The organism is Clostridium merdae, assembly GCF_900176635.1.
In the GTDB taxonomy this organism is placed as follows: domain Bacteria; phylum Bacillota; class Clostridia; order Oscillospirales; family Acutalibacteraceae; genus Faecalispora; species Faecalispora merdae.
Genome location: NZ_FXLN01000004.1, coordinates 402342 through 517684, shown reverse-complemented (window position 1 = coordinate 517684; position 115343 = coordinate 402342). Strand labels below are relative to the sequence as shown.

The window sequence follows — 115343 nt, the reverse complement described above, 5'->3', positions numbered from 1 at the left end:
CATACTCTGTTTTTCGGCTTTCTACAGTTTGGTATAGCTCTTCTAGCACGTTCATTGCATTCCCTCCTCAATGGTTCGGTAAAAACAGCTATGATTCCCCGTATGGCAGGCAGCACCGGTTTGCTCCACCACTGCAAGTAATGTGTCGTCGTCGCAGTCGGTATAAAGCTCCACTATTTTTTGTACATGCCCGGAGGTAGCCCCTTTGTTCCAAAGCTCTTGCCGGGAGCGGCTGTAAAACCAAGTGTACCCTGTTTCAAGCGTTTTGGCCAAGGATTCCCGATTCATATAAGCAAGCATGAGCACTTTCTTTGTCGAGTTCTCCTGCACGATTACAGGAATCAGTTCTGCTTTTTGAAAAAAGCATTTTAAATCTTTATCTGTAAAGGCTTTTAGCTTTTCACACATGCTGTTTTTCTCCTTGTGCTACCCGAATTGCGTCCTCTAAATTTAACGTGCCACTGTAAAGTGATTTTCCGCAAATGGCACCATATAGCTCTAATGCGCATAAATCCTGAATATTTTGCAAATTTGCAATACCGCCACTTGCAATAATATGGCATGATACTGCTTGGTTCAATTGATGAAGCTGCTCAAGATTTGGGCCGGTCAGCATACCATCTTTCGCTATATCTGTAAAGACTATAAACTTTACACCAACCTGCTCCATCTGCTTTGAAAGCTCAATAAAATCCACTTTGGAGGTTTTCGTCCACCCTTCGGCAGCAACCTTTCCCTCTCTGGCATCAATACCAACTGCAATTTTTTCTCCCCAGCGTTTCACACTTTCTTGAACAAGCGATGGGTCATACAAAGCAACCGAGCCAAGTATTACCCGGGAAATCCCACGCGATAGGTAATACTCTACATCTGCAAGTGTACGTATTCCCCCACCAACCTCAACCTTAAGACCAGATTCCAATGCTTTTAAGAACACTTCGCTATTAACAGGTTGCTTCGCTTTTGCGCCATCTAAATCGACCATATGAATCCACTTTGCCCCAGATTTTGCAAAGGATAATGCGGTTACTAGTGGGTCTTGCGCCACCTTGTGCGCGGTATCGTAATCGCCCTGCCGCAAACGAACACATTCGCCATCTTTTATATCAATTGCCGGAAGAAGAATCATGCTATCCCCTCTTTCTTACAAGCTGCCTTTGGTAGAAAGCACCTGCCCCGGTGTTGTTTCCGCTATGGCAATACGCAGAGCATGTGCCACAGCTTTAAACATTGCCTCTACCATATGGTGCGAGTTCTTTCCGTATTCTACCCTTGTGTGTAGGGTAAGCTCTGCATTCATGGCAAAGGCGCGGAAGAACTCCTCCGTAAGGCAAGCATCATATGCTCCTATCGTTTGCTGCGGGAACTCTGCCTGAAATACCAAAAAAGGCCTGCCGCTTACATCAACCGCCGCAAATGCCAGTGATTCATCCATGGGCACATAAAAGCTGCCAAACCTTGCAATTCCAGAGCGATTCCCCAAGGCCTCGCGAAATGCCCTCCCGAGTACAATACCGGTATCCTCTACCGTGTGGTGACCATCTACATATAAATCGCCTTTTGCCTGAACCTGCAAGCCAAAATTACCGTGAGTGGCAAAGGCCTGAAGTATATGGTCAAAAAAACCGATACCGGTTGTAATCTTTGTCTCTCCGCCATCCAGTGCCAACTGAACACGAATTTCCGTTTCTTTTGTGTTACGAAATTGCTCTGCTGTTCTCATAGCCTGTTCTCCTCTTTTGTGCAAGCTACTGTTGCGCTATGATTATAAAATTTGCTCCAGTGCAGTAATTAGCTCTGTATTCTCTTGTGGTGCTCCGGCAGTGATACGAAGACAATCTCCCATGAAACGAACTGCAATTCCTTTTAATAAAAGCTGTTCATATACACTTTTTGCATCGTTCAAACGTAAGAATACAAAATTTGTACAGCTAGGAAATAAAACAAAACGATTCGGTTTCCTTTTTAATAAATTCTCTAGTTGCTGCGATAGTAATATACGAGAGCACACAATTTGATTGCTCGCTTCTTTAAGTATCTCTGAATTCGATAATATAACCGAAGCCGCACTCTGCGTGAGAGTATTTACATTATAAGGCGACTTTACAGCACGAATTGCCGAAGTGATTGTTTCATTTGCAACCGCAAAACCGATTCGCAGTGCCGCAAGGCCAATTGCCTTTGAGCACGTTCGCAGGATGACCAGATTGTCGTACTGGTCGGCTTCTTGTAAAAGAGATTGATCCCAAAAATCCATATAAGCTTCATCCAGTACAACCAATGCACTCACGGAATTAATGATTTTTCGCACCTCTTCCCGAGTAAGACCAAGTGAGGTTGGGTTACAGGGGTTTGAAAACAAAATCATTTTCGCACTAGTTTGGTTTACAACCGTAATTAATTCATCTACATCTACGGTGAAATTGCTCTTTTTTACTACCTCAATACAACGTACCTCTACCAGCGAGGAATAAAAGCGGTACATTGTAAAATCGGGTGAAAGCGTCACAACCGTATCGCCCTTCATAAGAAATGTGCTAATTAGAACAGAGATCAACTCATCCGAGCCATTCCCCGCGGTTACCAATTCCGGATTAACTCCGTAATATGCCGCAAATGCACGGCAAGAATTTAACGCAAGAGAATCTGGGTAACGGTTAAAATCTGTTTGTACCAATGTGTCCAAAATCTCAGTCATAACGTTGGTGGGAAGAGAAAGAAACGATTCATTGGCGTCCAGTCGGATGCGAAAATCTCCCTTTAAAGGTTCATAGGGCTTTAGGTCTTTAATTTTGCTGTTCAGTTGATACAAAATCTTCACATCCTAACTTGAATGGAATTTGCGTGTGCAGTCAGACCCTCTGCATTGGCAAGCGTAATTACGTCGTCACCAGCCGCCGATAAAGCCTCTTTGGTATAGTAAATAAAGCTAGATTTTTTCAGGAAGCTATCGACCGAAAGAGGAGAGAAAAAGCGTGCTGTCCCTCCTGTGGGAAGAACGTGATTTGCCCCCGCATAATAGTCCCCAAGGGGCTCGGGTGAATAGTTCCCTAAAAATACAGAGCCTGCATTATCTAGCTTCCCTAAGAATTCCATGGGATTTTCACAGCAAACCTCTAAGTGCTCCGGTGCAAGGCTGTTTGCAAAAGAGACTGCCTCCTGCATGGTATCACAAACAAGCAGTGCTCCATAATTTTGGAGTGACTGTACGATAATCTCTTTGCGTTCCAGTCGTGCCGTTTGTTTCTCCAGCTCGTTAGCGACCTTTTGTGCCAGCTCTAAACTCGTAGTTAGAAGAATAGCGGATGCGAGTACATCATGCTCCGCTTGTGAGAGCAAATCTGCTGCAAGGTACACCGGGTTCGCCGTTTCATCCGCTAGAACGAGAATCTCGCTTGGCCCTGCAATCATATCAATATCGACTAGGCCATATAGCTGCTTTTTCGCCGTAGCTACATAAATATTGCCGGGGCCTACAATCTTGTCCACCCGAGGGATGGTTTGAGTACCATAGGCAAGTGCCGCCGCCGCCTGTGCACCACCCATCAAGAAAATGCGATCTACCCCCGCGATGAGTGCTGCCGCCATAATGTTGGGATTTGGTTTCCCATCCTTTTGAGGAGGGGTTGCCATTATTATTTCGCCCACTTGCGCGATTTTTGCCGGGATGGCATTCATCAGAACAGAAGAGGGATACGCCGCTGTGCCGCCGGGAACATAAATGCCAACCCGTTGTAAGCCGCGCACACGCTGGCCCATTAAAACGCCGTCCACGCGGGTAGTCAGCCAGCTTTGCTGTGCCTGCCGCTGGTGGAAATCGCGGATGTTACTTGCGGCTCGTTCCAATGCGGAGATAAATTGGGGGTCACAGCTTTTTGCAAGTTCCTGCATATCATCCCGATTTAACTCTCGCTTTTCAGGAAGAACGCCGTCAAACTGCCGTGTATATTCGTCTACAGCAGAATCACCACGAGTTTTCACCTGTTCTAATATTTTAGCAACACGTGCATCCACAAGTTGATCCTTTTCTTCACCACGCTGGCGAATTTGCTCTAACAGTTCCCGCCCTTCTTTTCCGCTTAACTCAATTGGTTTAAGCATAAACCCGTTCCCCCTTTTTTCGGCTCGCCTCTCCCATTCGGCAAACTACGTCTTCTATTTCTTCTTTTCGCAGCTTCATAACCGCAGAATTAACAATCAATCGGGCAGAGATAGGGCATATTGTTTCTAAGATTTCAAGCCCATTCTCTTTTAGCGTTGAACCAGTTTCTACCAAATCTACAATTGCCTCAGCAAGGCCTAGAAGTGGCGCAAGCTCCACAGAACCCTCTATTTTAATAATGCGAACATCCATATCTCGATTCTCAAAAAAGGCGCGAGCTACCTTGGGGTATTTGGTAGCAACGGTTTTTGCCGAATAGCCCTTGAAAATACCAGAGTCCTTCGGACCGGCAACTGCAAAGCGGCATTTGCCAAAGCCGAGGTCAAGAACCTCGAAAAAGCCGCCGGTGCTTTCCATAATCGTATCTTTTCCAACAACACCTAAATCACAAACACCGTGCTGCACATAGGTGATTACATCGGCAGCCTTGGCAAGTACTACCTCAATTTCACCATCCCCAACCGGTAATATCAAGCGCCTGCCTTTGTTGTGAATTTGCGAGCAGTCGTATCCCATCTTCTCAAATAGAGCCACTGTTTTTTCTTCTAAGCGACCCTTTGTTAACGCTATTTTCAGCGGAGTCATCCGTTTTCCTCCTTAGTAAGCATGATAGAATCGGTAGTATCGGCAACAAAATCAATTCGAGGTATACCAGTTGCCATCGCATAATGAATCGCCTGATCCCGATGTTCAAACACGGAAATTTCACAGGAAATCCCGCGCTCTTTCAGTTGTGCCGCATATTCAAAGGCCTTTATTTCGAATCCCTCTTCCCCATGCACCAAAACCTGTTGGGGCACAACCGCGGTTTGTTCTCCTTGCGCGGCAACTACATCCGCTAAAATATCCACATTGGCTGCAAACCCTATCGCTGGCATTGGCGAGCCATAAAGCTCGAGCAAACGGTCGTATCTGCCTCCGACTAAAACAGCTTCGCCTGCTTCAGGCACATAAGCACGAAATACGATGCCGGTGTAATAATCATTTCGCTGTACCAGCCCTAAATCTACCATAATACGGTTGGAAAGCTTAAGCTCAGACAACATAGCGTAAAGCTTCTTTAAATATCGAATTGGCTCTTTTGCACATTCTGGAAGAGCAAGGCTCTCCGCTTGTTCAAAAATTTCTTCTCTACCGAACAAACGGGGCAGCTGCCGTAATGCAGAAACCTCATTGCATTGTGGGAGCGTATCTAAAATTTCATCTAGCGCAGGGTAATTTTTTGTTTCGATAAATCCGCGAATATCTTCTAGGATGTCTTCCGAAAGCCCCATAGAAGCTACGATGGCACGAAAAAAGCCGGCGTGCCCAAGCTCGATTCGGAAATCCGGCACACAAGCGCTCAGCGCTTCAATTGCCGTTACAAGGATTTCCAAATCGGCCCGGTGCCCACCGGCTCCCAACAATTCCGCTCCGGACTGCATAATCTCATCCGCGTGTCCGCTTAATCCCGGATGATTTCGATACACTTGTTGGTTATAAAATAATCGCAGGGGCTTTTCTTGCCCCTGCAACCGGGTAGCCGTAAGCCGCGCTATCGGCAAAGTGGAGTCTGGCCTTAGTACCAGTAGCCTCCCTTTGCGGTCAGTCAGCTTATACATGGTTTCCGACGGTATACCGGAGCGCTCCGGGTCAAATACATCGTAAAACTCCAAGCCAGGCGTAACAACCTGACGGAATCCTCTGTTATGGTACACCTCTCCCAGACGGTGTTCTACGTGATGATGAAGCAAGCATTCTTCAAATAGATAATCGCGAATGCCTTCCGGAGTAATTTTATGATATTTTTTCATCTTTCGCACCGCCTTTGCTTTAACTTGCTAATATGATAGCACAACAAACTGCCGCTAGCAATACTAATTTTGAATTATTATGCTTTCAAAATGCTGAAATTACCACCCATTACCAAACAAAGTATAGGAAAAATAGAGAAAATCACAAGTTTAAGATGAAAACTTACCTCAATTTTAATTTTAAATATTCATTCCTTATAAAAAGAAAGGCTCTCTGTTTTCTCTTCCTCCGTTTGCATTTCTTGCATTCCACTCACTCTTTTCCTCCGATAATAGCAATAATATAAGCAAGAAGAAATACAAGCTACTATATGGCTGACCAAAACAGCATACCAAACCCCATTTAATGCGAATGTGGTGTGCGTTGACCAATACCAAGCAAGCGGCATACGAACCATTAAATAGTAAAACACCATGAGCAGCATTCCCGCAGTTGGGCTCCCCAAGCCATTTATAGCACCTAACACGCAGTTTGTAATGGTATTGCATACGTACCCAACCCCTACAATCAAAAAGTAGGTTGATACCAGCTCTGCAACTCCATCGCTGTTTACAAATAAGCGTGATAAAGGATTTGCAAAAAACACAACCAATAATGATAGAACTGTTACAATTCCAACTCCGGTACGAATCGAACATTTTACATACTCATCTGCTTTATCCATACGCTTTGCACCCACACATTGACCTACAATAGTAGTCATTACCATATTAATTGCCATCGCGGGGTAAAAGGGAATCGTCTCTAGCTTACCAGTAATTCCATAACCTGCAATAGCAGTTACAGAAAAACCACTTACGATTGCTGTTAAAAAGCTGGTGCTAATGGCAGGGATACTTTGTTGAAATACAGCTGGCAACGCATTTTTTGCCATAGGTATTACTAACTTCCAATTCACAGTAGATAGTGATAGAGAAAACAGTTTATTGTGATGGAGATAAACAACTAAGATAAGTACAGAGATGCTCTCAGACAATATGGTTGTTATTGCCGCACCGTCAAAACCAATCCATAAAATAAAAATTGGGTCTAAGATGCAATCTAATATTGTGCATAAGAGAATTGAAATTGCTTGTAAGGAGGTATTCCCATAGCTGCGCAATAAAGCGGCGAAATATAAGTACAAAAAGGTAAAAACATAACCTAGCAAATAAATTTTTAAATAATCGTAAGCCATACCAAATATTTCAGCAGGAGTATTTAGCCAATGTAGTAGTGTTGCCAAATTCCATTCGAGCAACACAGTCATTGCAACTGAAAAAATAACCGCAGTAAGAAATGAAGTTGTGATAAGACTTTCTGCTTGTCTTTTATCACCGGAACCTATCTTTTGTGACAGCAAAATGGAAAGGCCATTTGTTGCTCCCATACTGATTGCCGTTAATAATAAGATAATAGGTGTAGAGGAAGTCAGTGCTGCCATAGCACTTTCCCCCAGTAAGTTGCCAACCCAAATACTATCCATCATATTGTAGGCAAGGTTTAAAAACATGGCCGCTATCATAGGTAGTGCCATTTTAAGGAACGTTTTGGTTGTGTTTTCTGAATGAATAAAGTCTATTTCTGTTTTCATTGTAATACCTCCTTAATATTTTAAATGAATGAAAATCATTCATTTATATTGCTTTTAAAAGCCCTGCTTGTGCAGGGCTCTCATTATACTTTTAATAAGTACTTTAAAAACTGCTTAATCCGTTTTATTTTATCTTCGCCTTGAATGGAATCATCTAGTAAAATTCCTAGCTGGCCATATACAGCGAAGGAAGCCGCCGTTTCGGGATCCTCTAGCTGGGTCTCCCCCATTTGATTTGATTTTTCTATAAGCTTTACAATAACCGGCACCATTATTTCGCATACCACAATCGATAGCTGTGAGTGGAGTTTTTTACTATTTTCATTGTGAAAGAACTTATAAGTGACCGTTTTATCTTCTTCAAAATCCAGATAGGATGGTGCAATATCAAGCTTTTGAGCAAGTGAATAGCGCTCATCTTGAAGAACGGGAATCATTTTATCTGCCAGTTTTTGAGCATATCCACGCAGGGAGGAATCAAACAAAATTTCTTTGGAAGGGAAATAGCGATAGCATAACCCTTGGGCTATTCCAAGCTTGTTTGCAATATCTGTCATAGAAGTTCTTTCGTACCCCTTTTCATAAAAGAGTACGATTGCCGCATCTAAAATTTCTTGCTTTCGAACCTCCGGGTCTTTTGTAATTCGTGCCAATGCTTCACCTCCTATGGAACATGTAATCTATTTCTTATGAAGCTGATTATAGCACTACTTTGCCGCTGTGTCAATGATTGAATTTCATTCATTTAATAAATTTTATTCTTGATATAATCTAATTCATATCTTATATAATAATCATTTTACGCTTTTATAGAGAAAGTAAAAAGGCTTAAGCCACTGGTAAATTGTTGCTTAAGCCTTTTAATTGGTTGCTTATAACGCCATATAAATTATTTCTAAGTAAATTAAAACAAGCTCATCTGGCTGCTTTCCGGCAAGCCTTTGAGCGCACCGGCTACTTGAAGTGCCTCAATTACCGATTTAGATACCTTTGCGCGGGTTTGCAAATCATCAATCGAAATATAAGGTCCGCCGTTTTCTTTCGCCGCCGCTAAGCTATTTGCAGCTGACTCCCCTACCCCCGAAAGAGAAGCAAATGGCAGTCGAATTTTTCCATCCTCTACCATATACTTTCTCGCATCAGACTGATAAAGGTCAATTGGCAATACCTCAATTCCTCTGGCAAGCATTTCATTTACAATTTGGAAGGTTGCAAACGCATCTTCTTCTTTTTTGCTTGCCTCTTTGCCCTTCATCGTGATTTCGTTCATTTTGCGGCGTACCGCCTCACGCCCTTGCAATACAACGGCGCCGTCAAAGTCTTCTCCGCGCACTGTAAAATAAGCGGCGTAGTACTCAACAGGGCGATGCACCTTATACCAACCCAAACGCAATGTTGAAATCATATAGGCAGCAGCATGGGCTTTGGGGAACATGTACTTAATTTTCATACAGGAGTCGATATACCACTGCGGAACATTGTGATCTTTCATTGCCTGAATATGCTCCTGCGTTAATAACTGCGGCGCTTTACCCTTACGGGTAATCTCCATGATTTTAAACGCCATCTTCGGTTCAAGCCCTTTGAGCAGCAAATAGGTCATAATGCTGTCTCGTGTACCTATAACCTCTGAGATGGTACAGGTCTTATTTTTAATTAAATCCTGCGCATTACCAAGCCAAACGTCGGTACCATGGGATAAACCGGAAACCTGGAGCAAGTCTGAAAAGGTTTTTGGCTGTGCATCCATGAGCATCTGCCGAACAAAGCTTGTGCCAACTTCTGGTAAGGAGAAGGTTCCGGTTGGGGAATCAATATCATCAGGAGTAACACCAAGCGCCTCTGTAGAATGAAACAAAGACATCACCTTTGGGTCACTCATCGAAACCTTCATAACCGGAATACCCGTGTAGTCTTCCAAATAACGATAAATGGTAGGAACATCGTGCCCCAGCTCATCAAGTTTACAAATGGTATCGTGAATGGCATGGAAGTCGAAGTGCGTCGTAATATTATCTGATTTTTGGTCATTCGCCGGGTGTTGCACCGGGCAAAAATCGTAAATCTCCATACCACGCGGCACAACAACCATTCCGCCTGGGTGCTGACCGGTTGTGCGTTTTACACCGGTACAGCCGGTAGCAAGGCGCAGCTCTTCCGCACGGTGCAGTACGGTTCCTTGCTCTTCGGCATACTTGCGAACAAAGCCAATCGCCGTTTTGTCTGCGACGGTGGCAATAGTGCCTGCTTTAAAAACATTGTCTTTTCCAAACAGTGTTTCAGTATAGCGGTGCGCATCACTTTGGTATTCACCGGAGAAGTTCAAGTCAATATCTGGCGTTTTATCTCCATCGAAGCCCAAAAAGGTTTCAAACGGAATCGTATGACCATCACGCTCGTATTGCGTACCACAAACAGGGCATTCCTTTGGCGGCAGGTCAAACCCTGAGCCATAAGAGCCATCCGTAATAAACTCACTGTTTTTACAGTGCGGGCAAATATAGTGCGGCTCCAGAGGGTTTACTTCCGATATGCCAGAGATATTTGCTACAAACGAGGAACCAACCGAACCACGGGAGCCAACCAAATAACCGTGTGCTTCTGAATCGGCAACCAGTTTCTGCGCCGTCATATATAGCACGGAAAAGCCATGCTTATTAATGGAATCAAGCTCACGCTTGAGACGATCATGCACGATTTGCGGTAAAGGGTTGCCGTAGATTTCTTTTGCGCGTTCCCACGAAATAGTGTTGAGCTGCTCCTCAGCTCCATCAATAAACGGAGGAAACACTCCAGGTGGGATAGGTGTAAGCTCCTCCACCATGTCCGCAATTTTATTTGTATTGGTTACAACTACCTCATACGCTTTTTCTTTGCCAAGGTATGCAAATTCTTCGAGCATTTCTGGGGTTGTTCTTAAATACAGAGGTGCCTGCGCATCTGCATCTGCAAAGCCCTGCCCTGCCATTAATATCTTACGGTAATCGCCATCCTTTGGGTCTAGGAAGTGAACATCGCAGGTTGCAACTACAGGCTTATTCAGCTCATCACCCAAACGAATAATCGTGCGGTTGTATTCCCGGAGGGTTTCTTCATTCGGAACCTGCCCGTTTCTCACCATAAATAGGTTATTATCGATGGGCTGAATCTCTAAATAGTCATAAAAACTGGCGATTTCTTTCAGGGTAGACCAAGGCTGGCCGCCAGCCACAGCTCTGTAAAGCTCACCTGCTTCACAGGCACTTCCCAAGATAAGACCCTCGCGATATTTCACCAAAACACTCTTTGGAATACGCGGCCTTTGGTAGAAATAATCGAGGTGCGAGTAGGAGATAAGCTTGTATAAATTCTTAAGACCAGTTTGATTCTTAACCAGAATAATCTGATGCACTGGGCGAATTTTCTTTGGGTTGCCACCTGCTAAGCAGGTATTAATATCTTTCACACAGGTTGCACCAGTATCTTCTTTCAAGCGTTGTAACAGGTTTTGAAAAATCTTAGCCAAAACGGTCGCATCGTCACAGGCACGGTGGTGATTAAACGGGTCAAGCTTTAAGTATTTGGCAACTGTATCCAGCTTATAGTTTTTTATGTCCTTGAGCATGGAACGACACATGGGCAGTGTATCAATATATGGATACGGAAAATCCATCCCATGGCGTGCCGCGGCAGCATGCATAAACGAAGTATCGAACGCCGCATTATGAGCCAGTAGAACTGGGCTTTCTCCGCAAAAATCGTAGAATTGTTGCAACGCAACTTCTTCCGACACAGCGTCCTTTACCATCTCATCGGTAATACCGGTAAGCTCGGTAATTTTAGCGGGGATGTGCATTCCGGGATTTACAAAAATATTAAAGCTGTCTTTAATCTCGCCATTTTGAATACGCACCGCACCAATTTCGGTCATTCGGTCATTTTCTGCACTCAGGCCGGTTGTTTCAATATCAAACGAGATAAAATCATCTTCCAGCGTATTCTCCGTTTCGCCCATCAAAGCCGGAACCATATCGTTTACAAAATAAGATTCCACTCCATAAATAACCTTGAACTCGCCGCCCTTTTTACGCACGGCAGCTGCTGCGTTCATTGCATCCGGGTACGCCTGCGCAACACCATGGTCGGTGATTGCAATGGCCTTATGTCCCCACTCAGCAGCGCGCTGAATAAGCTCGCCAACCGGCGTAATGCCATCCATACTCGACATTGAGGTATGTAAATGCAGCTCGACTCGTTTCTCCGGGGCATCATCAATCACCTTTAGCTTTTCAACGGTACTAATGCCGCGAGGGCGAAGAACAATCTCGTGGTCGTATTTATCGTAGCTGATTTCACCGCTGACTAAAATGGCACTCCCTTTTTTTAGGGTGTCAATTGCACGACACTGGCTGTTCTCTTCAATAAGCTTTAGGGTCATGGAACCGGTGTAGTCTGTAATATTGATGCTAAAGATTTTTTTGGATTTATCACGGGTCTGGCGCTCATCCATACTAAAAATCTCGCCCCAGATTAAAACTGTGCCGGAATCCGGCCCTACGCGACCAATGGGGACCGGCTTCGTACTGCGCCCCATGCGGCCATATAGCAGCTTTGCTGTTTCAGGCAGAATGGTTGGGTACAAAGTGTCTCCCCCCCGCACGTTAATGGTGTGTGGGTTCTTTTTTGGCTTTGCGCCGGGTTCGTTCATCATCGATTCATAGTGAGCCGCATCCTCTTCGAGTGCCTGCCTGCGCTGGGTCTCTTTCTCCTGCTTTACTCGTTCAATAAAGCGAGCATCGTTTCTCTCCGCAGTGACCATACCATCAAAAGATACCTGAAACATTAATCCAAATTCTTCGTGAATCAAGTGGGAAAGTGCTTTATCAAATTTACGGAAAAGCAGCATGTCGCGCCCACCATGTGCCAGAGTGATAACCAGTGCGTCTTGCTCCAAGCGCGCTGTGGCACCATTGAGGCTACCATTGAGGCTTGCATCCCTGCGCTTTAGCTCCTTTATGAGCTCTACAACATACTCGGCTTGAAATAAATTCCCCTCAAAGCGAGGCAACACTGCCGCTCTACGAACATTCAGCGCCCCTTTTAGCTGTTCTTCCAGCGCAAAAAGAACCCCACGCTCCACCAAAACCGGAAAAGCTGTTTCAATTAACAGCTCCCGGTTCTGCTCATCAATTCGCAAAGAGCGCACGGTTCCATCCGGCAATACAGTGCCGGGAATATTCAGGTATGTACCAAATAGTTCTGCAAAGGTTTTCATTCCAACATCCTTTTCTTATTCCTAGCATTCGTTTCCCCTATGATGGGGTGAATCCTCTTCTTTAACCAGCAAATACGATTTAAGCATTAAAAATGAACTCGAATACAGCCATTTTATAGCGACTCTATCTCTTCCATAAGGCTATCCACCAGTTCTGCTTCCGGAACCCGACGGATAATTTCACCCTTTTTGAAGATGAGCCCCACTCCGTTACCACCTGCAATGCCAATATCTGCTTCTCTTGCTTCTCCCGGTCCATTCACCGCACAGCCCATAACCGCCACAGTAATCGGCTTTTTACAAGATGCCAGGCGCTGTTCCACCTCGCCTGCAATTGAAATTAAGTCAATATTGGTTCTTCCGCAAGTAGGGCACGAAACCATTTGTACTCCACTGCGAAGGTTTAGCGCCCGGAATATATCCATTGCCGCAGCAATTTCTCTAACGGGGTCTGCCGTGAGAGAAACACGAATGGTATCACCTATTCCCCGTTGCAGTAAAGAACCAATTCCAATTGCCGATTTTACAAGACCCATCCGTTCTGTGCCAGCCTCCGTAACACCAAGGTGCAACGGGTAGTCGCATGCCTGCGTGGCAAGCTCATACGCCTGAATCATAGTATCTACCCGAGAAGACTTCATAGATAAGACAATTTCTTCAAAATCATACTTTTCAAGCAAAGACGCATGGTACAATGCACTTTCACAAAGTGCTTGTGGTGTTGGGCCACCGTGCTTTGCCAATATTTCTTTCTCCAGCGAACCAGAATTTACCCCAATGCGAATAGGGACACCATGCAAACGGCAGGCATCTGCCACCGCTTTTACCCGGTCGTCGGACCCAATGTTTCCTGGATTAATACGAATTTTATCAATGCCAGCCTCAACGGATTCAAGAGCCAGCTTATAATCAAAATGAATATCTGCCACCAGTGGAATTGTAGTCGCCTTCTTAATGGCAGGTATGAGTTGTATTGCCTCGGCATTTGGAATCGCAACACGCAGTATTTCGCAGCCACTTGCTTCTAACTCTCGGGCTTGCTGTACATTGCCCTCCACATTTGCTGCGGGTACGTTAAGCATCGATTGAATGGAAATGGGCGAACCGCCGCCAACTGCGACGCCGCCCACATTCAATTTTTTTGTTATTTTACGGTTCATGCTCCCAATCCCTTTCCGGTAAAGAGCCTTAAAATATCACTGTAAGTGATAATCAGCATAAAGGTCATCAGCAGTGCAAAGCCTGCTGCATGTACCCAGCCTTCATATTTGGGGTTAACCGGGCGGCGGCGTATCAGCTCAATCAATAAGAAAATCAAGCGGCCACCATCCAGTGCCGGTAAAGGCAAAAGATTCACTACACCAAGGTTGACGGTTATCATCATCATCATCATGACAATGTTATTCACAGCGGGCAAAATACCTTCTTTCAACCCCATAGAAGCGGCTTGAGAAATAGCGTCTGCCGCACCAATTGGGCCAGCCATATCGTTCAGACCAAACCTACCGGATGCCAAACCAACCAAGCTATACCAAACCATGCGAACAACCGAAACGGTATCTTCCGCCGATTTTTGAATTAAGGTTCCCGGGTTTCTTTCAATGCCAGATACATAGAAATCGAGCACCATTACCTGCTTGCCATTGTATTGGCGAGTGTTCATCTTTATATTGTGGAAGGAAAGGTTCTCTCCGTTTCGCACTACAGTTACATTCATGGACTGCGGGTTCGCTGTTGCGAGTGAAAAGCTTAAATCGCGGTCTGTACGAACACGGTAGCCATCAATGGAATAGAACTGGTCTCCAGCCTGAATACCTGCTTTTTGAATTGCAGAGCCTTCCGCAAACTGAGAAATGGTTGTGGAGGTAAACATTGGCTGCTGCCCCAACAAAACCATCATCAGTAAAATACCAAACAAAATGTTCATGATTGCACCGGCGCACACAACAATAATTCTCTTCCAAACCGGCTTATTTCCAAAAGCCCCTGCGTCATCACTGCTTTCATCTTCCCCCTCCATGGCGCAGTAGCCACCGATGGGTAATAGGCGCAGCGAATATTGGGTTTCCCCTTTTTGAAATTGAAATAATGTTGGCCCCATGCCAATCGCGAACTCATTCACGCGAATTCCGGAAAGCTTTGCGGTAAAGAAGTGGCCAAATTCATGAATGAAAATGATTAGGCCAAATAACAGCACCGCGAACAGAATAAGCAGGATATTGATAACCATATTCACCTCATCAGTCTATTATTTACAATATTACTATCTAGATTTACATGTAACATATTCAGTTATAATCTCGTATTTTCTAGTACAAAATTACGTGCATTTTGATCCGCCGCCAGCACCTGCTGTGGCGTGGTTGGTCGTTCAGGCGCTTGCCTTTTCATTGCAGCTTCCACTAACTCTGGAATCTGCAAAAAAGAGATTTTTTCAGATAAAAAGAGCTTTACTGCCTCTTCGTTTGCCCCGTTCATTGCAGCCGGCACCAATCCACCCTGCTGAATTGCCTGCTTGGCAAGACCAAGGCAGGGAAACGCGTGTTCGTCTGGCGGGTAAAACGATAGCGTACCCAGCTCGGTAAGACTTAGGCGTTTTACCGGAGACGGCAATCGTTCTGGCCATGTAATAGCATATTGTATGGGAATACGCATATCCGGTACGCCGAGCTGTGCCAGAACAGAATAATCTTGGTACTCAATGAGCGAGTGGACAATGCTCTCACGGTGCACCACCACGTCTATTTGAGACACCGGCATCGAAAAAAGCCACGAGGCTTCAATAATCTCAAGCCCCTTGTTCATCATAGTGGCGGAATCAATGGTTACCTTAGCGCCCATGCTCCAATTGGGATGGCGCAATGCCTGCTGTGGAGTAACATTCTCCAGCTCTTCCCGTGATTTACCGAAAAAAGGCCCACCAGAGGCAGTAAGAATTAACTTTGCTACCGCAGATGGATGCGGGCAGCCCTGCAAGCATTGAAAAATTGCGGAATGCTCACTGTCTACGGGAAGAATACGTACACCATTTTCTTGTGCGGCTTGCATAACCAGAGAACCGCCAGCCACTAACGTTTCTTTATTGGCAAGTGCAACATCCTTTTTGGCAGAAACGGCGGCCATAGTAGGGAGAAGCCCTACCATGCCCACCACTGCATTACAAACAATATCTGCTTCCTTTATAGAAGCTGCTTCGCAAAGACCATCCATCCCAGAAACAACACGTACCGGTAAATCGTGAACACGAGTCTTTAAATCCCGTGCAGCGTCTTCATCATAAACCGCCGCCAAGGCCGGTTTAAATTCACGAATCTGCTCCTCAAGGAGCTTCACGTTGCTATGAGCTGCAAGCGCACAAATCGAAAAACCGTGCATTCGAGCTACTTCCAGTGTTTGGGTACCTATGGAACCGGTTGAGCCGAGCAAAGAAATATTCTTTATCATTTGTATTCACCATTCTGTTTCTTTATTGCACGGTTCAGCATTTAACGCAGTACAACTGGAAATACCTGTACTAGAAGGTAGACAAAAGGCGAGACAAAAATTACACTGTCAAAGCGATCCAGTATTCCACCGTGCCCGGGAATTAGTTCTCCAAAATCTTTAATGTGGCAGCTTCGCTTAATAAGCGAAAAGCTTAAATCGCCTAACACAGACATTACAGAACCACCAACACCAATAAGCAACAATGATAGATAAGATACATTTACCTGATACCCATAGAAGAACACCTGAAAAATGTAGCCAAACACTAACATTGCCATTACATTTAAAATGAGACCCCCAACAACACCCTCAACCGTTTTTTTAGGGCTGATTTTAGGGCAAAGCTTATGCTGCCCCCAAAGGCTACCAGCTGCGAACGCACCGGTATCAGAAATCCACGCCGAAAAAATCGTAATGATAACATAGAACATGCCATGTCTTTCATCAAATTCCCGCAGGCTGAGTATGGTTGAGAGCATGGTAGGTATCATGAGTGTCATGCTGTACAACACAATCAAATGATGAAACGAAATTGTGTCGTTATACCGGATGAGCATGATAAACATGACCACCGTATACACATAGTAGAGCGTTTCTGTAGCCAACCCTACTGGAGCAATAAATACCCCCACCGCGAATAGAACACTGGGTACTACCAAAGCATACTGCTTTGCAATGCCAAGCGCCTGAACCAACTCATACACCGCCAAAACAGAAATCAACGCAATTGCTAAATTTAATGCAGGCGGAAAGCGAACATTAAATAAAACGATTGCAGCCAGAAATAGAATTAAAACGACACCAGACATCACTCGGTTTTTCAAATCATACCCCCCCAAAGCGCCTGTTCCGATTCGAAAACTCCAGCAAAGCGCTGTCAAGGTCTCGGGTCGTAAAATCCGGCCAGAGTTTATCCATAATAATATACTCTGTATAGGCCGACTGCCATAACAAAAAATTAGAAATACGATATTCTCCGCTGGGGCGCAGTACCAAATCCGGGTCTGGTTGGCCTGCTGTATAAAGATTTTGTGAAATTAGTTCTTCTGTAATTTGTTCGGGGCGCAGTGCTCCCTCTTGCACGCGTTCCGCCAAAAAGCGAACCGCGTGGGTCAACTCCGCGCGTCCGCCGTAATTCATTGCAATATTCAGAACCATACCGGTTTTATCCGCAGAAACCGCTTCTGTGCGTGCAAATAAATCCTTTAAGGTTTGAGGGAAAACTGAAACATCGCCAATAAACTTAACACGAATATTTTCGCCCAAAAAATCCCGCAGGGCTTCTTCTAAATACTGCTGAAAAATCTTCATCAGTGCTTCAATTTCGTCGGACGGACGCTTCCAGTTCTCAGTTGAAAACGCATATACCGTAAGATACTCAATTCCAATGGAAGCGCAGTAGCGTGTTATCTTTTTGAAATTTGCCGCACCTGCTGTATGGCCGGCCGAACGCGGGAGTGCCCGCTTTTTCGCCCAGCGACCGTTACCATCCATAATTATGCCCAAATGCCGCGGCAATATAGGCTTTGCCTGGTCTGAAAGATGATTCATAAGCCGATTTTTATATCTCCATGATTTCTTTCTGTTTCTTATCGAACAAGCCGTCTACTTCTTTGCAGTATTTATCTGTCAAATCCTGTGTTTTCTTCTCACCCAATTTCAGATCATCTTCTGAAATTTCGGCATTCTTTTTCATTGTTTTGAGTTTTTCAATTGCATCGCGACGAATGGAGCGAACCGCAACCTTTGCCTCTTCCGACATTTTTGCGATATCTTTTGTGATGTCGCGACGGCGTTCTTCTGTCAACTGCGGGAACATGAGGCGAATCACCTTGCCATCGCTTTGCGGGTTAATGCCTAGCTCAGAGCTTAGAATTGCCTTTTCAATTGCACGAACCGAAGTTGCATCCCAAGGCTGAATCGTTAAAAGACGTGCCTCCGAAACAGAAATGGCCGCCAACTGGTTCACCGCCGTAGGTGTACCGTAATAGTCCACCATTATTTTATCCAAAACTGCGGGGTTGGCCCTGCCTGCCCGGATTGTGGTATACTCGTTGGTCAGGACGGAAAGAGTTTTCTTCATCTTAGTTTCCGCTTGGGTCAGTACCTCTTGCATTACAATCTTCCTTTCTTAATTAGCATTTGTAAAATCAATTATTTTACTAGTGTTCCAATTGGTTCACCGCATACCGCCCGAACAATATTGCTGGGTTCTTCAATGCTGAACACAAGAATTGGAATATCATTGTCTTTGCACAAAGTTGCCGCCGTGCTATCCATTACATGCAAATCCTTATTTAGAACATCCATAAAGGAAAGGGAGTCAAACTTCACTGCTGCATCATTGAGTTTGGGGTCGCTGTCGTAAACACCATCTACCAAAGTTGCTTTCATGATAATGTCAGCATCAATTTCTGCTGCACGCAAAGATGCCGCCGTATCGGTAGAGAAAAACGGGTTTCCTGTACCACAACCAAACACGACTACACGCCCTTTTTCTAAGTGACGTACGGCACGGTTGCGAATATATGGCTCTGCTACCTGCTGCATGGTGATCGCGGTTTGCACCCGTACTGGTACACCCAGCTGTTCAAGCGCATCTGCAACACCAAGCGCATTAATAACCGTTGCGAGCATTCCCATATGGTCAGCCCTCGTTCGGTCCATTTTTCCACTGCTGCGGCCACGCCAAAAGTTGCCACCGCCTACAACAATGCCTACCTGAACGCCTAGGTCTGCACATTCTTTAATCGGCGCACAAATTTTCAGCACTGTATCAAAATCAATACCATGCTCTTTTCCCCCAGCGAGTGATTCACCACTGAGTTTTAAAAGAATTCTTTTATATTTAGGTTGCAATTCATAACACCCCATTATGATTTTAACTATATTTTACAATAGGAGAAATAGAAAGTAAAGTCTTTCACTCCTGTTTTCACATCAGGATTGCCATTATTCTTCCTTACGATACAGTTCGTTCATAATTATTTATTATTTTAACGCCAGAAGCTCATCTTTTATTAATTGTATAAAGAGTGCTTTGGTGTAACTCAAAGAGAATTTATCGAAAGGCAAGTAAAAAGGCTATTCTGGCTAATAACTCTTTTAATATATATATTCCCAATTTGAATACGTAATCCCGTTATAAAGGCATAAAGATAGAGAAGGGCTGAGGCTCGTATCCTCTGCCCTTCTCTTGTAAAAATTATGAATCAGATTATTTCACCATGCTGGCGACTTCATCTGCAAAATTATCTTCTTTCTTCTCGAGGCCTTCACCTTTTTCAAAGCGAGCAAACGCTTCGATCGAGATTTCGCCACCAAGCTCTTTGCCAACAGACTCTGTGTACTGCTGAACAGTCTTGTCGCTATCCTTAACAAAAATCTGGTCAACGAGGCAAATGTCCTTAAAGAACTTAGACAAACGGCCAACAACGATTTTCTCTGCAATTGCAGCGGGTTTACCATCGTTAATAACCTGCTCGGTAAGAATCTTCTTCTCATGCTCAACAACATCAGCCGGAACAGCCTGCTCGTTGAGGTATGCGGGGTTAACCGCAGCAATCTGCATTGCAATATTCTTTGCGTACTCCTGGAACTCAGGCTTAGCAGCGATTTCAGCAGAGGTGTTGAACTTTACGATAACACCGATTCTGCCGTTTGCATGCACATAGCTAACAACAGGGCCTTCAAAACGGGCAAAACGGCGTACTTTAATGTTCTCGCCGATTGTCTGAATCTTTTCTTTGAGAAGGTCATCAATCTTCTTATCAAAACCGGCAGCAGTTAGGTTGAGCAGAGCATCTACATCAGCAGGGTTCTGCTCTTCTACTGTGTCGGCAACAGTCTTAACAAATGCCTGGAATTCTGCATTCTTGGCAACGAAGTCGGTTTCTGCATTGATTTCTACTACAACAGCAACATTACCAATTGCATTCACCTGAGCATAAGCTACGCCTTCCGCTGCAATACGACCCGATTTCTTGGTAGCGGCAGCAAGGCCTTTTTCTCTCAAAATATCAACAGCGGCATCCATGTCTCCGTTGGATTCTGTTAAAGCTTTTTTACAATCCATCATTCCGCAGCCGGTTTTTTCACGAAGCGTTGCCACATCTTTTGCTGTAAAAGCCATTTTCTATTCCTCCGATTCTATTGTTAGTCATACAGCGACCTAAAAGCTGGTGCTATATTAAAATCTATAATACCACAAACAGCGCATGGCGCATTGTGGTATAACATTCTCAAAAAATACCCGTCTGAAATCAGGCGGGTATCTTTCTCTCTACATTAGAGTTGCTGAAAAGCGGCTTATTCAGCCTGCGCCTCTTCTTTTTCCTGTGCAGCAGCAGCGCCCATACGGCCCTCATTGCCTTCTGCAATTGCATTTGCCATAGTTGCAGAAATCAGTTTAACTGCACGAATTGCGTCGTCGTTACCGGGGATAACATAATCGATTTCATCGGGATCGCAGTTGGTATCAACAATCGCAACAATCGGGATACCAAGCTTCTTAGCCTCTGCAACAGCAATGCGCTCCTTGCGGGGGTCAACGATGAACAGTGCGCCGGGAATCTGACGCATATCTTTAATTCCGCCAAGGAATTTCTCGAGCTTTTCAATTTCCAAACGGAGCTTAACAACTTCCTTCTTAGGGAGCAGCTCAAAGGTGCCGTCTTCTTCCATAGTCTTGAGCTGGTTCAGGCGATCAATTCTGCGGCGAATGGTGCGGAAGTTTGTGAGCATGCCGCCCAACCAGCGGGCATTCACATAGTAAGCACCAGCGCGCTCTGCTTCTTCACGAACAGAATCCTGAGCCTGCTTCTTTGTGCCAACAAACAGCACGGGCTTGCCTTCTTCAGAAAGCTGACGAACAAAGCTGTAAGCTTCTTCGAGCTTCTTAACGGTCTTCTGCAGGTCAATGATGTAGATGCCGTTACGCTCGGTGAAGATGTACTCTGCCATCTTGGGGTTCCATCTTCTTGTCTGGTGACCGAAGTGTACACCGGCCTCCAAAAGTTGTTTCATAGATACGACTGCCATAATTAAAATCCTCCTTGGTTATTCCGCCGCCGCACCTTTATTTTGACGTGAAACCCGGTAAAGGGCACCATTGCGTCATAGTGTGGCGTGTGATTTACTGGAGTATTATAGCACGGCAAAGAGGATTTGGCAAGTTTTTTCCTGCTTTTTCGCGAATTTTATTAGGTGTGGAACCAACCGCTCCCAAACCGTTTTTTGGGCCGGAACGGCATCGCAAAATCCACTAAAATCGTTTCTTCCCCTATGATTTGAATATCTTCCCAGCGAATGACAATGTCATCCTCTCTGCCCAGAAGACCCAACCATTTCAGCCTGCCATAAATAATGATTGCGCTGATTCTTGCTGTCTTTAGCTCAATCTCAACATCGCTCACGGCCCCCAACCTGGTGCCGTCTTTCACGCTGATAACCTCTTTGTTTCTCATATCGGCCATTCTGCAATTTGTCATCAGGCACACCTCCCGCCTGATGCTATCTATATTCATCCAATAGTGGCATTTAAAACCTCGGGACAAACAAAGAATCTACAAATCCATTAATTTTTCTTTTATAATGAAAAGGAAACATGATTGCGGCTCTATTTTTATACAAACCATAATTTTTAAATGATTTAAATTTGATTAATTGGAAAAGTTCAGGCTTGCTTTTGTTTGTTTATCTTTGCTGTAAAATGAACTGTTCTCCGATTATACACAAATCCTAATCAAGTAAATACATCTTAAGGTGAATTAAATGTCTTTCTTTATCTTGTCGAGTGCTCCTTTTTCTAAACGGGAAACCTGCGCTTGGCTGATTCCTATTTCTCCAGCGACCTCCATTTGGGTCTTCCCCTGAAAGAAGCGCATCGAGAGAATTCGCTTTTCACGGTCACTTAAATCGCTAATGGCTTCCTTGAGCGCAATTTCGTCGAGCCAATTCCGGTCATCGTTCTTATCCCCTACCTGATCCATCACATAAATTGTGTCGTTTCCATCCGAGAAAACAGGTTCATATAGTGAGACTGGTTCCACAATTGCTTCAAGAGCCAATACCACCTCTTCACGCTGTATGCCAAGTGCTTTGGCAATTTCGTTTACGGATGGCTCCTTGCCGTTCTCTGCCGTCATCTTTTCTTTCATCTGCATTGCTTTGTAAGCGGTGTCTCTCATTGATCGGCTAACGCGCACACTGTTGTTATCTCTTAAATAGCGCCGAATCTCTCCAATAATCATGGGAACACCATACGTAGAGAAACGAACATCCAGGTCCGGGTTGAAATTGTCGATAGCTTTCATTAAGCCAATACAACCCACTTGGAACAAATCATCCAGATTCTCGCCCCGGTTAGTAAAGCGCTGAATCACGCTTAGCACAAGCTTTAAATTGCCGCCAATCATTTCTTCGCGCGCTTTTTGCTTTTCAGCTGGTGTTCCATGCTTTATAATCTGCAAAAGAGCTTGTTTTTCTGCCTCGGTAAGCACCTTTAGCTTTGCTGTATTTACTCCGCAGATTTCAACCTTGTTATACTGCATAACTCCCCGCCCTCCACTCTCATTTGTCTGGCTCTTACACGTTCATTATTGCCAGATTCTGATAGCTTCATTCGTAAAGATTCCCATATTAAAAAAATGAATATCTTTTAGAGTAGGGCGCTTATTGTATAAAATGAAAAAGATGCGCTATGATATTTTCAGGAAAGAAAAACTGTTAGGAATGGCTACCAGCTTATTAAAACAGCGATTAACCAAGTAAATTTAGGGGAAAAGCAGTTTAAGGTAAAAAAACTTATGCAAACATGTAATTTATTTTGTTTTTTCTCTTGCATCCTGTAAAAAAAGGGGTATAATGAAATATGCGAATTTAGTATACAAATTTAGTATACATTAATCTTAATTTCGTTTTATTCTATATATAATAATGAGGTGAACATTCATGTCCCATGAATTACTGAAAATTGAGAACCTGCAAGTGGGTGTTGAAGATAAGGTGATACTGGACGAGCTGAATCTTACCATTCGCAGCGGTGAAACACATGTGCTGATGGGACCTAACGGCGCAGGTAAATCCACCCTGGGTAATGCCATTATGGGTCATCCGCAATATCATATTAGTAAGGGAAGCATCGTGTTCAACGATGACGACATTACAAGCGAAACAACCGACGTACGCGCCAAGAAAGGAATCTTCCTTTCTTTCCAGAACCCGGAAGAGGTTCCCGGAATTGCACTGGGCAATTTTCTTCGCGTTTCTCGTGAAGCCGTTACCGGTGAAGCTCCGCGCATTTTAAAGTTTCAGAAAGAAATGAAAAGCTTGATGGATTCTTTAGAAATTAATCAGGATTACGCCGCACGCTACTTGAATGTGGGCTTTTCTGGTGGTGAGAAGAAGAAAGCGGAAATTTTGCAGATGCTAATGCTCAACCCCAAGCTTGCTATTCTGGATGAAACTGACTCCGGCTTGGACGTAGACGCAGTAAAGATTGTATCAAAGGGCATTCGCCAATTCCGCAACGATAAAAATTCATTGCTGATTATTACACATAATGCAAAAATTCTGGAAGGCCTGAAAGTAGACTACGTTCACATTCTGGTGAACGGCACTATTGTTCATACCGGTGACAGCAGCCTGATTCAAGAAATCAATGAAAGGGGCTTCCAGTTCTTTGAAGCGGGAGGTGTCCGCAATTGAGAGCCTTTGAAGAAGAAAAAACAAGGGTTGACGACATAGACAGAACCATCTACGACGTAAAGGATAAGGTTGACGCTGCCTTTACCGTAGATTCCGGTCTGACTCCGGAAATCGTGAACCAAATTTCGGTTGAGAAAAAAGACCCGGAGTGGATGCGTTTGTTCCGCCAAAAATCACTCCGCACGTATAATGAAATGCCTTTGCCTAGCTGGGGTCCTACTCTCGAAGGGCTGGATATGGACCACATTGTGACTTACGTTCGCCCCAAAACAGGCATGAGCAGCAAATGGGAACAGGTTCCGGAGGATATTAAAAATACCTTTGAACGCCTCGGTATTCCCCAAGCAGAGCGTCTTTCCCTTGCGGGTGTTGGCGCCCAGTACGATTCTGAGGTTGTGTACCATAATGTGCGTGCCGAGGTTGAAGCACAGGGTGTTGTTTATACCGATTTGGAGAGTGCACTGCACGGCCCGTACTCCGAAATGATTCGCAAACACTTTATGAAGCTAGTCCCCCCCAGCGACCACAAATTCGCGGCACTGCACGGTGCAGTTTGGTCGGGCGGATCGTTCGTTTATGTTCCCGAGGGAGTTCAATTAACCATCCCCCTCCAGTCTTACTTCCGCTTGAACGCGCCAGGTGCTGGTCAGTTTGAGCACACGCTAATCATTGTCGAAAAGAATGCGTACCTGCATTTTATTGAGGGCTGTTCCGCCCCCAAATATAACGTAGCCAACCTGCACGCCGGCTGCGTAGAGCTATTCATTGGTGAGAATGCACGCTTACGTTACTCTACCATTGAAAACTGGTCTAAGAATATGTATAACCTAAACACCAAGCGTGCCTTGGTGGAAAAAGGCGGTGCCATCGAGTGGGTTTCGGGCTCCTTTGGTTCGAATACCTCCTGTCTCTACCCCATGAGCGTGCTTAAGGGAGAGGGTGCTCGTACTGAGTTTACCGGAATCACCTTTGCTGGTAAAGGCCAAACCCTTGACAATGGCTCAAAGGTCATTCACGCTGCGCCAAACACCAGCTCGCGTATTAGTACTAAGTCTATTTCGAAAGATGGCGGTGCCTGTATCTACCGCAGCAGTGTTGTGATTACTCCGGAAGCGGCACACAGCAAATCTTCCGTTTCGTGCGAATCCTTAATGCTCGATAGCGAATCTCGTTCCGATACGGTTCCGGTAATGGATATTCAAAACGATGAATCCGACGTTGGGCATGAGGCAAAAATTGGCCGTATCAGCGACACGGCAATTTTCTACTTGATGAGCCGCGGCCTTACAGAGGATGACGCACGTTCCATTATTGTTAGCGGCTTCGCAGAGCCAATCGCCAAAGAGCTGCCAATGGAATATGCCGTTGAAATGAATAACCTGATTAAGCTCGAAATGAGCGGCAGTATTGGATGAGGAAAGGAGCTTTGCAATGAACATGACCTTGAATCAAGTAAACCTGCTGCCGGTCAGAACTTGGAAATGGCTTGGAGTCAACGGTATTGCGGTAGAAGAAGAGATTCCCGGCGAATTTGCCGCTTGGGAAAAGAAAACCTTAAACTTGCCGCAAGGAGTAATCGAGCAAGCCAACGCTTTTGACGGCGCAGACGCGATAGAAACTGGAATGGGTAAGGATGCAGAGCAGTTTGTTCTGCAAAATAGAAATACAGAAATTCACCTTGTTGCAGAAGGCAAAACGGAAGAACCGATTGTTGCAGAATATGTTCTCGGTGCCTCCTCCCCTGTTCTTGCCGATTATAACACCATTTACGCCAAAGAAGACAGCCGTGTGACCTTCGTGCTAAGCTACCGCTCACAGGGAAGTGAAAATGTATTTCACACCAGCCTAACCAAGATTTATGCGGAACGCGGAGCACATGTACGCCTTGTGCAGGTACAGCTTCTGGGTGATAGTGCATTCCATTTTGATGATGTTGGTGTCATAGAAAAAGAAGGCGCTTTGGTAGAAGTAATCCACATTGAGCTGGGCGCACAAAAACTCCTTTCGGGCTGTAAGGCTCGGCTTGAGGAACGCCACAGCCGCTTTGAAAATGAAACCATCTATCTGGGTGACAAATCCAGAAGCATTGATATGAACTATTTGGTACAGCACATTGGCAAAGAAACCGAAAGCGAAATTCACGCAAACGGTGCTTTGTTAGATGAAAGCAAAAAGATTTACCGCGGAACTATCGATTTTCTTCGTGGTGCTTCCTATTCCGTTGGGCATGAAAGTGAGTACACTCTGCTGTTCAGCCCCAAGGTACGTAACCGTACTGCACCTTTGATTTTGTGCGGGGAAGAAAACGTAGAGGGTCAGCATGCTGCAAGCATTGGTAAAATCGATGCAAGCAAGCTGTTCTATTTAATGTCGCGCGGTATTTCGGAGCAACAGGCAAAGCAAATTGTGATTGAAGCGCAATTCACTCCAGCACTGGAGAGAATCCCGGTAGAAGCTCTACGGGAATCTGTGCGCGAGTGGCTCAAGGAAAGGATGAAAAACGCATGAACCGGATACAAGAGCAATTCCCTTTATTGCAGCAGAAAGTAAACGGCAAGCCAATCGTTTATTTAGACAACGCTGCCACCGCACAGCGTCCGGTCAGCGTATTAAAGGCGGTGGATGATTTCTACCGTAATGATAACGCCAACCCGCACCGTGGTGTGTATGAGCTTGCGGTTCGTGCAACCAATGCGTTCGAGGATGCCCGCAAGGTAGTCGCTGAGTTTATAGGCGCAAAGGATGCGGCGGAGCTGATTTTCACCCGTAACGCAACAGAGGCACTCAACCTGATTGCATACAGCTATGGCATGAATTTCCTCTCCGAAGGCGATGGAATTACCATCTCGATTGCAGAACACCACAGCAATTTAGTGCCGTGGCAGCATGTTGCCGGAATTGTAGGTGCCTCCCTCGACTACCTGTACCTAACAGATGGTGCCAGAGTAACCGACGAGGAAATCGCCGCTAAAATTACGGAGAAAACCAAGCTAGTCTCAGTTGTGCATATTTCAAATGTACTTGGCGTTCAGTTACCCATTGAAAAGATTGTAAAGCGCGCGCATGAGGTTGGCGCTGTTGTAGTGCTCGATTGTGCGCAGAGCGTTCCCCATATGCCGGTAAATGTAGAGCAGCTTGGTGTGGATTTTGCTGTGTTCTCCGGCCACAAAATGTATGCTCCGCTTGGTATTGGAGCTCTTTGGGGAAAAAGAAGCCTGCTTGAGAAAATGCCTCCTTTCCTTTCGGGCGGCGATATGATTGACTCCGTAGAGGAACAGGTTACTACCTATGCCCCCATTCCCCAGAAGTTCGAGGCCGGCACGCAAGACGCCGGCGGCGCAGTGGGCCTTGCCGCAGCCGTGAAATTTATGCAGGGAATCGGCTGGGACGAAATCACCCGCATTGAGCATGAGCTCATGGCTTATGCCATTGAGGGCATGAAGAAAATCCCCCATGTAACCGTTTTGGGCGGCGATATTCCTGCAAATGAACGCTACGGCGCTATTTCTTTTTTGGTTGAGGATGTTCACCCACATGACATTGCTAGCATATTGGATGCAGACGGTGTTTGCGTTCGTGCCGGCCACCATTGTGCACAGCCGCTGCTTCATCATTTAGAGCTGTATGCCGCCAGCCGTCTTAGCTTTGCGGTGTACAACACCAAAGAAGATATTGATGCGTTTCTGGAAAGCCTGAAAAAAGTCAGAGGAGTAATGGGTTATGGAGCTTGACCAGATTTATACGGAGATTATAACGGAGAATAGCCGTTCCAAACGCAACAAGCGTGAACTGGAAAACCCTACTGCGGTTATTAAAGGTGTAAACCCAAGCTGTGGAGATGAGATTTCTTTGCAGGTTCGTGAAAAAGATGGAATTATTGAAGACGCTTCTTTTACTGGTATGGGCTGTGCGATTTCACAGGCTTCTGCTTCCATTATGATTGACCTGATTAAAGGGAAGACAAAAGAAGATGCGATGCACCTCGCTAACACCTTTCTTTCGATGATTAAGGAAGGTAAGCTGGATGACGAAGCACTTGATGAGCTAGAGGATGCTGCCGCGTTCCAAAATATCTCAAAAATGCCCGCTCGTGTAAAATGTGCGGTTCTGGCTTGGCATACCTTGGAAGAAGCCATTCAGTCTGAAGTAAAGTGTCCCGAATAAAAACTAAACAAAGAATTTTCAAGAAAAGCCGCGCCTGATATTCAGACGCGGCTTTTCTGCTATTTGTACTCTTCTTCACAAAGCAAATATTCCATCATTTTTTCTGGGTGGTTTAAAAACTCACGCGTTACAATGTAGTGCTCTGTTTGCTCATAAGGGGTACGGCATATTCCCTCATCCTTCGAAAGTACATAGATGCACGCTCCGGGGTATGCCATCAAAATCGGAGAATGAGTGGCAATCACGAGCTGTGAGTTTCGCTCTACCAATTGATGAAGATGTGCTAACAGCGACATTTGGCGAGACGGCGATAGCGCCGCCTCCGGTTCATCCAAAAGATAAAGCCCCTCTCCCCCAAAACGATTTAGGACCAGAGACAAAAAGCTTTCCCCATGAGATTGCTCATGCAGTGATTTCCCCCCGTAGCTATCAATCAAAGGAGGTCGACTCGTCGGAATTGCATTGAGGTCATCAATATTGCTGGCAACATTATAAAAGCTTTCTGCCCGCAAGAAGAATCCATCTCTTGGGCGGCGAACCCCTTTTACTAAATGAAGGTACTCGTACAGTTGAGAATGCGTTTCTCTGGAAGAAAAGGTAAAGTTTCGTGTACCACCCTCTGCATTAAACCCGGCAGCAACCGCAATGGCCTCCAGTAAAGTAGATTTTCCCGTTCCGTTCTCCCCCACCAAAAATGTGACTGGCTGCTCCAGTAACAATGGCTTTTTTTGCAGGCTTAGCACTGCAGGGAGCGTCTCCCAATAATTCTTTCGCTGTGGTAGCTGATTGAGCTCTACTCGCCGCAGGTACAGCGACTCCAAAAATTCTGCATCCATATTTATTCTACAATATTCCCTGAAACGGGCGCAAGAAGAACCTTACCGGTACCGCGGTATACGTTAACCAAACCTTCACCGGAGACCGCAGAGCCCATGAGCGATTTTCCTGAGCGCTCCACCGTAAAGTTCAGGCTGCCACTCCATGCAATCGCCATGTTGCCATCCACTTTTAATACATCATCCTCTAGGGTAATCTCAACGAGTTCTTCCCTTGGGCAGTACGATTCCAAGCAAAGAACGCCATTGCCACTCACGCCGAGGTTAAAAAGGCCTTCATTGCCCGCCACTGCAGATGAAAAGTTCGAGCGCATCACCGCTTTATGCTTCAGTGTGGATTCACAGGCGAGAAATAATCCGTCATCCAAAACAATTGAACCGTTCCAGTCCTGAAGATTAATCAAAATAATATGGCGATAGGTCGGCTCCAACACCAAAAGACCATTGCCGGTGTATTCGGGCTTTATCGCAGACTCGCCTGTAACAGAGCCACGCATTGCTTTGCTCAGAAAATCGCCAACACCTTTAATCCCAGTGGTAGCGTTCACATTACCAACCGTCCACTGCATTGCTCCGGCCTGCAAGGTTATACCACCATTTGCTTTGCTCATATCGCAAACAACCTGTCGTTTACGAACATTCATTTTGCTTGCAAAATAGGCTGTTTGCGCATCATGAGGCATGACGCTCAGATCACGCTGATATTCTAAAACGGTGAATGCCCCCATGGATGCCAGTGTGGTTATGTCATCGTTATCTACAAAATTCGATATTCTATACATGCTAAAACCCCTCTCATATTTTGATTGTTCTGCGTAATTTAATATTATGATTTTATCTTACAAAAACGATATTGCAAAGTCAAGGTTTCTTCTTTTCCCTCTCAAAATTGACTCAAAAAAGCACAACGCAGTAAACGAACTGCATTGTGCTTTTCTATCTTTATAAAATAAATATTAGCGATTCATTTCGCTTTGCTCACCGGTATTTTGGTGTTCTTTAATCAGCCGTTCAACATCACGGAAATCGGAAGCCGGCATATCGCCCGGTATGGTGTTTTTCACGGCACTGCTCGCATTGCCAAACTCGAGCGCCTTTTGGTGGTCACCATATTGGAGTAACCCAAACAAAACGCCTGCCACATATGCGTCGCCGCTGCCAATGCGATCCACCACTTCAATGTTGGCATACGGTTCCTCCTCATAGAAGCGGTCTTCCTTGGCGCTATACAGAATAGAGCCGAAGGTATGCTGCTTGGGGCTAATAATCTGCCGGTTGGTTGTTGCAACAACCTCCACACCGTAATCCTTGCAATAGCTCTTCATAATATCGTGGAGATCACCGGTTTTTTGGAACATTCTACGGGAGGTTTCCGCTGAAATAAACAGGATGTTGATATACGGCAAAATACTTTCAATGGTACGCCGTGCTTCATCCTCATCCCATAAATTTGCGCGGTAGTTTACATCAAACGATATTTTAGCTCCTCCTGCACGAAAACGGCGAACCAATTCCAGAGCCACTTCACGTGTTTGCTGGCTCAATGCCAGAGAAATACCACTTGTATGGAATATGCGCGTGCTGGTATAGGCGGACTCCGGAATCTCATCGAGCGTGATGCTATTAATGGAGGAATGCTTTCTATCGTATACCACACAAGGTTTTCTGGGGTGAGCTCCATTTTCGTAGTAATACACCCCTAAGCGAGCATCACGATTTTCATCGTACAGTAAAAAGTCATCGCTCACGCCGCCAAAACGGATGCGGTTTTTGATAAAGGTGCCTACTTCACTACGGGGAATTTTCGAAATAATACCCGTGCGAAGCCCCAAAAGAGATAGGCCGGAGGAAACATTCAGCTCAGAGCCGCCGGCTCGCTTTTCGAACACCACACCGTCAACAATTCGCTCGTTGATGGTGGGCGATAGCCGCAGCATGATTTCCCCAAAGGTGATGGCGTCAAAAGGTCGTTTGGATTCCATGTCATCTGCTCCTTTTACACAAGCAACACTGCATTCTAAAGTTTGTCTATTATGATAGAATCAATAATAAGCAATTATTTTATTCAAGAACGCTGTGTCAGCTGAATTTTCCCATAACCACTTATGTATGAAAAGGGCACCGAATCGCTGTTATTCTCCGGTACCCTTTCCGCAGCACCGCACATTACGGTGCTTTTCTACTTAAAATATCTTATCTCTGTACACGGCCGGAACCGTCGCCCAGTGCAAGCTTATTTACTTCATCCACAGAAACCTGGTTAAAGTCACCCTCAATGGTGTGTTTGAGGCAGCTTGCTGCAACGGCAAACTCAATGGCATCCTGCGGAGCATAATCGTTTAGCAAGGAATAAATCAAACCGCCACCAAAGCTATCGCCACCACCTACACGGTCTACAATACGAATAAGGTAGTTTTTGCTAAAGTAGTAGTCGCTGCCATCGTAAAGCATCGCCGCCCAGTTGTTATCACTAGCAGAGATAGAGCCGCGCAGTGTAATGGCAACCTTGTCAAAATGGAAGGTATCCGCCAGTTTCTTTGCAACCTCTTTGTAGCCCTCATGGCTGATTTTACCGCCGGTAATGTCTGTGTTTGCTGCCTTGATGCCGAACACATCGCTAGCATCTTCTTCGTTAGAGATGCAAACATTTACATATTCCATCAAACCGCCCATAACCTGGCCAGCCTTTTCGCGAGACCACAGGTTTTTGCGATAGTTGAGGTCACAGCTCACTTTTACATTGTGGCGCTTTGCAGCTTTGCAGGCTTCAAGGCAAATTGCTGCTGCACTGTCGCTGATAGCGGGAGTGATACCAGTGAAATGGAACCAATCCACACCCTCAAAAATCTCATCCCAATTAAAGTCGGAAGGCTGTGCAGTTGCAATGGCAGAACCGGCACGGTCATAAATCACTTTGGAGGGACGCTGGCTGGCACCCTTCTCTAAAAAGTAAATACCTACTCTGTCACCACCACGAGTGATTTTAGAAACATCCACTCCAAATCTTCTCAGGGAATTTACAGCACTTTGGCCAATGTCGTGCTTCGGCAGCTTTGTTACAAAGCTTGCATCAATGCCATAGTTGGCAAGAGAAACGGCTACGTTGGCTTCGCCACCGCCGTAGGTAGCACCAAAGTTCTCAGCCTGAACAAAACGATAATAGCCTTCCGGAGCAAGGCGCAGCATAATTTCACCAAAGGTAACTACTTTCATTTTAATTAATCCTCCAAACGATATATACTTTCTATTCTCTCATGCAAAAGAACATCTTTTTTCATTGGGTAATATTTACTTTTTCTGGGCAAGATGTACTCGGAAGCCACAGAAATCGCGCTTCAAATAAATAATGGTCATGTTGCCCTTATCATCGTACTTCGCAGAATCCGCATCAAACTCAATGCCGCGGCTCTCAAAGTAGCTAATGGCTCTGGGCAAGAAATTGGTATTGATTGAGAAATGACCGTGCTCGCCATATCCCATAAACTTCATAATTTCCACTGCGGTACCGGCAAAGAAGGAGCTATTGCCCTCTTTTTTCGCAAAGCCAAAAATATCGCTGAATGCATTGGTCAATTCGCCAGCTTCGGCTGCATCTTTGGTATTAATGCCAACATGGCCAATCTCAAAGCCAAGCATAGTCTGCACTGCTTCACGGGTCATATCGCGAATTTTATCAAACTCACCTGCACTAATCAGCTCCGGCTTTACCATCCAGCTACCGCCGCAAGCCAAAATCTTATTGTAAGACAAGTACTCGTTTAGGTTCTTTGCGCTGATTCCTCCGGTGGGCATAAATTTCATTTTCACATAGGGACCAGCCAATGCTTTAATCATGGCAAGGCCGCCTGCCTGCTCGGCTGGGAAGAACTTTACTACGTCGAGCCCGAGCTCAATGGCCTGCTCAATATCGCTCGCATTCGAGGTACCGGGGGTAATCGGAATCCCCTTATCTACACAATACTTTACCACTTTGGGGTTTAAACCAGGACTAACGATAAATGCAGCTCCAGCAGAAACTGCCTTGTCTACCTGTTCGGTAGTGAGTACGGTTCCTGCACCCACGAGCATTTGAGGGAATGCCTGAGACATTGCGCGAATGGCTTCTTCTGCCGCATCGGTACGGAAGGTAACCTCAGCACAGGGTAAGCCGCCTTCGCAAAGCGCTTTGGCTAGCGGAACCGCGTCCTTTGCGTCATCAATTTTCACCACCGGAACAATACCAATAGCACCAATTTTCTTTAGAATCTCATTCATGTTCAGCACCTCTTACTTAATTTGTTTCGTAATGTGGAACTAAGTTTCATTTCTTTGTACTTTTATTATACTGTTTCCCCACGTGAAGTCAATAGAATCTTACAGCTTTCCAATTGTTTTTCCCGATTCACTATGATACTATTAAAGAACTAAGTCCGTCGATTTGTTTTTCAGCGTTTTTTCTATGGGTTTTATTGCAGGTTTTACCTGTCTTATGGTTTTAAGATTCATCCAATTTGGAAAGGAAGAAATTGGTGTATGCCCCAATCTAATCCCGTTCAGTCGGCAGAGCGTATTTTTGAACTGCTGGAAGCTCTGGTACAGAGCGGCCCGGTCACGCTAACGGAACTGAGCACACGGCTTTCTCTTCATAAAAGCACCGTACATCGCCTTCTCAAATCCCTTGTTTTAATGGGATATGCACGTCAGGAGGAGGAATCGGGTAAATACCTGCCCACCTACAAAATTTTGGGGCTGGCAGGAATGCTGCTCTCTAAGCTCGACATTCTTGCTGTTGCGCGCCCGTTTTTAGAACGCCTTATGAGGCAGACGCATGAAACGGTTCACTTTGTACAGCGTGAAAACTCCCATATTATTTATGTGGATAAGGTGGAATCAGACGCGAACAGCATCCGCATGGTGTCTCGTATTGGGCTGCGCCAGCCAATGTACTCTACTGGAGTTGGCAAAGCGATACTCGCTCAAATGAAGGACAGCGAAATACAAGAGGTGTGGAATCAAAGCGAAATTCTCCCCTATACCGAACACACGATTGTAACCTTTGAGCACCTTATGCACGAAATTGAGAAAATTCGGCAGCAAGGCTACGCTCTTGATAACGAAGAGAACGAGCTAGGCGTACGCTGTATTGCCGCCTGTGTAACCGATTTTTACGGACGTGCATCGAATGCCTTCAGTATTTCTGCCCCGGTATCTCGTATGTCCGACGAACGAATACAGGAGCTTTCAGAATATGTTCTCCAAACCAAGCGAGACCTTTCTCAGGAATTGGGTTTTTCCGGGAAGTGATTCCCGGCACCTGGGAAGAGGCTCGCATTTTTCCGTTTTCTCTTATGGATTTTTGGTAAGATACGGGAAAAACTTTTCTAGTAGACGAATTGCCATCATAGGGGAAAACAAGTTATCTTTTAACAGTGCAAACAGTTTTTTACGGCAAATAAGAGTACAAAGAACAAATTCTATTATATTGTATGATAATAAATACCAAAATACAGTGAAATTTGCGAGATATGGAAGCTTTTTATGCAAAATATGCACTGCTTTTGTTGAAACCCCCTGCATTTGATGGTATAATTATTTGTAATTGTTTTCAGAAATCTGAGCAGACGAAAGGATTAATTAAGATATGATTTGCGCTAACAAATATCACACCCGCCTGTGCGGCAGGGTGAGTGAAACCGATATTGACCAGACGATTCGCGTGGCGGGCTGGGTTGAGAATATCCGCGACCATGGCGGAGTACAGTTTCTGGATTTGCGGGATCATTACGGCGTGGTGCAGGTTGTGGTACACGACGAAGCCATGATGCAGAACGTAGTGCGTGAATGCACCATCAGCGTTGAGGGTAAGGTGACTTTGCGTGATGCAGACACCGTAAACTCCAAGCTGGCAACTGGTACAGTGGAAATTAAGGTAGATTCTCTTACCTTGCTTGGCAAGGTAACGAACCCCCTCCCCTTTGAGATTACCAATTCCACAGAAACCAAGGAAGACGTTCGCCTAAAATACCGCTTTCTGGATTTACGTAATCCGGAGGTTCACAATAATATCGTGCTTCGCTCGCAGGTGATTTCCTTTCTGCGCCAGAAAATGACCGAAATGGGCTTTTTAGAGATTCAAACCCCTATTCTCTCTACTTCTTCTCCAGAAGGCGCAAGAGACTACTTGATTCCCAGCCGCAAGCATCATGGTAAATTCTATGCTCTGCCGCAGGCTCCGCAGATTTTCAAGCAGCTTTTGATGGTATCTGGCTTTGACCGTTACTTCCAAATCGCCCCCTGCTTCCGTGATGAAGATGCAAGAGCAGACCGTTCACCCGGCGAGTTCTACCAGCTCGACTTTGAGCTTGCTTTTGCTACACAGGAAGATGTATTCTCGATTGCTGAAGAGGTTCTTTCCGAAGTATTTGCGAAGTTCTCGAACAAGCAGGTCTCCAAAGCACCGTTTGTACGCATTCCTTTTCAGGAATCCATGCTCAAATACGGCACCGATAAACCCGATTTGAGAAACCCTCTTGAAATTATCGATATTTCTGATATTTTCGATAATACCACCTTTGCGCCCTTCAAAAACAAAACCATCCGTGCCATTCGTGTGCCGGGCTGTACCTCCCAACCAAAGAGCTTTTTTGAGAACATGCTGAAATTCGCTACGGAAATTGGCATGAAGGGCCTTGGCTATATTAGTGTAATCGGTGAGGGTGAATACAAGGGTCCCATCACCAAATTTTTACCCGATGACAAGCTGAAAGAGCTTATTTCGCGAGCCGGATTAATTCCGGGCGACGTCATTTTCTTTATTGGAGACGAAAAAGCAGCAGCCGCAAAGCTGGCGGGTCAAATTCGTACCGAGCTTGGCAGACGCCTGAATTTGATTGATGAATCTCGTTTTGAAATGTGCTTTATCGTCGACTTCCCCATGTATGAAATCGATGAGGATACTGGCAAATATATTTTCACACACAACCCCTTCTCTATGCCGCAGGGAGGCCTTGAAGCACTGCAAAGTAAGAATCCCGAAGAGATTCTCGCTTACCAGTACGACATTGTTTGCAATGGCGTTGAGCTGTCTTCTGGTGCTGTGCGTAACCACGACCCAGAAATTATGGTAAAGGCATTTGAGATTGCAGGCTATACGGAAGAAGACATCCGCGAGAAATTCGGCTCGCTTTATAATGCCTTCCACTATGGCGCACCGCCACATGCTGGCATGGCACCTGGCGTTGACCGCATGGTAATGCTGCTCACTGAACAGCAGAACATTCGCGAGGTTATTGCATTCCCCATGAACAGCAACGCACAAGATTTGCTATTGGGCGCACCTACCGAGGTTACTGAGCAGCAGCTGCGTGAAGTTCATATTAAAATTAGATAATTCTAAAAATTTCTCTCCTCTCCCATTTTTGTGAGAGGAGAGTTAAAAATTACAAGGAGGCGTTTCCGCTTGGTCACACATGAGGATGTACTAAAAATTGCACGGCTTGCCAAGCTCCAAATCCGCGAGGATGAGCTGGAGGCTTTTACGAAAGATATGGATGAAATTATAAATTTCGCCAATACCATTAATCAGGCCACGGTGGAGTCCTCCGACTTTGATCACATCAATCAATTGGAAAACGTATTTCGGGAGGATGTCGTGGAACCGTCTCTTCCTTCAGAGGATATTCTGCGCAATGCGGAAAGCCAGGAGGACGGTTACTTCTTGGTGAAAAAAAGAGGATAAGGCGGGTGTAATCCATGAAAGATTACGGTAAAATTAAAAAACTTCATCACTCTTTGCAGGCAAAGGAAATTTCTTGCCAAGAGTTGACCAAAACCTATATACAGGCGATTGAAGCGGACAACCCCGCCCTTAACGCCTACGTTCACTTCACCCCAGAAACCGCTCTTGCGGCAGCGCAGGAGGTTGACGCAAAAATTGCGCGGGGTGAAGAGATTGATGTTCTTGAAGGCATTCCGATGACCCTCAAAGATAATATTTCTACCACCGGAATTGAAACCACCTGTGGCTCCAAAATATTGGAGGGCTACCGCCCGGTTTTTGATGCTACGGTTTGGCATTTGCTCCGCAGTAGGGGTGCTGTTTTGCTTGGCAAATCAAACATGGATGAATTTGCAATGGGCTCCTCGAACGAAACCTCCATTTATGGCGGCGCTTGGAATCCCCATAACACCAATTGTGTAGCAGGCGGCAGCTCGGGTGGTGTTGCGAGCGCAGTTGCAGGCAACCTAGCGGTTTATGGCCTTGGCTCCGACACGGGCGGGTCCATTCGCCAGCCTGCCAGCTTTTGCGGTATTGTTGGGCTTAAGCCTACCTATGGCGCCGTTTCGCGTTATGGTGTGGTTGCCTATGCCTCTAGCTTTGACCAGGTAGGCCCTATCGCCACAAACGTGGAGGACGCCGCTCTGGTATACGATGCTTTAGCAAAACAAGACCGAATGGATTCTACCTCCCTTGGTGCAAAGGAATTGGCTTGCGATTCTTTGAAAAAAGACATTAAAGGCATGAGAATTGGCTTTGCAAAGCAGTACTTTGATGGTGTTCGCGATGATGTGCGCCAGGCAATCGAGCGCTCGATGCAGGTTTACCGCGAGCTTGGTGCAGAATTGGTAGAGATTGATCTTCCCCAGCTCACTTACGCTTTGCCGGTATATTACATTCTTAGCTGCGCAGAGGCTTCTTCAAACCTAGGCCGCTTTGACGGCATTCGTTACGGTTTTAAAGCCTCCAACTACAATGATGTAAACGAAATGGTTGCCAAAACACGGAGTGAAGGCTTCGGTAAAGAAGTAAAACGACGCATTCTGCTTGGTACCTATGTTTTGAGTGCTGGTTACTATGATGCGTATTATAAAAAGGCGCAGAGCCTTCGCGGAGTTTTGGTGAAAGCATTTCAGTCCGCTTTTGAACGCTGCGATGTCATTGCAGCTCCTACCGTGCCAATGACTGCCTTTGAGCGCGGTAAGGCAGAGCAAAATGCAGTTGAAACGTATTTGACGGACATCTGCACTGTGCCGATTAACATTGCAGGTATTCCTGCCCTCTCTCTCCCCTGTGGGTTTGACCAAAAAGGACTGCCCATTGGCTTACAGCTTATTGGTAATTCTTTCTGCGAGTCTACTCTTCTCAATGCCGCTTATCAGTTTGAGCAGGCAACCAGAGAGAATGTATTCCGCGCAGCTAGTATGGGGGTGCAATTATGAAATACGAATTAGTATCGGGTCTTGAAACCCACGTGGAGCTTTCCACAAATACAAAAATCTTTTGCAGCTGCTCTACGGAGTTCGGCGGCGACCCAAACACCCACTGCTGCCCGGTTTGTGTAGGGTTTCCCGGAACACTGCCAAAGCTGAATAAGCGAGTGGTAGAGTACGCGATTATGGCTGGCCTAGCCACAAACTGCGAAATCTCCATTATCTCCAAAATGGACCGTAAAAATTATTGCTACCCAGATTTGCCCAAGGCATACCAGATTTCGCAGTTTGATATGCCTCTTTGCAAAAACGGTCATATCGACCTTTCCAATGGGCGCAGAATCCGCATTAACCGTATCCATATTGAAGAGGATGCCGGCAAGTTGGTTCACCAAGGTGGCAACACTTATGTGGACTACAACCGCGGCGGCGTACCACTCATCGAAATTGTTACCGAGCCAGACTTCCGTAGTAGCGAAGAAGTTCGTGAGTACGTTGAAAAGTTACAGCTCGCTATGAAGTTCATCGGAGTTTCTGACTGCAAGATGCAGGAAGGCTCCATGCGTTGCGATGTTAATATTTCTGTTCGCCCGGTCGGTAAAGAAGAATATGGCACGCGCACAGAAATTAAAAACATGAACTCAATCACCTTTATGACAAAGGCGATTGAATATGAGTACACTCGTCAAATCGATGTAATTGAGAGTGGCGGAAGAATCACACAAGAGACACTGCGCTACAACGAAGCAGACGGCACCACCTCCAGCATGAGAAGCAAAGAGGATGCAGATGATTACCGTTACTTCCGTGAGCCAGATTTGATTACCATTCATGTTACAGAAGAAGAAGTTGACGCTATACGCAATGCTCTGCCCGAGCTACCGGAAGTAAAGCGCGACCGGTATATCAACCAAATTGGTCTGCCGGAAGCCGACGCCTTGCAGCTTACAAAATCCCGTGCAATTGCGGAATTCTTTGAAGCAGCAAGCGAAGGTGTGGCAAATCCGAAGACCGTAGCAAACTGCATTATCGGTCAAATTTTCCGCCGTATGGACAATGACGATGCGAAAGAGAAATTCGAGGTATCTATCCCCGCTTCTTACCTGAAGGATTTGGTTCTTTTGCTCGACAGCGGCAAAATCCGTATGAATTTGCTGAAATCCACTTTGGATAAAATGCTGGACAGTGGCAAACCCGCTACCGATTTCCTCAGTGAAAGTGATTTGAGCGGAGTAGATTCCGGTGACCTGAAAAAGTTCTGTGAAGAAGCCGTTACAGCGAACCCCAATGCGGTTGCAGACTACCGTGCCGGTAAGGAAAAAGCCCTTAAAGCGTTACTTGGTATGGTTATGAAGGCGAGCCGCGGCAGAGCAGATGCTCTCAAAGCAGAACGAATCTTGATTGAGCTGATTTCGCAGGGCTAAACTACACTAGCTTTGGCTAATATTTTTATTTTGATTTTTTTCTATCGGTTTCTCCCTTGCTTCTTTGCCGGGGAGAAACCAAAATTTTATTCTTCTAAAGTAATATTGCTGAGTATAAAAGGAGGATATTTTATGGAATTTACAAAAGAGGCCAATCGCATTTTTGCAGAAGATAAAGCTGGCAATTTAATCGCTGAAATTACATTCCCGAACATTTCAACAACAACGGTAGATATTAACCATACGTTTGTAGATGACTCTCTGCGTGGTCAAGGCATTGCGGGTAAATTGATGTTAGCAGCCATAGATGAGATTCGTGCGCAAGGGAAGAAAACGATTGCCACTTGCCCTTATGCCGTTGCGTGGTTTGAAAAAAATAGCGAGTATTCAAATCTTTTGGATTCAGAAATTTCCAGAAATAAATAGCCGCTAACGACACATGCTATTGTCGAGGAAGTTCAGGCGAAGAACGAAACTTTGCTGAAGCCTTGCCATAAAACACTCTGTTTTTTGGTGCTGGCGGATGTGAATTATCGTTGAAACACAATGTATAAATTGTTGTTATCCGCTTGGCACCTCTTGGTAAGTCCGCCTATGACAGGACGTAAAATTAATCTCCATTCAAACGTAATATAGGGGAAGAACCATTCGGGTTCTTCCCCTTCCTTTTTTTCTATATGAACACAACTTGCCAACTTTATTATTATTAAATTAATAAAATGAGCATAAATTATTTAAATAATCTATGCTATCCTGTAAAAAAACGGAAATGGAAAGGTTGGTTATACCAATGATTCTTACTACAACCAATACAATAGAAGGCAGACGAATTGTAGAGTATAAGCAAATCGTTTTTGGGGAAGTTGTTGCCGGCGTTAATTTCATGAAAGACTTTGCAGCAGGCCTTACAAACTTTTTTGGAGGAAGATCCTCTTCCTATGAGGGCGAGCTTATGGAAGCACGCGACAAAGCGATGCTGGAGCTACAAAGCCGTGCTGCTGCTTTGAGTGCGAACGCCGTGATTGGAATAGATGTCGATTACGAAGTACTTGGAACTGATAATAACATGCTCATGGTAACCACCTCTGGTACCGCAGTAGTCGTTCAATAATGAACGAACAAAAAATAAGCCTTAGCCGCACAAATTATGCTGCTAAGGCTCTTTTTGCAAATGAAATGAGACATAGAAAATCATCAGATAAATCGTTGCGCTGTATAAGGATTCTCCTGATATATCTGCTGGGACAAACGAATAAACTCTCGCATTGCCTTGCTAATATATCGATTCTTTTTATGCGCAATATAAATGTGGCGGCAAACATTTGGAGCTTGCACCTTATATAAATAGGCTCCCGGCTCACCAGAAGTACGTTTGATTACGGTATCTGACACAAATGCCATACCAATCTGCTGCTTGACCAAATTATATGAGGTCATGAGCTGATCCAAATACAAGGTACGCTTGGGTGTAAAGTGATATTGCTCGAATAAACCATTGGCAAATGTGTTCATATTATGCCCTTTGTGAAGCAGTAAGAACGTGAAATCACGAAAGATAATGGGATTTACAGGCTTACAATCCGGGTTTTTATAGGCATCCTCGCATACGTCACGCGCGGTCATACGGTATTCTGTTAAATGGCGATTAATTTCATATTGCTCTGGCACGGCAAGTAGTATTTGCTCCTCTCTTAGCGGGTAGCTTCGAAAAAGCTTGTCGTCAAATGAGCTACTGTCTATCACCAGGTCCACTTCCGAATCCAATAGCTTTTGCTGAAGCTCCGGTGTGCTTGCCTCATTTACCTGAAGCTGAATACCTGGATACAGGCTGTCGAATCTTGATATGAGAGGTGCCATAAAATAGGATGCGAAAAACTGCGGAGCCGCCAACATGAGCGTTCCGGTTTTCATATCTGTATAATCCTGCAAATAAGACTCCAAGTTTTTTTGAAGTTCCAGTATCTGCCGAGTCGTTTCTATATAAACCTTCCCTGCATCGGTTAATTGAACTGGAGTGGTGCTTCTGTCAAAAATAGTGATACCAATATCCTGCTCCAGTTTTTTAATCGTTGCACTCAAAGAAGGCTGCGATATGTACAAATTCTTTGCTGCACGGGAAAAACTTCCCTCTTTATAAATTTCATAAACGTACTTCAAAGTCTGGAACATGGCATTCTCCCTGCATTATAAATAGATTCATATAATTTCTATTATATTATATGTATTTGATTATATTATCTCTTTCTGGTATTGTCAATATAGAAGAATTCAAGAAACTTTTGTGAATGGTAACGAAACAGAAAAAGTGCCGATACAGGGAAAATGAATTCTCATAAACTAGCTTACGAGTTCTCCTTAACAATAGAAATTTGGTGAAAAACGCGCTTTGACTGGCCGCCCATGCCATGTCAAAGCGCGTTTTTTTGCTGCTATTTATTGTTGGTTGTTTCTTTGAGATGCTTTTATGTTATTTCTGGTTTTACGCAGCTCTGCTAAATTAGCAGCGAGCGCATCATCCGTTCTTTTCATTAAATCGTCAATGTAGTCATTTGAGGCGCGGCGCATCTCACGAAACTTCGCCTGGCTTTGGCTAATCAGCTCGTTCGATTTTTGTTGTGCCTGCCGCACGATTTCATCCTGATTTACAAGAGTTCTGGCGCGCTCTTCCGCAATGCGAACAATGCTTTCTGCCTCGCGCTTAGCATCACTGATAATTTGGTTACGGTCAGCTACTATTGATTTTGCCTGACGAAGCTCTTGTGGGAGATTATCGCGGATTTCATCGAGTATCACCTTTACCGCCTCACCATCCAGCACAGCTTTGCCACCGGTAAGCGGAAAATTCCACGCTTTATCTACCATGTCGTAGAGCTCATCCAATAAATTCTCTACATTCATCGTTTTTTGCCTCCTGTATAAAGACGTTGCGTAATGTCATCCAAAATACACTCTGGCACAAAATTTGAAATATCCCCATCAAAAGTGGCTACCTGTTTTACAATACTTGAGCTAAGGTACATATTTTCTGCTCGGGTAGTTAAAAACAGCGTCTCCAAATTTGGGTTCAGCTTTTTGTTGGTCAGAGCCATTTGAAATTCATATTCAAAGTCTGACAAAGCTCGCAGACCCTTTACTATAGCGGTAGCATTGCAAATTTTAGCATAATCAGCAAGAAGGCCTTCAAAACCGACAATCTCGATGTCTGTCATACCTACTGTTGCACGCTTGAGCATATCAATACGCTCTTCTACGGTAAAGCTTGTGTGCTTATTGGGGTTAACCAATACAGCAACAATCAAATGGTCAAATATTTTACGAGCACGATTAATAATATCCAAATGCCCAAAGGTAACCGGGTCAAAGCTACCCGGACAAATTGCAATTTTCATAACGATGTCACGTCCTTATGCCGATACACGGTCAGCAAAATTTTTCCGTAGCGGTAAGAACGCACCTTCATAAATTCACCAGCGGTAAGAGGGAGTTCTTCATCACTTGGGTGTTCACAAATAATCGTTCCGCCATGGTTCATAACGGCTGCTGTATAAGGCAGCGCTTGCTCAATTAGCCCAGTACGGTAAGGCGGGTCTAAAAAAGCAATATCAAACGGCTCCGGGTTACGAGACAAAAAAGAAATGGAATCCGAGTTCACTAGCTTTGCCTGCTTTAAAAACCCAGTGGCTTCAATGTTTTTCTCAATTACGCCAACGGAGTCGCGTGAACTGTCTACAAACACAGCCTCTCGTGCCCCTCGGCTGAGTGCCTCCAAGCCAAGCTGGCCAGAGCCTGCAAACAAATCGAGTACACGGCGGCCCTCCAAATCAAACTGAATAATATTAAAAAGGGCTTCCTTCACCCGGTCGGGTGTAGGGCGAACGCGTTCTCCTTCCAGAGATTGCAACCTTTTGCCGCGTGCAGAACCTGTAATAATTCGCATATAAAAACCGGACCTTTCCCAACTCTTGTTAAATTTATTATCCCATTATTTGTGCATACTGTCAACCGCTATCTTTTTCTCCCGAATTAGGGTGAAAATAATCGTATATGGTTTGAGCAGCAGGGCGTGTCATCCCTTTTACGCCGCACAGCTGCTCTAAATCTGCCTCTCGTATGGCTGTGATGGTACGAAAATGTCGCAGCAGCGCTCTTGCTCTGGCATCTCCAACACCGGGAATCGTAGTAAGCGTACTGGAGATGGTATTCTTCTTACGCATTTGGCGGTGGTACCCAATGGCAAAGCGGTGAACCTCATCCTGAATGATAGAGACCAGTGTAAAAGCACTGCGCGTGGAGTGAATGGAAATTTCGCCGCCGTCCTTTGCAATGGCACGCGTGCGGTGCTTGTCATCCTTTACCATACCAAAAAGAGGAATCTCTAATCCGTATTGCTGTAAAATAGGACGAACAGCAGATACATGACCTTTACCGCCATCAAGCAAAATTAAATCCGGCAGGCGGCCGAAGCCTTCTCCACTTTCCTTGTGCTGGTAGTATTCCCCCAAACGGCGGCTGATTACTTCTCGCATCGCACCATAATCGTCTTGCCCTTCAAAGCTTTTAATTTGAAAACGGCGGTAGGCAGACTTTAACGGCCTTCCATTTTCAAACACCACCATACCGGCTACGTTATCGCCTCCTGCGAGGTTTGAAATATCGTAGGACTCAATATACTGTGGTGGGTTTTCCAGCCCTAGAAGGCGTGCTAGCTCATCGAGCGCAGAAGCTTCCCTGCCGGTTCGTCCGGTTTGCTGTGCCAGTTGTTCCGCTGCGTTGCTACGGCACATCTCTACAAGCTGTGCCTGCTCCCCTTTTTGAGGAATTGTAATTTTCACTTTACGAGAAGCCTTATTCGTTAACCATTCTTCTAATAATGTAGCATCCTCTACCGGGCCATCCAGCGTAAGGCGAGGTGGAATCTGTTCACGCATGGAATAATACCGCTCTATAAACTCACCGCGTGCCTGCTTCAGGTTCCCAATCTCCCCCAAGAGGAAGGTTTCGCGGTCTACTAAATTACCACCGCGAAAGCGAAATACCTGTACACATGCACTACCCGGACCTTGTGCCAGCGCAATTACGTCCTGCTCCGGAACACGAATGGAAACCACCTTTTGCCGTTCCCGCATTTTTTGAATGGCATTCATACGGTCACGTATTCGAGCAGCGTATTCAAACTCTAAGTTTTCTGCCGCTTGCTCCATTTTTTCCGTCAGTCGTTTCATCGATTCCGTACTGCCACCGCGTAGAAAATCCACCGCCTCTGAAACAGCTTCCTGGTATTCTTCTGCTTTCATCCGGCCGCGGCAAGGGGCGCTGCACTGCTTAATATAGTAATTCAGGCATGGCCTGCCCTTGCCTATATCCTGCGGAAAGCGTCGGTTACAGGAGGGGAGGCGAAAGATTTTGAGAGCCTCGTCCACTGCCTGTTTTACAGACCACGAGCTCACATATGGGCCAATGTACTCCGCACCATCATCCGCAATCTGTTTGGCTTCGGATATTTTTGGCCACTCACCCTTACTGATACGAATGTAATGGTAGCCTTTGTCATCCTTAAGCAAAATATTATATTTCGGTGTGTATTGCTTTATCAGGCTGCACTCCAACACAAGTGCTTCAAACTCACTGTCGGTAAGGATGTATTCAAAATCCTGCACGTTAGAAACCATACGGCGAACCTTGTCGTCATGGTTTTTTTCAGAACCAAAATATTGGCTAACCCGGTTTTTCAGCGCTTTTGCTTTCCCAACATAAATGATGGTTCCGCTCTTGTCGCGCATAAGGTATACTCCCGGTGTGAGCGGCAGGCGCATTGCTTTCTTTCGTAATTCTTTCTTATGGTCTTCCATGCTTTCTCCCCCCTTACGCTTAGAGCTTTCAAATAATAAAAAAGCACCGCCAAAGCGGTGCCTTGAATTGCCTAGAAATCGCCGGAATCAGCCTTTCATGCAAATCTTATTTACACTGGCCGCGACACCAAGCCGTTCATAATAAAAACAGGTACTTACTCCGCAAAGCCGGATTTCACCAAAGCAACCAGGCTGTCAACAGCGTCCTGCTCATCGGAACCGTCAGCAATAATGCGAATATCGGTACCGCCAACAATACCAAGGGACAATACTCCCAAAAGGCTCTTTGCATTCACACGGCGCTCTTCTTTTTCCACCCAAATAGATGACTTAAACTCATTGGCTTTTTGAATAAAAAAAGTAGCCGGACGAGCATGCAGCCCTACCTGATTCTGAACTAATACTTCTTTCACGCACATTCAAAATTCACTCCTAGCATCAAAATGTAGCTTCTAACCCGAAAAAACATCCCACATCACAATAATATACAAACTGACATTATTCTTTAAGTCATAGTCATTATATCACAATAGAAAGCGCCGTCAAGAAAGGAAGGCTAATTTTGGATTGATGCCCTATACGTTGTTTCGGACAGGCAATCCCTTTGTATAGTTTGCCCCCAATGTTGAAAACTTTTGTACCCTCTACCATCATTGCACCGAATAATCTATATTATGCGTTCTATTTTGATTCGTTCGAGGAAGATTCCCTCTCTTTTTCACAAAGCGAGGCAAGGTACCGTTTGTCCTTTTCATCCAATTCAGCCGTTTCGAGCATATCGGGACGATTTTTCCAAGTTCGAAGCAAAGATTGCTCTCTTCGCCATTTGTCGATATTAGCATGGTGCCCGGAAAGCAGCACCTCTGGCACCTGCATTCCGCGCCAATTCGCAGGGCGGGTATAATGCGGATACTCCAACAGACCACTAAAATGGCTTTCTTCTTCAAAACAGACATCATCTGAAAGTACACCGGGAATCAAACGACTCACACCGTCTGCTAAAATTAAAGCCGGCAGCTCACCGCCAGTAAGAACATAATCCCCCGCAGAAATTTGTTCATCCACATAGCGGTCAATAATTCTTTCGTCTATTCCTTCATAGTGGCCGCACAAAATGGCGAGATTCTCATGTTCCGCCAATTCATTCATCTTCTTCTGTGTCAAAACAGTCCCCTGCGGCGACATATAGACGATATGAGGCTTCTTACCTAGGTGACGCACCAAGTCGTCAATACACTCTGCAATGGGCTCTGCCATTAACAGCATACCCATTCCACCGCCAAACGGGCAATCGTCCACACGGGAATGCTTGTCGTAAGCGTAATCTCGAATTTGATGGCAGCAAACCTGCAAAGCCCCTTTTTTTCGGGCTCTGCCTACAATGCTTTCTGCCATTACCGTTTCGCACATATCTGGAAAAAGCGTAAACAGATCAATCCTCATCGTCAAATATCCCCTTGATTGGCCTGATTTTCATAACCCCTGCTTCGGGGTTACGCTCCAGAACCACCTGCGGAATCGAAGGCAGAAGATACGTTTTCCCATCCAGTGCAGTTATTTCATATACATCGTTTGCCCCAGTTTTCAGAATATCTGTCAGCTTACCGTATTCCTTACCCGAATCGTAATCCAGAACCGTTAACCCGATCATATCCTGCACAAACCAAGTACCCTCTGGCAACTTAACATCAGCACGGCGCAAGTATAAAACTCGCCCGCGCATCGAGTCACCCTGTGTAGCAGAGGTTACACCTTCCAAATACGCCAGAAGCAGCCGCTTATGCACACGGCTGGAAAGTACCTGAACTGAGGAAGCTCCGTTTGAGTCCCAGTACAAAGTGTGAAATTTCGATAAAAAATCGGCAGAATCACACCAAGGCTCTATGCGTAGTTCTCCCTTTACCCCGTGCGTACCAACGATTCTTCCCGCTTCTAAAAATGGCTGCAGCATTCCCTTCCTCCTCATTGCCTATCTTCATTCTCATGTTGCAGCATTGCCCGCCAAGTGCGCAGAAATACACCGCAACGCTATTTTAAGAGCGAATAACCCGCTCATTTATTCCATGGTTAAAACAAGACTGCAACAAAGCCAGCACTCCTTACGGAACAAGCTATGTTACAGTCTTGGTTCATTAGTCGATCTCGACAGAAACTTTGCCATTTGTGCGGGTTGCTGCGGCACGCATTACCACGCGAATCGCTTTGGCAATACGCCCTTGCTTACCAATTACCCGACCCATGTCATCCTCAGCTACATGCAGGTGGTAAACTACAGTGCCATCTTCAGACGGCTCGTCCACCTGAACGGTAACCGCTTCGGGATGCTCAACGAGCCCCTGAGCAATTGTAACCAGTAATTTCTCCATCGGTAGATCTCCTCCGATCTTTTAAATCACTCCGTGCTTCTTGAACAGATCTTTCACAGTATCAGTGGGCTGAGCGCCGTTGGAAATCCACTTCTTTGCCTTTTCTGCGTCAACCTTCACAACAGAGGGCTCTTCCATGGGATTGTAGTAGCCAATCTCCTCAATGAAGCGGCCATCACGAGGGAAGCGGGAATCCGCTACCACAATACGATAAAAGGGAGCTTTCTTAGCGCCCATTCTGCGCAATCTAATCTTAACTGCCATACAAAACAACCTCCAAAATATAATTCATAAATTTAATATATGTGATTCACTTGAAAGGATTACATAGCGACTCTCACTTTAAAAAGCTGGTGATTTCTATTATTTTGAATAAAGAGAAATCTCCATTTTCAATGCGCGTCAATTTAAAGCGAATAAGCTACGCCCTTTTTGAATGAAATCCCGAATTGAAAAGCCTAGAACGGCATGCCGCCCGGCCCGGGCATTCCCGGCATCCCCGGCATTCCGGGGAACTTCTTCTTTTTCTTAAAGCCCTTTACCTGCTTCATCATTTTTTGCATTTGTTCAAACTGCTTGAGCAGGCGGTTTACATCCTCCACCTTCATTCCACAGCCAGCAGCAATACGCCGTTTGCGAGAAGGGTTGATTACCGAGGGGTTCTCCCTCTCAGCTAGAGTCATTGAAAGAATGATAGCCGCGGAACGATCCATAATTCTTTCATCGATGTCTACATCTTTAATCTGCTTATCAATACCCGGCAGCTTCGATAAAACGGATTTTAGAGGACCCATTTTCTTCATTTGATTGAACTGGTCAAGCAAATCGTTCAGGTCCATCTTGTTCTGCATCATCTTGCGGGCGGTTTGCTCTGCCGTCTTTTTATCAATGTTCTGCTGAACATCTTCAATTAAAGTAAGCACGTCGCCCATTCCCAAAATACGGGATGCCATGCGGTCGGGGTGGAACACTTCCAAATCGGTTAACTTTTCACCAATACCCGCATATTTAATAGGCTTACCGGTCACTGCACGAACTGAAAGTGCCGCACCGCCACGGGTATCACCGTCGAGCTTTGTAAGAATCACACCGGAAATGTCTAATAAATCGTCAAACGTTTTTGCAACGTTAACGGCTTCCTGACCGGTCATGGAATCGACCACCAAAAGGATTTCCTGCGGCTGCAAATCACCTTTGAGCTCTTTGAGCTCATTCATCAGCTCTTCATCAATTTGCAAACGACCGGCGGTATCCAAAATAAGAATGTCGTTACCGTAATCTCTGGCATGGCGTACTGCCGCACGGCAAACCTCAATCGGCTTTGTGCTGCCCTGCTCAAACACAGGAACACCCGCCTGAGAACCAACCACCTGAAGCTGCTTAATTGCAGCTGGTCGGTAAATGTCGCACGCTACCAGCATAGGGCGGCGCCCCTGCTTTTTCAGCATAGCGGCAAGCTTACCTGCGTGGGTTGTTTTACCGGCGCCCTGAAGGCCACACAGCATTACAATCGTAGGCGGCTTTGAAGCTTCGTTCAGGCGTGCCTGCTGCCCACCCATCAGCTCAGTTAATTCTTCGTCTACAATCTTAACAACCATCTGTGCCGGGGTAAGGCTTTCCATTACCTGCGTGCCAATGGCACGTTCGGTTACTTTATTGGTAAAATCTTTTGCAACCTTATAATTAACGTCGGCTTCCAGCAATGCGAGGCGTACCTCACGCATGGCTAATTTGACGTCGGCTTCGGTCAGCTTACCCTTAGATTTTAAGTTTTTAAAGGCGGTGCCGAGCTTTTCCGCCAATCCTTCAAATGCCAATGCTGTTCAAATCCTTTCGTCTACTCTTCACATAGTCGCCGAACAATGTCTTCAATTAAGGCTACATCCTGCTGAACGTCCTGCGAAAAGAGAGATTGTGAATTATAAATACGAATTCGCTCGGTCGCTTCCCGAATTTGCTCCAGCCCTTCCCGCATTTCGCGAAAACGGCGCGCAAGACCCAAGCGCTCCTCCATCTCCAACAATTGTGCTTCTGCACGTTTAATGGAGTCGCGCACCCCTTGCCGGGTGATGCCTTCGTTATCTGCTATTTCTGCAAGCGACAAATCGTCGTTGTAATAATACTCGATTACACAGCGCTGCTTATCGGTGAGCATATCGCCGTAAAAATCCAGCAAAAGAGATATTTCTAGATTTTTTGCCATATCGCACCCTCATTCGCTGTAAAGTTCGGTTGCTTTCTGTAAAGTGAAAACCTTTACAGTTGTGAATTATACAGGAATCACGTCGAAAAGTCAAGTGTTTTTCAGCCGATTCCGTTCTTTTTTAAATAATCCAAGAGCTTGTCTTCAAGTTCATTGACATCAATATCTCCTGATACATTTTTGCCGAGCCAGTCTTTTACATAATCTCTCACTTTATTCCCTGCGTCAGACAGCGTAGTGGTTGCCTGAAATAAAATTCCATTTTCCTGCACTTGAAACATTCCTAGTGTGAACCCCGTTTTTACTGCTTTTTCAGAGTGCAAAAATGGTTTTATATCCACTAAAATCACATTATCTTTTCGAGTTATTCCGGTAGGCAGCTCTTTTCCAAATAATTGATTGAGAGCAAACTTTGGTGATACACTCATCTTACCAAGGCGAACCTGCTGAACCTCCACACGCAGTTGTTCCTCTGCGGGGTCATACACGACTTTAGACCGTGAAGTAACTCCCAGATTCTTACCGTTCCAAGTAACGGGTGTGTAGGCGGTTACGGTATTCTCTTTGGGGAATGTAAGGTAAATTTGATTTGGCTGGTATTCTGCCTTTCCCATAAAGCTTTGCACATCCTGTAAATGGTAAGCTGCAAAAGCATTGATTTCGGATTCTGAAAACTTTACAGGCTCACTGGTAAGCATTGCTTTTGCGGCGGTCCGCAAAATATCTTGCGATGGTGCTGGGTTGTACTTGCCGGCAAGGTCATCCGTAAGCATCAACTTATAAGGAATTGCAACTGCCAGCCCAAGAACTACCACGGCACCAATGGCTACCAGCCCCCAGCGAGGAATCGGCATACGCATATCAGACAGCTCCTTTCAAAACAGAAAAATGGGTCAATGTGTTTTGCGGCAGACAGACCAAGCCCTGCAAAGACTGCAATTACCGAATGATAAATTGCAGTCTTAGATGGAATTGTGTCAAGCGCAATGACTCATTAACCCAAAGCTGCCAAAAAACAGCCTACTTTAGCTCTACAATAGTTACACCGGATTCCCCTTCACCAAAAACGCCCAAACGGTACGTTCTCACACAGGAGTGTCGGCGTAAATGCTGCTGCACTGCTGTGCGCAGCACCCCGGTACCCTTACCGTGAATAATCGTAAGCTGATGAATTCCAGAAAGCAGGGCAGAATCAATCGCGCGGTCTACACTCATAATCGCTTCGATGGAATCTTCGCCGCGCACATCTACCTCAGTCATCACCGGGGCATCCGAGCGTTTCGGCACATTACGAGTGCCGCTGCGGCGTGCCTTACGGTTCTGGGTTTTCTGCTCAATCAGACGAAGATTCTCTACGGGAACCCTTGTCTTAATGATACCAGCCTGCACGAGTACTTTTTTGTCGTCTGGTGCCGGAGTTTCAATCACAGTGCCTTCTTTATCAATATCAAATATTAACACATCGTCCCCAGCCTTAAGCGGGCGGGGCAATACATAGGCATCCGCTTCCTGCTTTTTACTTACAGGGTCAGAAGAGCTTTCCAGCTCACGCATTCCCGCTTTCATTTTAGCACGCTGCTCAGCCGACAAGCTCTTTGCACCTTGGCGCTTCATTTCTTCCAGCTCTTCGAGCATGGCATCTGCCTGTGCGCGGGTTCGTGCCACAAGCTGCGCCGCTCTTTCGCGAGCCTGCTCCATCTCTTTGGCGGCTTCCCGCTCCAAACGTTCACGGAATTCTCTGGCCTCTTGGCTGATTCGCTCTGCCTCGGTGTGCTTCTCCTGCGCCTTTCTGCGCTCTGCTTCCAGCTCTTGGCGGCTTTGCTCTAAGTTCTGAACCACATCTTCAAAGCGGCGGTTTTCACCCGAAACTAACTCGCGCGCACGGTCAACCACATCTTGATTCAGGCCAAGGCGGCTTGAGATGGCAAACGCATTCGAACGACCCGGCACACCAATTAAAAGGCGGTACGTTGGGCGGAGAGTAGCAACATCAAACTCGCAGCTACCGTTTTCTACACCTGTGGTTTGTAGTGCGTAGGCTTTGAGTTCTGCATAGTGCGTTGTAGCCGCTACTCTTGCATGCTTACTGCGAAGAGACTCCAAAATTGCCATAGCGAGCGCTGCACCCTCTACCGGGTCGGTTCCCGCTCCCAGCTCATCGAGTAAAATAAGGCTGTGTTCATCCGCATGCTCCAAGATTTGTATGATATTGGTCATATGCGCTGAAAATGTACTAAGGGATTGCTCAATACTCTGCTCGTCTCCAATGTCCGCAAGAACTTTGCGGAACACAGAAATCTCGCTGTTATCGCCTACAGGAAGCATTAGCCCGCACATCGCCATTAGCGTTAAAAGACCCAGTGTCTTGAGCGTAACGGTTTTACCGCCGGTATTCGGGCCTGTGATGACCAGTGTATCAAATGAAGTACCCAGCTCTATGTTCATTGGCACCACTATTTTAGGGTCTATAAGTGGGTGTCGTGCCTGATTTAGCAAAATTCTGCCAGTATCATTCACTTTAGGCATGCTGGCTTTCATCTTATACGCAAGTTGACCTTTCGCAAAAATAAGGTCAAGCCCTACTGCCGCCTGGTAGCTTTCAATAATCAAGTCGGCAAAGCCGCCTGTTTCGGCGGAAAGCTCGGTTAAAATCCGTTCGATTTCTGCACTTTCCCGAGACTGCAACACACGGATTTCATTATTCGCTTCCACTACACCCATCGGCTCTACAAACACGGTTGCTCCGCTAGAGGAGGTATCGTGCACTAAGCCGGGGATTTCACCGCGGCATTCTGCTTTCACTGGCACCACATAGCGCCCACCACGCATGGTAACAATGGGGTCTTGTAAGTATTTTTGGTATGCCGCGGAACGAATCATTTTATCGAGCTGCTCCCGTACACGGGAAGATGCCGCGCGAATACGGCGGCGAATAGAAGAAAGCTCTTGAGATGCACTGTCGGCAACCTCTTCTTCCGAAATAACAACCGCATTGATTTTTTCTTCCAGATATTTATTGGGCACAACCGACTCAAAGCGCCAATCGAGCGTGGTTTTCATCCCCTCACTCTTTCGCCGCCAATCCGTTATGGCACGCATTGTGCGCAGTACTCCTGAAATTCGCAGAAAATCAATCAGATTTAGCACCCCTCCCGCCTGTGCGCGGCGCAAGGGGTTCGCTACATTTTTCAATCCCCCAAAGGAGGGAGAACCGAATTTGGCCATTAATACAAAGGCATCGTCTGTTTCTTGCAGTAGGCGACGCACGGCATCCGTTGTAACGGCAGGTTCTAGAGTATTGGCTTGCTCTGCCGCTTCCTCACTGGCGGTTTGCTCCGCCAGCAGCTTTAATATTTTATTTAGTTCCACAGCGGTACTATGCCGCTGAAAGCGATATTCTTGCATGAACATTCCTTTCTTGCTGGTGCTCAAAGCATTTGTTCCTCTTGCAGCTCCACTGAAAGAGATTTTTCAAAGCAATGAAACACCCCTTTGCGAAGTAGAATTCGGCCGCAGTGTTCATATCCCAAAGTATAGTACAATTGAATTGCAGGCTCATTTTTGGGAAAGGCGTCGAGCCGGATTGCGTTATAATCCTGCCCCCGAAAATACTTTTCCGCAAATCGGGCTATCTTTTTACCACAGCCCTTTCCCTGATGCCCGGCATCCACACACAGGCGGTGGACGACACCAATCTTACCGGCATGGTATTTCCAATCCACATATCGGTACTGGGGCTCTTGTTCCTCGTTTAACACAATTGCCGCCGCTAAGCCGTCTTCATCTTCTAGTACATATAATTCCTGATTCATAACATCTTGTGTTAAAACCTGCTCATTCGGGTAAACATCATCCCATTGGTCAATCCCTTTCAAGCGCATCAGCTCAATTGAACCAAGATACAAGTTGAAAAGATTCGGTAAATCTTCCATCTGTGCTTTGCGAACATTCCAGCTTTGTTCCATAATTGACCTCCCCTCCCGGCAACGCTTTCTACATCCGGGTTATCTGATGATAAAATTCGAGTGTGGCAAACCTACGCTGTACCGTGCTGAGCAAATACTGTTCCGCAGCATCCGCTAATAAACGAATACCATCGTCTAAAAGGCGGAACGAAAACAGCTTATCAAATTCTGCATATATGGTATGGCGTAATGCCGTCATAACTCCACGCGGCAATGGTATTGCCGGCTCCTGCTGTGTTGTTTTTGAAATGCAGTCTGCACATGTGATAATACCGCTACGGGGCAGAAAATACATGGTGTCTGCTTCATAACAGCCGCAATCGTGGCAACACACAAGGTCCGGCATGTACCCGGCCAGCGCAAGCATGCGCATTTCAACCACAGCCTTAAGCTGTAGGCTTGGCCGCAATCCTTTTGCAAGAAAATGCAGAGAATTCAGCATCAAACGCAAAAAGTCCCCCGCCTCGGATTCTTCGGGAGCTAGTACGACGGCCAACTCGCAAAAATATTGGGCAAGGGACAGCCTTTCCATATCCAGGCGCAAATCAAAGAACGATTCAATTGGCCAGGCGTCGTTAATTATGTACTTATCCCGCCCTTTATAAACCGAAAGGCGGGAAAAGCTAAGCAATTGTGTGGAAGATAATTTCCGGTTTTGCAGGCGTTTGGCCTGCTGTGCAAATGCGCGGATGACTCCTTCATCGCGAGTTAATACCGTAACGAGACGGTCACTCTCACCCACGCTCTTCTCCATAAGGACTAAACCCTCGGTATTGATTTGCATACTTCTCCTCCTCGGGTTGCACTACGGCGGCCTGCTGGTTGATGGCCTGCGTAAGCCTTGCATAATGCAAATAAGCCTCTACGCTGCCGGTTTGCTGAAAAACATTCCAAGCCTGTTCTCTGTCCACAAAAAACGCCTCCCAAAAAAGAATCCCAAATAGAGTATTTGCAATTCCGTGAACAGTATGAGAGGAAAATAAAAGAACGTTCGCCATAATTTGACAAGCTTTTTATGTTTTATATGTTACTGGAATGAATTTGAATCGTAACCCAATGAGCGCAAAAGATTTTGGCGGTTACGCCAATCTTCCTTTACCTTTACCCAAAGCTGTAGGTTAATTTTGCAGTCGAAAAACCGCTCCATATCTTCTCTGGCGTACATGCCAATTTTTTTGAGCATGGAACCATTTTTACCAATGAGAATGCCCTTGTGCGTGTCGCGCTCGCAGAAAATAATAGCCTGAATATCGGTAATCCCACTGCCATCCTCACGTTCCTTCATGCTTTCTACCGCAACGGCAATTCCATGCGGTATTTCTTTGTCGGTAAGGCGCAAAATCTTTTCACGCACCATCTCTGCCGCAAGAACGCGCTCCGGCTGGTCGGTAAGGGTATCATCCGCAAAAAAATGCCCACCGGGCTGTGCCAGCTTCATTAGCTCTTGCCCTAACAGTTCCATTCCATTGCCATCTTTGGCAGATACGGGAACCACCGCTTCAAACTCAAACTTTTGAGCGAAAGCGCCGATTTGCGCCATCAGCGGAGATTTATCGCCAAGTGTGTCAATTTTATTGATTGCGAGTACCGCAGGAATACCGAGCGAACGAAACTTTTCCATTAAATCGTTATCCGCAGGGCTAATACGGGTTCCTGCTTCCGCAACAAGAAGGCATGCGTCAACACCCGCAACCGATTCGGTAACGGATTTAACCATATAATCACCAAGGCGCGTGCGTGGCTTATGCAGGCCGGGCGTGTCCAAAAACACGAGCTGCGTATCCTCTTTGGTGAGTACTCCCATAATGCGGGTACGGGTTGTCTGCGGTTTACTGCTCACAATGGCAACCTTCTGGCCAAGCAGGCGATTCAAAATAGAGGATTTTCCCACATTTGGGCGCCCCACAATTGCGATAAACGCGGTTTTTCCAGCAGTGTCCTGCATTTGATATAATTCCGTCAATAGAAAGCTCCTTTTTCAATTTCATACAATGCCGCACTTGTATTATCGTGTTATCCGCCTTCTCACTTTCACAAGAAAATAGGAAAAAGCGTTTGTGTGCATTGCTTTTCATCATCTTTTATTTTTATTGCGGTGCAGACAGTCTCGAATCCCCACCGGCCCCATTTGAATATAGAGGTAGCTTACAAACAAAGCAAGCAGCAACAATAGCATATACAAGGGCTGGTACAAAAAATAGTGCGCGATAAAAAGCAGAACTTTCGGCCGCCAGAACAGGCAAATGCCAACCCCAACCGAAAAACCGGCAAATACCAGCACAGCCCCTGCCGCCAAGTCTTTAATAATACGCACAACCGGGTGAAAGCTTGACGCCAGCATGTCAGATATTTCTTCTGCCACCGTATTAAATAGCTCTGCGCCGATTACCATTGCAAAAGTAATAAAAAGAAGCGCGTACTGTGTGCGCGTTAAATCATAAAAGAACGAAAAAGCGAACACATACAACGCCGCCACTGTATGGATCCGCATGTTACGCTCATTATTGATGCAGTATATCACGCCCCGAAAAGCATATTTCAGGCTTTTCAGAAAGCGTAGCCTTCGTTTACTCTTCATCCTCATCCAATACATAGCTGCTGGTACTTGGAAGACCCAGCTGCGTCATTACCTGCTCCTCTTTTTCGCGCATACGAACACGGTCCATTCCGCCCTGCTCATGGTCGTACCCTAGTAGGTGCAGCATGGAATGAGCACAAAGATACCCCACTTCGCGCTCTAAGCTATGGCCGTAACGGTCAGCCTGTTCCACTGCTTTTTCCATGGAGAGAACAATATCGCCCAATATTTTAGCGCCGGTATCGTGATTTTCATCGTACTCTCCGTTTTCACCCATAGGGAAGCTCAGTACATCTGTGGAAGAGTCCTTATCACGGTATTGGCGGTTGAGCTCTCGAATCTGTTCGTTATTCACAAAGGTCACGCTAATCTCTGCCGGGTGCGGGAATTGCTCCAGCCTTAAAACGGCATTACAGCAGCGGCGGATGAGCATCCGCAAACCGGTAGGAATTTTCACTTCCTTTTGTGTATTGTCAATAATGACTCTAATCTTTTCCATTCTCTATCTCCTGCTCTCTTCATTCTTTTCATAAGCTTTGATGATGTCCTGCACCAAACGGTGGCGCACCACATCCTTGTCGCTGAATCTGACCTGTGCAATGTCATCCATATTTCTCAAAATACGCATTACGTCTTTTAGTCCGGAGTGTTTGCCATCCGGCAAATCGATTTGGGTTACATCACCGGTAATGACCATTTTTGAGTTAAAGCCGAGTCGGGTCAGAAACATTTTCATCTGTTCGGGAGAGGTGTTTTGCGCCTCATCCAAAATGATGAAGCTGTCGTCAAGCGTTCTGCCGCGCATGTACGCCAGCGGCGCTACTTCAATATTGCCGCGCTCCAAATACTTCTGGTACGTTTCCGCTCCCAGCATATCAAACAGTGCGTCATACAAAGGGCGCAAATAAGGGTCTACTTTTTGCTGTAAGTCGCCGGGGAGAAAGCCCAGCTTTTCGCCAGCCTCTACCGCGGGCCGAGTCAGGATGATCCGGTTGACCTCCTGAGCGCGAAACGCCGTGACCGCCATAGCCACAGCGAGGTATGTTTTACCAGTACCGGCAGGCCCCACCCCAATTGTAATGGTGTTCTGCCGAATTTGATTGCAATAATTTTTCTGCCCAAGTGTTTTGGGCTTTACGGGCTTGCCTTTCGATGTAATACAGATGCAGTCGCCCGCGAGGGTCTCAATTTTCTCTTCACTGCCGTCGTTAATTAGCGAAATGCAGTAGCGCACATTCTGCTCACTGAGCGCTTCTCCTCTGTTAATAAGTGAAAGAAGGCTTTCAATGACACGAACCGCCTTACCTACATTTTCAGGGTCACCAGAAACCTTAATCTCTGCACCCCGCCCTATGACGCTAACCTGGTACTCTTTTTCAACCAGTTTAATATTTTCATCGAAGCTGCCAAAAAGTGCAACGGCCTGCTCCATACGGTCTATATTAATGCGTTGTTCAAACATTCTTTCACCTTTCACTATCTCTGCATATCTTGATATATTATAACATGATTCGCACCATCCGTCATCAGAATTACAATAGAATTCCTATAAAATTATTCACAAAATTTCTAAGGTTTAAACAGTATTTCTGATTCAAGGGCTATATTTTCCTCGCATTGGCAGTGCAGTGTTAAACGGTAAACTTCCCCTTCCACTTTTCCTGAAAGATTCGAGGTTAAAATCTTAACATCCTGCCATTCCTGCCGCTTCATTTCTTCTATTTTCGCCTTGGCCTGTTCTTCGGCCTGTGCCTCGGTAAGTGTAATTTCTTCTTGCGTTTGCTCAGACCATGTTTCGGTATAAACTGAGATTGGCAAATCACCCGTTTTCCCCTTAAGTGTTACACGCTGCGATTCTTTCTGGTATTCGCCTTGCGGCTGCCCCGTAAGCGAAAGCGGCAGCTCTAAGCCAAAAATTCTTACGCTTCGCCGAACAATCTGTTTGCCAGTTGGGCGGAGCAAGGTTTGCTTCATTGGTATTTCGGCTACAAGATTTTTCTCCGTTTCCGCAATTACCTTACCAGTGGAACGCATCATCCTTGTGCCCCCAACAGCGTCATCTGCAATGCCGCTGACCAGCAATTGCCCCTTTATAACAGCATCTCCAACTTTTACCTGCAATACTCCCCCGGTTACTTCAAGCTTTCGCACCTGCCCCGAGGCAGAGGCCTTTAGATTGCTCACTTTTTCTTTCGTTTCCGCTTCCGGGTGCTGAATCTGCTCTTCTAAAGCAATTTCAATATTACAGCCCTGTGTATTTACAGAGAGCCACGAAACCTCCGGGAACGCAATCATCAGTCGGCGCTGAAGCTCCTGATACTCCAGCCGGCTTTTTAGTGCGCCGGGAGAAAGCCCTAGGTTTTTTGCCTCTGCCAGTATTTTTTCACTTGGAATGCTCGTATTTCCCGTCACTTGAACGCTCCAAACATAAAGGGAGAAAACTTGCAGCGTGAGCATAAAAATAATCATTCCCGCGATCAGGCCTTTTCGAGCAGTCACGCGCTTCCATAGGAAGGGCAGTCCATGTCGTTTGCCCACTTTCAGGCGAACTCCGGCCTTTCTTGCAATTGGGCGAAGCTCCTCATACCGCCCCACTGCAATTGCCGCTGTAAAAAACTCTTCCGAGCGCCCAATGCGCCAAAGAGCTACGCCCTGACGGGCACATAAATTCAAAAAGCGCTCACAAGCGCCTTTTCTGCGCGGTCGGATTTGAAAATTGACCCAACCCAGAACCCAGCGGACGAATGAAATTGACCCCATTGTTACACCTCACGTTAAAAATTCCAAGCCTGTTAGGTACCCCTCCACTACTAAAGAGTCTGCCGTCAGGCATTTAATCTTCAGGTTCCTACCCGTAAAACGCACACTCATTTTCCCCGCTCGAACTCGAATTGAATCTTCACTGTATTCCACAACGCCGCCACAGCCCTCGAGCACTGCTTCCCGGTTCCCGCTTATCTCCATGCGAAAACCGCTCAGCAGTGAAGGCGGCGGCATACTTGGCAAGTTTTCAAGCTTTTTCTTCACAGCAACACCCCATCCCGTGATTTTTATAACGGTACAATACAAAACCCGACTGAATCTTATTCGTGATTAAAAGCTGTTCTTCACCCAATTCCAGATTTTTATGGGAGATTATTATAAACTTATGCAATTGGAGATATAAAAATCACCCGGATTCATATACATGATTTGAGGTGAAGCATATGTATTCCGGTAAAGTGTTTTCTGCGCTGTTCGCCGCCGCCTTCGGGGCGGGGCTTTTGTTTTTACCCGCGGCTTCGGCTTCCGGTGCGATTCGCGGCTTAGAGTATTGCCTGATTATTTTAGTACCTTCTCTATTTCCGTTTATGGCTCTCTCAACCTATCTTGTTAAATCCGGGATTTCCGATTCCTTGGGAAAGGTATTAGGTCCTGTAACAAAGCTGTTATTCCGCTTGCCCGGCTGTACGGCAGCCACCATACTAATGAGTATGATCGGCGGATTCCCAGTCGGCGCAAGAGGGATTGCTGCTCTGCACCAGCAGGGAAGCATTACAGATAACCAGGCAGCCAGAATGGCTTCCTTCTGCGTAAACGCGGGGCCTGCGTTTGTCATCAGTGTGGTAGGAGTAGGCCTGCTTGGCAACCCCACCGCAGGTGCAATTTTACTTTGCGCTCAGCTGGGTGGCTCTATTTTACTTGGGTTTCTCTTAAAATTCTCCGAGACAAAGGAATCCGTTTCTGTGGTACCGGCAAACAATGCAAAGCATAGTGACTCCCCTTTGATTGATTCAACGGTAGATGCAGCAAGGGGCACCATGAATTTATGTGCGTTTGTTATTTTGTTCTCTGTATTGATTGCTCTCCTGCGTGAAATAGGAACAGCCGCATTTTTAGCACAATTTCTGCTACGCCTTGGCATGCCGGCCGCCGTTTGTGGCTCTGCACTCTCCGTTATGATGGAAGTAACCAGCGGCTGCTTTGATATTGCTGCATTGGGCGGCAGCGGTATGCTGTTTGCTTTTGCAATGGGTTGGGGTGGATTTTGCGTTCATTTTCAGGTCCTATCATCACTTACAAAAATCCCATTCTCCCGCTCTATGTTTTTTGCACACCAGATGATAAAAGGTATTTTTTCTGCAATATTTGCTGTCATTTTATTTCAACTATTCCCACAAGCCGCTCCTGCTTTTCAAAATACAACCCGCGCGCTGAACGGAGAGCTTTCTGGCAGCCCTGCCGCAGCAGCGGCACTCGTTGTGCTCTGCATCGTTTTGCTGTGTTCTGTTGGTGCAGAAAGGCTAGAATTTCGTAAAAAATCATGCTATAATAACCCCACAGCATAAACAAAAAAGATACGAACCACACCCTTCCACTTTTATGTTTAAACTATTTGCTCGCTTGTTTCATACATAGTAAATGGCTACTCGCTTTCACCGGGAGTAGTCATTCGCACAGAGCTTTTCTTTAGCATGGATGGGTTAGTTAAACATGTATTTTATTACTGTCCTAATAGTTATAATTATGGATTGACTCGCAAAAAATTGGAGGAATTGGTTTTGTTAGGATTCAAGAAAAAATTATTTGGAAGTCAAATAGATACGAACTGCGAATATTGCAGTTATAATACCGGAACCGACGAAGAACCCATCTGTTCCAAAGGCCTCGAGATAAAAGAAGACGGCTCCTGCCGCCGCTTTACTTACGACCCGTTAATGCGCAATCCCCGTGCATTGCCGCCATTGCGAGAATACGACTTAGACGATTTTTCACTGTAACAAAACAGCGCCTTCCTCCGGAGCACAAAGGAGAAAGGCGCTGTTTTGTTTATATTCATTTTTTAGGAAGTGTTTCGTCCTGTTGTTTTTCAACGCTTTTTTGAATTCCCTGAAGAATTTGAATTAAAAAAGGTGGAAGCCGAACACCAGTGGCCTGAATATTCTCCATAATACTTAATAACTCATTTACCGTAAGCCATACAGCAACCAAAGAGGCAACCGCATAGCGAACCGGCATTTCTTCCATTCCCACCTGACTCCCCGCATACATTAGCAAATAATCAATTGCGACTCCTACCCCCACGAGCGACCATGTGAGTATTTTTTTAATAATACCACGAATGCTACGGTAAGAACTCACCGCTTCTTTGCGGTAAATGGAAGCCATAATCCCCGTAACATAATCCGTTAAGCTCGATAAAATTAAAAGGTAAACAGGAACCGCCAGAATACCCAGCCGGGCGGAAACTACGGCAAACATAGCTGCCATCCCGGCCTTCAATTTGTCCATTTTTTCGCCCCCAGACACCGCTAAAAAACGTTAAAGTTGCAGTTAGCAGTTTGATCCTTAGACCGCACCTGAATGTGGGCATGGCGTACCGGTGGCTTTAACGCTGTAACATCAATGAGCCATCCGCGCCCCTTTGCATCCAACCGCGGTTCAGCAGCGCGAATAACGTCCCGCCCGGTTACCGTAACCTCTGGCTTTTCATCACACCTGGCTAAAACGGTGTAGATTTCACCCGGGGACATATCCTTGCTTCTTGTATCTAGAGAAAGAGGAGTGACTTCCTGTATTGGTGGTGTCGCCGGGTAATTATTAAAGCCACCCTTGCGAATGATTTCGGGGTAATCTTTAAAGGACAAATTTAAATCCACATCTCCCGTTCCGTTTTTCACTCCGGGAACTCGTCCTTTATCCGTGTATTGCCAAATAGAAGCTGGAAATTCGCTTGACATTTGCGTACTGTATTGTGCTAGCCACAAGTCAAACTCTTTTATCCGGCTCCAATCCAAATGATTACGCAGAACATTTAAATTCGCATAGATTGCAACATAATAACCGGCATTCGCTACCTGCCGGCACCAAGCCATAACCACATCGGTCAGGCGGTCGCGCGGCAGCCGCAGTATCGTATCCTGTTCTACATCCAACGCAACAGGGTACTCCATTTTGCATCCTCGAACCAGATTGAGAAAATGAGTGGCCTCTCGCGCAGCTTCTTCTGTTGTAACGGCATGTGTCCAGTGATACACACCGGTATGAAGACCTGCAACAGCGGCATTAGTTAAGTTTTCACTCATTCTTTGATCGGCCAGAGTATAGCCCTCACTAGCTTTTATCATGGTAAAATCGTACCCGGCTTCTTTAACAAGTTTCCAATCTACGTTACCTGTCCCATTATATACATCAATTCCTTTTCTGGTAGACATAACAACTCTCCTTTCTCTACTATAAGATGCAAAAAGGGGGAAACTTGCTCTTGTTTATGCAAGTAATCCCCCACAAAATTATAGTTTTTTACAGGAATTCTTTGTCCGCTCTCCATTTTAGAAATTCGATTCTTCTACCCTTCTCTATTTTCAATATCAAAAACGACGCAAACAAAACTACCATTTGTAAAATAGCAATAATCAATCATTTTATATGATATTTTTTTGCCATAGTCTATATTTTATATAGCCAATTGTTATAAAATATACTATAATCTAAAATAGTAATTTAAAAGATCGGTTTTTTGCATAGTAAATTCTTTATATGAAAATAAATCTCATTCATTTTTCATTTATTCTGTCGCAACGTTTAAATAACGTCGAAAAGTAAGATAAAAAAATATCTAACATACGTTTCGTTCTTTGAAAGGCATTGACAAGCATTTCGTTTTACTTCATAATATGTTTCACTTGTTTTTAGACTCTCTGCACGAAGAGAGTGCTTTTCATTCCCAAAAAAGAAGGGAACGACAAGACTTTTGAATAAAAACCTTACTCGGGGTTTATCTTCCCATTCCCTGAAGCTGATTGCAGCAGCTGCAATGCTGGCAGACCATTTTGCTTGGCTGTTTTTAAGCACATACAGTATTGCCGGTCAATTGCTTCATTTTATTGGAAGAACAACTATACCAATCATGTGCTTTTTCATCGCGCAAGGATATTACCAGACTCGCAGCCGTACCAAATACGCAGTAAGACTGGCTGTCTTCGCGGTGATTTCACAAATACCATTTCATTATTTCTTAACCGGTAACCTGAGCGTTTTCTCATCCCCCATCCACTTAAACGTAATGTTTACGCTCTTGTTTGCTCTACTATCTCTGGTTGTTTTAGACCAATTGCGAGGTAGGCCTACCGGTTGGCTCTGTCTCTTTATTCTTACGCTAATGGCTTCATTTGCAGATTGGTCTATTTTTGCGATTTTATTTACCGTAATATTTGCAGAAAACAGGCGTGAACCACAAAGACAAATGCTGTTGTATTCAGTAGCAGCCTTAGTAACCGCAAGTATTTTTGTTTTCACCGGTAATTCGCAAGAGGGCACCCCTTTTTGGGGCGATTTCTTTCAGTTTGGCTTATTGCTAGCAGCTCCCCTGTTACAAAGCTATAACGGGCAAAGAGGTACTTCTTCTGCTGGCAAATGGTTTTTCTATCTTTTTTACCCCTTGCACCTAATAGCACTAACGGTAATTCATCAACTCATAACTTAAAATTATTTAAAATTTATTGGAGGTGGACTGTATGTCTAAACGGGAAAACGTTTCCATGTCCGTAATTCGGAGGCTGCCGCGCTACTACCGCTTTTTAACACATTTAAAAAAAATGGGGATGACCCGTATCTCTTCCAAAGAGCTGTCTGAAAAAATGGGTCTAACCGCTTCTCAAATCCGCCAGGATTTGAACTGCTTTGGTGGCTTTGGTCAACAGGGTTATGGTTATATCGTTGACCAATTGCAGCGGGAAATTGGAGGAATTCTTGGTCTCTCCAACTCTTACAAGGCAATTTTAATTGGTGCTGGTAATTTGGGACAAGCACTGGCACTTCACATGGCTTTTACAACACAGGGGTTTCAGCTCGTAGGTATATTTGACAATTCCCCATCTAAAATTGGCAGTGAGATTAATGGCTTAACCATAAACGATACAAAGCTACTTAAAGAGTTTTGTGAAGCAGAACGGCCTTCCATGGCAATTCTCTGCATTCCACGTGAAAACGCCGAGAAACTTTCAGAGCAGCTCTACGATCTTGGTATCCGTAATTTCTGGAATTTCAGCCATTATGATATTTCGATGAAATACCCAGACACCGTTGTAGAAAATGTTCATTTGAACGATAGCCTAATGACTTTATGCTACCGCATATCTGACCAGCAAGGGGCAACCGAAGCTCTCGATGAGACCGAAGTTTAAAATCGCACTCAACGTGACTTTACAGAAAGGGAACAGCAGTTTCGCTGTTCCCTTTTGCTATCTTGCTTACATACTTAAAACTTGCTCTATTTCATACAAAGAATTCCCATGCTCTTTTGGGGAAAGCTTTAAAAAGAGGATCATAACATGAATATACAAGATGCTTACGAAGACTATTATCAATATATTTATAATTACGCGTTAAAGCTAACCTGCCACCCCGAAGACGCACTCGACCTAACGCAGGAGACCTTTTTAAAAGCAATGAAACAATTAGGCACATTAGAAAATGAAAAAGCTTTAGCAAGCTGGCTTAGAACCATTTGCTTTCACGAATTCATCAACCGAACAAAAAAGAATCCGAATAAATACATGGAAGTGCCACTTGATATTGAAGCATTAGAGTCCGATGGTCACCGTTTGGTGGAGACAACACCACAGCCGGAAGACGAAATCATTGTGGAAGAAGAAATAAAAGACCTGCAAAACGGCTGCTTTTTGGCAATGGTCAGAAGATTGACGCTTCACCAGCGTATCGTTTTTTCGTTAGTTGATATGTACGGGCTTTCGATCAACACGGTTGCTGACATGCTGGGAATTTCAAACGGAGCGGCGAAAGGCTTATTGCACCGCGCAAGAATGAACTTAGATTGCTTTTTTGCGGATCATTGCAGCATTATTAATGAGAAGAATCCCTGTTCCTGCAAAGCATGGTTAACGTTTTCACAAACTCGCTCCAATTTACAAAGCAGTGCACACAAACTTATTCATCAATTGGATGCTGGTGAAAAAAACAACTTTCATAACGAGCAAGTACGTAAGAAATTGCTATTTTTATACGGAAACATGCCTGAACAAAAACCGCCAAAAGAATGGTACCAAAGCGTTTTAAACTCCCTTTTATAAAAAAATTTAGTTTGGCCGTATCTTTTCTAAATTCATCTTGTCTTTATCTATGTAGAGAAAATTACTCAAAAAAGAAAGGATGTATCCTATGAAAAAGGTAACCCCCGGTTTTGAAGTGCTCCTCAAAGAAACGAATGGAATTGGCCCCGCTCTCATGAACACCATTTTGCTACTCTCTGAAAAGAGTGCGCTAGATAAAAAGACGCATGAACTCGCTTACATTTCGGCCTTAGTCGCCTCAAAAAACACCAGTGGCCTCCCCTTTCACATTCAGCAGGCAAGGGAGCTCGGCGCAACAAAGGAAGAAATAAAGAGTGCCATTCTAGTGCCTTTGCCTATTTTGGGAATACAGGTTGCCGACGGACTCTCTTATTTAAGCGATATTCCAGATTAACAGATTCGCCCTGCCTGCTATATTTTGCACAGCAAAAAAAGCATCCTTCTATTCTGCCTTTTAGGCAATAGCAAGGATGCTTTTCTTATTCCCCTCTCTTTTGGTGAGAGGCGTGTAATTTATCAATAATAGCTTGTTCAGGCGGGTGCTCCGGATACAAAAAGTTGCGCACGCGCATTTGGCAGTCTGTATCGCCGCAATAGTAAAGAACATCACCTTCGCAGAGAACAGCGTAAGGCCCAGGTGAAATCATCATCATTTCACCCCTGCGAATTCCTAAAATAGTTGCAGTCGTATAGTGCCAAAAGTTAATGTCGGCAATCGATAAATTCAAATACGGTGTTTTCGTAGTAATTTCAATCTCAAATGGAATAAAGGGATTAAAAGCTTGAAAGCGTTCCGTTCTGTCCAATATTTCAGAAATGGTTTCTGCCATATGCTCGGCTTCTTTACGCTGGCGATCAATGCTTTCCGTAATATTCTTCTTCAGGTCATACAAAGATTTAATATCCATGAATTGCTGAACAAAGCGAACCGCGTTGTCGTAAGATAAAATTACAACGCCACTACCCTTAACTACGGATACAATCTCAAGGTCAGACAAAACTGCAATCGCGCGACGAGCCGTTTCTGGCGATACACTGTACTGACTGGCCAAAGCCGACCTGGCGTACAGCTTGTCGCCTACCTGGTACCTGCGTTCAACAATCTTAGCTGCAATATCTGCCGCTATTTGCTGATATACCGGAGCAGATACCTTGATTTTATGCTCCATGTGATTTGAACCCTTTCGTGTTATCGTCACTTTGCTTCCGAAGTTTTTTTGCCAATACAGCAATTCTTCCCCCACTTACGCGGGGGAAGAATTCAATGCATTTTACTGGTTTAATCATTCAGCGGAAGCTTCTTTTTGATACTCTTTCGCTGCACCAACAAAGCCTTGGAACAAGGGGTGCGGGCGGTTGGGGCGAGACTTAAATTCCGGGTGGAACTGTGCCCCCATAAACCACGGGTGGTTCGGCAGCTCCATCATTTCAACAATACGGTTGTCAGGAGATCTTCCGCAGAACACAACACCGGCAGCTTCAAGCTGGTCACGGTAATCATTGTTCACTTCATAACGGTGGCGGTGACGCTCTGAAATCAAGGCCTGCTCATCATACAAAGCAGATGCCTTTGTGTCGGGCAGCAGCTTGCAGGGGTACTTGCCAAGGCGCATGGTTCCGCCAAGCTGAACCACGTCCTTCTGCTCCGGCATTAAATCGATAACCGGATTGCTTGTCTGCGGATCAAATTCAGCAGAGTTTGCGTCTTCCAAACCGAGCACATGGCGGCTATATTCTACAATTGCCATTTGCATGCCAAGGCAAATGCCCAAAAACGGCACGCTGTTTTCACGCGCATAACGAATTGCTGTAATTTTGCCCTCGATTCCACGCTGGCCAAAGCCACCGGGAACCAATACACCATGCACTCCGTCAAGCATTTCATTTACATTTTCAGGGGTAATCAGCTCGGAATCCACCCAACGAACATCTACCTTTACATGGTTGCCAATTCCACCATGTGTGAGTGCTTCTGCAACGCTCAGGTATGCGTCGTGCAGGTCAACATATTTGCCTACCATGGCAATGGTAACGGTTTCTGTCAAAGCCATAGCCGTGTTTACCATTTTAATCCACTCAGTTAAGTCCGCGCCATGGGTATCCAGAGCAAAATGCTTACACACAATATCATCCAAACGCTCTTCTTTCAATGCCAGCGGCACAGAATAAAGAAGCGGCAAATCCAAATTCTGAATCACACAGTTTTCTCTTACATTACAGAACAAAGCAATTTTCTTCTTTTGGTCCTCTGCCACAGGCAGTTCCGAACGAAGAACAATAATGTCGGGCTGAATTCCAATAGAAAGCAGCTCTTTCACGCTATGTTGGGTCGGCTTTGTCTTCTGCTCATGAGAAGCTGCTAAATACGGTACCAAAGTTACATGAATAAAGAGGCAATTGTTACGCCCAATTTCAGTTGCGAATTGGCGAATCGCCTCTAAAAATGGCTGGCTCTCAATGTCACCCACGGTGCCGCCAACCTCTATAATTGCAATGTCTACGTTCTCTTTCCCGTCTGTAATACGGGTTTTAATTTCATTTGTAATGTGCGGTATTACCTGTACCGTTCCGCCATCATAGTCGCCGTTACGCTCCTTTTGAAGAACGTTCCAGTAAATGCGGCCAGACGTTACGTTGCTGTTTTGTGTTAAGTTCTCATCAATAAAACGCTCATAATGACCCAAATCAAGGTCGGTTTCCGCTCCGTCATCCGTTACAAAAACCTCACCATGCTGAAAGGGATTCATTGTACCCGGGTCTACATTCAAATACGGGTCAAACTTCTGCATGGTCACACGCAGACCGCGCGACTTGAGCAAACGCCCCAAAGAAGCTGCAGTAATTCCTTTTCCTAGGCCAGACACGACTCCACCAGTTACGAACACATATTTTGCTGCCATAATTTCCTCCTACCAACTGCCCTTTTAAAAAATAAATTCCCCATCAAACTGCTGGGGAACACAAATTACCGCATTTTATTATATCGCCTATCCCAGCGGGTGTCAATTGGGATAAGCGATATTTTGTCGGTTTCGTAGGGAGTTCCAAAGATACGAGAAAAATCGACATTTTTTTCCCGGAACAATCAATCCAAATCATTCCATATTTCATTTTATATCACTTTTATAAAAAGCAGCGTAAGTGAAAAACTCACGCTGCTTTCTCTTTATAATATGCAAAATGAATCATGGAATACGAATACAATGTCGTATCATTTAGAATTTACAGAGATTGACGAATTTGCTCCTCATAAAACTTTTGCGGCTTTACTCCAATCTCAGACCAGCTCTTTTCGCCATCCTTAAACAAAATAACGGTTGGAATGTTCATGATACCATAGCGGCGAGCCAGCTCCTGGTTTTCATCCACATCCACCTTCAGAACCGTAAGGTTCTCTTCAAAGGTCTTTGCAAGCTCCTCCACAATGGGAGCCACCATACGGCACGGGCCGCACCAGCTTGCCCAAAAATCGACAAGCACCAATGGATTTTCGCTAATTAACTGATCAAAATTTTCTTTTGTAGCATGAATTACAGCCATAATATTAACTCCTTTTCTTATCGAAATTATCCCTTATATTTTTCCAATGTAATATTAGTTATTGTAACGTCTTTTAAAGGCTTATTGCCCTCACCAACCTCAACTGCCGCAATCTTGTCTACTACATCCAAACCTTCAAAAACCTGAGCAAATACGGTATGGCCTCTTCCAGTCGTATTGTATGCACCATCCAATGTGGGATTTCCACCATTTTCCGTATACAGCTTTTTATAAGCATCCGAGATTTTACTCATGTCAACCAAAGTTCCATGTCGAGCCGTAACTGCTTCGGGATTTTGCTTGTACAATTCATAACCCTGTTCATAATATTCCCAACCATAGAACGCAGATATCGGAGCCTGATTAATAAAAAACTGGCTGCCGTTGGTATTGGGACCAGAATTCGCCATAGCGACCGCACCGCGAAGATTCAACAGCGATTTGCTAAATTCATCTTCAAAGGCTTTTCCAAATGCACTTTCACCACCAAGACCGGTAGCTGTTGGGTCACCGCCCTGTATAACAAAATTATTGACAACTCGGTGAAAGGTAATTCCATTATAATAACCCTTTTTCGACAACTGCTTAAAATTATCTACTGTTTTTGGTGCAGCCTCGGGGAAAAAGCGCAGCTTTATATCTCCCATACTGGTCTTCATTACAGCGATTTCTTCACCTGCCGTAGGCTTGTCCAGCTGATACCCCAAGGTCTTCTCTTGTTGATTTGCTGAACTTGAATTTAGCTGCTCTGCGGCACTGGAGTTTTGCTGTTCCGCAGCGCTGGAAATTTGCTGTTTATTATTAACCTCGTTTTTGGGCTGACTCGCACAGGCTGTCAGCAACAAAAGTGTAGATAACCCCACTAGTGCGATACGCAATCTTTTCTGCATGAAACCACCTTTCCTCTCACATCTATTTTGTTTCATATTTTAGTCTATTTTGTTTTAATATGCAAGCTTTTCCATTGATGATGATTACAAGATAATACATGATAATTTTTAAAAATCCATGGAAGAAAAAAGACCGTGAGTTTTCTGCATTACAACTATTTCGGCTCAAAAAAATGGGAAAGCAGTTCAACCTAATGATTTCAGTATTACTCACGTGTTTTTTTGCATATAGATGTTTTGACCGGAAAAAGGAGGTAAAAGAATGGGCCTGAATACTTATAAGCCCGAGGGCTGGAAGATTGACACGCCGGAAAACCGGGCTGCTATGGCAAGCATGACTGCCCTAATGGATGCAAGCCGGGACGAAAAAATACTGGAAGGACGGGCGCTAGTTTGTGACAGCATGCACAATTTGCTGGTAGACCTGGGCTGCATGAAGGGACTCATCCCACGCGAAGAAGGTGCTCTGGGCATTCGTGAGGGTACCACACGGGACATTGCCATCATCTCAAGAGTGAACCGCCCTGTCTGCTTTATCATAACCGGATTCCAAAAGGATGATGCAGGCAACCCAATTGCGGTGCTTTCCCGAAGAGCGGCTCAAGAAAAATGCCGGAGAGAATACATAGAAAAACTCCAGCCCGGCGACGTAACCGACGCACGTATTACCCACCTAGAAACCTTTGGTGCCTTTGCAGACATTGGGTGCGGGATTATCTCTCTATTGCCAATTGATGCAATTTCTGTTTCGCGCATTGACCACCCCAGAGAGCGCTTTACCGTTGGGATGGATATTCGCACCATCATTAAATCGATGGAGGGTGACCGAATTACGCTTACCCAAAAAGAGCTTTTGGGTACTTGGGAAGAAAATGTTGCTTTATTCCACACCGGTGAAACCGTTGCTGGTATTATTCGCTCCATTGAACCATACGGAATTTTTGTTGAGCTCGCACCCAACTTAGCTGGGCTTGCAGAAATTAAAGAGGGAATCCAACCAGGGCAGCAGGCAAGCGTTTATATTAAGAGTATTTTGCCCTCTCGCATGAAAATTAAGTTAGTCATAATAGATACCTTCGATTATTCTTACCGACCCATTCCACCAAAATACTTCTTTAAGGGAGAACACATGGATCGTTTTGTTTACTCACCGGAATGCAGTGATAAGCAAATTACAACCGAATTCTCCTTAGCTTAAAATAATCGAAATTTGCTATTTTCTTTTTTATCAAAAGAAAAATCTCACAGAAAAAGCCCGCGAAGCAGAAAAACACTGCTCGTGGGCTTTTTTCATTGATCCAGCGATTCTAAGCGCAGGATGTGAGAATCTATTATTTGGCGAAAGGTATGGTTGTTGCCATTCTTTCCGTTTTCATCCTTATAATGCAGGGGCTTATAATACGGAGTTAGCGTTTGCTGCTTTAAAAATTGCAGTGCCTCTTTGCGGCTGCGTGCGTTTTCAATAACACCAGCCAGCTTTACTGCATACATCGCATTGTAAGGCTCTAAACGGTATGCTTCTGCCAAATTGGTAAGAGCCGCTTCATGCTTCCCCAAGTTCTCTTGGGCCTGCGCCAAAATCATATACATTTCGGCTCGGCTTCTTGCCCAACGGCTAATTGTAATTCCATCCTCTACAATCGTTCCGTAAGACAAGCTATCCCATCCGGGGGTTTCAAGGTACTGTTGCGCATATTTCGCGGTCAGTGCATTATCTTCGCCGAGCCAACTGCTGGCCATGGCGGCAATATAAAGCTGCTGCGGCGTTTTGGGTATCCCACATAGAGAAATTACTTTGCGCAATCTTTCATGATCATTCAAAAGCTTTGAATACAAACGCTGTGCCTCTTCTTCTTCTGTATAATCGGCAGGGATTGAGGCCCCAATGAAACGAAATAGAGCTGCCGCTAAATTAGGGCGACTATTTACTGCGGATTCCATTGACAACACCCACTTTCACATCTTTAAATGCCCCTATTATAGCATAAATCATTCAGTGAGTATATAAGATTCCCAATTGTATTTGCATAATCACAAAGCAGATTATTCGAGGCTGTGCCCCTACACCAAAAGTCTTCGATGTAGGGGCACTTTGGGCGAATTATTCCTCAATGGGTGATTCTACAAAAGAAAATTCTCCATTCTCATAACTGCATACAATCTGTGTACCTGCACGCACCTTTCCTTCTAGCATCAGCTCTGAAAGGCGATCCTCCAGCTTAGTTTGAATCGCACGACGCAGTGGGCGTGCCCCGTAAATGGGGTCAAAGCCTTCTTTTGCAATTTCAGCAATGGCACTCTCTGTAAATGTGGCAGAAATACCAATTTCACGCAAACGCTTCTGCAAAATTTGAAGCATGCGGCCTGCTATCTCGCGAATGTTTTCATCCGAAAGCTTGTGGAATACAATAATGTCATCCACACGGTTTAAGAACTCTGGGCGGAATGTGCTCTTCAACTCTCCAAGCACCAGCTCTTTTACCTTTTCGCTGTCGACTTTCTGATTATCTTCCGACGCAAAGCCAAGGCTGCCCTTTTTCTCGGTAATGAGACGTGCACCAACGTTTGAGGTCATAATAATGACAGTGTTTTTGAAATCCACTTTTCTTCCCTGTGCATCAGTGAGTCTGCCATCCTCCAAGATTTGTAAAAGAATATTAAATACATCGGGATGTGCCTTTTCAATTTCATCAAACAGCACGACAGAATAAGGCTTGCGGCGAACTGCTTCCGTTAGCTGACCACCCTCATCATAGCCTACATATCCGGGAGGCGAACCAACCAAACGAGAAACGGTGTGCTTCTCCATATATTCAGACATGTCAAGGCGAATCATCGCATTTTCATTCCCGAACATTGCTTCTGCCAACGCCTTTGTGAGTTCGGTTTTACCAACACCGGTAGGCCCAAGAAAAATAAAGGAACCAACGGGGCGCTTGGGGTCTTTCAGTCCAACACGGCCGCGGCGTATTGCTCTGGCAACGGCACTTACTGCCTCCTCTTGCCCAACCAAACGCTGGTGCAAAGTCTCTTCCAAATGGAGCAGTCGTTCACTTTCCTCTTCAGTTAGCTGCACAACCGGAATTCCGGTCCATACAGACACCACATTGGCAATATCTTCGGGAGAGACCTCTCCGCCGTCGTGAGAACGCTTTTCGGACCACGAGTTCTTCTGGCTTTCGAGCTCATCCTTAGCCTTCTTCTCTTCGTCTCTCACCTTGGCGGCACGTTCAAATTCCTGCGCATTAATAGCGGCAGATTTCTCCTGCTCCAATTCCTTAATTCGCTTCTCCAGCTCCTGCAAATCTGTAGGAGCGGTAAAGGCACGCAGGCGAACACGGGAAGATGCTTCATCCATCAAATCGATTGCCTTATCCGGCAAAAATCGGTCTGCAATATAGCGGGAAGAAAGCTTAACCGCCGCTTCAATCGCTTCGTCTGTAATTCGAACCTTGTGGTGTGCTTCATAACGGTCACGAAGCCCTTTTAGAATCTCAATCGCTTCCTCTTCACTCGGCTCACCAACCATTACCGGCTGGAAGCGGCGCTCCAAAGCAGCATCCTTTTCGATATATTTGCGGTACTCATTGATGGTTGTAGCACCAATCACCTGAAAATCGCCGCGGGCGAGTGCGGGTTTTAAAATATTTGCCGCATCCGTAGAGCCCTCGGCAGAGCCTGCACCAATAATGGTATGCAGCTCATCGATGAACAAAATGATATTACCTGCGTTGCGAACCTCATCCATTGCTGTTTTGATTCGCTCTTCAAAATCACCGCGATACTTCGTGCCGGCAACCATACCCGTTAAATCGAGTGTGATAACCCGTTTGTTTTTCAGCAGCTCTGGCACCTGACCCTCTGCTATTTTCAAAGCGAGGCCCTCTGCAACGGCAGTTTTGCCAACGCCAGGCTCACCAATGAGGCAAGGGTTATTTTTTGTGCGGCGAGAAAGAATCTGAATCACTCTCTCAATTTCGGTTTGTCTGCCTATTACGGGGTCTATACCACCTTTTGCTGCAAGTGCGGTAAGGTCCCGACCAAACTGATCCAGCGTTTTGGTACCGCCTTTGCCGCCCTTACCAGACGAAACAGACGGCATACCTGAGCCGGAAGCCGAATCTTCCCCACTGCTCAAAGCAGAGCTGATTTCGTTTAAAATGTCACTGGTCTTTGCGCCAAGTGACTGAAGGAACCGAACGCCGTAGCTGTCACCCTCCGATAAAATTGCAATGAGCAAATGCTCTGTTCCAACGTAGTTATGGCCAAGCCGTGCCCCTTCCATCACTGCAATTTGCAAAATGCGCTTGCTGCGGGGTGTAAAATCATCGGCAGAGAGGTTGGTTTTCGTTCCGGTACCAATTTTCTCAGCCATAAGCTGTTCCATTTTAGTTGCGGTTACTTGCAGCTTATTGAGTACGGTGGCAGCAACACCTGAGCCTTCTTTTAAAAGACCGAGCACAATATGCTCACTGCCAATATACGTATGCCCTAAGTTTTCCGCCGATTCAATGGCCTGATTGAGAGCAGTGTTTGCTTTTTCTGTAAATCCGTTAAAACGATACATAGATCGTCCCCCCTTTTTTCAATATCATAAAAAATTTGATTTTATTTTTAAGTTTTATTAAATTGTGAATCAGTTTACGGAAGACTCTTTAAGCCGTTCAGAAACAACTCCCGCCCGCAGTGTATCCCTTTCAGTGGCGGTCATTTTCTTCGTTAGCATCATCGTAGCCGGTTGCACCTGAACAATTAAGCTATTAATGGTGTCGTATGCAATACCGGTGATAAGCCCGGTTGCAACTCCCATTCTCACATAAGAAATGAGTCGCATAAATTCGTCGCTTCTTAAAACACGGGCACTTTTTAATATGCCTATGGAGCGGAAAATCTGGTCTTGCGCTTCCACCGTCTTAACCAATTCGGTTCGGGCGTTTCTTTCTTGCGTTATCAACTGCTCTGCAATACTTTTTAGGTTTGCAATCGCCGCTTGCTCACTAAGCCCGAGTGTTACCTGATTGGAGAGCTGATAAAATGCCCCTACCGGCTCACTGCCTTCCCCGTAAATACCACGTATTACAAGACCGAGCTTTGAAAGACTGGAGGCTACCCGGCGCATTGCGCCGCTCTCTTGCAGTGCCGGTAAATGCAGCATTAACGAGGCGCGCATACCAGTACCAATATTTGTAGGGCATTGTGTTAAATAACCCAAGTTCTCATCAAATGCAAAATGCAGACTCTCGTTGAGCAAGGTATCCACACGGTCTACCATTTCATAGGCGCCCTCCAAATCAAGCCCCTCGCACATAACCTGAATGCGCAAATGATCTTCTTCATTAATCATAATTGAGATGGTTTCATCCTGCGTGAGTAATAGACCCCGACCATTTGGCGCAGAGATAAACTCTGGGCTTACCAAATGGCGTTCTACCAAAGAGACTGCCTCGTTCTGGCCAATGTCGTCTAAGCTGATATAACGAAAGCTGTTTGAAATAGAGCTGTTGCCGCGCATAACGGCATCGTGCACCGCTTGCTCTACCTTCGCGCGCTGTTCGGCGCTCATTTTTACCGGAAACGGGTAATCTTGCAGATTTCGAGCCAGCCTTACACGGGTACTAATAACCACGTCGGCCTCCTTGCCACTTTTCTCGTACCATTTCATCATTCTTTACCGCCCCCTTCCAATGTTTTAATTTCATCGCGCAGAACGGCTGCACGTTCAAAGTTTTGGCTTTCAATTGCCTCACGAAGCTCTTTCTTTTTACGGCTTAGCTCCGTTTGTTGCTCTTGTGGAGCAACACTCAGCTTAGCCTCCGGTGTTACTCGGAGCGCACGGCTGCTGGGGTGCTTGCCGGAGTGATTTGTATTGCCATGGATTCTTTGTATGGATGGCATCAGCCGCTCACGGAAGGTATGGTAGCATTCCGCGCAGCCAACCTTACCGCTCTGTGCGATCTCCCCAAAGGAAGAACCGCAGCCCGGGCAGCGCTCGGTATCTGTCATTTCAGGAGCCTGATTCCCAAAAAAGCTGCCTAGCAAGCTATTAAAATCCAACGAAAATGGGTACATAAAATTCCCGTACCCTGCTTTTTGGGCGCATTCCCCGCAAAGAGCATATTCCGTTAACTCCCCATTCACAATAATTTTCACATAGGTAGTAGCCGGGTTTTTCCCGCACATCTGGCATTTCATAACGATCCCTCCTACATACAATAGTCAAACATCGTCTTCCGAGCGAGCTCATTGCCAGTTAGGAAGACGTCATATCATTACTCAAAAATAAGCTTGCTGTTATAGAATTTTATATTTGTGTCATCAGCATATGCTTAAAAATTGCTGCGCGAAGCACATCCCGCTCTTCTTTTGGAACATTTTGATAACAACGGTCATTTAAAGCTGCTGCCATAATGTTTGCCGCTTTTTCCGAAAGAATATCACGTCCGAGCAAATTTGCTAACATAATACGAGCCGTTGCACTGTCAAGCGTATGCCCCACAGCGTTTACTGTGTGCATAATGGCGCTGCTTGCATTCATTTGTATTTGTGTAATACGAATATATCCACCTCCACCGCGGCGGCTCTCTACCAAATAGCCTTGCTCTGGTGTAAAGCGGGAGGTGATTACATAATTGATTTGGCTGGGAACACACCCCAGTGCTTCTGCCAACTCATTTCTTTGTATTTCTGCTTTTCCATTTTCTTCTTCTAATAATGCCAATATATAGTTGGCAACATGATCACTCATTCTCATGATACCCATCCATCCGTTTTCTGATTTTGACTTTCTTTGACTTTGTATATTCTATTATATAATGTCTGTTTCTATAGTCAAAGTCAGTTAAAGTCAATTTTGACTGATTTTCGCAGATAGTAGCAATTTATCTTCCCCAGCATATTATTTTCTAAGGATTCTTATTGGTTTCTTATAATTGCTGCATCGCCCTTTTCCATATGTATTCATACGGGCGTAATTCAATTGCTGAAAAGAGATGAAGCGGAGATTTTTCAGCAGAAAATATTGCAGCAAAATTATTGTAACACCATTTCTCCGCACGCAATATACTATAGTGTAAACCGAAAGGAGGAATACAATAATGTGTAACAATAACTTTGGTGGCGGCGGTTGCTGGTGGATCATCATTTTAGTCCTTCTGTTCTGCTGTGGCGGCTGGGGTGGCTGCGGTGGCGGATGCGGTAATGATTGTGGTTGCAACAACAACTGCGGTGGCGGATGCGGCGGCTGCGGCTGCTAATTCATCGCTCTGCAAACGATCTAACCCGCACACACAAAAAGGGAGCTGTGGAAAACCCACAGCTCCCTTTTCTCATATCTTTTTACAACTCGTGCTTTGTTTTGTATAAACGAAGTGCCTGCGCTAATTGATCGGGACACGAGGTGTTTTTGCGTCCGCAGTGAATTCCTTGTAGCCGTAAAATAACATCATCTACTTTCATTCCCTGCACAAGCGCACCTATACCTTGGCTGTTCCCACTGCAACCGCCAACAAACTCAACCCTTTGCACGGTATCTTTTTGCACGTCAATTACAATTTTTGAAGAACATACCCCACTGGGGCGAAATTCATACTGCATTTCTTCTCTCCTCTCTTTCATCCTACGATACATAATGAAAAAGGATTCCTCAAATTGAAGATTCCTTTTTGCTTTGAAAGAAAATTCAGCTAACAATACTCTAAATTAACCGCCAGATTTTATTTTTTTACTTCTCTTTTTTAAAGCATCTAATTGCTCATCGGGAGTGGTAAACGCCCCAAGCCCACAAGAATGCGACGTATACATACCGTGAAAATCAGAACCACCCGTCATAATTAGGCCACGCAGACGCGCCAAAGCCATATATTGAGGAATATCCTCTTCCTTATGGGTGGGGTGCCAAACCTCAATACCGTCAATCTCTCCGCGTTCTGCGAGCTCCAGCATAAGGTCGTGGCCATCGTACTGACCAGGGTGCGCCATTATGGCTACGCCTCCCGCCTCATGAATCTGCCGAATTACATCGTGAACATCGGGGTATTCAATCGCACTGTAAGCAAGCCCTCCGCGGGGGCTAAACAGCTTGTGGAACACAGAGCCAAACATTTCGGTGGTATAGCCGGCATCAATCAGAGCGTGCATAATATGCTGCTTATAAATGTTCGTGCAGCCCTGCGCACGGCGCAAAAACATATCTGCCGGTATTGGGTACAGCCGCATCACCTTTTGCATCATAATATTAGCCGCTTTTTTACGCGATTCACCAATTCGTTTGCAAAGGCCCTCGAGGCGATCCGGGCTTTCACAATCGTAACCCAAAATATGTACCTTTCTGCCTCGCGCATTATCAAAAGCAGAAATTTCGATCCCGGGAATAACCTCTACCCCTTGGCGATCCCCAAATATTTTTGCTCTCGTTGCGCCCGCAAAGGTATCGTGGTCTGTTACCGCTATGGTAGAAAGCCCCTTTACTTTGGCCAGCAACACCAGTTCATCAATGGAAAGTGCGCCGTCCGACATTCTTGTATGACAATGTAAATCTGCTGCCATTTTTATCCCCCTCATATGCCTTAATTATAATTTATTTTCTGTATAGTAAGTAAATAATCAGTTTTGTATTACGATGTTAGAAAGATTATTTGTCGTTATTTTCTTTATTTATTCGGATGAGGACACACGAAAAAGGGAACAAACCTACGCTCTTAGAGCCCAGTTTGCCCCTGTTTCTTACAAGTCATTTCGCTTAGATAAAACGTTTCTCTAAGTGACCAAAGAAAGAAGCCTTCGTTACAAAGCTTCTTTCTTAATATAAATTGAACTATTGAAAATTTTATTTTCTAAGAAGAAGTTCCGAATTGAATTTTTTAGCTGATATAAATAAGAGCATTACATCTACAAATAATAACACAACTCCAGCAATTAAGGTCCATAAAGCCTCAACATAAATTAGCCCCGTGAACTGTGCAATCATAATTAGCACCAACGGCATTACAATGAACCCAGAAAGCTGCATGGATTCTAAATAGCTTTTCGAACGGCCTGAGAGAAGAACCATGAAGATAACACCAAATACCGTTGTAGAAGGTGAAAGTACAAAGACGAGCGCCAGCCAATTCCAATTCAAAAAAAACGGCATTTTTAAAATCAGGTTTCCAGCTCCAACTACAATCGAAAAAACAAGGAACGAAGCAGATGAAATAACAAGGGAAAGCGCTGCACACCCAGCAACCTTTGCCTTAAAGAGACTGCGCGCTGAAAGCGGCGTAAGAAGCAACGTTTCCATCGTTCCCCGTTCCTTTTCCCCCACAAAGCTTGCAGCGGCTGTTGTTGTGGAAGACATGAGCGGAATCATTAAAAAAAACATGGGGCAAACCACATTTACCATTAAGTAAAACATGGATTGCTTTAAATCAAAAAAAGCGATAAGCTCCTGTGGCATAAGCTTCATCATGTTATCTACCCCATTGAGCTGATCCGCCGGAGCATACAAAACTAGTAATAAATAAAGCACCGGCAAAACCACTACCATGGCAACCGGTAGCGCAATTAACGTACCACGAACACTGCGCAAATGCCACACTTCATTAAAATCTTTCTTCAGTACAGCCAGTTCAGAATTTGACAGCAGCTTCACTTTGCCACCTCCTGACTTTGCAAGAAGGAAAAATAAACATCCTCTAGCGTAGGGCGAATCAAGCGCGCCTCATACACTGGAATATCCTGTGCAATTAAATCCCGCAAGATTGCGGGCATCTCTGCTTCCGAAGCAATTTCCGTTTCCCAATACTCTCCATTTTTTACAAAACCAGGTAGAGTCTGTTCTGTATCGGTTAGAATACCAGCTTTTATATGGCAGCCTGCACCCTCACATAAGGTTGCAAAGCTCCCTTGTAGAACCATCTTTCCACGATGCAGAATTCCATAGGTACTGCACAAATCTTGCGCATAACGGAGCTGGTGAGTACATAAAAAAACAGTAACACCGCTCTTTTTGGCAAGCGAAGTAATCATTTCATTTACGGCTTGTGCCGATTCGGGGTCAAGCCCACTGGTAGGCTCGTCCAAAAAAAGCACCTGAGGCTCGTGCATTAACGCACGAGCCAATGATAGACGCTGCATCATACCAGTAGAATACTGGTTTGCTTTTTGCTCACGAGCCTCCCAAAGGTCAAGGCTGCGGAGCATTAGCTCCGCTCTCTCCTTTGCTTGCGCCCGTACCAAGCCGGCCGTCTCACCAAAAAACTCCAGATTCTGCTGCCCCGTCATAGTTCCGTACATGCGGGCTGTCTCGGTCATAACACCGCATAAAGCATGAACCTTCTCCGGTTCTGTTTGTGGCGAAAGACCCATTACCGAGCATTCACCAGAGGTGGGGCGCAGCAAGCCGGTTAAAAGCTTTACCGTAGTCGTTTTCCCTGCACCGTTTGGGCCAAGGAAACCACATACACCGCCCTGTGGAACTTGAAGAGTTAAGTCGGAAAGAGCCTGTGTACTCCCATTATACGACTTTCCCAAGGATTGCGCAACAATCGCACTCATAAAACCCGCCCACCTCTTTTTTATTCTATTATGTCCTTTGCTCCATATGAATCTTCGTTAAATCATGAATCTCTTCCACATTTTCTTTTATTCCGCGCTTGTCTGCGGTAGCCAAAAGCTTCTGGCGGTTTTTCATCAGCTTCTGTGCCGATTCCACACCACCGGGGCCTGCAACACAGCCGCCCTCGCACGCCATACCCTCTATCAGGTCTTCCTTCATGCGACCGGCATTCATCACCATAAGCTGTTTTTTGCATTCCTTCGCGCCGCTGCACTTTACGCAGGAAACCTCTTTGTCAAAACCGTCCTCTGCAAGGGCAGCTTCCACAGCCGCAGTAACACCACCGCTAACGGCAAAGTTTTTACCCTTCAGACTGCCGTCCTGTTCATTCTCTACTTCCAGCGTTTCAACTTCAATCTCTTTTGCATCGAACATCGCAGCAAGCTCTTCAAAGGTCATTACATAGTCAGCAGTATCTTCTGCTTTTTGTATTTCAAGCTTTTTAGCAACACAAGGACCAAAGAAAACAACTAAAATATCTGGCTCTTTTTCTTTTAAGTACCGCACCGTTAATGTCATAGGAGAAGCTGTATGTGAAATATTGGGCTCTAATTTCGGGAAATGCTTCTCAATCATATCTACAAATGCAGGGCAGCAAGAGGTAGTCATCTTCTTGCCTTCTTCAACGGCTTCCTTTAGCTCCTGAGCCTCATGGTAAGCGGTTGCATCGGCACCCAAAGAAACCTCAACTGCTTCTGCAAAACCAAGGCGGCGCAAGCCTTCCTTTAGCTGGCCTACATTTGCGGTACCAAAATGGCCCTCAATTGCAGGAGCAAAAACGGCATATACCTTTTTGCCAGACTGAATTTCTTGAATCACATTCACAAGGCTGGAACGGTCAGTAATTGCACCGAATGGGCAACCAGCCATACAGGCACCACAGCTAATGCAACGGCTGTAATCAATGGCAGCCATACTGTATTCGTCCATTGTAATGGCATTCACCGGGCAAGAACGCAAGCAAGGGCGCATTGTGTCTGAAATGGCATTGTAGGGGCAAGCAGCAGCACAGCGGCCGCATTCCTTACACTTAGCGGGGTCAATATACGCACCGCGGCCGGTAACGCTAACTGCCCCGAAAGGACATGCCGCAACACATTTTTTTGCCAAACACTTCTGACAGTTGTCCGTAACATTAAAACGGTTAATCGGACACCCTTCGCACGCAGCCGGCACAACGCCGATTACTGCATTCTCTTGCTGGCGGGGAAGGTCTTCTCCACAAGCTGCGCTAACACGCTCACGAATAATTTCGCGCTCACGGTAAATGCAGCAGCGGAAGGCAGGCTGAGGACCGGGAATAATCTCATACGGAATATCCCCCAAATGCTCTGACAGTTGATTGTCAAAACTCATACGAGCCACCGAAGACAATACTCGGTACTTAAGCTGTTTTGCGTCATTGTCATACTTCATGCTAAAATCCACCCTACTCTTATCATTGTATTTTTATGGCGTACAGTAAAAATCATAAGAAACGATCCGCCCTTTTCTGCCAAATAGCGCGGACTGTTTCATGTTATTGTTTGTGATTATTATAACATTACTAATGTATAATAACAAGAGAGAAATATAATCTTCATGCAAAAAAACAGAAAAAAAACCATAATGGAACATATTAATAAAGTGCACAAAAAACCGTGTTTTTTTCTGTGATATACTTGAATTAAATTGTATCAATAAGTAGGATTTTGTTTTTCTTTTCATCTTGCAAAATTTGTAACAAATGAATAAATATTATTTTTAATGAACTGATTAATGGAATACATATGTATTCACATGGAGGACAGTTTGTGCAATTGAAATTAAACTTTCTTTTCATAATTTAAACTAAAAATGAAAGAACTAGCTAGCAAAACATCCTATTTATTGATACTTTATTTAATGAACATTTAGAAAAGCTCTTACCTCTTTCAATAAAGACAAATATTCATTTTCTGTAACACTCACTAATTTTAAATCCTGAATATCCTGTGAAGTTACTTCTTCAAAGAGTGGTTTATTAAGCACGGGGTATCTTCCCTTTTCTCTTATAGATGGCGAAAAATAACCCTCTAAAAACTCATTTTTATCATCTTCTTTGTTTAAGAAAAAAACATATTCACGATTCGGCTCTGAAGGTCCATAATCCATTAAATATTGAATCATATCCCCATTATTCTCTTGCGTAAAGTATGTCTCAGCTATTTTTATTGTTTCGCCTTCTTTTAAATTGCCTTTAAAAACCTTATAAATTCTAAAGGATGATACAGTTACTCCATATAAAGCTTGGTATTCTATTTTTGAGTCTGCATAATACAGCTTCTGCTTTGCATCATCTTGCAGCGTTCCAACAATAATATAATTAGATAAATCACTCAATTCTTTGAAATTGGACGCATCATTAATATAGCACAATCTTTTAAATACGCTCTTACTATTCGCTGGAATTGCTTGTAAACTGCTATCTAATAAAACTGTTGCATCTGTATTACAAGACATTAAAGATATTAAAAATATGAATATCGATATGAGCCCTATTGTTTTATGTTTCACGAGTTCTTAATCACTCCATTTAACATACATATAATTCATTGAGCATGTTTCACCCTCCAAATTATACCATATTTTATTGAATAATCATATTTCGATAATATTTTTCTTGCATTTTGAGATAATTTATAGTACAATGCAATTCGAAAGAAAAGTAGGATTAAAGCCTATTTTCAGAGAAAGTAAAATAACTTTCTCAGCAACAACTTTTTTTGACCATTTCTTTTGTGTTTTGCAGAAGAAATCAAATGCCATACGGACAGCTGGGTCAAAATGCCGGTTGGCAACTTTCGTTGCCTTATTGATTGAGCCGTTGCTCAAATTTTATAAGTTGGTTACTTAAAACCGTGTGCCATGCGCACATTACGCTTGTGAAACAATCAATAAGAGTAGTAAAAGTAAGTTATTGCTATATAGACTCTGATTCTCTGTGCTTTTGAATAAATAATAGCGGATATGTGCATACCCTTGCGCATGACCCGCTCAAAATAAAACAAAACGAACAGAAATTGTTGACTCAAGTGGTAAGTGCGGCATGCGCCGTCTTTCATTTGAGTCTTTTTTATTTTTAAGGCAATACTCCTTAACAGTACCTTCATTCGTGAAACATAAATACATCCTCTATTTAGCGAGTACAATTTCTCTAAACAAAAATACGCCGGGAATCAGGTGACGGTATGGAAAACAAACTGAAATTATATGGCTTTAACAATTTAACAAAATCTCTCAGCTTTAACATCTATGACGTCTGCTACGCCAAAAGCGAACGGGAGCAGCGCGACTACATCGCCTATATAGACGAGCAGTACAACTCCGAACGTCTCACCGGGATTCTGGAGCGTGTAACTGAAATGATTGGTGCCCATGTGCTAAATATTTCGAAGCAAGACTATGACCCGCAGGGTGCAAGCGTCACCTTTTTAATTGCGGAGGAGTCCATGCTGGCAGGGCGTGGATTCGGCCCCCGTGCAGAGCTTTCGGGTGAAACGATGGTGGCACACCTCGATAAAAGCCACGTAACCGTACACACCTACCCGGAATACCACCCGGACACGTTTCTCGCAACCTTTCGTGTAGATATTGACGTTGCAACTTGCGGTGAAATCACCCCTCTTAGTACGCTCGATTATTTAATTGGCAGCTTTGATTCCGATATTATCACCATGGATTACCGTGTGCGCGGCTTTACGCGCGACGTAACGGGAAAGAAGCTATTTATGGATCACAAAATGACATCCATTCAAGATTATATTGATGACAAAACGCTACGCAAATACGATGCCATTGATTTAAACGTTTATCAATCCAATCTCTTCCATACGAAGATGTTAATCAAAGACATTAACTTGCAGAACTATCTCTTTAATACAGACGTTTATGAGCTGCCGCCACAGGCAAGGTTAAAAATTACCGACAGCCTGCGGCGTGAAATGATTGAGATTTTCTCTGGCAGTAACGTGTACTAAAACCTGTATTGAAATAGAAAGGAGGCCCTTTCTTGAGCAAATTAGACCAAACCCGTATGCCCATTCGTCAGGCACTACTGGATTTTCAAGCCGAGCGGGTCGTTCCGTTTGACGTACCCGGACATAAGCACGGGCGGGGAAATCCCGAACTAACCCAATTTCTAGGCGAGCGCTGCATGCAGCTCGATGTAAACTCCATGAAACCGCTAGATAACTTGTGCCACCCGGTCTCTGTTATTCGTGAAGCGGAAGAACTGGCAGCAGATGCATTCGGTGCGGCACACGCTTTTTTTATGGTAAACGGTACTACCTCTGCGGTACAGGCTATGGTGCTTTCCGCCTGCAAGCATGGGGATGAAATCATTCTCCCCCGTAACGTACACCGTAGTGTCATCAATGCACTTATATTATGCGGTGCAACACCTGTTTACGTGAATCCCGAAACCGACCACCGCCTGGGTATTTCTCTTGGAATGCGCCTTTCTGCGCTGGAGCAGGCGATACAAGAGCACCCAAAGGCAAGGGCGGTTCTTGTTAACAACCCCACCTATTACGGCATCTGCTCCAATTTAAAAGCGATTACGGAGCTGGCGCACCAACACGGTATGTTGGTACTAGCAGATGAAGCACACGGCACACACCTATATTTTGGTGAAAACCTCCCAATGAGCGGCATGAAAGCCGGAGTGGACATGGCATCAGTTAGCATGCACAAATCTGGCGGCTCACTCACCCAAAGCTCATTCCTGCTGGTAAACGGCGGCGTGAGTGAAGGTTATGTACGACAAATTATTAATTTAACACAAACCACCAGCGGCTCTTACCTCCTGCTTTCGAGTCTTGATATTTCCCGGAAAAAGCTTGCCACGGAGGGAAAAGAAATCTTTCGCCGTGTGAATGAAATGGCGGAGTATGCGCGCGGAGAAATCAACCAGATTGGCGATTACTACGCCTACTCCCGCGTGCTAATTAACGGCGATACCGTATATGATTTTGATACGACAAAGCTTTCCATCAATACGCTTGAACTTGGCCTTGCAGGAATTGAAGTATACGATATTCTGCGGGATGAATACGACATTCAGGTAGAGTTTGGCGACCTCGGCAATATTCTGGCTTATCTCTCCGTAGGTGACCGCCACCGCGATTTGGAGCGGCTTGTTGGCGCACTCGCTGAAATTCGCCGCAATTATAAGCGTGACAAAACGGGCATGCTCCGAATGGAGTATATTTCCCCCATTGTTGCCGTGCCTCCACAAAAAGCGTTTTACGCAGAAAAAGAAGCTCTGCCTCTTGCTCAAAGTGCCGGGCGGATTTGCAGTGAATTTGTAATGTGCTACCCACCGGGAATCCCCATTCTCGCACCGGGCGAGTTGATTACCGGTGAAATACTGGAATATATTACGTATGCCAAAGACAAGGGTTGTTTTTTAACCGGCCCAGAGGATTTAGAGCTGGAACGGCTCAATGTAATCAAGGAGGAATGAACGGTGGATTTATGGTTTACAGAAAAACACGCGCCCGGCGTTCAGCTTTCCATCCGGGTAGACCGGCAGCTATACAGCGCACAGAGTGAATTTCAGCGCATTGATGTGTTTGAATCGGATGATTTTGGTCGCTTTTTAACGCTTGACGGCTACATGATGCTGACCGAGCGCGACGAATTTATTTACCATGAAATGATTGTACACGTTCCCATGGCGGTACACCCCAAGGTGCGGCGCGTGCTAGTCATCGGTGGAGGAGACGGCGGCGCGGTACGCGAGTTGATTCGTTACCCCGAAATAGAACGGATTGATTTAGTAGAAATAGACGAGCAAGTGGTGCGGGTCTGCCAAGAGCATCTTCCCCTTACCGCATGCGGCTTCGATGACCCGAGAGTAAAGCTCTATTTTCAAGACGGCCTAAAGTTTGTGCGCCGCCAGAGTGAGGAATACGACTTAATTTTGGTTGACTCCACCGACCCATTTGGCCCCGGCGAGGGACTATTTACCCGCGAGTTTTACGGCAACTGCTATAAGGCACTTAAAGAGGATGGCATCATGGTTAATCAGCATGAAAGTCCGTTTTATGCTGTGGATGCACTTGCCATGCAGCGGGCGCACAAGCGAATTGTAAAATCCTTTCCCATTAGTCGAGTTTATCAGGCGCATATTCCCACCTACCCCTCCGGTCACTGGTTGTTCGGATTTGCGTCGAAGAAATATCACCCACTTAAAGATTTAGATACAAAACGCTGGAAGGAACGTGCTATTCCGACCCGTTACTATAATACCAAGCTGCACAAGGGCGCATTCGCCTTACCAAACTATGTGGAGGAGCTCCTGAAAAATGTCGAACACATTGACTAAAAACATTGAAACCTTTCTGGGCTGCGACTGCGAGTACGAAGAAGCAAGAGCCGTACTGTTTGGCGCACCGTTTGATTCAACCACCTCGTTTCGCCCAGGCACCCGTTTTGCCAGCCGTGCTATGCGAGCCGATTCGTTCGGACTGGAAACATACAGCCCGTATCAGGATAAAGACTTGACCGATATTAGCGTATTCGACGGCGGCGATTTAGAACTTTGCTTTGGCGACACTCAAAAAGCTCTTTCACAAATTGAAGATTTTGCGGCAGGTATTTTACAGGATGGCAAGATGCCCGTTATGATTGGCGGCGAGCACCTGGTAACCCTCGGTGCAGTTCGTGCCGCAGTAAAAAAGTACCCCGATTTACACATCCTGCATTTTGATGCACATGCTGACCTGCGCGACGAATACCTTGGCACACCTCTCTCCCATGCTTCGGTACTACACCGCTGCTGGGATTTGGTGGGAGACGGCAGAATCTTTCAGTTCGGTATTCGCTCCGGTGACCGCAGTGAGTTTCTGTGGGGTAAGGAGCATGTATCCACCCACAAATTTAACTTTGAGGGTCTGGAAAGCGTGATAAAAGCGCTCAAGGGCAAGCCCGTTTACGTTACCATCGATTTGGACGTACTCGACCCGTCTGTTTTCCCCGGCACAGGAACTCCAGAGCCAGGCGGCGTTAGCTTTATGCAGCTTCTGCATGCGGTAATGGTACTCAATAACCTAAATGTTATTGGGTGCGATGTAAACGAGCTCTCCCCCGTTTACGACCAAAGCGGAGTTTCCACTGCGGTTGCTTGCAAAATCCTGCGGGAACTACTTTTAACCGTTGTTCCCCCATCCATTCATTAAAAATACAAAATATATGTAAGGCCATACAGGAGGTATCATATTATGGGAAAAGCATTAATCATCGGTTGCGGCGGCGTTGCGAGCGTTGCCATTCACAAATGCTGCCAAAACAGCGACGTTTTTGAGGAAATCTGCATTGCAAGCCGAACCAAAAGCAAGTGCGACGCACTCAAAGAAAAGCTCTCCGGCGGCAAGACCATCATTCACACTGCAAAGGTTGACGCCGACAATGTAGATGAGCTCATTTCACTCATCGAAGACTTTAAGCCCGATGTGGTACTGAATCTGGCTTTGCCTTACCAAGACTTAACCATCATGGACGCATGCCTTGCCACCAAAACCAATTATGTAGATACTGCAAACTACGAGCCGATTGACACAGCAAAGTTCGAATACAAATGGCAATGGGATTACAAAGAGCGCTTTGAAAAAGCCGGCATTACCGCTTTGCTCGGCAGCGGCTTTGACCCCGGCGTTACCGGTGTATTCTCCGCCTACGCACAAAAGCACCAGTTTGATGAAATCAACTACATCGATATTCTCGACGCAAACGCAGGCGACCACGGCTATCCCTTTGCAACGAACTTTAACCCGGAAATTAACATTCGCGAAGTGAGTGCAAACGGCAGCTATTGGGAAAACGGTAAGTGGGTAGAAACTGAGCCAATGGAGATTAAGCGCGTGTACAACTTCCCTGAAATCGGCGAAAAGGATATGTACCTCCTCCACCACGAAGAGCTCGAGTCCCTTGCGCTTAACATTAAGGGCATCCGCCGCATCCGCTTCTTTATGACCTTTGGGCAGAGCTATCTCACTCACCTGAAATGCCTTGAAAACGTAGGCATGACCTCCATTGTGCCGATTGAGTTTGAGGGCAAGCAGATTGTTCCCCTTCAATTCCTGAAAGCAGTTCTGCCGGACCCTGCAACTCTCGGCCCGCGCACCAAGGGCAAAACAAACATCGGCTGCATCTTTCAAGGGAAAAAGGATGGCAAAGAGAAAACGTATTACATTTACAATGTCTGCGACCATCAGGAGTGCTACCGCGAGGTAGGCTCACAGGCCATTTCGTACACCACCGGTGTTCCTGCTATGATTGGTGCGGCTCTGCTGATGACCGGTGTGTGGAACAAACCTGGTGTACACAATATTGAAGAGTTTGATCCCGATCCATTCATGGATGCACTCAACAAATGGGGCTTGCCTTGGCAGGAGAGCTTTACCCCTGAGCTGGTTGACTGATGATGGATAGAACCAAAGCTTATTTACAGGCCCCCTCCCCCTGCTTTGTGGTAGACGAAGTCTTGCTGATTCAAAATCTGGAGCGGCTCGCATCGGTACAGGGGCGCACCGGCTGCAAGATTCTGCTGGCACAAAAGGCATTTTCCATGTTTTCGCTGTACCCGCTCATCGGCAAGTATTTGAGCGGAGCAACCGCCAGCGGACTCTATGAAGCAAAGCTCGGCTATGAGGAAATGGGTAAGGAAAACCATGTTTACTGCCCTGCATACCGTGAAGATGAGTTTGATGAAATTACCCGCCTGTGCGGACATATTCTATTTAACTCCTTTACGCAGTGGCAAAAATTTAAAGACCGTGCGCTTGCTGCCGGGTGCGAATGCGGAATTCGCATCAACCCGGAATGCTCCACACAAGATCACGCCATCTACGACCCCTGCTCCCCTGGCTCTCGGATGGGAGTAACCGCGGCGAACTTTCAGCCCGAGCTTCTGGATGGTATAACCGGCCTTCATTTTCACACACTCTGTGAGCAGAATGCCGATGCACTGGAGCAAACGTTAGATGCCGTAGAAGCAAAATTCGGCGCATATCTTCCCAAAATGAAGTGGCTGAATTTTGGCGGAGGGCACCACATTACCCGCCCAGATTACGACGTGGAGAAGCTGATTTCTCTTATCAACCGCACACAAGAGCGCTACGGCGTGCAGGTGTATTTAGAGCCGGGAGAAGCCGTGGCACTCAACGCAGGCTTTCTCGTTTGCACGGTGCTGGAGATTGTAGAAAACGGAATCTCCAACGCGATACTGGATACCTCTGCCGCTTGCCATATGCCAGATGTTCTCGAAATGCCCTATCGCCCGCCTCTGCTTGGCGCAGGCCTACCGGAAGAAAAGCCGTATTGCTACCGTTTGGGCGGCCCTACCTGCCTTGCGGGAGATATTATTGGGGATTACTCCTTTGATCATCCTCTCGCCCCCGGCGACCGCTTGATTTTCGGCGACATGGCGCATTACTCCATGGTAAAAACCAATACCTTTAACGGTATGGCATTACCGTCGATTGCAATTCTCGATCAAGAGGGAAATTTACGAGTAAAAAAAACCTTTGGATACGAAGATTTTAAAGAACGCTTGTCTTAAAAACAGGAGTGGTATTTGCCACTCCTGTTTTTTATATAAATTTCTACATTCACTTGATTAATAGTAAAGAAACAGATATTATTAAATAAAATACTATTTATTTATAATTACTATGATTAATTGAATTTAAGAAAGGAAATTTAGGTGGTATGGAAAAAGCAAAAAAGCGTATTAAAATTGGGGTGCTAACAATTTCTGTTGCAACCGCAGCCGCTTTTGGTGGTACAATGCTCATGACAAAACCCGCTGATTCTGTGATGACTTATAGTAGAATTGCTCACCAAGGGGTCATGTTCGGGTCTGTTGACCATGATAGCGATGCAGAAATCGCAACCGGATTATCCCTTGGGAAAGATTTTTATCGTGTAATTGTAAAAGACGACACAATGATTGTTCAAAACAATGAAAACGACGAAGTAATTAGTGTAAATCAAAAACAGGATGACAACACCTATATTCTGGAGCTAAAACAAAAGCAAAAGATTCAGGTAACCTTTGATTCCACAAGAAATATGCTGAATCTTGCAGGAGCGAGTGCCAAATAACATATCGTTCTGTAAAAGAGGAAGGCGCGCTCAATGATTGTGTGTGCCTTCCTCTTTTTAATTTACTTCACTTCAATGAAACCGCTTTGTTTTTAGAAGTAGAAGTATGTTGAATTAGAAATAATTCCAGCAGAATGGATAAAGGCAAATTATCTAAAATCAACTCATATTTTATTTCTTCTTCCATGTAAAAAATCTTCACTGCCTGTAATACGGCAAGCTGTCTTTTGGGGCAAGGCTGAAGCCGAAGCTGATACTCAATGTCATCCACTCGCATTGTTACCTCATAGCTTGCATCTAATATGCTGGACTTGCCATTCTCTTGTAAATAACGGCATGCCTGTTCATACTGCTCCGGATACATTTTACGAATTATCATTCTTACTTCCCCTTATTTATAACAATTATTTGACTATTCTATTTCACTATATCATAAAAGAGTCTAATAGTGTTATGCTCAATATCGGACATAAAAGGGGTGGTGGGAAACTAGTTCCCACCACCCCTAAAATTAAACTTATATCCCCCAAATCTCCTGCGCGTACTCTCGCACCGTACGGTCACTGGAGAAATACCCGGCGCGTGCCGTGTTTGCAAGGCACTTGTGTGAGAACTCCTCCGCATTGCGGTAATCGCGGTTTGCCCGCAGCTTTGCTTCGCAATAAGACTCAAAATCTTGCAGTAAATAATATTGGTCTGGCTTATGCCACGACACACCCTTGAGCAGTGAATCATACAGCTCACGGAATAAACCGGTATCACCGTCATCCAACGTTCCATCGATGAGGGTATCTACCACCCGGCGGATGCGCGGGTTCGACTCATACAACGCTTTCGGGTGATAGGTATTCGAAAGCTGTGCAATTTCATCTACCGTCGCACCGAAAATATAATTGTTCTCTTCCCCTGCCTGCTCTACAATCTCTATATTTGCGCCGTCGAGCGTACCAAGAGTAACGGCACCGTTGAGCATCAGCTTCATATTGCCTGTGCCGCTAGCCTCTGTGCCTGCCGTGGAAATTTGCTCGGAAACATCTGCCGCAGGAATCAGCTTTTCTGCATAAGACACATTGTAGTTCTGCACAAATAAAACCTGTAACTTATCTTTTACCTCTGGATCGGCACTGATTAAGCGGGCAATTTCGTTAATAAACTTAATAATACCCTTTGCTCTGCGGTAACCGGGTGCCGCTTTCGCTCCAAACAAAAACGCAGTAGGGGTAAAATCAGTGAGCGTGCCGTCCTTAATGGCGAAATAAATATCTAAAATAGAAAACGCATTGAGAAGCTGGCGCTTGTATTCGTGAAGTCGCTTTATTTGCACATCAAAGATGAAATCCGGGTTCAGCTCAAAGCCATATTCATGAATGCGAACATGATTGCAGAGCTGTATTTTTTTCTGCCGCTTTATCTCTCGGAACTGTGCAAGCGATGCGGAGTCATCGAGGTAAGCTGTCAGCCGTTTGAGCTGGTTTAAATCTGTGACCCACCCATTGCCGATGCGTTCATTAATAAATCCAGACAGCTCCTGATTACACAAAGCCAACCAGCGGCGCTGGGTGATACCGTTCGTCTTATTCTGAAAGCGCTCTGGGTACATGCGGTACCACTCGGGCAGCACGTTGCTTTTGAGCAGCTCGCTGTGAATTTTTGCCACGCCGTTTGTAGCATGGGAAGCATACACTGCTAGTCTTGCCATGTGGATTTGCCCGCCGCTGATGATTTGCAAGGCAGCTTTGTCCTGCTGCTCAATATTTCTTTCTTTTATTTCACGGTTTAAAGCGTTTTGCAGAAGCACCACATAAGGGTACACCTGCGGCGCGACCGTAAGGAACAGGGAAACCTCCCATTTTTCCAGTGCTTCTGCCATAATGGTATGATTCGTGTAAGCAAAGGTATCTCTTACAATTGGGAACGCCTCATCAAACGAAAGCTGGTGCTCTTCCATGAGAATACGAAGCAGTTCCGGAATTGCAATAACCGGGTGGGTATCATTGAGCTGAATCGCAAACTCCTTCGGAAAATGCGAAAAACTCTCACCATGCTTTTGAAGAAACTCTTTTACAAGACTTTGCAGAGATGCGCTGGTGAAAAAATACTGCTGTTTTAGGCGAAGCTGCTTGCCGGCAGGAGTATCGTCATTCGGGTAGAGCACCGCCGTTATTTCTTCTGCACGGATCCTCTCTTCCACCGCTTCATCATATTTTTGCAGATTAAACTGCTCAAAATCGAACGCAGACAACGGCTCGGCTTGCCACAAGCGCAACCGATTGACCGTATTCCCGCCATATCCAATTACCGGCATATCGTAAGGAATGGCACGTACTGTTTGGTCAGCAAATTTTACAGTGACCGCCTCGCTTTCCCCACGGATTCCCCAAGGGTCGCCGGCTTTCAGCCAGTCGTCTGCCGTTTCTTTTTGGAAGCCATCCTGAAAATACTGGTGGAACAATCCATATTTATAGCGGATGCCAAACCCATTGAGCGGAATGCCGTGTGTAGCCGCGGAATCCAAAAAGCAAGCGGCTAGTCTGCCAAGGCCACCGTTACCGAGGGCATCATCGTCAATGCTCTCAAAAACACCTGCATCAAATCCATTTTGGTTGAGATAAGTGCGGCATCGCTCCAGCAAACCAAGGTTTAATAGGTTACTGTATATCAAACGCCCTAGCAAAAACTCCGCAGAGAAATAGCAGCCCTTTTTTCCACTCTGTTCTGAAAAGCTTAGCGATTTCATTGCCGCTTTCGATACCGCGTTATATAGCTGCTCTACGATTGCTTGCCGTGCGGTTATTCCATAATCCAAATCAAGGTACTGGTCAATTTGCTGTTCAAACTGATTCATGCGCATCTCCTCCTGTGTAAAGGCAACCCACCATTAAAATCACTTTAAGTAACACAATCCATCTCAATTCTCTTAGGGTAAGAGAATTACAATTACTTCTTTTCACTCAGCCTGCCATAAAGCTTCATCATTTGGTGCATATCCCCTGCTAGATTCGGCGGTATTTGCCCCGGCGTCAGCCGCCAGCGCCAGTTCTGCCCTATGGTAGAGGGCGTATTGGTACGGGCGCTATTCCCTAGACCAAGCAAATCCTGCATCTGAAATATAACGGTATTTGCAACGCTCGAATACCCTGCACGAAGAAGCGCACCGGGAACCTCGCGATTGTTCTTCACATTTAAGTATGCTCTTGCAAAGCGCATTGTTTTTTGCTTTTGGTGAGCAAAAAAGCCAGCTAGCGTTTCATTATCATGTGTGCCGCCATACACCACCATATTCCGCTCAAAATGAAACGGCAAATTGGAATTGGTTTCATCTCCGTCGAATGCAAACTGCATTAGCTTCATCCCCGGGTAACCGCTGATTTTTAACAGGCGGTCAACTTCTGGGATTACAACGCCTAAATTCTCTGCAATCACCCGCTTATTACCCATTACTTGTGCAATGGCTTCAATCAGAGGGAGACCCGGGCCGGGGTTCCACCAACCGCTCATGGCGGTAGTCTCCTCTGCGGGAATGGAATAGTAGTGCGCAATACCGACAAAATGGTCAATCCGAATCACATCATATAGGCGCGCAGAAAAGCGCATACGGCGTTTCCACCACGTGTAGCCGTCTCGCTCCATAAACTCCCAATCGTACAAGGGATTCCCCCAAAGCTGGCCAGTTTCCGAAAACAAATCTGGCGGCACCCCCGCAACTAGAGTGGGTCTACGCTGTTCATCCAACTGGAACTGCTCCCCCTGCGACCAAACATCGGCACTATCCAGCGCAACATAAATTGGAATGTCTCCAATAATTTCAATTCCTTTTTGATTTGCGTATTCTTTTAAGCGGTACCATTGGCGGAAGAACTCAAATTGACAGAACTTCCAGAATTCCATTTCTCCTGCATTTTTCTCACGGAAGTCACGCAATGCCTGTGGTTCCCTTAGTCGAAGTTCTTCCGGCCAAGCCAGCCATTCCCTGCCAGCAAACTCATTTTTGAGAGACATATACAGGGCATATTCTTCTAGCCACTCTGTGTTTTCCTGGCAAAAGGTTATATATTCGTCGCTGTTTTGGTGGTTACTGCGGGCATAAGCCTGGCGCAATACGGCGAAGCGTTTTTCATAGAGTGCCGCGTAGTCCACATCCATGGGGTTACGCCCGCAATCGTATACTTCAAGTTCTGCTTGGCTCAATAACCCTTGCTCTCGCAAACAATCGAGGTCTATAAAGTACGGATTCCCCGCAAACGCTGAAAAGCTTTGGTAGGGGCTGTCTCCATAGCTGGTTGGCCCTAACGGTAGTACCTGCCACCAACGCTGGCCCGCCTCATCCAAAAAATCTACAAATTTATAAGCAGCTTGCCCGAACGTGCCAATCCCATAGGGTGATGGAAGGCTAGTTACGGGTAAAAGCACACCAGCACCGCGTTCCATCGGCTTTTGTTTTTTCATATTACTCCCCCTCAGAATTTGCGACACAGCGAACGCTTTCGCCTTCCAACAAACGGAATTCTACCAACTCGTGAACGGCTGGAGATTCATTTTCTATGCAATCAATGAGTATTTGAACCCCACGCTCCGCCATGCTCGATTTGTGCTGTTCAATGGTAGCGAGCTTTGGGTTATAGTACTGTGCTAGTTCAATGCCATCAAACCCCATTACCGAAATATCTTTGGGAATGGAAATGTTATGATCCAGCAAATAGCGAGAGGCTCCTATTGCCATCACATCACTCATCGCAAATACCGCCGTAATATTAGGAGAATTTTGAAGCAATTGCTCCATGGCATGGTAGCCGCTATCATAAGAGAAACGTGCCTTTTGGTATTGCCGTCCCTCTGAGAACGCAACCCCATATCGTTCAAAGGTTTGTTTACAGCCCAAATAACGAAGGTAGCTAATGCTGTTGGTGTCGAACCGATTACCACCAATTACCCCAATGCTACGGTGCCCCTTTTGAATAAGATACTCTACCGCCCTGGATGCGGCCGAAATATCGTCTGTACTGACACTGGAAAGACAAGCAAAGCCCAAGCGGTCTGCGGCTGTTGCTACCAGAACACTTGGCAGATAGATTTGTTCAAAGCCCTTTATAAAATTTTGCAGATTTCCTCCCAGAAAGAGCAGACCAAGCGGTTTGCTTTCTCGAATGAGCTGCTGTGCCTGAGTCACCTCATCATCCTCTTCATCCAAGTAGCAAACTTGCGCGGTGTACCCAGATTTTTCAATTAACACCTGCATTTGCTCCAATATTGGAGCAAACAGCATATTCGAAATACCTTTGACTAAAATCGCTATGCAATTGGTTGCCGTTTGTTTGAGTTGGCGGGCGTTCTGATTAGGAACAAAGCGGTGTGCCTCAATTACCGCCTGAATTTTTCGCTTTGTTTCTTCACTTACGTCGGGATGATTATTTAGAGCGCGCGATACTGTACTGACCGCAAACCCAGATTCCCGCGCTATATCTTTAATCGTCAATAGAAACGCCCCCAGGGTGTCAAATTTTAGTTCTGCTTTATCCCTTTACTGCGCCGGACAATACCCCTTTGATGATATGCTTTTGGCAGGTAAGGTAAAAAATAATGATTGGAATAATAGAGAGCACCAGCATTGCCATTAATGCGCCCATATCGCGTGAGCCGTACCCGCCTTGTAAATACTGAATGGCTATCGGTATTGTTCGAAGCTTTGTGCCAATGACAAGGTACGGTAGCAAAAAGTCGTTCCAAATCCACATTGTATTTAGAATTGCTACCGTGATTGCAGTCGGGCGGAGGATGGGAAATACAATTAAGAAGAATGTTTGTAGCGGATTGCAGCCATCAATAATAGCAGATTCTTCAATATCGACCGGCACGCTCTTAATAAAACCACTAAACATAAACACTGAAAGGCCAGCACCAAACCCAAGGTAGATAACAATTAGCCCAATAGGATTGTCAAGCTGTAATGTATTTGCAACCTTTACCATGGTGTACATAACCATTTGGAACGGAACCACCATGCTAAAAACAAACAAATAATAGAGAGCGGTAGTAATTTTGCTCTTTACCCGGGTAATATACCAAGCTGTCATTGAGGTAAACAGAACAATTGCGGCTACCGAAAATACAGTGATAAATAAAGAATATCCAAACGCACGGAAAAAATCAATCTTCTGTACACCATTTACATAGTTATCGATACCATAAAAGGATTCCACATTAGGGAACTCAAACGGAGTATTCGAAATAAATAGTTGCCCTTTAAAGGAATTCATTAATACAAGGAGTATGGGAACCAAAAATAGAATTAATAGAAACGTTAAACAGGCAAACAAAATGTAATTCGCTTTCTTTGTCGTGTTTCCCATCAGTTCTCCACCTCCCTGCTACGGGTTACAAGCAGCTGCACCAGTGCAATTGCTGCTACCAGCAGGAAGAACACCACTGCCTTTGCCTGCCCTACCCCTTCATAACCCATGCGGCCATAGAACGAATTGAAAATATCAAGTGCGAGCATTGCGCTCTGCCTTGCCGGTGCACCGCCGGTTAGCGCATAGTTTTGGTCAAACAGCTTAAACGAGTTTGTGAGTGTTAAAAAAGTACAGATGGTGACGGACGGCATCACCAAGGGGATGGTAACTGAGAACAGCGTTTGACGAGGGGTAGCACCGTCAATTTGTGCTGCTTCCAGCACATCTATGGGTATGTTCTGTATCCCTGCAATATAAATAATCATCATATAGCCAATCATCTGCCAGTTCATTAAAACAACCAGGCCCCAAAAACCATAACTGGCATCAAATGTAATGTCTACTCCAAAGCGCAGCAAAACTCCGTTTATGAGGAGCTGCCAAATATAACCCAAAACGATTCCGCCAATTAAATTAGGCATAAAGAAAGCGGTACGGAATACATTTGTGCCGCGAATACCACGGGTAAGCAGCAGAGCCAGCAAAAAAGCCAGCACATTAATCGTAATAACAGAAACAACGGTAAATTTAGCCGTAAAACCAAGTGCATCCAAAAAATTTGCATCGGAGAAAGCGCGCGTGTAGTTTTCTAGCCCCACCCATTTTGCATTGGTTACCGTAGTAAACTTTGAGAACGACAAATAGATTCCCATTAAAAACGGTATTAAAAAAGCAATAAAAAATGCGATTACGGTCGGCAGCGCAAATACAGCGAAATATTTCTTCAGTGTTTTCTGCATGCTTTCTTCTCCCCTTCCAAAACAACCCCAGCCTGTGCGCACCGTCACCGGCATTCAATTTAAAATAGAGCGAGCCGCCCTGCGCCGCAGGGCGCGGAGCGGCTCTCCCGTCATAAAGATTTATTCCTGTAAAAGTCTATGTTTTTACTGGTTACTCTCACTCTTCCAGTCGGTTACCACCAGTTTTTTTACATCATCCCAAGATTTATTTCCCTGGGCATACTGCAATAATGCACCGCCAAAGTTATCTTTAAAGGTTTGGCTGGGGAATACGGTAAAATTCCAAGGTACAGTGTTGATGTCTTTTTTAGACATCCAGTTAAGCAGGTCTTTAGCAAGCGGATCAGTGGGCTTCTCTGCATCCGTAAAGGTATCAAACGGTGCAATGAAGTTCAGCTTATTGGTAACAAAGTCTTTACCGGCTTTGCTGGAATACAGCCAATAGAGGAAGTCTTCTGCGGCTTTCTGCTTTTCAGGGGAAGCCTGCTTATTAATTGCGAAGAAATTCTCGGTACCGATGCAAAGGCCTTGGTTTTCCTCACCAGGCATACCCGTGTAAATAGGCAGGAACTTTACATCTTCCGCTTTTACGGTATTGCCCTTCACTTTTTCAATTTGCCCCCACGCCCAATTGCCGTTTTGCACCATAGCTGTTTGCCCAAGAGCAAATTCAGACATAGAATCGTCAACCTGTTTGGTGCCGAGCAAATTTTTGGGAGTGATCGAGTTATTTAAGTACAAATCGAAGATATTCTTGTAATTATCGGAATACTGGAATTTAATTTCCTTTGTTGCATCGCTGGTTAAATCTACTTTATTGTCTTTAAATTCATAGTAAACCGGCACATTGGCAAGGTGAGTCTGCCAGCGCCAATCCTCACCGGGCTTTAAGGAAGTAGAGGAAAATACACCTTTAATGCCGAGTGCATCCTTCTTCGCCGTCATATCTTCTACAACTGCTTTCAGTTTTGCATAGCTGTTGATTTCTGCCATGGAGCTCGCCTTCACACCGGTGGTTTTAAAATACTTATCCATAATGGCCTGATTATAGATAATTCCATAACCCTCTACCACATAGGGAACACCATAAACTCCGTCACCATCTTTAATGGCTAGACTTTTATCACTTAGGTGTTTGTATAGCTCAGTGTCCTTCATGTCTGCACAATAGTCTTTCCAGCTTGCATAGCCTCTTGGCCCATTAATCTGGAAAATCGTTGGCGCATCCGCCTTTGCAATCTCAGCTTTGAGTGTTTGCTCATAAGTACCGGAAGCCGCTGTAACCACATTCAGTGTATTTCCGGTTTCTTGCTTGTACGCTTTTGCAATTTCATCATAAGCAGAAGCAACCTCGGGTTTAAAATTCAAATAGTAAATGCTTTGCGCCTCTTTTGGAGCTGCACTGGAGGCGCTGCTGGAGCTTCCTGTGGTGCCGCTGCAAGCGGTCATTGAAGCTGTCATCGTCGCCATTGCCAGGCAAAATGCCAGAACCTTTTTCATTCTTTTCTCCTCCTAACAAATATTGAATTCTGCGTCAGTAACGTTACCGGAAACGTTACCAGTCCCTTTCGAGTTTTATTATAGTACATCTTTTGTGTAATATCAATAGTATTTATAATATTTTTTATATTTTTATATTTTAACTTGTCTATTTCACTATAAAGACTTTAGTAATTCGTAATAAAAAAAGAGGAACAGCGAATAAAAATCGTTTCGCTGTTCCTCTTTTTTTATTTTGCCTGATTTAAATGCTGAATGACAATCCCCGCGATGGAAGGACACGGTGCTTGGCGAACCACTGCACCAATATCAAACGCAACCATTGGCATTCCATACACTACGCAGGAGGCTTTATCCTGTCCGATGGTAAAAGAACCTTGCTTTCTCATTTCGAGCAGACCCTTTGCTCCATCACTACCCATTCCGGTTAAAATAATGCCCATGGCATCGCTGCCGGCTGTTTCAGCAACCGAACGGAACAATACATCCACAGAGGGACAGTGCCCGCTTACCTTTTCCCCTGCCGCACATTTCACGTAATAGCCTCGAGCATCCTTTGCGAGAGTCATGTGCTTATCCCCCGGCGCAATATAGGCAACGCCCGGCACCACTCGTTCACCGCCCTGTGCTTCCGCTACGGTAAAACTGCATAGGCGGTCTAAGCGCTCTGCATACATTTTCGTAAACCCGGCAGGCATGTGCTGCACAACCAGAATTCCCGGAATATTTGCAGGCAGTTTTTTTAGTATTTCGAGCGTTGCCTCCGTACCGCCGGTAGAAGCACCGATGGCGATTATCTTCTCCCCTTTTACATTTGCGGTGAGGGTGGGTGTTGGCAAAGACTCCACCGGAGTGGGTACTTTTGTTTTCACCTTTGCCGTTGATGCAATGCGTATTTTTGCCGCTAGCTCCGTAAAAAACACATTATAATCGGTTCTTGCAGCAGGCTTGCGAATAAAATCGACCGCACCTGCATCAAGAGCATCAAAAATCCCGAGAGCCAGCGAACTAACCAATACAACAGGAATTGGCTGACGGGGGATGAGTTTTTTAATAAAATCCGTGCCCTTCATATCGGGCATTTCAACATCCATGGTGATAACGTCTGGTGTAAGCTCCTGAATCTTCTTTGCAGCCTCCGTTGCAGAACCAGCAGTGCCCACTACTGTAATTCCAGGGTCTTTCAGTAATGCATTTTGCAGTGCTGTTCGAAAAAATAAGGAATCATCTACAATTAAAACCTTAATGCTACGATTGAGCGGCATACCGATAATTATCCTTTCTGGTACACAGACGGCTCCAGATAAATAAACTTAGAGCTGTCCCTTTGTATTGTTTCTGAATGCCCAATCAGTAAAAATCCACCTGGGATGAGCATGTCGTAATATTTATTGATCAGTTTGTTACGGTCGTTCTGGTCAAAATAAATCATGACATTGCGGCAAAAAATCAGGTCAAACTGTTGCATTGGAGGAAATGGCTGCATCAAATTCAGCCTCTGGAAGGTAACATGGCGACGAACATCGTCATTAATACGATACTGGTCTGTTCCCTGCTTTACAAAATAGCGAGTCAGCCAGCTTTGCGGCACATTTTTTAAAGATTCCGCACTGTAAATGGCTGCTTTGCCCGCAGACATTGCCTTTTCTGAAATATCTGTGGCAAGAATTCGAAAATCCCAGCCTGGGCGGCCAAGACTAAAGTAATCCATGAGCACCATGCAGGTAGTGTACGCCTCTTCTCCCGAAGAACAGCCTGCACTCCAAATACGAACCAGCTTACGGTGATTCACACGTTCCTGAAGCGGTAAAAATTTTGTTTTAATAAAATCGAAATGAGCCGGCTCACGCATAAAGTACGTGTGGTTTGTTGTTAGCTTGTTTAACAACACAATAATCTCTTCCGGGTTTTTCTGCTGGATGAGGGTCATATATTCCGAAAAGCTTTTCATGCCCTTTTCCGCTAGAACAGAATACATACGCGCCTCAATCAGTTGGCGCTTATTGGACAGATTAATGCCGTAATTATTTTTAACGTAGTTTACAATTGTTAGAAATTCCTGATCTGTCAAACGTATCATATTAATCCTTTCTTCTGTGGAAAATATGGGACATATGGTGCTGTGTTAATAACAAACTTTAAGAGTCTTTCCCCTTCATCAGGTAAGATACAATGGCATCTCCCACCTGTGCCGTTGTTGCAGTTCCGCCCATGTCGGGAGTAAGAGCTACAGCCTCTAACATCACGGCTTCTATTGCATCTAAAAGCCGCTTCCCCCACTCTTCATGGTGGAAGAAATCTAGCATTTGGCTAGCTGCCCAAACTGTAGCAAGCGGGTTTGCAATCTGCCGGCCGGCAATATCGGGTGCCGAACCGTGAATTGGCTCAAACATAGACGGGTACTTTCGCTCCGGATTCATGTTGGCACCGGCAGCAAGCCCCATTCCACCGGCAATGGCTGCGCCGAGGTCGGTCAAAATATCACCAAACAGATTAGAGGTAACAACTACCTCAAACGCCTCTGGGCTTTTTACCATCATCATGCTGGCGGCATCCACCAAATAGGAAGCGGTTTTTACATCCGGATACTCCTGGCTCATTTCTGAGAAAATCTGATCCCAAAAAACCATGGAATAATTCATTGCATTGCCCTTGCTAATGCTGGTAAGAGTTTTCTTTTCATGGCGTGCTAATTCAAACGCATAACGCATAATACGTTCGCACCCATGGCGAGAAAAAACGCCATCTTGAATAACCACCTCATGTGGTTTACCGCGGTACAACCAACTGCCGCTGCCTGCGTATTCGCCCTCACTGTTCTCCCGCACAAAAACCATATCTATGTCTTCCCGCTTAACGTCCTTTAGCGGACAAGGGGCACCTTTGAGCAGCTTTACAGGTCGCAGATTCACGTACTGGTCAAAGCTTTTTCGTATGGTGAGCAGTAGTCCCCAAAGGGAAACATGGTCTGGTACGCCGGGAAAACCGACTGCACCGAGGAAAATAGAATCGTAGGCCTTCAGCTGCTCAATACCATCCTCCGCCATCATACTCCCAGTTTTCAAATAATATTCGCAGCCCCAGGGAAAGGTGTCGAACTCAAATCGGAACCCGCCATCCAACCGGGCAACACATTCCAATACCTTGCAACCCTCTGCAATGACCTCTGGGCCAATACCGTCACCCGGAATAACAGCGATTTTATGAATCTGCACAGCCAACGCCTCCCCACAATTTATTTTTAGAAAAATATTGTTTTAATTATTGTTATACAGGTTTACCACATCGAGAATCAAGCTGATGCTTCCATCGCCCAAAACTGCGCCGCCAGAAATACCGGTATCTTTAATATTAAATTGATTCAGGTACGCGGGCAAGCCCTTAACAACTACCTGCTGTTCCCCAAGCAAATCATCTGCCAATACGCAGTATACCTTTTCGTGATTTTCAACCTGCACCACGATGGAGTCTTCCAGTGTTTTTGCCTTGGGCTCCAAGCCGAACACAGAATGCAGGCGAATGAGCGGGTAGTATTGGTTGCGCATGGTGATAATCTCGTTCCCGCTGGTATCGTACAATACCTGATCAGCGGTTACCTTCACCAACTGCTTAATGTTATTGGTGGGAATAATGAACATGGTATCACCAACAGAAACCTTCATTCCGTTTACAATCGCCAAGGTAAGCGGTATTTTGAACAATACCTTTGTTCCCTTGCCGGGTTCACTGGAGATTGTTACATCGCCGCCAACCTTTTCCACGTTCTTCTTTACAACATCCATACCCACGCCGCGGCCGGAGAATTCTGTTACTACCTCATTGGTAGAAAAGCCGGGCATCAATAGGAAATTATAAACCTCGCGGTTGGAGTATTCTTTCTCACTCTTTTTCAGCATTCCCTGCCGCTTGGCTTTCGCCAAAACCGCTTCACGGTCAATTCCCTGACCGTCATCCTCAATGGTAATGAGAATCTCGCCGCCGGTATTCTGCGCAGAAAGAGTAATGGTTCCCTTTGCCGGCTTACCGTTGGCCAAACGGGTTTGCTTATCCTCCAAACCGTGATCCATCGCGTTGCGAACCACGTGCATAATCGGATCATTGATGCTGTCTACAATGGATTTGTCAACCTCAGTCTCCTCACCAACGAGTACCAACTCCGCATCCTTATCGAGGCTCTTGCTCATATCGCGCACAATACGGCGCATCTTTTGAAATACACCTGAAATCGGAACCATTCGGATGGACATAACGATTTCTTGCAGCTCATCTGTCAGCTTGCGCAACTGGCGTGAGGCCTTTGTATAGCTGTTATCCACTCCGCTTTCGCTCGTTTGCTGCACAGAGTGAGACGCAGTTACCATTGATTCCGTAATGACGATCTCGCCAACAAGGTCCATCAAATTATCGAGCTTTGAGAGGTTTACGTTGATGAGGTTTTGCTTTACCGCCTGGTGATTCCCATTGCCATTGCTTACAGCAGCTTCTGCATTTGCTACGGTTTTCTCTTCCTTTATGCTTTTCGCCTGCTCTTTTTGTTGCGTAAGCGAAGAAAGAACGGTATAATTTTTTGTATAAACAAAGTTCTCAATGGTTTTGAGGGAACCTTCCATGTCTTCTTTTGTTTGGAATAGAAGGAGTAGCCCCTCTTTGCCAATGATTTCGGCAGCGGATGCCTCTGATTCCAAACGTTCAGGAACATTACGCACCGCTATACCATTTTCAGCGATAGCATGAACCAAAAGCATGGCTCTTAAATGAACCATCTCTGTCTCTTCCTCAAAAAATACACGTACCGGGAAAGAGAAGTCTCCCCCCTCTTCTACAGCAGGCTGCTTCGTTTGTACGGGAGTTGCAGCAGCTGCCGCCGGCACTGGTAAATCTGCAGCTGCGGGTTCTACAACCGGCTGCTCAGTAGAAGTACTAGGCTGCGGTTCTACTTCGGCCTTCGTTTCTTCCGGTGCTTGTCCAGAAATCTTTTTGAGGAAAGAATTAATTTCTTCCTCTAAACTGCCGATATTTGTAATAAGCGGTTCATTGTTTTCAATCTTTTCGACCTCTGTTTTCAGAAAATCGCTGGATTTGAACATCAGATCCGTTAACGGCTCGTTGTACTCCTTTGAAATACCATGTTCTCTTACATAATAGAACAGGTCTTCCATTTTATGAGTTACCGTAGCCATACTGTCGAACTGCATCATTGCAGATGACCCTTTGATGGTGTGCATGATGCGGAAGATTTCATCAATACTTTCCGAGTCAAAATCACCCGCTTGCTCACAACGAAGAAGAATTTCATCCAAATGAGTTAGCAGACCGTTGGTTTCGAACAAATAAACTTCCAACAAAGATTCCATATTGTTATCCATGAATGATAGCCACCGCCTATCTCAAAAATTCCGTAAGGGAAAACGAAAGATTTCTATCTTTCTCATTAGATATATCGGATTAAGTCGAAAATAATTAACTTTTTCATTTTGATTTCTAAAAATTTTAAATTTTAGGGGTACCCATTATGGCAGATAACCTTAGAATCACTACTCCCGTACCGAGCGGAGACAATGTGAACCGGCTCAACCCTGCGAGGCCCTCTGAGCGTGCAGTCGTGAACCCAGCACTTGTTCCGCCTACCAATGCTGACCGGCAATCCGGTCAAAATAACACTGAGTTCTCCTTTCTTCTGAACCGAAATTCCGTCTTTAGCCGCTTTATTCAGCAGTTGAGCAAAACGCCGGAGCTTTCGCAGAGCTTGGGAAAGCTGGTGTTTGAGGTTATGGGGCGTGCTGGTGCAGAGCAGGGAGCCCCTGTTTCAGAAACCCTCCGCCAGCTAACACAGGTTATTAATATGGGGCGCGAAGATATTGTAAAAAACCTGCTGTTTCAGGAAAATAACCGCACCCAGTTTTCGGGTCCACTCTTTCAGACGATGCGGCAAATGTTAGAGCAATACCCAAATAAAACGCTGGAACAAAAAATGGCGCAGTTTCTGAAAGTATTTAATGCTTACACCAGCGCGGGTGAAACCACCCGTTCGGTCACGAACCGCCTCATACAAATAAGTGAGCAAATTCCGCAGCCGTACAGTGGGCAATTGGCACAACTAGCGCAGGAGATCACGGATGAGCAGCCAATTGAAAACCTAAACCAGAACCTTTCCACCTTAAAAGAAAAAGTTATACCGTTTATTCGGCGCTATATTTCAGCTACCAACGATTTTGGCAGAGTAAGAGACAATATTACGCTTTTGGTACATGACCTCTCTCGCCTGAATATTGGCTCACGTGAAGAGCTTGCAGAAAAGTTTACCGCGTTGCTTGATTACTGCAAATACGACCTTGATTTCCCTCCCCAAAAGCTTAACGAGTTAACCTCTGTTTTTCTTGATCACATGGGGCGATTGGAGACACCTATCCAAAACAAATTGCTCGATTCTATTTTAAATCTTCTCACTGAAAATGCGAATGGGCCGTCACAGCGAGGGCAAGAGCTGTTCCAAAGCACACTCTCCTCTCTTTTAATGGATAACAGCGTATACATGCCGTTCCATCACCTCTTTCTTCCCCTTACCTTTGAGGGCAAATACCTATTCGGTGAAATATGGATTGAAAAAGAAGAGGAATCTGAAACTAGCCACTATGCGCAGGATCGGGAACGAAGTCGCCTTATCATTTTAACCTTTGATATTAAGTCGAAGGGGTATTTTGAAGCGTTTCTTACATTGACCGGAAAAAACGTTAACATTCGGCTAAACTGCCCTGCGGAGTTTGCCTCGAACACCAAAGAAATCGGCGAAGCCGTATCTGCTATTTTTACACAAAATGGTCTTGTAACGGAATCCGTTGAGCTTTCTGCGGGAATTCCCCCTACGGCAGGTAAAACCATTCTAAAAAAAATACACGAGGGAAGGCGAACCGTAGATGTCTCAATATAATAACAAACAACGAGCAGCCGCCCTGCGCTATTCCGAAGAAAATAATCAGGCGCCCATTGTTATAGCCGCCGGTGCTGGCTATACGGCTACAAAAATAATCGAGGTAGCTCAAGAAAACAACGTACCTGTTTACCAGGATGATGCGCTGGCCTCTCTTTTATCGCAAATGAATATCGGTACAGAAATACCACCGGAGCTGTACCAGGCAGTCGCAGATTTATACCTATATTTTCTAAAGCACGGCGAACCAGATGCTCCTGCAACAGCCCCCTCTCCGGAGGCAAAGCCTTCCTCTTTGCCTGAAATGCCCGATTTTTCAGAAGAATAATATTTAAAATGAGTCTTTTTTTGAAAGTTACTTCATTTTCCTTTGAAAATGACCGATATACAAATTGAATCTTATATTTTATTCTTTTTTAGATTACTGCCGCTGATGCGGCGGAAGAAGTGGTGAAAAGATATGAATAATCAACTCAATCCGGTTTCTTCTTTAGCCGATGGAACCGCAGCAAAACAAAATACATCTGAAAAATACCTGACCTTCTATATTGACGGTCAGATTTTCGCAATCCCCAGCAGTTTGGTGGTAGAGATTGTTCGAATTCAGGCAATCACACTCATGCCGAAACTCCCCTCTTATGTGAAAGGGGTCATCAACCTGCGCGGTAAAATCGTACCGCTGATTGATTTGCGCCTGAAGCTTTCAAAACCAGAGCTGGAGTATAACGACCAAACAAGCATTGTCGTCACACAAACCGAAGACGCTATTATCGGCTTAATTGTAGACAGTGTAGACGACGTAACCGATATTGCTACCAAAGATGTTAACGAAACACCGAGCCTAGGCCGCGAGAAGAGCAACCCCTTTGTTACTGGAATTGTTACACTCTCAAAAGGCCCCGCTTTGCTACTAAACTTAAAGAGAATTCTTACAGAAAATGAGGATGACCGTTCTGGCAAAGCAAGTTCAGATCTTGCAGAAGACCAGGGCGCCTAAGCGCTCTTCCCTGCCTGCTGTTTGTAAACGGCAGGCGGAATAAACATCAATTTGAAAGGGTGACTTCAATGGAAGATACCATCGATACCATCGACTTTCTAGACACAGCCAATCAGGAGATTGACGGCAAATATTTAACATTCTTTTTGGACAACCAACTTTTTGGTGTTCCAATTTCAGACGTTGTACAGATTATAGGCATGCAAGAGATTACCCCGGTACCCGATTCCCCCGCTTATGCGAAAGGGGTTATTAACCTGCGCGGCAGTATTATTCCTTTAATTGATATTCGGCTACGTTTTGGTAAGCCGGAGCTGGAATACAATGAGCGAACTTGCATTATTGTAACGAAGCTAGAAGAAACCTACATCGGCTTTTTGGTAGATTCCGTAAATGAAGTCTCGGTTATTGAAGAAGAAAATATTTCAGCGACTCCCACCGTTATGTCTGGCAATAACACAAATGCTTATGTTACCGGAATTGGCCGATTGCATGGCAAGGTGGTGCTATTGGTAGACCCCAAGCGTATTTTGAATAATGACGAAATAAAACAGGTGGAAAAGGCGCTGGATCGGCTCTGATTAGATTTAGCAACCTTTGCATAACCGCACCCGGAAAGGAATATCGGAATGCAACGTAATAAACGTCACATATCCCTAAAGGCAGAGCTGCTGATCGTGATACTATCCGTCATGCTAATTTCTGTTGTAATGGGCGGCATAGCTATCACCTTATTTACGAAGCAGCTTTTAATTCCAGCTATATTGGCTCTTTTCGTTGCCTTTGTTTTGGTTGGTTTTATCACTTGGCAGGTTGCACATAGACTGCAATTTGCACTAGATATGATAAAAGAAAGTGTAAACCGCTTAGGTAGAGGCGATTTTGATATTGATATTGAATTTGCTATGCAGGGAGATATTAATGACCTTTGTGAAGCTGTAAACGACTCCGCTGCACAGCTGAAACAAAATGTTACCGGAATTTCTACTACACTGGATTTGATTACGTCCGGAAAAATCCATATCGTGAACAAGCGGAGCTATTCTGGCGACTTTGTTCGTATTCAAAACTCCATGCAGAGGCTATCCGAAATACTGCTCCAAAACGTTTCTCTTATCTCTAGCACTTCACAGCAGGTAACCGATGGTTCTGAGCAGGTTTCCAGTGCATCGCAATGCTTGGCACAGGGTGCAACGGAACAGGCAAGTGCAATTCAGGAGCTTTCCGCTACCATACTCGATGTTTCGGAGCAAGTAAAGCAAAATGCTTCCGATGCCTTGGAGGCAAACAACGCTTCTTCCCTGGTTCAAGACAAAATTCAGAGCGTTGCCAAAGAGACCGAGCACATGCTTCAAGCAATGGCAGAGATTACAAGCTCCTCGAACCAGATTGGTAATATTATAAAGACAATCAATGAAATTGCACGGCAAACGAACATTCTTGCACTGAACGCCGCTGTTGAGGCTGCCAGAGCAGGTGCCGCCGGAAAAGGCTTTGCCGTAGTTGCGGAAGAAGTACGAAACTTAGCCAGTAAAAGTGCCGAGGCCGCTCAAAACTCTACAGCCCTTATAGAAAACTCGATTCAGGCTGTGGAAAAAGGAAAAAGCATTGCAGACCAAACAGCAAGAACCATGCAAGAGGTTCTTGACGCGACGGATAAATCTACCGATTTGGTCAATCGTATTGCAACGGCTTCAGAGGCTCAGTCAACCTCTATTAGCGAAATCAGCTTGGGTGTTGACCAGATTTCTTCCGTTGTACAAACCAATTCTGCTACCGCAGAAGAAAGCGCCGCCTCAAGCCGTGAGATGGCCGACCATGCGATCCAGCTTCAAAGTTTGGTGCAGTTCTATTCGCTGGATGAAGCTATCGTATCATAACGCTATTTATTTACTAAAAACAGCCTGCGGACATTGTCCGCAGGCTGTTTCTGTTTTGTAACATTAATAAATTACTTTCTCTTGTTTCTCTTTCTGCCTTTGTTCCTCTTCTTCTGCTTCCAGAAGCTCTTCTTCTAAATCTTCCGTAACAATATTACAGGCATTCTCAATAACAAGGCATAAGTAATCACGGTCGTTATACAAATCCAAAATTTTATCCGGCTCACTCAAAAGCCGAATTTGTGGGCGAAGTGGATGCCGGATATTCTGTGCGACAACAATCGCAATTTCACCATTACTCAGTCGCACACACGAACCAACCGGATAAGGAGATACCTTTTTTAGAAACGCCTCCACTACCTCCACATCAAACGCTGTTCCACTCCCACCCATAATATACTCCAATACCTCTGTGGGGGACGACGGTTTGCGGTAAGGCCTGACGGAAGTTAACGCATCATATACATCTGCTACCGCAATAATACGGCCAAACAAAGGAATACTGCTTCCCTTTAGCCCACTGGGGTAACCGGAACCATCAAACTTTTCGTGGTGCGTTAAAATCCCATAACATATTTTATTATTCACCAAATTATGCTTTAGAAAAAACTCGGCACCCTTATAGGGGTGGAGCTTCACAATATCAAATTCCTGCGGTGTTAATCTGGCTGGCTTTGCAATTATCTCAATTGGTATCGACATCTTACCAATGTCGTGCAGTAAACCGCAAAGGCCAAGGTCATATAAATCCCTTGTCTTCATTCCCATCGAAATCCCGATGGCGATCGCCAAAATCGCTACCCCAAGAGAGTGATTATAGGTATAATCATCATACAGCTTTAGGTTAAAAATGCTCAGCTCTATGTTTTTATTATTTTTTAAGGCGGTAACAAGCTGTTTCGAGACATCCAAAGTCTGATTGATGTGGCTGATATTGATGCTCTGCGCATTCTTATCAAACATCTCGAAAACGTGTTCGAGATTAGTGATAGCCTCCTGCTTGAGCGCCTTTTTAATCGGCGGACGAGGTCGCGGCAATATACGTGCCTGCTGTTCCTCTTGATCATCATCGGAATGGATATATGCTCCTAAAACTTGTAATTCGCAAAGCTTTTGAATGTACGCACTGGTCAGAACCTGCCCGGAACGCAACATGGCGACTTTACAAGTCTTGTAATCATACAAATACACGTCCCGATCCAGCCTCATGCCTTCTTTCAGCTGATCGATTGGAACAAAATTCATGTGCTTCCTTTCTTTCATGCTCGCATCAATGAGCAAGGTACAACAAAACTTATTGCACTAAGTGTACAATATTCGTACAGGAAATGCAATTGTTATTTCAGAAAATCGCAACTAATTCTTTAGTTTTTTTCCCTAATGATTTATGAAAAACATACGATATATAAGGTAAGAAGAATTTTAATTGGACTGGGGGATTACCAAAATGGCTTCTTTATCGACTAAATCCACATCTTCCTCTTCCCTTTATGCAACTGCGAGCTCTTCCAAACGTGTTACCGGCCTTATGTCTGGCCTTGACACAGACGAATTGGTAAAACAGCTTACTATGAGAACTCAGAGTAAGATTAATACAGCAAACCAAAAAAAGCAAATCGCTCTTTGGCAGCAAGAGGCTTACCAGAGCGTGAGCAAATCAATTGCAGAGTTTAAGAGTAAATATTTCTCTTCCTCTTCCAGCAGCAGCAGTATTCTCAATGCTAGCTTTTTTAACAGTAATACCATTGTGAATAATTCTCCATATGTAACTATTAACGGGCAGGCTAGTGTTGCGCAAAATATGCAGGTTAAATCGATTTCGCAGCTTGCAAAGCAGGCTTCTTTTATTGCCAGTAATAAAGTCTCCACACAAGCAATACAAACCGGTAACATACAGTCTGAGTGGACGAAAAGCGCGGTCACCGGTGCCTCTATCAAAATCAACTTTGAAAATAAAGACTATACCCTTTCCGTAGGAAGTGACGGTAAAACCACACAGGCAGCACAAGTCATCCATCAGCTTAATCAGCAGCTTCAAGATCAGGGATTAAGCGACAAATTGAGTGCTGCGATTGTAGACAACAAGTTTGTTCTTCAAAACAAAGATTCTGCTTCTACCTCGAAGGCAACGATAAAGAGTGCTTCAGACTCATTACTGAATGGATTTGGCCTTAAAGTAGATGATTCTGGAACTTCAATAACTGGTTCAACTGAAATAAATGCAGACTATTTTACCAACCATTCCATTGCAGCCGGATCTAAACTAAATCTGACGGCTGGAGGAACTGAATATACTTTCACTGTTCCCTCCACTCTATCTCTTTCCGTTGGCAAAGAGGACAGCCTTTATTATAAGGAATTGGAGACCACTCTCAATGATTCCTTAAAGACTAATGCTGATTTAGCTAAGAAAGTGAAGTTTTCAGTTGATGAAACTGGAAATGTATCTTTAAATTCGACCGACGGCAGTTCTGTTTCCGTTACCGGTGGAAGCAAAAATTTGCTCAATGGCTTAGGTCTGGATAGCGGTGGTGCCTATTCTACTACCGGTAAGGTAGACAAAAGTGCATTGTACAAATCCTATTTAGGGGAGTCTCTATCGGGAGCTAACCTAACCTTTGACTTAAATGGCCTTTCCAAAACCATTTCCTTTAATGAAAGTGACATTGCAAACTTCCAAGACCCTGCAAGCTTAAAGAGCTATTTACAAGGAAAGCTGGACTCTGCTTTTGGAACTAATAAAATACAGGTTACTGAAAAGGATGGCGGGCTAGCCTTTGCAACAAAAGGTGGCTCAACCAGTGATACAAACGTGTTAACGATTACTTCCTCCAGTAAAAGTGGAGTTCTTGGTATGGGTGGCGCTTTAAATGTGTATGCTGGTGAATCAAACCGCATCAACATGAATAAAACGCTTCGTGATGTAAATGCAAATTTTGCCTCACCGCTTGAAACAAACACAGACTCAGAGGGCAATACTGCTTTACTTTCAGAGTACAAAATCTCTATTAATGGAAAAGAGTTTTCTTTTAAGCCAAACGATAGTATTGATACTATTATGAAGAAAATCAATAACGATTCGGATGCTAACGTTACAATTTCTTACTCCAGTACATTAGACCGTTTTAGCGTAGTTGCAAAAAATGGTGGCGCCAATAGTAAGGTTGAGATTAAGGATGTAACCGGAGCCGGAAACCTCTCAAAGGCACTATTTGGAGCAAGCGAAGTAAATGGTGAAGCTGGCCAAGATGCTATAATGCAAATTAGCTTTGACAAAGGGCAATCCTTTGAAACCATTACGCGAAGCAATAATAGCTTTACCATGGACGGAGTAAACTTTGAGCTTCAAAAAACAACTCCAACAAAAACGGTTACCGGTTCTGATGGGAATCCCGTTGAAGTACCTGATATGGATCCCATTTCTTTCGTAGTGGAATCGAAGAATGATGACCTTGTAACAAAAATCAAGACTTTTGTAGATGATTACAATGCAATTTTAAATGCAGTCAACACAATGTATACCGAAAAAAAACCACTACCAACCGAAGGAAAGTTTTTACCTTTAACGGACGATCAAAAAGCAGATATGAGCGAGAGCCAAATAACCACATGGGAGAAAAAGGCAAAGCAAGGCCTTATGTTTAATGACTCACTGTTAAGCGAATTTGCTCAGGAGTGGCGCTCAGGTATGACGAATTTTGTTTCCTCTGTAAGCGGAGCCTTATATCAAATTGGTATTGAAGCAAAGGATTACAAAGAAAATGGAAAGCTAACGGTAGATGAAGACAAGCTGAAATCCATTTTAAATTCGGACCCCGAAAAAGTCTCTGAACTCTTTACCACTACGGATGGCATCGCAAACCGTTTGCAAACAATCATTAAAAAATACACGAATGATAGTCTGGTAGATACCGGTAAGCTAATCTCAAAAGCCGGCTCGAGTACAAGTAAGGTAGACCAGAGTGATTTGGCAAAGCAAATGAAAGAATACGATACACAGGTAAAGGCTTTAAAGGTTCGTCTTACTTCACAGCAGCAATATTATTACAATAAGTTTTCTGCGCTGGAAACATATATTGCAAGAATGAATTCTCAGGCAAGTTTCTTTTCACAAAATAGTTCCTCCTGATGGTTAAAATAGAGGTGTGCCATGCAAAGCAATGCAATTTTACAATACAAGCAACAATCTATTTCCACTATGTCTCGTGGTGAACAGCTCGTTCTACTGTTTGATGAAGTGATAAAAAACCTTCATCATGCTACGATGCTTATGAAGGAAAATGATTTCATTAATTCAGAGAAATGCACGCAGAAATGCAAAAGTATTTTTCAGTACCTATCTTCTATTCTAGATTTTAAGTACCCTATTTCAAAAGACTTATATGATTTATATTATTTTTGCAATCAGCAAATCATCCGTGCTGAGATTCGCCGCGATCCTCAGCTTTTGAATGATATTCTCCCCCTTGTAAATGATATGCGCGATACTTGGGTGCAGGCAGAAAAGCTGATTCATATTAAAAAATAAGACTCGCGGCAAAGAATGGAGAACATCATGCTTACACAGGAATTTTTGGTCTGCCTGGAGCAAAAGAAAATCCTGATGGAACAAATCTTAAACGTAACCAAGCAGATGGAGGTTCAGTCATTAGAAGAATCCTTGGAGTTGGATGGTCTGCTCGAGCAGCGCGGCCTACTCATGCAGAGAGTGGATAAGTGCAACGTATTGATTCAATCTAAAATAGAGCTTTGTGCCCCAAACGAACAGGTGCGACTACGCAGTTTAATGGCTGCGCAGGTAGAAGAGGATTCTTGTTCTCCAGAAGAACAAAAGGCATTAACTTTGGTGAAAGATATTAATGTAATGTTTCGTCAGGCTGCGGCTTTAAACCGTTCTACACTGGATTTTTTGTTGGCACAGCGTGAGAATACAAAAAATCAGCTTGCTGAATTAAAACAGCAGGGTGAACAAAATACTCTGTTTACCTACCAGTAGCAAAAAAACAAGGCATAGCAATCACGCTGATTGCTATGCCTTGTTTTTCAAGAGAAAAGCGTGTAAAATAAAGGCAGTACTTACAGGAAAGGATTCCATATCCATATTATGATTTTCGATATGCACGTTCATATATTTCCAGATTTTCTTGCGAAAAAAGCTCTTTCTGGTATCGGTGAGACAAGCCATGTTTCTCCCGTTACAAAAGCGACTCTTTCTCATACTAGAGAGATGCTGCAAGCTTGGGGGATTTCTGGAGCTGCCGTCATGAACATTGCAACAAAGCCCGAACAGCAAACAAATGTGAACAACTGGGCTGCGCAGGTTCAAGACAGCTTTTTTTATAGTTTTGGTTCAGTACACCCTGACGCACCAGATGCTGTGGAAGAAGTTTGGCGTATTCACGGCCTTGGTCTTTACGGTGTAAAGCTACACCCAGAATACCAACGCTACTTTGTGGACGACCCCAAGGCTTACCCTATTTACGATGCAATACAGGAGTTAGGCATACCCGTCACCTTCCATGCTGGGTGGGACCCTGTATCCCCCAATTTGGTGCATACACCACCAAAAGCATTGGCGAAGGTAGCGCGTGATTTTCCACACATGAAAATCATCGCAGCGCACATGGGCGGTATGAGGCGCAGTGAAGAAGCGGAAGAATACTTAATCGGCCTTGAAAATGTTTATATTGACACCTCAATGTCGTATCTAATTGTAAAACCAGAACAAGCCAAAAAAATGATATTACGTCATGGTTCTGAAAGAGTGTTGTTCGCCAGCGATTGCCCTTGGAGCAACCCTCAGGAACAACTGCGTTATTTGGAGCACTTAAATCTTCCCCAATCAATTATTGAGGATATTTACTGGAACAATGCCCAATACTTACTAGGACTCAACGAAAAATCCGGAAAAAGCCCGGAATAAAAGCGGAGGATATTCCGATGAAAACTATTTTGGTAACCGGTGGTGCCGGATTTATCGGCAGCCACACCTGTGTAGAGCTTCTGCAAAACGGATATCGAATTTGTGTTGTAGATAATTTCTGTAACTCTTCCCCTGCCACACTGGATGCAATAC

Annotated in this window: 116 protein-coding genes (2 of these 116 cut by a window edge); 37 read left to right on the top strand and 79 right to left on the bottom strand. The window is 45.0% G+C overall.

The features are described 5' to 3' along the window. From hisE to sigG, 22 genes are all read right to left on the bottom strand, one after another. Positions 1–55, bottom strand: the start of a protein-coding gene (hisE, locus tag CAN90_RS07860; protein ID WP_085833290.1) for a phosphoribosyl-ATP diphosphatase. Its footprint begins 269 nt before the window's first position; 55 of the gene's 324 nt are visible here — the first part of the coding sequence; its start codon is at positions 53–55; the stop codon falls past the left edge of the window. Continuing rightward, entirely contained in the window at positions 52–408 is a 357-nt protein-coding gene (hisI, locus tag CAN90_RS07855; RefSeq protein WP_085833289.1) for a phosphoribosyl-AMP cyclohydrolase, read from the bottom strand. The genes hisE and hisI overlap by 4 nt, the downstream gene beginning before the upstream one ends. Further along, the gene (gene hisA / locus CAN90_RS07850; protein WP_085833288.1) at positions 401–1129 is read right to left on the bottom strand and encodes a 1-(5-phosphoribosyl)-5-[(5-phosphoribosylamino)methylideneamino]imidazole-4-carboxamide isomerase; all 729 of its coding nucleotides are present in this window, start codon (positions 1127–1129) and stop codon (positions 401–403) included. The genes hisI and hisA overlap by 8 nt, the downstream gene beginning before the upstream one ends. Before the next feature lie 15 nt (positions 1130–1144). Next, a complete protein-coding gene (gene hisB, locus CAN90_RS07845) occupies positions 1145–1723 on the bottom strand; it encodes an imidazoleglycerol-phosphate dehydratase HisB (RefSeq protein ID WP_085833287.1) in 579 nt (192 codons plus the stop codon). A gap of 42 nt (positions 1724–1765) precedes the next feature. Then, complete coding sequence (hisC, locus tag CAN90_RS07840; protein WP_242953601.1) at positions 1766–2821, bottom strand: histidinol-phosphate transaminase; 1056 nt, start codon at positions 2819–2821, stop codon at positions 1766–1768. Beyond that, positions 2818–4101, bottom strand: coding sequence for a histidinol dehydrogenase (hisD, locus tag CAN90_RS07835; protein ID WP_085833285.1), 1284 nt, complete (start codon positions 4099–4101; stop codon positions 2818–2820). The genes hisC and hisD overlap by 4 nt, the downstream gene beginning before the upstream one ends. Beyond that, the gene (gene hisG / locus CAN90_RS07830) at positions 4094–4747 is read right to left on the bottom strand and encodes an ATP phosphoribosyltransferase (RefSeq protein ID WP_085833284.1); all 654 of its coding nucleotides are present in this window, start codon (positions 4745–4747) and stop codon (positions 4094–4096) included. The genes hisD and hisG overlap by 8 nt, the downstream gene beginning before the upstream one ends. After that, positions 4744–5955 (bottom strand): ATP phosphoribosyltransferase regulatory subunit, encoded by a 1212-nt coding sequence (gene hisZ, locus CAN90_RS07825; RefSeq protein ID WP_085833283.1) that lies wholly within the window; start codon positions 5953–5955, stop codon positions 4744–4746. The genes hisG and hisZ overlap by 4 nt, the downstream gene beginning before the upstream one ends. Before the next feature lie 188 nt (positions 5956–6143). Beyond that, on the bottom strand, positions 6144–7529 hold the full coding sequence (locus CAN90_RS07820; protein WP_085833282.1) for an MATE family efflux transporter: 1386 nt from the start codon (positions 7527–7529) through the stop codon (positions 6144–6146). A gap of 83 nt (positions 7530–7612) precedes the next feature. Continuing rightward, positions 7613–8182 (bottom strand): TetR/AcrR family transcriptional regulator, encoded by a 570-nt coding sequence (locus CAN90_RS07815; protein WP_085833281.1) that lies wholly within the window; start codon positions 8180–8182, stop codon positions 7613–7615. Positions 8183–8433: 251 nt separating this feature from the next. Beyond that, the gene (locus CAN90_RS07810; RefSeq protein ID WP_085833280.1) at positions 8434–12783 is read right to left on the bottom strand and encodes a PolC-type DNA polymerase III; all 4350 of its coding nucleotides are present in this window, start codon (positions 12781–12783) and stop codon (positions 8434–8436) included. Positions 12784–12896: 113 nt separating this feature from the next. Next, positions 12897–13943 carry a flavodoxin-dependent (E)-4-hydroxy-3-methylbut-2-enyl-diphosphate synthase gene (ispG, locus tag CAN90_RS07805; protein ID WP_085833279.1) on the bottom strand — a complete coding sequence of 349 codons (1047 nt, stop codon included), beginning with the start codon at positions 13941–13943 and terminating at the stop codon, positions 12897–12899. Beyond that, on the bottom strand, positions 13940–15013 hold the full coding sequence (locus tag CAN90_RS07800) for a M50 family metallopeptidase (protein ID WP_085833278.1): 1074 nt from the start codon (positions 15011–15013) through the stop codon (positions 13940–13942). Before CAN90_RS07800 ends, ispG begins: the two co-directional genes overlap by 4 nt. Before the next feature lie 62 nt (positions 15014–15075). Next, the gene (locus CAN90_RS07795) at positions 15076–16227 is read right to left on the bottom strand and encodes a 1-deoxy-D-xylulose-5-phosphate reductoisomerase (protein WP_085833277.1); all 1152 of its coding nucleotides are present in this window, start codon (positions 16225–16227) and stop codon (positions 15076–15078) included. A 41-nt stretch (positions 16228–16268) separates the two neighbouring features. Continuing rightward, entirely contained in the window at positions 16269–17093 is an 825-nt protein-coding gene (locus CAN90_RS07790; RefSeq protein WP_085833276.1) for a phosphatidate cytidylyltransferase, read from the bottom strand. Position 17094: 1 nt separating this feature from the next. Further along, the gene (locus CAN90_RS07785; protein WP_085833275.1) at positions 17095–17820 is read right to left on the bottom strand and encodes an isoprenyl transferase; all 726 of its coding nucleotides are present in this window, start codon (positions 17818–17820) and stop codon (positions 17095–17097) included. Between the two features lie 10 nt (positions 17821–17830). Then, positions 17831–18385 (bottom strand): ribosome recycling factor, encoded by a 555-nt coding sequence (gene frr / locus CAN90_RS07780; protein ID WP_085833274.1) that lies wholly within the window; start codon positions 18383–18385, stop codon positions 17831–17833. Between the two features lie 38 nt (positions 18386–18423). After that, the gene (gene pyrH / locus CAN90_RS07775) at positions 18424–19128 is read right to left on the bottom strand and encodes a UMP kinase (protein WP_085833273.1); all 705 of its coding nucleotides are present in this window, start codon (positions 19126–19128) and stop codon (positions 18424–18426) included. A gap of 358 nt (positions 19129–19486) precedes the next feature. Next, positions 19487–20401, bottom strand: coding sequence for a translation elongation factor Ts (tsf, locus tag CAN90_RS07770; RefSeq protein ID WP_085833272.1), 915 nt, complete (start codon positions 20399–20401; stop codon positions 19487–19489). Between the two features lie 176 nt (positions 20402–20577). Next, positions 20578–21309 (bottom strand): 30S ribosomal protein S2, encoded by a 732-nt coding sequence (rpsB, locus tag CAN90_RS07765; protein WP_085833271.1) that lies wholly within the window; start codon positions 21307–21309, stop codon positions 20578–20580. Positions 21310–21470: 161 nt separating this feature from the next. Further along, positions 21471–21758 (bottom strand): YlmC/YmxH family sporulation protein, encoded by a 288-nt coding sequence (locus CAN90_RS07760; protein ID WP_085833270.1) that lies wholly within the window; start codon positions 21756–21758, stop codon positions 21471–21473. 279 nt (positions 21759–22037) lie between these two features. Beyond that, on the bottom strand, positions 22038–22820 hold the full coding sequence (gene sigG / locus CAN90_RS07755) for an RNA polymerase sporulation sigma factor SigG (protein WP_085833269.1): 783 nt from the start codon (positions 22818–22820) through the stop codon (positions 22038–22040). A 400-nt stretch (positions 22821–23220) separates the two neighbouring features. Between sigG and sufC the strand changes: the two genes are divergently transcribed. Genes sufC through sufU form a run of 5 tightly spaced genes read left to right on the top strand, consistent with a single transcriptional unit; the run spans position 23221 to position 28140 of the window. Continuing rightward, complete coding sequence (sufC, locus tag CAN90_RS07750; RefSeq protein WP_085833268.1) at positions 23221–23976, top strand: Fe-S cluster assembly ATPase SufC; 756 nt, start codon at positions 23221–23223, stop codon at positions 23974–23976. Next, a complete protein-coding gene (sufB, locus tag CAN90_RS07745; RefSeq protein ID WP_085833267.1) occupies positions 23973–25391 on the top strand; it encodes a Fe-S cluster assembly protein SufB in 1419 nt (472 codons plus the stop codon). The genes sufC and sufB overlap by 4 nt, the downstream gene beginning before the upstream one ends. 16 nt (positions 25392–25407) lie before the next feature. Next, positions 25408–26484: a SufB/SufD family protein gene (locus tag CAN90_RS07740; protein WP_085833266.1), complete on the top strand. Its 1077-nt coding sequence runs from the start codon at positions 25408–25410 to the stop codon at positions 26482–26484. After that, positions 26481–27707 (top strand): SufS family cysteine desulfurase, encoded by a 1227-nt coding sequence (locus CAN90_RS07735; protein ID WP_085833265.1) that lies wholly within the window; start codon positions 26481–26483, stop codon positions 27705–27707. Before CAN90_RS07740 ends, CAN90_RS07735 begins: the two co-directional genes overlap by 4 nt. Continuing rightward, positions 27697–28140, top strand: coding sequence for a Fe-S cluster assembly sulfur transfer protein SufU (gene sufU / locus CAN90_RS07730; protein ID WP_085833264.1), 444 nt, complete (start codon positions 27697–27699; stop codon positions 28138–28140). The genes CAN90_RS07735 and sufU overlap by 11 nt, the downstream gene beginning before the upstream one ends. Positions 28141–28199: 59 nt before the next feature. Here sufU and CAN90_RS07725 read toward each other — a convergent pair whose 3' ends face one another. From CAN90_RS07725 to CAN90_RS07705, 5 genes are all read right to left on the bottom strand, one after another. Continuing rightward, a complete protein-coding gene (locus tag CAN90_RS07725; RefSeq protein WP_085833263.1) occupies positions 28200–28976 on the bottom strand; it encodes an AAA family ATPase in 777 nt (258 codons plus the stop codon). A gap of 2 nt (positions 28977–28978) precedes the next feature. Beyond that, the gene (locus tag CAN90_RS07720) at positions 28979–29758 is read right to left on the bottom strand and encodes an AIM24 family protein (protein WP_085833262.1); all 780 of its coding nucleotides are present in this window, start codon (positions 29756–29758) and stop codon (positions 28979–28981) included. Between the two features lie 174 nt (positions 29759–29932). Continuing rightward, the gene (locus CAN90_RS07715; protein ID WP_085833261.1) at positions 29933–30958 is read right to left on the bottom strand and encodes a sugar kinase; all 1026 of its coding nucleotides are present in this window, start codon (positions 30956–30958) and stop codon (positions 29933–29935) included. Between the two features lie 211 nt (positions 30959–31169). Next, on the bottom strand, positions 31170–32189 hold the full coding sequence (locus CAN90_RS07710) for a PfkB family carbohydrate kinase (protein WP_085833260.1): 1020 nt from the start codon (positions 32187–32189) through the stop codon (positions 31170–31172). A gap of 75 nt (positions 32190–32264) precedes the next feature. After that, positions 32265–33230, bottom strand: a complete 966-nt coding sequence (locus tag CAN90_RS07705) for a bifunctional 4-hydroxy-2-oxoglutarate aldolase/2-dehydro-3-deoxy-phosphogluconate aldolase (protein ID WP_085833259.1) — start codon at positions 33228–33230, stop codon at positions 32265–32267. 258 nt (positions 33231–33488) lie between these two features. Here CAN90_RS07705 and CAN90_RS07700 point away from each other — a divergent pair, with 258 nt between their 5' ends. The 7 genes from CAN90_RS07700 to CAN90_RS07670 all read left to right on the top strand — a co-directional run bounded on the left by CAN90_RS07700 (position 33489) and on the right by CAN90_RS07670 (position 40700). Beyond that, positions 33489–34259, top strand: coding sequence for an IclR family transcriptional regulator (locus CAN90_RS07700; RefSeq protein ID WP_085833258.1), 771 nt, complete (start codon positions 33489–33491; stop codon positions 34257–34259). Positions 34260–34596: 337 nt separating this feature from the next. Further along, positions 34597–36345, top strand: coding sequence for an aspartate--tRNA ligase (aspS, locus tag CAN90_RS07695; RefSeq protein ID WP_085833257.1), 1749 nt, complete (start codon positions 34597–34599; stop codon positions 36343–36345). Between the two features lie 69 nt (positions 36346–36414). Beyond that, the gene (gatC, locus tag CAN90_RS07690) at positions 36415–36693 is read left to right on the top strand and encodes an Asp-tRNA(Asn)/Glu-tRNA(Gln) amidotransferase subunit GatC (protein ID WP_085833256.1); all 279 of its coding nucleotides are present in this window, start codon (positions 36415–36417) and stop codon (positions 36691–36693) included. A 14-nt stretch (positions 36694–36707) separates the two neighbouring features. Continuing rightward, positions 36708–38174: an Asp-tRNA(Asn)/Glu-tRNA(Gln) amidotransferase subunit GatA gene (gene gatA, locus CAN90_RS07685; RefSeq protein WP_085833255.1), complete on the top strand. Its 1467-nt coding sequence runs from the start codon at positions 36708–36710 to the stop codon at positions 38172–38174. After that, positions 38171–39589 carry an Asp-tRNA(Asn)/Glu-tRNA(Gln) amidotransferase subunit GatB gene (gatB, locus tag CAN90_RS07680; protein WP_085833254.1) on the top strand — a complete coding sequence of 473 codons (1419 nt, stop codon included), beginning with the start codon at positions 38171–38173 and terminating at the stop codon, positions 39587–39589. The genes gatA and gatB overlap by 4 nt, the downstream gene beginning before the upstream one ends. A 132-nt stretch (positions 39590–39721) precedes the next feature. Then, positions 39722–40015, top strand: a complete 294-nt coding sequence (locus CAN90_RS07675; RefSeq protein ID WP_085833253.1) for a GNAT family N-acetyltransferase — start codon at positions 39722–39724, stop codon at positions 40013–40015. 364 nt (positions 40016–40379) lie between these two features. Further along, positions 40380–40700 carry a putative heavy metal-binding protein gene (locus tag CAN90_RS07670; protein WP_085833252.1) on the top strand — a complete coding sequence of 107 codons (321 nt, stop codon included), beginning with the start codon at positions 40380–40382 and terminating at the stop codon, positions 40698–40700. A gap of 83 nt (positions 40701–40783) precedes the next feature. Here CAN90_RS07670 and CAN90_RS07665 read toward each other — a convergent pair whose 3' ends face one another. The 23 genes from CAN90_RS07665 to CAN90_RS07560 form a co-directional block, all read right to left on the bottom strand. Next, positions 40784–41758, bottom strand: a complete 975-nt coding sequence (locus CAN90_RS07665; protein ID WP_085833251.1) for a LysR family transcriptional regulator — start codon at positions 41756–41758, stop codon at positions 40784–40786. Positions 41759–42022: 264 nt separating this feature from the next. Beyond that, a complete protein-coding gene (locus CAN90_RS07660) occupies positions 42023–42487 on the bottom strand; it encodes an ATPase (protein WP_085833250.1) in 465 nt (154 codons plus the stop codon). Next, entirely contained in the window at positions 42484–42978 is a 495-nt protein-coding gene (coaD, locus tag CAN90_RS07655; RefSeq protein ID WP_085833249.1) for a pantetheine-phosphate adenylyltransferase, read from the bottom strand. The genes CAN90_RS07660 and coaD overlap by 4 nt, the downstream gene beginning before the upstream one ends. Continuing rightward, positions 42975–43526 (bottom strand): 16S rRNA (guanine(966)-N(2))-methyltransferase RsmD, encoded by a 552-nt coding sequence (gene rsmD, locus CAN90_RS07650; RefSeq protein WP_085833248.1) that lies wholly within the window; start codon positions 43524–43526, stop codon positions 42975–42977. The genes coaD and rsmD overlap by 4 nt, the downstream gene beginning before the upstream one ends. 61 nt (positions 43527–43587) lie before the next feature. Continuing rightward, entirely contained in the window at positions 43588–45438 is a 1851-nt protein-coding gene (uvrC, locus tag CAN90_RS07645; RefSeq protein ID WP_085833247.1) for an excinuclease ABC subunit UvrC, read from the bottom strand. A gap of 155 nt (positions 45439–45593) precedes the next feature. After that, positions 45594–45857 carry an HPr family phosphocarrier protein gene (locus CAN90_RS07640; protein WP_009060040.1) on the bottom strand — a complete coding sequence of 88 codons (264 nt, stop codon included), beginning with the start codon at positions 45855–45857 and terminating at the stop codon, positions 45594–45596. Between the two features lie 262 nt (positions 45858–46119). Next, positions 46120–46881, bottom strand: coding sequence for a tRNA (guanosine(37)-N1)-methyltransferase TrmD (gene trmD, locus CAN90_RS07635; RefSeq protein ID WP_085833246.1), 762 nt, complete (start codon positions 46879–46881; stop codon positions 46120–46122). Then, positions 46871–47389 (bottom strand): ribosome maturation factor RimM, encoded by a 519-nt coding sequence (rimM, locus tag CAN90_RS07630; RefSeq protein ID WP_085833245.1) that lies wholly within the window; start codon positions 47387–47389, stop codon positions 46871–46873. The genes trmD and rimM overlap by 11 nt, the downstream gene beginning before the upstream one ends. Before the next feature lie 181 nt (positions 47390–47570). Beyond that, positions 47571–47804: a KH domain-containing protein gene (locus CAN90_RS07625; protein WP_085833244.1), complete on the bottom strand. Its 234-nt coding sequence runs from the start codon at positions 47802–47804 to the stop codon at positions 47571–47573. Positions 47805–47825: 21 nt separating this feature from the next. Then, on the bottom strand, positions 47826–48068 hold the full coding sequence (gene rpsP, locus CAN90_RS07620; protein WP_009060054.1) for a 30S ribosomal protein S16: 243 nt from the start codon (positions 48066–48068) through the stop codon (positions 47826–47828). A 194-nt stretch (positions 48069–48262) separates the two neighbouring features. Next, positions 48263–49621 (bottom strand): signal recognition particle protein, encoded by a 1359-nt coding sequence (ffh, locus tag CAN90_RS07615; RefSeq protein WP_085833243.1) that lies wholly within the window; start codon positions 49619–49621, stop codon positions 48263–48265. Between the two features lie 20 nt (positions 49622–49641). Next, positions 49642–50007, bottom strand: coding sequence for a YlxM family DNA-binding protein (gene ylxM, locus CAN90_RS07610; RefSeq protein ID WP_085833242.1), 366 nt, complete (start codon positions 50005–50007; stop codon positions 49642–49644). A gap of 101 nt (positions 50008–50108) precedes the next feature. After that, positions 50109–50867: a hypothetical protein gene (locus CAN90_RS07605; RefSeq protein ID WP_085833241.1), complete on the bottom strand. Its 759-nt coding sequence runs from the start codon at positions 50865–50867 to the stop codon at positions 50109–50111. Between the two features lie 160 nt (positions 50868–51027). After that, entirely contained in the window at positions 51028–53412 is a 2385-nt protein-coding gene (locus CAN90_RS07600; RefSeq protein WP_423236549.1) for an endonuclease MutS2, read from the bottom strand. 23 nt (positions 53413–53435) lie between these two features. Then, entirely contained in the window at positions 53436–53972 is a 537-nt protein-coding gene (locus tag CAN90_RS07595; RefSeq protein ID WP_085833239.1) for a GNAT family N-acetyltransferase, read from the bottom strand. A gap of 28 nt (positions 53973–54000) precedes the next feature. Then, entirely contained in the window at positions 54001–54756 is a 756-nt protein-coding gene (gene recO / locus CAN90_RS07590) for a DNA repair protein RecO (RefSeq protein WP_085833238.1), read from the bottom strand. Beyond that, positions 54707–54883, bottom strand: a complete 177-nt coding sequence (locus CAN90_RS13470; RefSeq protein WP_143750810.1) for a YqzL family protein — start codon at positions 54881–54883, stop codon at positions 54707–54709. Before CAN90_RS13470 ends, recO begins: the two co-directional genes overlap by 50 nt. A gap of 116 nt (positions 54884–54999) precedes the next feature. Continuing rightward, entirely contained in the window at positions 55000–55935 is a 936-nt protein-coding gene (gene era, locus CAN90_RS07585; protein WP_085833237.1) for a GTPase Era, read from the bottom strand. Positions 55936–56046: 111 nt separating this feature from the next. Beyond that, positions 56047–56463 carry a diacylglycerol kinase family protein gene (locus CAN90_RS07580; protein ID WP_242953600.1) on the bottom strand — a complete coding sequence of 139 codons (417 nt, stop codon included), beginning with the start codon at positions 56461–56463 and terminating at the stop codon, positions 56047–56049. 76 nt (positions 56464–56539) lie between these two features. Beyond that, positions 56540–57049 (bottom strand): rRNA maturation RNase YbeY, encoded by a 510-nt coding sequence (gene ybeY / locus CAN90_RS07575; RefSeq protein ID WP_085833235.1) that lies wholly within the window; start codon positions 57047–57049, stop codon positions 56540–56542. A 3-nt stretch (positions 57050–57052) separates the two neighbouring features. Next, positions 57053–58012 (bottom strand): PhoH family protein, encoded by a 960-nt coding sequence (locus tag CAN90_RS07570; protein WP_085833234.1) that lies wholly within the window; start codon positions 58010–58012, stop codon positions 57053–57055. A gap of 107 nt (positions 58013–58119) precedes the next feature. After that, on the bottom strand, positions 58120–59310 hold the full coding sequence (locus tag CAN90_RS07565; protein ID WP_085833233.1) for a sporulation protein YqfD: 1191 nt from the start codon (positions 59308–59310) through the stop codon (positions 58120–58122). Between the two features lie 9 nt (positions 59311–59319). Continuing rightward, the gene (locus CAN90_RS07560; RefSeq protein WP_085833232.1) at positions 59320–59577 is read right to left on the bottom strand and encodes a YabP/YqfC family sporulation protein; all 258 of its coding nucleotides are present in this window, start codon (positions 59575–59577) and stop codon (positions 59320–59322) included. Positions 59578–59756: 179 nt separating this feature from the next. Between CAN90_RS07560 and CAN90_RS07555 the strand changes: the two genes are divergently transcribed. Next, positions 59757–60878: a nucleoside recognition domain-containing protein gene (locus CAN90_RS07555; RefSeq protein ID WP_085833231.1), complete on the top strand. Its 1122-nt coding sequence runs from the start codon at positions 59757–59759 to the stop codon at positions 60876–60878. Between the two features lie 213 nt (positions 60879–61091). Continuing rightward, a complete protein-coding gene (locus CAN90_RS07550; RefSeq protein WP_085833230.1) occupies positions 61092–61310 on the top strand; it encodes a hypothetical protein in 219 nt (72 codons plus the stop codon). A 55-nt stretch (positions 61311–61365) separates the two neighbouring features. Here the strand turns inward: CAN90_RS07550 and CAN90_RS07545 are convergent, their stop codons facing one another. Continuing rightward, entirely contained in the window at positions 61366–61821 is a 456-nt protein-coding gene (locus CAN90_RS07545) for a phage holin family protein (protein WP_085833229.1), read from the bottom strand. 20 nt (positions 61822–61841) lie between these two features. Next, positions 61842–62744: a glycoside hydrolase family 25 protein gene (locus tag CAN90_RS07540; RefSeq protein ID WP_085833228.1), complete on the bottom strand. Its 903-nt coding sequence runs from the start codon at positions 62742–62744 to the stop codon at positions 61842–61844. 539 nt (positions 62745–63283) lie between these two features. Between CAN90_RS07540 and CAN90_RS07535 the strand changes: the two genes are divergently transcribed. The 4 genes from CAN90_RS07535 to CAN90_RS07520 all read left to right on the top strand — a co-directional run bounded on the left by CAN90_RS07535 (position 63284) and on the right by CAN90_RS07520 (position 66015). Beyond that, complete coding sequence (locus tag CAN90_RS07535; protein WP_085833227.1) at positions 63284–64015, top strand: TraX family protein; 732 nt, start codon at positions 63284–63286, stop codon at positions 64013–64015. Between the two features lie 31 nt (positions 64016–64046). Next, positions 64047–64715: a redox-sensing transcriptional repressor Rex gene (locus tag CAN90_RS07530; RefSeq protein ID WP_085833226.1), complete on the top strand. Its 669-nt coding sequence runs from the start codon at positions 64047–64049 to the stop codon at positions 64713–64715. Between the two features lie 147 nt (positions 64716–64862). Further along, a complete protein-coding gene (locus tag CAN90_RS07525) occupies positions 64863–65621 on the top strand; it encodes an RNA polymerase sigma factor (RefSeq protein WP_085833225.1) in 759 nt (252 codons plus the stop codon). An 88-nt stretch (positions 65622–65709) separates the two neighbouring features. Further along, positions 65710–66015, top strand: a complete 306-nt coding sequence (locus tag CAN90_RS07520; RefSeq protein ID WP_085833224.1) for a carboxymuconolactone decarboxylase family protein — start codon at positions 65710–65712, stop codon at positions 66013–66015. 85 nt (positions 66016–66100) lie between these two features. Here the strand turns inward: CAN90_RS07520 and CAN90_RS07515 are convergent, their stop codons facing one another. From CAN90_RS07515 to CAN90_RS07500, 4 genes are all read right to left on the bottom strand, one after another. Beyond that, a complete protein-coding gene (locus CAN90_RS07515; protein ID WP_085833223.1) occupies positions 66101–66790 on the bottom strand; it encodes a GntR family transcriptional regulator in 690 nt (229 codons plus the stop codon). A 114-nt stretch (positions 66791–66904) separates the two neighbouring features. Then, the gene (locus CAN90_RS07510; RefSeq protein WP_085833222.1) at positions 66905–68521 is read right to left on the bottom strand and encodes a CTP synthase; all 1617 of its coding nucleotides are present in this window, start codon (positions 68519–68521) and stop codon (positions 66905–66907) included. Positions 68522–68843: 322 nt separating this feature from the next. Next, a complete protein-coding gene (trxA, locus tag CAN90_RS07505) occupies positions 68844–69161 on the bottom strand; it encodes a thioredoxin (protein ID WP_085833221.1) in 318 nt (105 codons plus the stop codon). A gap of 26 nt (positions 69162–69187) precedes the next feature. After that, entirely contained in the window at positions 69188–70051 is an 864-nt protein-coding gene (locus CAN90_RS07500) for a peptidylprolyl isomerase (protein ID WP_085833220.1), read from the bottom strand. Positions 70052–70313: 262 nt separating this feature from the next. On the opposite strand from CAN90_RS07500, the gene CAN90_RS07495 reads away from it, so the two are divergent. Beyond that, positions 70314–71249: a S1 RNA-binding domain-containing protein gene (locus tag CAN90_RS07495; protein ID WP_085833219.1), complete on the top strand. Its 936-nt coding sequence runs from the start codon at positions 70314–70316 to the stop codon at positions 71247–71249. Positions 71250–71341: 92 nt separating this feature from the next. On the opposite strand, the gene CAN90_RS07490 is transcribed toward CAN90_RS07495, so the two are convergent. The 5 genes from CAN90_RS07490 to CAN90_RS07470 form a co-directional block, all read right to left on the bottom strand. Then, a complete protein-coding gene (locus tag CAN90_RS07490) occupies positions 71342–71992 on the bottom strand; it encodes a hypothetical protein (protein ID WP_085833218.1) in 651 nt (216 codons plus the stop codon). Between the two features lie 160 nt (positions 71993–72152). Further along, on the bottom strand, positions 72153–74618 hold the full coding sequence (locus tag CAN90_RS07485) for an ATP-dependent Clp protease ATP-binding subunit (RefSeq protein WP_085833217.1): 2466 nt from the start codon (positions 74616–74618) through the stop codon (positions 72153–72155). Positions 74619–74687: 69 nt separating this feature from the next. Beyond that, positions 74688–75716 (bottom strand): protein arginine kinase, encoded by a 1029-nt coding sequence (locus tag CAN90_RS07480; protein WP_085833216.1) that lies wholly within the window; start codon positions 75714–75716, stop codon positions 74688–74690. Further along, positions 75713–76243 (bottom strand): UvrB/UvrC motif-containing protein, encoded by a 531-nt coding sequence (locus CAN90_RS07475; protein ID WP_085833215.1) that lies wholly within the window; start codon positions 76241–76243, stop codon positions 75713–75715. Before CAN90_RS07475 ends, CAN90_RS07480 begins: the two co-directional genes overlap by 4 nt. Before the next feature lie 109 nt (positions 76244–76352). Continuing rightward, a complete protein-coding gene (locus tag CAN90_RS07470; RefSeq protein ID WP_085833214.1) occupies positions 76353–76802 on the bottom strand; it encodes a CtsR family transcriptional regulator in 450 nt (149 codons plus the stop codon). A 343-nt stretch (positions 76803–77145) separates the two neighbouring features. Between CAN90_RS07470 and CAN90_RS13715 the strand changes: the two genes are divergently transcribed. Next, the gene (locus tag CAN90_RS13715; protein WP_187138318.1) at positions 77146–77304 is read left to right on the top strand and encodes a hypothetical protein; all 159 of its coding nucleotides are present in this window, start codon (positions 77146–77148) and stop codon (positions 77302–77304) included. An 82-nt stretch (positions 77305–77386) separates the two neighbouring features. Here the strand turns inward: CAN90_RS13715 and CAN90_RS07465 are convergent, their stop codons facing one another. The 6 genes from CAN90_RS07465 to CAN90_RS07440 form a co-directional block, all read right to left on the bottom strand. After that, a complete protein-coding gene (locus CAN90_RS07465; RefSeq protein ID WP_479723227.1) occupies positions 77387–77665 on the bottom strand; it encodes a TIGR03905 family TSCPD domain-containing protein in 279 nt (92 codons plus the stop codon). Between the two features lie 84 nt (positions 77666–77749). Beyond that, positions 77750–78595: a PHP domain-containing protein gene (locus CAN90_RS07460; RefSeq protein ID WP_085833212.1), complete on the bottom strand. Its 846-nt coding sequence runs from the start codon at positions 78593–78595 to the stop codon at positions 77750–77752. A gap of 280 nt (positions 78596–78875) precedes the next feature. Then, entirely contained in the window at positions 78876–79679 is an 804-nt protein-coding gene (locus CAN90_RS07455) for an ABC transporter permease subunit (RefSeq protein ID WP_085833211.1), read from the bottom strand. After that, complete coding sequence (locus CAN90_RS07450) at positions 79676–80584, bottom strand: ABC transporter ATP-binding protein (RefSeq protein ID WP_085833210.1); 909 nt, start codon at positions 80582–80584, stop codon at positions 79676–79678. The genes CAN90_RS07455 and CAN90_RS07450 overlap by 4 nt, the downstream gene beginning before the upstream one ends. Positions 80585–80612: 28 nt before the next feature. Next, complete coding sequence (locus CAN90_RS07445) at positions 80613–82061, bottom strand: 4Fe-4S dicluster domain-containing protein (protein ID WP_085833209.1); 1449 nt, start codon at positions 82059–82061, stop codon at positions 80613–80615. Positions 82062–82526: 465 nt separating this feature from the next. After that, entirely contained in the window at positions 82527–83180 is a 654-nt protein-coding gene (locus CAN90_RS07440; RefSeq protein WP_143750809.1) for a hypothetical protein, read from the bottom strand. Between the two features lie 674 nt (positions 83181–83854). Between CAN90_RS07440 and speD the strand changes: the two genes are divergently transcribed. From speD to CAN90_RS07405, 7 genes are all read left to right on the top strand, one after another. Beyond that, complete coding sequence (gene speD / locus CAN90_RS07435) at positions 83855–84643, top strand: adenosylmethionine decarboxylase (RefSeq protein WP_085833207.1); 789 nt, start codon at positions 83855–83857, stop codon at positions 84641–84643. Positions 84644–84699: 56 nt separating this feature from the next. Beyond that, positions 84700–86130 (top strand): aminotransferase class I/II-fold pyridoxal phosphate-dependent enzyme, encoded by a 1431-nt coding sequence (locus CAN90_RS07430; protein WP_085834318.1) that lies wholly within the window; start codon positions 84700–84702, stop codon positions 86128–86130. Between the two features lie 3 nt (positions 86131–86133). Beyond that, positions 86134–86994, top strand: coding sequence for a polyamine aminopropyltransferase (speE, locus tag CAN90_RS07425; RefSeq protein ID WP_085833206.1), 861 nt, complete (start codon positions 86134–86136; stop codon positions 86992–86994). Beyond that, the gene (gene speB / locus CAN90_RS07420) at positions 86975–87847 is read left to right on the top strand and encodes an agmatinase (RefSeq protein WP_187138317.1); all 873 of its coding nucleotides are present in this window, start codon (positions 86975–86977) and stop codon (positions 87845–87847) included. Before speE ends, speB begins: the two co-directional genes overlap by 20 nt. Before the next feature lie 42 nt (positions 87848–87889). Next, entirely contained in the window at positions 87890–89089 is a 1200-nt protein-coding gene (locus CAN90_RS07415) for a saccharopine dehydrogenase family protein (RefSeq protein WP_085833205.1), read from the top strand. Next, positions 89089–90228, top strand: coding sequence for a carboxynorspermidine decarboxylase (gene nspC / locus CAN90_RS07410; protein WP_423236545.1), 1140 nt, complete (start codon positions 89089–89091; stop codon positions 90226–90228). The genes CAN90_RS07415 and nspC overlap by 1 nt, the downstream gene beginning before the upstream one ends. Before the next feature lie 149 nt (positions 90229–90377). Then, entirely contained in the window at positions 90378–90773 is a 396-nt protein-coding gene (locus CAN90_RS07405; RefSeq protein ID WP_085833204.1) for a hypothetical protein, read from the top strand. A 67-nt stretch (positions 90774–90840) separates the two neighbouring features. Here CAN90_RS07405 and CAN90_RS07400 read toward each other — a convergent pair whose 3' ends face one another. From CAN90_RS07400 to CAN90_RS07350, 11 genes are all read right to left on the bottom strand, one after another. Next, entirely contained in the window at positions 90841–91152 is a 312-nt protein-coding gene (locus CAN90_RS07400) for a hypothetical protein (protein ID WP_085833203.1), read from the bottom strand. Between the two features lie 138 nt (positions 91153–91290). Beyond that, entirely contained in the window at positions 91291–93618 is a 2328-nt protein-coding gene (locus CAN90_RS07395) for a glycogen/starch/alpha-glucan phosphorylase (RefSeq protein WP_143750808.1), read from the bottom strand. A gap of 92 nt (positions 93619–93710) precedes the next feature. Further along, on the bottom strand, positions 93711–95219 hold the full coding sequence (gene malQ, locus CAN90_RS07390; RefSeq protein ID WP_085833201.1) for a 4-alpha-glucanotransferase: 1509 nt from the start codon (positions 95217–95219) through the stop codon (positions 93711–93713). Between the two features lies 1 nt (position 95220). Then, positions 95221–96246 carry a LacI family DNA-binding transcriptional regulator gene (locus CAN90_RS07385; protein ID WP_085833200.1) on the bottom strand — a complete coding sequence of 342 codons (1026 nt, stop codon included), beginning with the start codon at positions 96244–96246 and terminating at the stop codon, positions 95221–95223. A 37-nt stretch (positions 96247–96283) separates the two neighbouring features. Beyond that, the gene (locus CAN90_RS07380) at positions 96284–97120 is read right to left on the bottom strand and encodes a carbohydrate ABC transporter permease (protein WP_085833199.1); all 837 of its coding nucleotides are present in this window, start codon (positions 97118–97120) and stop codon (positions 96284–96286) included. Further along, entirely contained in the window at positions 97120–97962 is an 843-nt protein-coding gene (locus tag CAN90_RS07375) for a carbohydrate ABC transporter permease (protein WP_085833198.1), read from the bottom strand. The genes CAN90_RS07380 and CAN90_RS07375 overlap by 1 nt, the downstream gene beginning before the upstream one ends. Before the next feature lie 144 nt (positions 97963–98106). Then, positions 98107–99462: an ABC transporter substrate-binding protein gene (locus tag CAN90_RS07370; RefSeq protein WP_085833197.1), complete on the bottom strand. Its 1356-nt coding sequence runs from the start codon at positions 99460–99462 to the stop codon at positions 98107–98109. Between the two features lie 230 nt (positions 99463–99692). Beyond that, a complete protein-coding gene (locus tag CAN90_RS07365; RefSeq protein WP_085833196.1) occupies positions 99693–100727 on the bottom strand; it encodes a protein-glutamate methylesterase/protein-glutamine glutaminase in 1035 nt (344 codons plus the stop codon). A gap of 8 nt (positions 100728–100735) precedes the next feature. Continuing rightward, complete coding sequence (locus CAN90_RS07360) at positions 100736–101542, bottom strand: CheR family methyltransferase (protein ID WP_187138316.1); 807 nt, start codon at positions 101540–101542, stop codon at positions 100736–100738. Between the two features lie 58 nt (positions 101543–101600). Next, the gene (locus CAN90_RS07355; RefSeq protein WP_085833194.1) at positions 101601–102677 is read right to left on the bottom strand and encodes a tartrate dehydrogenase; all 1077 of its coding nucleotides are present in this window, start codon (positions 102675–102677) and stop codon (positions 101601–101603) included. Positions 102678–102719: 42 nt separating this feature from the next. Beyond that, a complete protein-coding gene (locus CAN90_RS07350) occupies positions 102720–104828 on the bottom strand; it encodes a chemotaxis protein CheA (protein WP_085833193.1) in 2109 nt (702 codons plus the stop codon). Positions 104829–104974: 146 nt separating this feature from the next. On the opposite strand from CAN90_RS07350, the gene CAN90_RS07345 reads away from it, so the two are divergent. The 5 genes from CAN90_RS07345 to CAN90_RS07325 all read left to right on the top strand — a co-directional run bounded on the left by CAN90_RS07345 (position 104975) and on the right by CAN90_RS07325 (position 109267). Beyond that, entirely contained in the window at positions 104975–106390 is a 1416-nt protein-coding gene (locus CAN90_RS07345) for a hypothetical protein (protein WP_085833192.1), read from the top strand. Next, positions 106377–106718, top strand: coding sequence for an EscU/YscU/HrcU family type III secretion system export apparatus switch protein (locus CAN90_RS07340; protein WP_085833191.1), 342 nt, complete (start codon positions 106377–106379; stop codon positions 106716–106718). Before CAN90_RS07345 ends, CAN90_RS07340 begins: the two co-directional genes overlap by 14 nt. A gap of 132 nt (positions 106719–106850) precedes the next feature. Continuing rightward, positions 106851–107387, top strand: coding sequence for a chemotaxis protein CheW (locus CAN90_RS07335; RefSeq protein ID WP_085833190.1), 537 nt, complete (start codon positions 106851–106853; stop codon positions 107385–107387). Between the two features lie 68 nt (positions 107388–107455). Next, positions 107456–107968 (top strand): chemotaxis protein CheW, encoded by a 513-nt coding sequence (locus tag CAN90_RS07330; RefSeq protein WP_085833189.1) that lies wholly within the window; start codon positions 107456–107458, stop codon positions 107966–107968. 48 nt (positions 107969–108016) lie between these two features. Beyond that, positions 108017–109267, top strand: a complete 1251-nt coding sequence (locus CAN90_RS07325; RefSeq protein WP_085833188.1) for a methyl-accepting chemotaxis protein — start codon at positions 108017–108019, stop codon at positions 109265–109267. 63 nt (positions 109268–109330) lie between these two features. Here CAN90_RS07325 and CAN90_RS07320 read toward each other — a convergent pair whose 3' ends face one another. After that, entirely contained in the window at positions 109331–110512 is a 1182-nt protein-coding gene (locus tag CAN90_RS07320) for an HD-GYP domain-containing protein (RefSeq protein WP_085833187.1), read from the bottom strand. 202 nt (positions 110513–110714) lie between these two features. On the opposite strand from CAN90_RS07320, the gene fliD reads away from it, so the two are divergent. From fliD to galE, 5 genes are all read left to right on the top strand, one after another. Next, positions 110715–113396, top strand: coding sequence for a flagellar filament capping protein FliD (gene fliD, locus CAN90_RS07315; protein WP_085833186.1), 2682 nt, complete (start codon positions 110715–110717; stop codon positions 113394–113396). Positions 113397–113417: 21 nt separating this feature from the next. Beyond that, the gene (gene fliS, locus CAN90_RS07310; RefSeq protein WP_085833185.1) at positions 113418–113795 is read left to right on the top strand and encodes a flagellar export chaperone FliS; all 378 of its coding nucleotides are present in this window, start codon (positions 113418–113420) and stop codon (positions 113793–113795) included. Between the two features lie 27 nt (positions 113796–113822). Then, positions 113823–114263 (top strand): hypothetical protein, encoded by a 441-nt coding sequence (locus CAN90_RS07305; RefSeq protein ID WP_085833184.1) that lies wholly within the window; start codon positions 113823–113825, stop codon positions 114261–114263. A gap of 108 nt (positions 114264–114371) precedes the next feature. Continuing rightward, complete coding sequence (locus CAN90_RS07300; protein ID WP_242953599.1) at positions 114372–115190, top strand: amidohydrolase family protein; 819 nt, start codon at positions 114372–114374, stop codon at positions 115188–115190. Positions 115191–115207: 17 nt separating this feature from the next. Beyond that, a protein-coding gene (galE, locus tag CAN90_RS07295; protein ID WP_085833183.1) for a UDP-glucose 4-epimerase GalE crosses the window boundary here: on the top strand, positions 115208–115343 show its start. The gene runs 896 nt beyond the window's last position; the window shows 136 of its 1032 coding nt (coding positions 1–136); its start codon is at positions 115208–115210; its stop codon lies beyond the right edge, outside the window.

Excerpts from the sequence above, each read along its gene's own strand:
- hisD (WP_085833285.1), bottom strand. The coding sequence starts at position 4,101 with ATGCTTAAACCAATTGAGTTAAGCGGAAAAGAAGGGCGGGAACTGTTA.
- trmD (WP_085833246.1), bottom strand. The coding sequence starts at position 46,881 with ATGAGGATTGATCTGTTTACGCTTTTTCCAGATATGTGCGAAACGGTA.
- CAN90_RS07665 (WP_085833251.1), bottom strand. The coding sequence starts at position 41,758 with ATGTTCCAGACTTTGAAGTACGTTTATGAAATTTATAAAGAGGGAAGT.
- CAN90_RS07565 (WP_085833233.1), bottom strand. The coding sequence starts at position 59,310 with ATGGGGTCAATTTCATTCGTCCGCTGGGTTCTGGGTTGGGTCAATTTT.
- CAN90_RS07640 (WP_009060040.1), bottom strand. The coding sequence starts at position 45,857 with ATGTGCGTGAAAGAAGTATTAGTTCAGAATCAGGTAGGGCTGCATGCT.
- malQ (WP_085833201.1), bottom strand. The coding sequence starts at position 95,219 with ATGAAAAAACAAAAGCCGATGGAACGCGGTGCTGGTGTGCTTTTACCC.
- CAN90_RS07485 (WP_085833217.1), bottom strand. The coding sequence starts at position 74,618 with ATGTATCGTTTTAACGGATTTACAGAAAAAGCAAACACTGCTCTCAAT.
- fliS (WP_085833185.1), top strand. The coding sequence starts at position 113,418 with ATGCAAAGCAATGCAATTTTACAATACAAGCAACAATCTATTTCCACT.
- CAN90_RS07735 (WP_085833265.1), top strand. The coding sequence starts at position 26,481 with ATGAACCGGATACAAGAGCAATTCCCTTTATTGCAGCAGAAAGTAAAC.
- CAN90_RS07510 (WP_085833222.1), bottom strand. The coding sequence starts at position 68,521 with ATGGCAGCAAAATATGTGTTCGTAACTGGTGGAGTCGTGTCTGGCCTA.
- CAN90_RS07470 (WP_085833214.1), bottom strand. The coding sequence starts at position 76,802 with ATGAGAATGAGTGATCATGTTGCCAACTATATATTGGCATTATTAGAA.
- rsmD (WP_085833248.1), bottom strand. The coding sequence starts at position 43,526 with ATGCGAATTATTACAGGTTCTGCACGCGGCAAAAGGTTGCAATCTCTG.
- sufC (WP_085833268.1), top strand. The coding sequence starts at position 23,221 with ATGTCCCATGAATTACTGAAAATTGAGAACCTGCAAGTGGGTGTTGAA.
- CAN90_RS07380 (WP_085833199.1), bottom strand. The coding sequence starts at position 97,120 with ATGGGAAACACGACAAAGAAAGCGAATTACATTTTGTTTGCCTGTTTA.
- CAN90_RS07820 (WP_085833282.1), bottom strand. The coding sequence starts at position 7,529 with ATGAAAACAGAAATAGACTTTATTCATTCAGAAAACACAACCAAAACG.
- CAN90_RS07450 (WP_085833210.1), bottom strand. The coding sequence starts at position 80,584 with ATGAGTGCGATTGTTGCGCAATCCTTGGGAAAGTCGTATAATGGGAGT.
- CAN90_RS07720 (WP_085833262.1), bottom strand. The coding sequence starts at position 29,758 with ATGTATAGAATATCGAATTTTGTAGATAACGATGACATAACCACACTG.
- CAN90_RS07345 (WP_085833192.1), top strand. The coding sequence starts at position 104,975 with ATGGCAGATAACCTTAGAATCACTACTCCCGTACCGAGCGGAGACAAT.
- trxA (WP_085833221.1), bottom strand. The coding sequence starts at position 69,161 with ATGGCTGTAATTCATGCTACAAAAGAAAATTTTGATCAGTTAATTAGC.
- CAN90_RS07800 (WP_085833278.1), bottom strand. The coding sequence starts at position 15,013 with ATGGTTATCAATATCCTGCTTATTCTGTTCGCGGTGCTGTTATTTGGC.
- CAN90_RS07810 (WP_085833280.1), bottom strand. The coding sequence starts at position 12,783 with ATGAAAACCTTTGCAGAACTATTTGGTACATACCTGAATATTCCCGGC.
- coaD (WP_085833249.1), bottom strand. The coding sequence starts at position 42,978 with ATGAAAATTGCAATTTGTCCGGGTAGCTTTGACCCGGTTACCTTTGGG.
- fliD (WP_085833186.1), top strand. The coding sequence starts at position 110,715 with ATGGCTTCTTTATCGACTAAATCCACATCTTCCTCTTCCCTTTATGCA.
- CAN90_RS07785 (WP_085833275.1), bottom strand. The coding sequence starts at position 17,820 with ATGAATCATCTTTCAGACCAGGCAAAGCCTATATTGCCGCGGCATTTG.
- CAN90_RS07700 (WP_085833258.1), top strand. The coding sequence starts at position 33,489 with ATGCCCCAATCTAATCCCGTTCAGTCGGCAGAGCGTATTTTTGAACTG.
- speB (WP_187138317.1), top strand. The coding sequence starts at position 86,975 with ATGTCGAACACATTGACTAAAAACATTGAAACCTTTCTGGGCTGCGAC.
- CAN90_RS07500 (WP_085833220.1), bottom strand. The coding sequence starts at position 70,051 with ATGCAGAAAAGATTGCGTATCGCACTAGTGGGGTTATCTACACTTTTG.
- CAN90_RS07405 (WP_085833204.1), top strand. The coding sequence starts at position 90,378 with ATGGAAAAAGCAAAAAAGCGTATTAAAATTGGGGTGCTAACAATTTCT.
- CAN90_RS07340 (WP_085833191.1), top strand. The coding sequence starts at position 106,377 with ATGTCTCAATATAATAACAAACAACGAGCAGCCGCCCTGCGCTATTCC.
- rimM (WP_085833245.1), bottom strand. The coding sequence starts at position 47,389 with ATGCTGCAGCCATTTTTAGAAGCGGGAAGAATCGTTGGTACGCACGGG.
- CAN90_RS07795 (WP_085833277.1), bottom strand. The coding sequence starts at position 16,227 with ATGATAAAGAATATTTCTTTGCTCGGCTCAACCGGTTCCATAGGTACC.
- rpsB (WP_085833271.1), bottom strand. The coding sequence starts at position 21,309 with ATGGCAGTCGTATCTATGAAACAACTTTTGGAGGCCGGTGTACACTTC.
- CAN90_RS07740 (WP_085833266.1), top strand. The coding sequence starts at position 25,408 with ATGAACATGACCTTGAATCAAGTAAACCTGCTGCCGGTCAGAACTTGG.
- CAN90_RS07715 (WP_085833261.1), bottom strand. The coding sequence starts at position 30,958 with ATGGAATCCAAACGACCTTTTGACGCCATCACCTTTGGGGAAATCATG.
- CAN90_RS07595 (WP_085833239.1), bottom strand. The coding sequence starts at position 53,972 with ATGGAACAAAGCTGGAATGTTCGCAAAGCACAGATGGAAGATTTACCG.
- CAN90_RS07675 (WP_085833253.1), top strand. The coding sequence starts at position 39,722 with ATGGAATTTACAAAAGAGGCCAATCGCATTTTTGCAGAAGATAAAGCT.
- CAN90_RS07430 (WP_085834318.1), top strand. The coding sequence starts at position 84,700 with ATGCCCATTCGTCAGGCACTACTGGATTTTCAAGCCGAGCGGGTCGTT.
- CAN90_RS07540 (WP_085833228.1), bottom strand. The coding sequence starts at position 62,744 with ATGTCTACCAGAAAAGGAATTGATGTATATAATGGGACAGGTAACGTA.
- CAN90_RS07300 (WP_242953599.1), top strand. The coding sequence starts at position 114,372 with ATGATTTTCGATATGCACGTTCATATATTTCCAGATTTTCTTGCGAAA.
- CAN90_RS07475 (WP_085833215.1), bottom strand. The coding sequence starts at position 76,243 with ATGAAATGCCAGATGTGCGGGAAAAACCCGGCTACTACCTATGTGAAA.
- CAN90_RS07350 (WP_085833193.1), bottom strand. The coding sequence starts at position 104,828 with ATGGATAACAATATGGAATCTTTGTTGGAAGTTTATTTGTTCGAAACC.
- CAN90_RS07365 (WP_085833196.1), bottom strand. The coding sequence starts at position 100,727 with ATGCCGCTCAATCGTAGCATTAAGGTTTTAATTGTAGATGATTCCTTA.
- ybeY (WP_085833235.1), bottom strand. The coding sequence starts at position 57,049 with ATGGAAAAGATTAGAGTCATTATTGACAATACACAAAAGGAAGTGAAA.
- sufU (WP_085833264.1), top strand. The coding sequence starts at position 27,697 with ATGGAGCTTGACCAGATTTATACGGAGATTATAACGGAGAATAGCCGT.
- ispG (WP_085833279.1), bottom strand. The coding sequence starts at position 13,943 with ATGAACCGTAAAATAACAAAAAAATTGAATGTGGGCGGCGTCGCAGTT.
- frr (WP_085833274.1), bottom strand. The coding sequence starts at position 18,385 with ATGCAAGAGGTACTGACCCAAGCGGAAACTAAGATGAAGAAAACTCTT.
- CAN90_RS07520 (WP_085833224.1), top strand. The coding sequence starts at position 65,710 with ATGAAAAAGGTAACCCCCGGTTTTGAAGTGCTCCTCAAAGAAACGAAT.
- CAN90_RS13715 (WP_187138318.1), top strand. The coding sequence starts at position 77,146 with ATGTGTAACAATAACTTTGGTGGCGGCGGTTGCTGGTGGATCATCATT.
- CAN90_RS07490 (WP_085833218.1), bottom strand. The coding sequence starts at position 71,992 with ATGGAATCCGCAGTAAATAGTCGCCCTAATTTAGCGGCAGCTCTATTT.
- hisA (WP_085833288.1), bottom strand. The coding sequence starts at position 1,129 with ATGATTCTTCTTCCGGCAATTGATATAAAAGATGGCGAATGTGTTCGT.
- aspS (WP_085833257.1), top strand. The coding sequence starts at position 34,597 with ATGATTTGCGCTAACAAATATCACACCCGCCTGTGCGGCAGGGTGAGT.
- gatB (WP_085833254.1), top strand. The coding sequence starts at position 38,171 with ATGAAATACGAATTAGTATCGGGTCTTGAAACCCACGTGGAGCTTTCC.
- CAN90_RS07760 (WP_085833270.1), bottom strand. The coding sequence starts at position 21,758 with ATGACAAATTGCAGAATGGCCGATATGAGAAACAAAGAGGTTATCAGC.
- CAN90_RS07660 (WP_085833250.1), bottom strand. The coding sequence starts at position 42,487 with ATGAATGTAGAGAATTTATTGGATGAGCTCTACGACATGGTAGATAAA.
- CAN90_RS07600 (WP_423236549.1), bottom strand. The coding sequence starts at position 53,412 with ATGCAAGAATATCGCTTTCAGCGGCATAGTACCGCTGTGGAACTAAAT.
- CAN90_RS07305 (WP_085833184.1), top strand. The coding sequence starts at position 113,823 with ATGCTTACACAGGAATTTTTGGTCTGCCTGGAGCAAAAGAAAATCCTG.
- CAN90_RS07325 (WP_085833188.1), top strand. The coding sequence starts at position 108,017 with ATGCAACGTAATAAACGTCACATATCCCTAAAGGCAGAGCTGCTGATC.
- recO (WP_085833238.1), bottom strand. The coding sequence starts at position 54,756 with ATGCAAATCAATACCGAGGGTTTAGTCCTTATGGAGAAGAGCGTGGGT.
- tsf (WP_085833272.1), bottom strand. The coding sequence starts at position 20,401 with ATGGCTTTTACAGCAAAAGATGTGGCAACGCTTCGTGAAAAAACCGGC.
- nspC (WP_423236545.1), top strand. The coding sequence starts at position 89,089 with ATGATGGATAGAACCAAAGCTTATTTACAGGCCCCCTCCCCCTGCTTT.
- hisI (WP_085833289.1), bottom strand. The coding sequence starts at position 408 with ATGTGTGAAAAGCTAAAAGCCTTTACAGATAAAGATTTAAAATGCTTT.
- CAN90_RS07445 (WP_085833209.1), bottom strand. The coding sequence starts at position 82,061 with ATGAAGTATGACAATGACGCAAAACAGCTTAAGTACCGAGTATTGTCT.
- hisZ (WP_085833283.1), bottom strand. The coding sequence starts at position 5,955 with ATGAAAAAATATCATAAAATTACTCCGGAAGGCATTCGCGATTATCTA.
- CAN90_RS07625 (WP_085833244.1), bottom strand. The coding sequence starts at position 47,804 with ATGGAGAAATTACTGGTTACAATTGCTCAGGGGCTCGTTGAGCATCCC.
- CAN90_RS07530 (WP_085833226.1), top strand. The coding sequence starts at position 64,047 with ATGTCTAAACGGGAAAACGTTTCCATGTCCGTAATTCGGAGGCTGCCG.
- CAN90_RS07335 (WP_085833190.1), top strand. The coding sequence starts at position 106,851 with ATGAATAATCAACTCAATCCGGTTTCTTCTTTAGCCGATGGAACCGCA.
- CAN90_RS07360 (WP_187138316.1), bottom strand. The coding sequence starts at position 101,542 with ATGATACGTTTGACAGATCAGGAATTTCTAACAATTGTAAACTACGTT.
- CAN90_RS07375 (WP_085833198.1), bottom strand. The coding sequence starts at position 97,962 with ATGCAGAAAACACTGAAGAAATATTTCGCTGTATTTGCGCTGCCGACC.
- ylxM (WP_085833242.1), bottom strand. The coding sequence starts at position 50,007 with ATGGCAAAAAATCTAGAAATATCTCTTTTGCTGGATTTTTACGGCGAT.
- hisB (WP_085833287.1), bottom strand. The coding sequence starts at position 1,723 with ATGAGAACAGCAGAGCAATTTCGTAACACAAAAGAAACGGAAATTCGT.
- uvrC (WP_085833247.1), bottom strand. The coding sequence starts at position 45,438 with ATGGAAGACCATAAGAAAGAATTACGAAAGAAAGCAATGCGCCTGCCG.
- CAN90_RS07555 (WP_085833231.1), top strand. The coding sequence starts at position 59,757 with ATGTATTCCGGTAAAGTGTTTTCTGCGCTGTTCGCCGCCGCCTTCGGG.
- CAN90_RS07320 (WP_085833187.1), bottom strand. The coding sequence starts at position 110,512 with ATGAATTTTGTTCCAATCGATCAGCTGAAAGAAGGCATGAGGCTGGAT.
- CAN90_RS07460 (WP_085833212.1), bottom strand. The coding sequence starts at position 78,595 with ATGGCAGCAGATTTACATTGTCATACAAGAATGTCGGACGGCGCACTT.
- CAN90_RS07605 (WP_085833241.1), bottom strand. The coding sequence starts at position 50,867 with ATGCGTATGCCGATTCCTCGCTGGGGGCTGGTAGCCATTGGTGCCGTG.
- CAN90_RS07330 (WP_085833189.1), top strand. The coding sequence starts at position 107,456 with ATGGAAGATACCATCGATACCATCGACTTTCTAGACACAGCCAATCAG.
- CAN90_RS07415 (WP_085833205.1), top strand. The coding sequence starts at position 87,890 with ATGGGAAAAGCATTAATCATCGGTTGCGGCGGCGTTGCGAGCGTTGCC.
- CAN90_RS07725 (WP_085833263.1), bottom strand. The coding sequence starts at position 28,976 with ATGGATGCAGAATTTTTGGAGTCGCTGTACCTGCGGCGAGTAGAGCTC.
- CAN90_RS07570 (WP_085833234.1), bottom strand. The coding sequence starts at position 58,012 with ATGTTTGAACAACGCATTAATATAGACCGTATGGAGCAGGCCGTTGCA.
- speD (WP_085833207.1), top strand. The coding sequence starts at position 83,855 with ATGGAAAACAAACTGAAATTATATGGCTTTAACAATTTAACAAAATCT.
- CAN90_RS07670 (WP_085833252.1), top strand. The coding sequence starts at position 40,380 with ATGATTCTTACTACAACCAATACAATAGAAGGCAGACGAATTGTAGAG.
- CAN90_RS07480 (WP_085833216.1), bottom strand. The coding sequence starts at position 75,716 with ATGATGAAATGGTACGAGAAAAGTGGCAAGGAGGCCGACGTGGTTATT.
- CAN90_RS07545 (WP_085833229.1), bottom strand. The coding sequence starts at position 61,821 with ATGGACAAATTGAAGGCCGGGATGGCAGCTATGTTTGCCGTAGTTTCC.
- CAN90_RS07515 (WP_085833223.1), bottom strand. The coding sequence starts at position 66,790 with ATGGAGCATAAAATCAAGGTATCTGCTCCGGTATATCAGCAAATAGCG.
- sigG (WP_085833269.1), bottom strand. The coding sequence starts at position 22,820 with ATGCAGTATAACAAGGTTGAAATCTGCGGAGTAAATACAGCAAAGCTA.
- CAN90_RS07705 (WP_085833259.1), bottom strand. The coding sequence starts at position 33,230 with ATGAATGAGATTCTAAAGAAAATTGGTGCTATTGGTATTGTTCCGGTG.
- CAN90_RS07525 (WP_085833225.1), top strand. The coding sequence starts at position 64,863 with ATGAATATACAAGATGCTTACGAAGACTATTATCAATATATTTATAAT.
- CAN90_RS07710 (WP_085833260.1), bottom strand. The coding sequence starts at position 32,189 with ATGAAAGTAGTTACCTTTGGTGAAATTATGCTGCGCCTTGCTCCGGAA.
- CAN90_RS07580 (WP_242953600.1), bottom strand. The coding sequence starts at position 56,463 with ATGCGGATCCATACAGTGGCGGCGTTGTATGTGTTCGCTTTTTCGTTC.
- CAN90_RS07400 (WP_085833203.1), bottom strand. The coding sequence starts at position 91,152 with ATGATAATTCGTAAAATGTATCCGGAGCAGTATGAACAGGCATGCCGT.
- hisG (WP_085833284.1), bottom strand. The coding sequence starts at position 4,747 with ATGACTCCGCTGAAAATAGCGTTAACAAAGGGTCGCTTAGAAGAAAAA.
- CAN90_RS07370 (WP_085833197.1), bottom strand. The coding sequence starts at position 99,462 with ATGAAAAAGGTTCTGGCATTTTGCCTGGCAATGGCGACGATGACAGCT.
- CAN90_RS07465 (WP_479723227.1), bottom strand. The coding sequence starts at position 77,665 with ATGAAAGAGAGGAGAGAAGAAATGCAGTATGAATTTCGCCCCAGTGGG.
- CAN90_RS07395 (WP_143750808.1), bottom strand. The coding sequence starts at position 93,618 with ATGAATCAGTTTGAACAGCAAATTGACCAGTACCTTGATTTGGATTAT.
- rpsP (WP_009060054.1), bottom strand. The coding sequence starts at position 48,068 with ATGGCAGTTAAGATTAGATTGCGCAGAATGGGCGCTAAGAAAGCTCCC.
- gatA (WP_085833255.1), top strand. The coding sequence starts at position 36,708 with ATGAAAGATTACGGTAAAATTAAAAAACTTCATCACTCTTTGCAGGCA.
- CAN90_RS07495 (WP_085833219.1), top strand. The coding sequence starts at position 70,314 with ATGGGCCTGAATACTTATAAGCCCGAGGGCTGGAAGATTGACACGCCG.